General features: G+C 33.1%; 108 protein-coding genes, 1 tRNA gene and 1 pseudogene (1 of these 110 running past the window's edge). 46 read left to right on the top strand and 64 right to left on the bottom strand.

Going from position 1 to position 115,343, the window contains the following annotated elements; translation table 11 throughout:
- From EKM01_RS09905 to EKM01_RS09845, 13 genes are all read left to right on the top strand, one after another.
- Positions 1 to 392 carry the 3' portion of a hypothetical protein gene (locus tag EKM01_RS09905; RefSeq protein ID WP_126452446.1) on the top strand. Its footprint begins 127 nt before the window's first position, so only the last 392 of its 519 coding nucleotides appear in the window; its start codon lies off the left edge, out of view; it ends in the stop codon at positions 390 to 392.
- 6 nt (positions 393 to 398) lie between these two features.
- Entirely contained in the window at positions 399 to 1,280 is an 882-nt protein-coding gene (dapA, locus tag EKM01_RS09900; RefSeq protein WP_126462933.1) for a 4-hydroxy-tetrahydrodipicolinate synthase, read from the top strand.
- A 175-nt stretch (positions 1,281 to 1,455) separates the two neighbouring features.
- Entirely contained in the window at positions 1,456 to 2,256 is an 801-nt protein-coding gene (locus tag EKM01_RS09895; RefSeq protein ID WP_126462931.1) for an outer membrane protein assembly factor BamD, read from the top strand.
- 8 nt (positions 2,257 to 2,264) lie between these two features.
- A complete protein-coding gene (locus EKM01_RS09890) occupies positions 2,265 to 2,582 on the top strand; it encodes a DNA-directed RNA polymerase subunit omega (RefSeq protein WP_026709525.1) in 318 nt (105 codons plus the stop codon).
- A gap of 8 nt (positions 2,583 to 2,590) precedes the next feature.
- Positions 2,591 to 3,808, top strand: coding sequence for a bifunctional phosphopantothenoylcysteine decarboxylase/phosphopantothenate--cysteine ligase CoaBC (gene coaBC, locus EKM01_RS09885; protein ID WP_126768167.1), 1,218 nt, complete (start codon positions 2,591 to 2,593; stop codon positions 3,806 to 3,808).
- A 69-nt stretch (positions 3,809 to 3,877) separates the two neighbouring features.
- Positions 3,878 to 4,762, top strand: coding sequence for a DUF4835 family protein (locus EKM01_RS09880; protein WP_126743121.1), 885 nt, complete (start codon positions 3,878 to 3,880; stop codon positions 4,760 to 4,762).
- A 52-nt stretch (positions 4,763 to 4,814) separates the two neighbouring features.
- Positions 4,815 to 6,467 (top strand): DNA repair protein RecN, encoded by a 1,653-nt coding sequence (recN, locus tag EKM01_RS09875; RefSeq protein WP_126462926.1) that lies wholly within the window; start codon positions 4,815 to 4,817, stop codon positions 6,465 to 6,467.
- 73 nt (positions 6,468 to 6,540) lie between these two features.
- Complete coding sequence (locus EKM01_RS09870; protein WP_126768164.1) at positions 6,541 to 7,254, top strand: hypothetical protein; 714 nt, start codon at positions 6,541 to 6,543, stop codon at positions 7,252 to 7,254.
- Positions 7,255 to 7,322: 68 nt separating this feature from the next.
- The gene (gene fabV, locus EKM01_RS09865) at positions 7,323 to 8,513 is read left to right on the top strand and encodes an enoyl-ACP reductase FabV (protein ID WP_126743119.1); all 1,191 of its coding nucleotides are present in this window, start codon (positions 7,323 to 7,325) and stop codon (positions 8,511 to 8,513) included.
- Positions 8,514 to 8,641: 128 nt separating this feature from the next.
- A complete protein-coding gene (locus EKM01_RS09860; RefSeq protein ID WP_126452432.1) occupies positions 8,642 to 9,643 on the top strand; it encodes a glycosyltransferase family 2 protein in 1,002 nt (333 codons plus the stop codon).
- Position 9,644: 1 nt separating this feature from the next.
- Positions 9,645 to 10,229, top strand: a complete 585-nt coding sequence (coaE, locus tag EKM01_RS09855) for a dephospho-CoA kinase (RefSeq protein ID WP_126553635.1) — start codon at positions 9,645 to 9,647, stop codon at positions 10,227 to 10,229.
- A 71-nt stretch (positions 10,230 to 10,300) separates the two neighbouring features.
- Positions 10,301 to 11,884, top strand: a complete 1,584-nt coding sequence (locus EKM01_RS09850; protein WP_126462919.1) for a sensor histidine kinase KdpD — start codon at positions 10,301 to 10,303, stop codon at positions 11,882 to 11,884.
- Between the two features lie 3 nt (positions 11,885 to 11,887).
- Positions 11,888 to 12,604 (top strand): response regulator transcription factor, encoded by a 717-nt coding sequence (locus EKM01_RS09845; protein ID WP_126452426.1) that lies wholly within the window; start codon positions 11,888 to 11,890, stop codon positions 12,602 to 12,604.
- 47 nt (positions 12,605 to 12,651) lie between these two features.
- On the opposite strand, the gene EKM01_RS09840 is transcribed toward EKM01_RS09845, so the two are convergent.
- The 8 genes from EKM01_RS09840 to EKM01_RS09805 form a co-directional block, all read right to left on the bottom strand.
- Positions 12,652 to 13,392: an acyl-[acyl-carrier-protein] thioesterase gene (locus tag EKM01_RS09840; RefSeq protein WP_126768161.1), complete on the bottom strand. Its 741-nt coding sequence runs from the start codon at positions 13,390 to 13,392 to the stop codon at positions 12,652 to 12,654.
- A 190-nt stretch (positions 13,393 to 13,582) separates the two neighbouring features.
- Positions 13,583 to 14,500: a tRNA (adenosine(37)-N6)-dimethylallyltransferase MiaA gene (gene miaA, locus EKM01_RS09835; RefSeq protein WP_126743116.1), complete on the bottom strand. Its 918-nt coding sequence runs from the start codon at positions 14,498 to 14,500 to the stop codon at positions 13,583 to 13,585.
- Positions 14,501 to 14,658: 158 nt separating this feature from the next.
- Positions 14,659 to 15,489 (bottom strand): ion transporter, encoded by an 831-nt coding sequence (locus EKM01_RS09830; RefSeq protein WP_126462913.1) that lies wholly within the window; start codon positions 15,487 to 15,489, stop codon positions 14,659 to 14,661.
- 27 nt (positions 15,490 to 15,516) lie between these two features.
- Positions 15,517 to 16,878, bottom strand: a complete 1,362-nt coding sequence (locus tag EKM01_RS09825; protein WP_126576349.1) for an exonuclease domain-containing protein — start codon at positions 16,876 to 16,878, stop codon at positions 15,517 to 15,519.
- 118 nt (positions 16,879 to 16,996) lie between these two features.
- Positions 16,997 to 17,650 carry a YggS family pyridoxal phosphate-dependent enzyme gene (locus EKM01_RS09820; protein ID WP_126768158.1) on the bottom strand — a complete coding sequence of 218 codons (654 nt, stop codon included), beginning with the start codon at positions 17,648 to 17,650 and terminating at the stop codon, positions 16,997 to 16,999.
- A 23-nt stretch (positions 17,651 to 17,673) separates the two neighbouring features.
- Complete coding sequence (locus tag EKM01_RS09815) at positions 17,674 to 18,894, bottom strand: DUF1015 domain-containing protein (RefSeq protein ID WP_126768156.1); 1,221 nt, start codon at positions 18,892 to 18,894, stop codon at positions 17,674 to 17,676.
- A 79-nt stretch (positions 18,895 to 18,973) separates the two neighbouring features.
- The gene (locus EKM01_RS09810; protein ID WP_126553648.1) at positions 18,974 to 19,861 is read right to left on the bottom strand and encodes a 3-hydroxyacyl-CoA dehydrogenase family protein; all 888 of its coding nucleotides are present in this window, start codon (positions 19,859 to 19,861) and stop codon (positions 18,974 to 18,976) included.
- A 40-nt stretch (positions 19,862 to 19,901) separates the two neighbouring features.
- A complete protein-coding gene (locus tag EKM01_RS09805; protein ID WP_126462899.1) occupies positions 19,902 to 20,867 on the bottom strand; it encodes a Gfo/Idh/MocA family protein in 966 nt (321 codons plus the stop codon).
- Between the two features lie 144 nt (positions 20,868 to 21,011).
- On the opposite strand from EKM01_RS09805, the gene EKM01_RS09800 reads away from it, so the two are divergent.
- Positions 21,012 to 21,653, top strand: a complete 642-nt coding sequence (locus EKM01_RS09800) for a protein-L-isoaspartate(D-aspartate) O-methyltransferase (protein WP_126462896.1) — start codon at positions 21,012 to 21,014, stop codon at positions 21,651 to 21,653.
- 27 nt (positions 21,654 to 21,680) lie between these two features.
- On the opposite strand, the gene EKM01_RS09795 is transcribed toward EKM01_RS09800, so the two are convergent.
- The 3 genes from EKM01_RS09795 to EKM01_RS09785 all read right to left on the bottom strand — a co-directional run bounded on the left by EKM01_RS09795 (position 21,681) and on the right by EKM01_RS09785 (position 23,789).
- A complete protein-coding gene (locus EKM01_RS09795) occupies positions 21,681 to 22,730 on the bottom strand; it encodes a Fic family protein (protein WP_126462893.1) in 1,050 nt (349 codons plus the stop codon).
- A gap of 83 nt (positions 22,731 to 22,813) precedes the next feature.
- Positions 22,814 to 23,266, bottom strand: coding sequence for an SsrA-binding protein SmpB (smpB, locus tag EKM01_RS09790; RefSeq protein ID WP_091204586.1), 453 nt, complete (start codon positions 23,264 to 23,266; stop codon positions 22,814 to 22,816).
- A gap of 40 nt (positions 23,267 to 23,306) precedes the next feature.
- Positions 23,307 to 23,789, bottom strand: coding sequence for a histidine phosphatase family protein (locus EKM01_RS09785; RefSeq protein ID WP_126462890.1), 483 nt, complete (start codon positions 23,787 to 23,789; stop codon positions 23,307 to 23,309).
- Between the two features lie 50 nt (positions 23,790 to 23,839).
- Here EKM01_RS09785 and EKM01_RS09780 point away from each other — a divergent pair, with 50 nt between their 5' ends.
- Positions 23,840 to 24,070 carry a VF530 family DNA-binding protein gene (locus EKM01_RS09780; protein WP_126553652.1) on the top strand — a complete coding sequence of 77 codons (231 nt, stop codon included), beginning with the start codon at positions 23,840 to 23,842 and terminating at the stop codon, positions 24,068 to 24,070.
- Between the two features lie 2 nt (positions 24,071 to 24,072).
- On the opposite strand, the gene EKM01_RS09775 is transcribed toward EKM01_RS09780, so the two are convergent.
- From EKM01_RS09775 to EKM01_RS09765, 3 genes are all read right to left on the bottom strand, one after another.
- A complete protein-coding gene (locus tag EKM01_RS09775; RefSeq protein ID WP_126462884.1) occupies positions 24,073 to 24,624 on the bottom strand; it encodes a DUF3575 domain-containing protein in 552 nt (183 codons plus the stop codon).
- 139 nt (positions 24,625 to 24,763) lie between these two features.
- Positions 24,764 to 25,315 (bottom strand): GNAT family N-acetyltransferase, encoded by a 552-nt coding sequence (locus tag EKM01_RS09770; protein ID WP_126768153.1) that lies wholly within the window; start codon positions 25,313 to 25,315, stop codon positions 24,764 to 24,766.
- Positions 25,316 to 25,325: 10 nt separating this feature from the next.
- Positions 25,326 to 26,177: an aldose 1-epimerase family protein gene (locus EKM01_RS09765; RefSeq protein WP_126553656.1), complete on the bottom strand. Its 852-nt coding sequence runs from the start codon at positions 26,175 to 26,177 to the stop codon at positions 25,326 to 25,328.
- A gap of 173 nt (positions 26,178 to 26,350) precedes the next feature.
- On the opposite strand from EKM01_RS09765, the gene EKM01_RS09760 reads away from it, so the two are divergent.
- Positions 26,351 to 28,618, top strand: a complete 2,268-nt coding sequence (locus tag EKM01_RS09760) for a M1 family metallopeptidase (RefSeq protein WP_126768150.1) — start codon at positions 26,351 to 26,353, stop codon at positions 28,616 to 28,618.
- Between the two features lie 210 nt (positions 28,619 to 28,828).
- Here the strand turns inward: EKM01_RS09760 and EKM01_RS09755 are convergent, their stop codons facing one another.
- Positions 28,829 to 29,869 carry an agmatine/peptidylarginine deiminase gene (locus tag EKM01_RS09755; RefSeq protein WP_126768147.1) on the bottom strand — a complete coding sequence of 347 codons (1,041 nt, stop codon included), beginning with the start codon at positions 29,867 to 29,869 and terminating at the stop codon, positions 28,829 to 28,831.
- A gap of 185 nt (positions 29,870 to 30,054) precedes the next feature.
- Here EKM01_RS09755 and EKM01_RS09750 point away from each other — a divergent pair, with 185 nt between their 5' ends.
- Positions 30,055 to 31,581: a choice-of-anchor I family protein gene (locus EKM01_RS09750; RefSeq protein ID WP_126768144.1), complete on the top strand. Its 1,527-nt coding sequence runs from the start codon at positions 30,055 to 30,057 to the stop codon at positions 31,579 to 31,581.
- A gap of 74 nt (positions 31,582 to 31,655) precedes the next feature.
- Here EKM01_RS09750 and EKM01_RS09745 read toward each other — a convergent pair whose 3' ends face one another.
- Positions 31,656 to 32,543, bottom strand: a complete 888-nt coding sequence (locus EKM01_RS09745) for a carbon-nitrogen hydrolase (protein WP_126462866.1) — start codon at positions 32,541 to 32,543, stop codon at positions 31,656 to 31,658.
- A gap of 326 nt (positions 32,544 to 32,869) precedes the next feature.
- Between EKM01_RS09745 and EKM01_RS09740 the strand changes: the two genes are divergently transcribed.
- Positions 32,870 to 33,151: a hypothetical protein gene (locus EKM01_RS09740; protein ID WP_126452385.1), complete on the top strand. Its 282-nt coding sequence runs from the start codon at positions 32,870 to 32,872 to the stop codon at positions 33,149 to 33,151.
- A 133-nt stretch (positions 33,152 to 33,284) separates the two neighbouring features.
- Here the strand turns inward: EKM01_RS09740 and EKM01_RS09735 are convergent, their stop codons facing one another.
- Positions 33,285 to 34,154: a DUF808 domain-containing protein gene (locus EKM01_RS09735; RefSeq protein WP_126515025.1), complete on the bottom strand. Its 870-nt coding sequence runs from the start codon at positions 34,152 to 34,154 to the stop codon at positions 33,285 to 33,287.
- A gap of 199 nt (positions 34,155 to 34,353) precedes the next feature.
- Here EKM01_RS09735 and EKM01_RS09730 point away from each other — a divergent pair, with 199 nt between their 5' ends.
- Positions 34,354 to 34,821 (top strand): OsmC family protein, encoded by a 468-nt coding sequence (locus EKM01_RS09730; RefSeq protein ID WP_126768142.1) that lies wholly within the window; start codon positions 34,354 to 34,356, stop codon positions 34,819 to 34,821.
- A gap of 155 nt (positions 34,822 to 34,976) precedes the next feature.
- Here the strand turns inward: EKM01_RS09730 and clpB are convergent, their stop codons facing one another.
- Entirely contained in the window at positions 34,977 to 37,571 is a 2,595-nt protein-coding gene (gene clpB, locus EKM01_RS09725) for an ATP-dependent chaperone ClpB (protein ID WP_126562377.1), read from the bottom strand.
- Positions 37,572 to 37,714: 143 nt separating this feature from the next.
- Here clpB and ytxJ point away from each other — a divergent pair, with 143 nt between their 5' ends.
- The gene (ytxJ, locus tag EKM01_RS09720) at positions 37,715 to 38,104 is read left to right on the top strand and encodes a bacillithiol system redox-active protein YtxJ (RefSeq protein WP_126768139.1); all 390 of its coding nucleotides are present in this window, start codon (positions 37,715 to 37,717) and stop codon (positions 38,102 to 38,104) included.
- A 104-nt stretch (positions 38,105 to 38,208) separates the two neighbouring features.
- On the opposite strand, the gene argH is transcribed toward ytxJ, so the two are convergent.
- The 13 genes from argH to fahA form a co-directional block, all read right to left on the bottom strand.
- Entirely contained in the window at positions 38,209 to 39,489 is a 1,281-nt protein-coding gene (argH, locus tag EKM01_RS09715; protein WP_126768136.1) for an argininosuccinate lyase, read from the bottom strand.
- A 67-nt stretch (positions 39,490 to 39,556) separates the two neighbouring features.
- On the bottom strand, positions 39,557 to 40,624 hold the full coding sequence (locus EKM01_RS09710) for a M20 family metallo-hydrolase (RefSeq protein ID WP_126562372.1): 1,068 nt from the start codon (positions 40,622 to 40,624) through the stop codon (positions 39,557 to 39,559).
- Positions 40,625 to 40,711: 87 nt separating this feature from the next.
- A complete protein-coding gene (argB, locus tag EKM01_RS09705) occupies positions 40,712 to 41,515 on the bottom strand; it encodes an acetylglutamate kinase (protein WP_126562370.1) in 804 nt (267 codons plus the stop codon).
- A 25-nt stretch (positions 41,516 to 41,540) separates the two neighbouring features.
- The gene (locus EKM01_RS09700) at positions 41,541 to 42,488 is read right to left on the bottom strand and encodes an N-acetylornithine carbamoyltransferase (protein WP_126564237.1); all 948 of its coding nucleotides are present in this window, start codon (positions 42,486 to 42,488) and stop codon (positions 41,541 to 41,543) included.
- A gap of 95 nt (positions 42,489 to 42,583) precedes the next feature.
- Positions 42,584 to 43,345 carry a glutamate 5-kinase gene (gene proB, locus EKM01_RS09695; RefSeq protein WP_126564238.1) on the bottom strand — a complete coding sequence of 254 codons (762 nt, stop codon included), beginning with the start codon at positions 43,343 to 43,345 and terminating at the stop codon, positions 42,584 to 42,586.
- Positions 43,346 to 43,390: 45 nt separating this feature from the next.
- Entirely contained in the window at positions 43,391 to 44,587 is a 1,197-nt protein-coding gene (locus EKM01_RS09690; RefSeq protein ID WP_126562363.1) for a glutamate-5-semialdehyde dehydrogenase, read from the bottom strand.
- 85 nt (positions 44,588 to 44,672) lie between these two features.
- Positions 44,673 to 45,809 (bottom strand): aspartate aminotransferase family protein, encoded by a 1,137-nt coding sequence (locus EKM01_RS09685; protein ID WP_126562361.1) that lies wholly within the window; start codon positions 45,807 to 45,809, stop codon positions 44,673 to 44,675.
- A gap of 118 nt (positions 45,810 to 45,927) precedes the next feature.
- Entirely contained in the window at positions 45,928 to 46,905 is a 978-nt protein-coding gene (gene argC / locus EKM01_RS09680) for an N-acetyl-gamma-glutamyl-phosphate reductase (RefSeq protein ID WP_126768133.1), read from the bottom strand.
- 223 nt (positions 46,906 to 47,128) lie between these two features.
- The gene (locus EKM01_RS09675; protein ID WP_126768131.1) at positions 47,129 to 48,322 is read right to left on the bottom strand and encodes an argininosuccinate synthase; all 1,194 of its coding nucleotides are present in this window, start codon (positions 48,320 to 48,322) and stop codon (positions 47,129 to 47,131) included.
- Between the two features lie 131 nt (positions 48,323 to 48,453).
- Positions 48,454 to 49,071 (bottom strand): GNAT family N-acetyltransferase, encoded by a 618-nt coding sequence (locus EKM01_RS09670; RefSeq protein ID WP_126462824.1) that lies wholly within the window; start codon positions 49,069 to 49,071, stop codon positions 48,454 to 48,456.
- A gap of 472 nt (positions 49,072 to 49,543) precedes the next feature.
- Positions 49,544 to 49,732 carry a hypothetical protein gene (locus tag EKM01_RS14990; RefSeq protein ID WP_143392182.1) on the bottom strand — a complete coding sequence of 63 codons (189 nt, stop codon included), beginning with the start codon at positions 49,730 to 49,732 and terminating at the stop codon, positions 49,544 to 49,546.
- Positions 49,733 to 49,857: 125 nt separating this feature from the next.
- A complete protein-coding gene (locus EKM01_RS14985) occupies positions 49,858 to 50,262 on the bottom strand; it encodes a hypothetical protein (protein ID WP_370274297.1) in 405 nt (134 codons plus the stop codon).
- 116 nt (positions 50,263 to 50,378) lie between these two features.
- The gene (gene fahA, locus EKM01_RS09660; RefSeq protein ID WP_126462821.1) at positions 50,379 to 51,662 is read right to left on the bottom strand and encodes a fumarylacetoacetase; all 1,284 of its coding nucleotides are present in this window, start codon (positions 51,660 to 51,662) and stop codon (positions 50,379 to 50,381) included.
- 109 nt (positions 51,663 to 51,771) lie between these two features.
- Between fahA and glyA the strand changes: the two genes are divergently transcribed.
- From glyA to EKM01_RS09625, 7 genes are all read left to right on the top strand, one after another.
- The gene (glyA, locus tag EKM01_RS09655; protein WP_126553685.1) at positions 51,772 to 53,046 is read left to right on the top strand and encodes a serine hydroxymethyltransferase; all 1,275 of its coding nucleotides are present in this window, start codon (positions 51,772 to 51,774) and stop codon (positions 53,044 to 53,046) included.
- A 132-nt stretch (positions 53,047 to 53,178) separates the two neighbouring features.
- Positions 53,179 to 53,772, top strand: coding sequence for a tRNA-(ms[2]io[6]A)-hydroxylase (locus EKM01_RS09650; RefSeq protein ID WP_126462815.1), 594 nt, complete (start codon positions 53,179 to 53,181; stop codon positions 53,770 to 53,772).
- Positions 53,773 to 53,968: 196 nt separating this feature from the next.
- Positions 53,969 to 54,529 (top strand): AraC family transcriptional regulator, encoded by a 561-nt coding sequence (locus EKM01_RS09645; RefSeq protein ID WP_126462812.1) that lies wholly within the window; start codon positions 53,969 to 53,971, stop codon positions 54,527 to 54,529.
- A gap of 29 nt (positions 54,530 to 54,558) precedes the next feature.
- Complete coding sequence (locus EKM01_RS09640; RefSeq protein ID WP_233589319.1) at positions 54,559 to 55,011, top strand: response regulator; 453 nt, start codon at positions 54,559 to 54,561, stop codon at positions 55,009 to 55,011.
- Positions 55,012 to 55,021: 10 nt separating this feature from the next.
- The gene (locus tag EKM01_RS09635) at positions 55,022 to 56,818 is read left to right on the top strand and encodes an ATP-binding protein (protein WP_126768128.1); all 1,797 of its coding nucleotides are present in this window, start codon (positions 55,022 to 55,024) and stop codon (positions 56,816 to 56,818) included.
- A gap of 20 nt (positions 56,819 to 56,838) precedes the next feature.
- Positions 56,839 to 57,336 (top strand): GNAT family N-acetyltransferase, encoded by a 498-nt coding sequence (locus tag EKM01_RS09630; RefSeq protein WP_126562350.1) that lies wholly within the window; start codon positions 56,839 to 56,841, stop codon positions 57,334 to 57,336.
- Positions 57,337 to 57,657: 321 nt separating this feature from the next.
- Complete coding sequence (locus EKM01_RS09625) at positions 57,658 to 58,086, top strand: DoxX family protein (protein WP_126564243.1); 429 nt, start codon at positions 57,658 to 57,660, stop codon at positions 58,084 to 58,086.
- 77 nt (positions 58,087 to 58,163) lie between these two features.
- Here EKM01_RS09625 and katG read toward each other — a convergent pair whose 3' ends face one another.
- Positions 58,164 to 60,416 (bottom strand): catalase/peroxidase HPI, encoded by a 2,253-nt coding sequence (gene katG, locus EKM01_RS09620; RefSeq protein ID WP_126768125.1) that lies wholly within the window; start codon positions 60,414 to 60,416, stop codon positions 58,164 to 58,166.
- A gap of 402 nt (positions 60,417 to 60,818) precedes the next feature.
- Here katG and EKM01_RS09615 point away from each other — a divergent pair, with 402 nt between their 5' ends.
- The gene (locus EKM01_RS09615) at positions 60,819 to 61,265 is read left to right on the top strand and encodes a tellurite resistance TerB family protein (protein WP_126462796.1); all 447 of its coding nucleotides are present in this window, start codon (positions 60,819 to 60,821) and stop codon (positions 61,263 to 61,265) included.
- Positions 61,266 to 61,698: 433 nt separating this feature from the next.
- Here EKM01_RS09615 and EKM01_RS09610 read toward each other — a convergent pair whose 3' ends face one another.
- From EKM01_RS09610 to EKM01_RS09565, 10 genes are all read right to left on the bottom strand, one after another.
- Entirely contained in the window at positions 61,699 to 61,920 is a 222-nt protein-coding gene (locus tag EKM01_RS09610; protein WP_158616098.1) for a hypothetical protein, read from the bottom strand.
- Positions 61,892 to 62,296, bottom strand: a complete 405-nt coding sequence (locus tag EKM01_RS14675) for a hypothetical protein (RefSeq protein WP_199749424.1) — start codon at positions 62,294 to 62,296, stop codon at positions 61,892 to 61,894. The genes EKM01_RS09610 and EKM01_RS14675 overlap by 29 nt, the downstream gene beginning before the upstream one ends.
- A 6-nt stretch (positions 62,297 to 62,302) precedes the next feature.
- Entirely contained in the window at positions 62,303 to 62,800 is a 498-nt protein-coding gene (locus tag EKM01_RS09600; protein WP_126740114.1) for a DUF6691 family protein, read from the bottom strand.
- Positions 62,801 to 62,810: 10 nt separating this feature from the next.
- Positions 62,811 to 63,374 (bottom strand): YeeE/YedE family protein, encoded by a 564-nt coding sequence (locus EKM01_RS09595; protein ID WP_126463080.1) that lies wholly within the window; start codon positions 63,372 to 63,374, stop codon positions 62,811 to 62,813.
- 102 nt (positions 63,375 to 63,476) lie between these two features.
- Entirely contained in the window at positions 63,477 to 64,046 is a 570-nt protein-coding gene (locus EKM01_RS09590; RefSeq protein ID WP_126568488.1) for a TlpA family protein disulfide reductase, read from the bottom strand.
- Between the two features lie 64 nt (positions 64,047 to 64,110).
- The gene (locus EKM01_RS09585) at positions 64,111 to 65,325 is read right to left on the bottom strand and encodes an MFS transporter (protein WP_126768119.1); all 1,215 of its coding nucleotides are present in this window, start codon (positions 65,323 to 65,325) and stop codon (positions 64,111 to 64,113) included.
- A gap of 67 nt (positions 65,326 to 65,392) precedes the next feature.
- Positions 65,393 to 65,701, bottom strand: a complete 309-nt coding sequence (locus tag EKM01_RS09580) for a DUF202 domain-containing protein (RefSeq protein WP_126462775.1) — start codon at positions 65,699 to 65,701, stop codon at positions 65,393 to 65,395.
- A gap of 272 nt (positions 65,702 to 65,973) precedes the next feature.
- The gene (locus tag EKM01_RS09575; RefSeq protein WP_126553703.1) at positions 65,974 to 66,291 is read right to left on the bottom strand and encodes a rhodanese-like domain-containing protein; all 318 of its coding nucleotides are present in this window, start codon (positions 66,289 to 66,291) and stop codon (positions 65,974 to 65,976) included.
- 11 nt (positions 66,292 to 66,302) lie between these two features.
- The gene (locus EKM01_RS09570) at positions 66,303 to 67,703 is read right to left on the bottom strand and encodes a rhodanese-like domain-containing protein (protein WP_126768116.1); all 1,401 of its coding nucleotides are present in this window, start codon (positions 67,701 to 67,703) and stop codon (positions 66,303 to 66,305) included.
- A gap of 357 nt (positions 67,704 to 68,060) precedes the next feature.
- Positions 68,061 to 68,858, bottom strand: coding sequence for a sulfite exporter TauE/SafE family protein (locus EKM01_RS09565; RefSeq protein ID WP_126768114.1), 798 nt, complete (start codon positions 68,856 to 68,858; stop codon positions 68,061 to 68,063).
- Positions 68,859 to 69,869: 1,011 nt separating this feature from the next.
- Between EKM01_RS09565 and EKM01_RS09555 the strand changes: the two are divergent.
- The 9 genes and pseudogenes from EKM01_RS09555 (at position 69,870) to EKM01_RS09515 (ending at position 78,454) form a co-directional block, all read left to right on the top strand.
- Positions 69,870 to 70,067: pseudogene (locus EKM01_RS09555) on the top strand (hypothetical protein).
- A 186-nt stretch (positions 70,068 to 70,253) separates the two neighbouring features.
- The gene (tpx, locus tag EKM01_RS09550) at positions 70,254 to 70,751 is read left to right on the top strand and encodes a thiol peroxidase (RefSeq protein ID WP_126462763.1); all 498 of its coding nucleotides are present in this window, start codon (positions 70,254 to 70,256) and stop codon (positions 70,749 to 70,751) included.
- Positions 70,752 to 70,761: 10 nt separating this feature from the next.
- Positions 70,762 to 71,136, top strand: a complete 375-nt coding sequence (locus tag EKM01_RS09545) for a diacylglycerol kinase family protein (RefSeq protein WP_126462760.1) — start codon at positions 70,762 to 70,764, stop codon at positions 71,134 to 71,136.
- 17 nt (positions 71,137 to 71,153) lie between these two features.
- Positions 71,154 to 73,601 (top strand): DNA translocase FtsK, encoded by a 2,448-nt coding sequence (locus EKM01_RS09540; protein ID WP_126562567.1) that lies wholly within the window; start codon positions 71,154 to 71,156, stop codon positions 73,599 to 73,601.
- 43 nt (positions 73,602 to 73,644) lie between these two features.
- Positions 73,645 to 74,322, top strand: a complete 678-nt coding sequence (locus EKM01_RS09535; protein ID WP_231507367.1) for an outer membrane lipoprotein carrier protein LolA — start codon at positions 73,645 to 73,647, stop codon at positions 74,320 to 74,322.
- An 8-nt stretch (positions 74,323 to 74,330) separates the two neighbouring features.
- Positions 74,331 to 75,764, top strand: coding sequence for an LptF/LptG family permease (locus EKM01_RS09530; protein ID WP_126462751.1), 1,434 nt, complete (start codon positions 74,331 to 74,333; stop codon positions 75,762 to 75,764).
- 8 nt (positions 75,765 to 75,772) lie between these two features.
- Entirely contained in the window at positions 75,773 to 76,906 is a 1,134-nt protein-coding gene (gene ribB / locus EKM01_RS09525) for a 3,4-dihydroxy-2-butanone-4-phosphate synthase (RefSeq protein ID WP_126462748.1), read from the top strand.
- 167 nt (positions 76,907 to 77,073) lie between these two features.
- Positions 77,074 to 77,158, top strand: a tRNA-Ser gene (locus tag EKM01_RS09520).
- A gap of 135 nt (positions 77,159 to 77,293) precedes the next feature.
- Positions 77,294 to 78,454: a tyrosine-type recombinase/integrase gene (locus tag EKM01_RS09515; RefSeq protein ID WP_126768111.1), complete on the top strand. Its 1,161-nt coding sequence runs from the start codon at positions 77,294 to 77,296 to the stop codon at positions 78,452 to 78,454.
- Between the two features lie 135 nt (positions 78,455 to 78,589).
- Here EKM01_RS09515 and EKM01_RS09510 read toward each other — a convergent pair whose 3' ends face one another.
- From EKM01_RS09510 to EKM01_RS09470, 9 genes are read right to left on the bottom strand one after another with little or no spacing between them, the layout of a single operon-like run.
- Positions 78,590 to 80,878 carry an AAA family ATPase gene (locus EKM01_RS09510; RefSeq protein ID WP_126768109.1) on the bottom strand — a complete coding sequence of 763 codons (2,289 nt, stop codon included), beginning with the start codon at positions 80,876 to 80,878 and terminating at the stop codon, positions 78,590 to 78,592.
- Complete coding sequence (locus tag EKM01_RS09505; RefSeq protein WP_126768106.1) at positions 80,859 to 81,578, bottom strand: hypothetical protein; 720 nt, start codon at positions 81,576 to 81,578, stop codon at positions 80,859 to 80,861. The genes EKM01_RS09510 and EKM01_RS09505 overlap by 20 nt, the downstream gene beginning before the upstream one ends.
- 13 nt (positions 81,579 to 81,591) lie before the next feature.
- The gene (locus EKM01_RS09500) at positions 81,592 to 82,092 is read right to left on the bottom strand and encodes a hypothetical protein (protein WP_126768103.1); all 501 of its coding nucleotides are present in this window, start codon (positions 82,090 to 82,092) and stop codon (positions 81,592 to 81,594) included.
- Between the two features lie 34 nt (positions 82,093 to 82,126).
- Entirely contained in the window at positions 82,127 to 83,320 is a 1,194-nt protein-coding gene (locus EKM01_RS09495; RefSeq protein ID WP_126768101.1) for a GIY-YIG nuclease family protein, read from the bottom strand.
- On the bottom strand, positions 83,313 to 85,253 hold the full coding sequence (locus tag EKM01_RS09490; protein WP_126768098.1) for a DEAD/DEAH box helicase: 1,941 nt from the start codon (positions 85,251 to 85,253) through the stop codon (positions 83,313 to 83,315). Before EKM01_RS09490 ends, EKM01_RS09495 begins: the two co-directional genes overlap by 8 nt.
- Positions 85,254 to 85,311: 58 nt before the next feature.
- A complete protein-coding gene (locus EKM01_RS09485; protein ID WP_199749423.1) occupies positions 85,312 to 85,623 on the bottom strand; it encodes a hypothetical protein in 312 nt (103 codons plus the stop codon).
- Complete coding sequence (locus EKM01_RS09480) at positions 85,616 to 86,440, bottom strand: BRO family protein (protein ID WP_126768095.1); 825 nt, start codon at positions 86,438 to 86,440, stop codon at positions 85,616 to 85,618. The genes EKM01_RS09485 and EKM01_RS09480 overlap by 8 nt, the downstream gene beginning before the upstream one ends.
- Before the next feature lie 58 nt (positions 86,441 to 86,498).
- Positions 86,499 to 87,422 (bottom strand): hypothetical protein, encoded by a 924-nt coding sequence (locus EKM01_RS09475; RefSeq protein ID WP_126768093.1) that lies wholly within the window; start codon positions 87,420 to 87,422, stop codon positions 86,499 to 86,501.
- 23 nt (positions 87,423 to 87,445) lie between these two features.
- Positions 87,446 to 90,163, bottom strand: a complete 2,718-nt coding sequence (locus tag EKM01_RS09470) for a DNA methyltransferase (protein ID WP_126768090.1) — start codon at positions 90,161 to 90,163, stop codon at positions 87,446 to 87,448.
- Positions 90,164 to 90,661: 498 nt separating this feature from the next.
- Between EKM01_RS09470 and EKM01_RS09465 the strand changes: the two genes are divergently transcribed.
- Positions 90,662 to 90,934, top strand: a complete 273-nt coding sequence (locus tag EKM01_RS09465) for a hypothetical protein (RefSeq protein WP_126768088.1) — start codon at positions 90,662 to 90,664, stop codon at positions 90,932 to 90,934.
- A 230-nt stretch (positions 90,935 to 91,164) separates the two neighbouring features.
- Here the strand turns inward: EKM01_RS09465 and EKM01_RS09460 are convergent, their stop codons facing one another.
- The 4 genes from EKM01_RS09460 to EKM01_RS09445 form a co-directional block, all read right to left on the bottom strand.
- Positions 91,165 to 91,569 (bottom strand): hypothetical protein, encoded by a 405-nt coding sequence (locus tag EKM01_RS09460; RefSeq protein WP_126768085.1) that lies wholly within the window; start codon positions 91,567 to 91,569, stop codon positions 91,165 to 91,167.
- 785 nt (positions 91,570 to 92,354) lie between these two features.
- Positions 92,355 to 94,544, bottom strand: coding sequence for a VapE domain-containing protein (locus tag EKM01_RS09455; protein ID WP_126768082.1), 2,190 nt, complete (start codon positions 94,542 to 94,544; stop codon positions 92,355 to 92,357).
- A 302-nt stretch (positions 94,545 to 94,846) separates the two neighbouring features.
- Positions 94,847 to 95,077, bottom strand: a complete 231-nt coding sequence (locus EKM01_RS09450) for a hypothetical protein (protein WP_126768079.1) — start codon at positions 95,075 to 95,077, stop codon at positions 94,847 to 94,849.
- 9 nt (positions 95,078 to 95,086) lie between these two features.
- Positions 95,087 to 95,362: a hypothetical protein gene (locus EKM01_RS09445; protein ID WP_126768077.1), complete on the bottom strand. Its 276-nt coding sequence runs from the start codon at positions 95,360 to 95,362 to the stop codon at positions 95,087 to 95,089.
- A 127-nt stretch (positions 95,363 to 95,489) separates the two neighbouring features.
- Here EKM01_RS09445 and EKM01_RS09440 point away from each other — a divergent pair, with 127 nt between their 5' ends.
- From EKM01_RS09440 to EKM01_RS14815, 3 genes are all read left to right on the top strand, one after another.
- Positions 95,490 to 95,942, top strand: coding sequence for a hypothetical protein (locus tag EKM01_RS09440; RefSeq protein WP_126768074.1), 453 nt, complete (start codon positions 95,490 to 95,492; stop codon positions 95,940 to 95,942).
- Positions 95,943 to 96,314: 372 nt separating this feature from the next.
- The gene (locus EKM01_RS09435) at positions 96,315 to 97,571 is read left to right on the top strand and encodes a site-specific integrase (protein WP_126768071.1); all 1,257 of its coding nucleotides are present in this window, start codon (positions 96,315 to 96,317) and stop codon (positions 97,569 to 97,571) included.
- A gap of 142 nt (positions 97,572 to 97,713) precedes the next feature.
- The gene (locus EKM01_RS14815) at positions 97,714 to 97,809 is read left to right on the top strand and encodes a transposase (protein ID WP_233588605.1); all 96 of its coding nucleotides are present in this window, start codon (positions 97,714 to 97,716) and stop codon (positions 97,807 to 97,809) included.
- A gap of 416 nt (positions 97,810 to 98,225) precedes the next feature.
- Here the strand turns inward: EKM01_RS14815 and EKM01_RS09425 are convergent, their stop codons facing one another.
- The 9 genes from EKM01_RS09425 to EKM01_RS09385 form a co-directional block, all read right to left on the bottom strand.
- Positions 98,226 to 101,276: an efflux RND transporter permease subunit gene (locus EKM01_RS09425; protein WP_126768068.1), complete on the bottom strand. Its 3,051-nt coding sequence runs from the start codon at positions 101,274 to 101,276 to the stop codon at positions 98,226 to 98,228.
- Position 101,277: 1 nt separating this feature from the next.
- Positions 101,278 to 102,231: an efflux RND transporter periplasmic adaptor subunit gene (locus EKM01_RS09420; protein WP_126768065.1), complete on the bottom strand. Its 954-nt coding sequence runs from the start codon at positions 102,229 to 102,231 to the stop codon at positions 101,278 to 101,280.
- Positions 102,200 to 103,435, bottom strand: coding sequence for a TolC family protein (locus EKM01_RS09415; protein ID WP_126768062.1), 1,236 nt, complete (start codon positions 103,433 to 103,435; stop codon positions 102,200 to 102,202). Before EKM01_RS09415 ends, EKM01_RS09420 begins: the two co-directional genes overlap by 32 nt.
- A 28-nt stretch (positions 103,436 to 103,463) precedes the next feature.
- The gene (locus EKM01_RS09410) at positions 103,464 to 104,486 is read right to left on the bottom strand and encodes a YncE family protein (protein ID WP_126768059.1); all 1,023 of its coding nucleotides are present in this window, start codon (positions 104,484 to 104,486) and stop codon (positions 103,464 to 103,466) included.
- A gap of 150 nt (positions 104,487 to 104,636) precedes the next feature.
- A complete protein-coding gene (locus EKM01_RS09405; protein WP_126768056.1) occupies positions 104,637 to 105,053 on the bottom strand; it encodes a PepSY-like domain-containing protein in 417 nt (138 codons plus the stop codon).
- Positions 105,054 to 105,178: 125 nt separating this feature from the next.
- Positions 105,179 to 106,324 (bottom strand): serine hydrolase, encoded by a 1,146-nt coding sequence (locus tag EKM01_RS09400; protein WP_126768053.1) that lies wholly within the window; start codon positions 106,322 to 106,324, stop codon positions 105,179 to 105,181.
- 15 nt (positions 106,325 to 106,339) lie between these two features.
- Positions 106,340 to 107,446 carry a HAMP domain-containing sensor histidine kinase gene (locus EKM01_RS09395; protein WP_158616097.1) on the bottom strand — a complete coding sequence of 369 codons (1,107 nt, stop codon included), beginning with the start codon at positions 107,444 to 107,446 and terminating at the stop codon, positions 106,340 to 106,342.
- Positions 107,447 to 107,622: 176 nt separating this feature from the next.
- Positions 107,623 to 108,303 carry a response regulator transcription factor gene (locus tag EKM01_RS09390; protein ID WP_126569187.1) on the bottom strand — a complete coding sequence of 227 codons (681 nt, stop codon included), beginning with the start codon at positions 108,301 to 108,303 and terminating at the stop codon, positions 107,623 to 107,625.
- A 19-nt stretch (positions 108,304 to 108,322) separates the two neighbouring features.
- The gene (locus EKM01_RS09385) at positions 108,323 to 108,700 is read right to left on the bottom strand and encodes a metal-sensing transcriptional repressor (RefSeq protein ID WP_126569188.1); all 378 of its coding nucleotides are present in this window, start codon (positions 108,698 to 108,700) and stop codon (positions 108,323 to 108,325) included.
- A 595-nt stretch (positions 108,701 to 109,295) separates the two neighbouring features.
- Between EKM01_RS09385 and EKM01_RS09380 the strand changes: the two genes are divergently transcribed.
- The 5 genes from EKM01_RS09380 to EKM01_RS09360 form a co-directional block, all read left to right on the top strand.
- A complete protein-coding gene (locus EKM01_RS09380; RefSeq protein ID WP_126569189.1) occupies positions 109,296 to 110,075 on the top strand; it encodes a polysaccharide deacetylase family protein in 780 nt (259 codons plus the stop codon).
- 10 nt (positions 110,076 to 110,085) lie between these two features.
- Positions 110,086 to 110,979: a hybrid sensor histidine kinase/response regulator gene (locus tag EKM01_RS09375; RefSeq protein WP_126569190.1), complete on the top strand. Its 894-nt coding sequence runs from the start codon at positions 110,086 to 110,088 to the stop codon at positions 110,977 to 110,979.
- Positions 110,980 to 111,227: 248 nt separating this feature from the next.
- A complete protein-coding gene (locus tag EKM01_RS09370; protein ID WP_126562554.1) occupies positions 111,228 to 111,419 on the top strand; it encodes a hypothetical protein in 192 nt (63 codons plus the stop codon).
- A gap of 136 nt (positions 111,420 to 111,555) precedes the next feature.
- The gene (locus EKM01_RS09365) at positions 111,556 to 114,951 is read left to right on the top strand and encodes a polysaccharide deacetylase family protein (RefSeq protein WP_126768047.1); all 3,396 of its coding nucleotides are present in this window, start codon (positions 111,556 to 111,558) and stop codon (positions 114,949 to 114,951) included.
- Between the two features lies 1 nt (position 114,952).
- On the top strand, positions 114,953 to 115,343 hold a 391-nt coding region (locus EKM01_RS09360; protein WP_199749421.1), incomplete at its 3' end, for a hypothetical protein.

Raw genomic sequence — 115,343 nt, 5'->3', positions numbered from 1 at the left:
TTGCTGAGACTGAATTGCTGGTAAAGGAAATTTTATCCTATGGAATTTTGCCTGAAAACATCAAAATTATTGTTTATAACGATAAATTAAAACAAATTAGCGAAAAAAAATATCCTATATTTAGTGCTCGAGATCTCAATTGGAAAGGACAAATTGCATCCACGGAGGTTAATGCTTTTAGCAATGAAAAATTCGATTTATTAATAAGCTATTACGATATAGAAAAAGCAATTTTATTGCAAGTTACCCATAATTCAAAAGCACAATTCAAGGTTGGTTTTTCATCCATAGACCAAAGATTAAATCATTTCATGATTAAAACAGAGGTTAATAGTTACCGTATTTTTTCAAGTGAGTTATTCAAATATTTAAAATTATTAAACAAAATATAAAATAATATGCAATTATTAATAGGAACAGGTGTTGCTCTTGTAACTCCTTTTAAACAAGATTTTTCAATAGATACCGAAGCTTTAAAAAGAATTGTACATTTTTCTATCGATGGAGGAATTGAATATTTGGTAGTATTGGGTACCACTGCAGAAAATGCAACTTTGTCTCCAGAGGAAAAAGAATTGGTCATCCGTACTGTAATCGAAGCTAATAATGGCACTTTGCCCTTAGTGCTTGGAGTAGGAGGTAATAATACCTTAAAAGTTGTTGAAGAGTTAAAAACAAGAGATTTAACTGCGTTTACGGCAATACTTTCCGTTTCTCCGTACTATAACAAACCTACTCAGGAAGGGATTTACCAGCATTTCAAGGCTGTTGCTGAAGCCTCTCCCATTCCAGTGATTTTATATAATGTTCCGGGAAGAACGGCAAGTAATATGTTGCCTTCGACTGTTTTGCGTTTGGCAAATGATTTCGAAAATATCGTAGCCATAAAGGAAGCAGCAGGAGATCTTGTTCAGGCAATGCAATTATTGAAAAACAAACCAAAAGATTTTCTTGTAATTTCTGGTGATGATATGATAGCTTTACCAATGGTTTTAGCAGGTGGAGCAGGTGTGATATCAGTTATTGGTCAAGGTTTCCCTAAAGAATTTTCTGAAATGATTCGATTGGGCTTAAACAGAAAGACAGATGAAGCGTTCAAAACACAGTATCTTTTATCAGATTGTATTGACATGATTTTTGAGCAGGGAAATCCAGCAGGAATCAAACAAGTCTTTCTGTCACTAGGGATTTCTGAAAATACAGTGCGTTTGCCACTGGTAAAAGTAGATGATTCACTAGCAAATAGAATTGATCAGTTTGTAAAAAAAATGAATAAATAAGGATGAAAAAGTAGCATTTTTTTAAACAAAAAATATATTTTGAAGTCGCTAAATTAATAACTAAATTTGCCACCGAAACTTCGGTATGATTTGGTAGGTTGTTTCAGCCAAAGGAATCATGAAAAAAGTAAAAAAATGAAATCAAAGATTCACGAAATCTAAAAAACAATATTAAATGTTGAGTAAAAAAATAATATCTCTATTGCTTCTTGTAGTTTTTTTTAGTTCTTGTAACGAATACCAAAGAGCACTAAAAACCGAAGATGTAGCTGTCAAGTTTGAAATGGCGACTAAATTATACGATACAGGAAAATTTTCTAAAGCAATTCGTATTTTTGAGCAGATTGGCCCAGCATACAGAGGAAAGCCTCAAGCAGAAAAATTGTTTTATATGTTTGCGCAATCCTATTACAAGACAAAGCAATATTATTTAGCAGGATATCAATTTGAAAGCTTTGTTTCAGGATATCCTAAAAGTGAAAAAATACAAGAAGCAGCTTATTTAGGGGCAAAAAGTTACTCTATGCTTTCTCCTTCTTATAGTCTAGATCAAACGGACACGAACAAAGCATTGGATAAATTACAACTGTTTATTGATAGTTATCCAAACTCAGAATATATGGCTGACGCCAATAGTTCCGTTAAAGTGCTTAGCGAGAAAATACAAAAAAAAGTATTTGAAAATGCTAAAGGATACCATACGATTTCTGATTTTAAATCAGCGATAATTGCTTTAGATAATTTTGTTGCAGATTATCCAGGAACACCACTAAAAGAGGACGCATTGTTTTTTAAATTAGATTCAGCTTACCAACTGGCAATAAATAGTGTTCCTGCAAAAATGGAAGAACGTTTGAATGTTGCAAAAACAGCGCAAGCAAATTTGATAAAATTTAATGCTGAAACGAAATATATAAAAGTAGCGAACCAAATGTTAGCTCAAATAGAAAAAGATTTACAAAAATTTACTAAATAAATAAAGTCATGGATTTAAAAAAGACGAATGCTCCAGTAAATACAATAACATATAATAAAACTGTTATTGAAGAACCTACTGGTAATGTGTATGAAGCAATAACCATTATGGCTAAAAGAGCAAACCAAATCAATTCAGAAATTAAAAAAGAATTGACAGAGAAATTAGAAGAGTTTGCAACATATAATGACAGTCTTGAAGAAGTTTTTGAAAACAAAGAACAAATTGAGGTTTCAAAATTTTACGAAAAACTGCCTAAACCACACGCTTTAGCAGTTCAAGAATGGTTAGATGGTAAAATTTACCACAGAGACTCTAATAAATAATAAATGCTATGTCAGTTTTAAACGGTAAGAAAATTTTACTAGGAATTTCTGGTGGAATTGCAGCCTATAAAACCGCTTCATTAGTACGACTTTTCATAAAAGCAGGTGCACATGTCCAAGTGATAATGACACCTGCTTCTAAGGATTTTGTAACCCCTCTTACATTATCTACGTTATCCAAAAATCCGGTTTATTCTAGTTTTTATAACCAAGACAATGAAGATGAAAAATGGAACAATCATGTTGAATTGGCACTTTGGGCTGATTTGATGATTATTGCGCCAGCTACAGCAAATACATTGTCTAAAATGACAAATGGTATTTGTGATAATCTATTAATTGCAGCCTATTTATCCGCAAAATGTCCCGTGTATTTTGCTCCTGCAATGGATTTAGATATGTACAAACATCCTTCAACTATTGCTAATTTTTCCTCTTTGACACAATTTGGTAATACTATAATTCCTGCCGAAACAGGCGAATTGGCAAGTGGATTGTCCGGAGAAGGCAGAATGGCGGAACCAGAGAATATAGTGGCTTTTATTGAGGCGGATTTAAACAATAAATTACCTCTTAAAGGAAAAAAAATATTAATTACTGCTGGTCCTACTTATGAAGCAATCGATCCCGTGCGTTTTATAGGAAATCATTCTTCGGGTAAAATGGGTTTTGATATAGCAATTAGCGCTGCTAATCTAGGTGCTTCAGTAATTTTAGTAAGTGGACCAACACATTTTACAGTTTCAAATTCCTTGATTGAAGTTATTAATGTAGTCTCTGCCGAAGAGATGTATCTAGCCTGCCACCAGAGGTACACTGATGTAGATGTTGCCATTGCAGCAGCAGCAGTTGCGGATTATAAGCCCAAGAATGTAGCTAAACAAAAAATTAAAAAGGCAGCTGATAATTTTGTAATTGAACTCGAGAAAACCAAGGATATTTTAGCTTCTTTGGGAACGCTGAAGAAAAATCAGTTTCTGATTGGTTTTGCTTTAGAAACAGAAAATGAAATCGAAAATGCAAAGCTGAAAATTCAGAAAAAAAACTTAGATTTGATCGTTTTGAATTCCCTTCAAGATCAGGGTGCCGGTTTTGGAAAACCAACGAATAAAGTTACTTTTATAGACCAGTTTTTTAATCTTGAACCAATGGAATTAAAATCGAAAGAGGCTGTTGCGGATGATATACTAAATAAAGTAATAGCGCATTTTGAAAAACTAAGGTAGCACATGACACTCTATGAGGTAATAACGGTTGTGATTTATAGTGATAGATAAAAAAACAGAAATCTACAGATGAATAAAATATTTACTTTTTTGCTGCTTTTTATTTTTGGAGGTGTCCAAGCACAACAATTGAATTGTACTGTAACGGTTGATGCACAGCGATTGAGTGTTACCAATCAACAAGTTTTTAAAACCTTGCAAACCTCGATCAGTGAGTTTGTAAACAAAACAGATTGGACTGGTCAAACAGTGAAGCAAAATGAAAAAATTAATTGCTCAATTTATATTACTGTTTCTGCTAATAATTCCGATCAATTTATAGCCACCATCCAGGTACAATCATCCCGTCCGGTTTTTAATTCATCGTACACTTCACCAGTTTTAAATTATAACGACAAAGATTTTAGTTTTCGGTATACTGAGTTTGAAAATTTAATTTTTAACCCCAGCAGTTTTGATTCTAATTTAGTTTCTGTTCTTTCTTTTTACAGTTATGTCATTTTAGGAATGGATGCGGATACTTTTGTGATGGAATCCGGAAATCCTTATTTTGAAACTGCTCAGAATATTTTGAATGTAGCACAGCAAGGAGGATCAAAAGGATGGAGTCAGGCCGATGGAAATCAAAACCGTTATTTTTTGATAAATGATATTTTATCCCCGGCATTCAAACAAGTTCGACAAACGATGTTTGAGTACCATTCCGGATTAGATTTGATGAATCAGGATTTAAAAGAGGCTAAAGAAAAAATAAAAGGATCTTTAATTGATTTAGCTAAGTTAAATGCTTCAAGACCTAATGCGTTTTTAACCCGTGTCTTTTTTGATGCTAAATCAGATGAAATTGTAGCTGTATTTTCAGGTGGTCCTAGTATCACAATTTCAGATTTAGTTGATAATCTAAATAAAATTTCTCCTTTGAATTCTAGCAAATGGGCACTGATACACTATTAATTAGCGGCCAGATTTTAATTTAATCGCCGGTTCCAATAAAAAAAACAAATAAATGATAACGTCACTTTCGATAAAAAACTATGCTTTAATAGAAAAATTGACAATCGATTTTTCAAAAGGTTTCTCAACAATCACTGGAGAAACTGGTGCAGGAAAATCAATAATTTTAGGTGCATTGGGGCTGGTTTTAGGAAAAAGAGCCGATTTGACTTCTCTAAAAAACAAAGAAGAAAAGTGTATTATTGAGGCTCATTTTGAAATTTCTAAGTATAATTTACTTCCTTTTTTTGAAACAAATGATTTAGACTATGAAAATGACACTATAATTAGACGCGAAATCCTGCCTTCAGGAAAATCAAGAGCGTTTGTTAATGACAGCCCCGTAAATCTTCAGGAATTGCAGGAATTGAGCTTATTCTTGATTGATATTCATTCGCAACAACAAACTCAAGAACTTTCGGATGAAAATGTACAGTTTGAAATTATAGATGCTATTGCCACAAATAAAAATATAATTCTGGAGTATCAGTCGCTTTTAAAAAAATATAAATCGGATAGATCCAAATTAAATTCGTTACTGAAAAGACAAAGCGAATCTAAGAAAGAGCAGGAATACAATACTTTTTTATTGGATGAATTGGTAGCAGCGCAATTAAAATCAGGTGAACAAGAATCTCTTGAGGCTGATTTTGAAAAATTAAATAATGTTGAAATTATCAAGGAATCTATTGATAAATCTTTGGCTATAGCCAATGAAGAACAAATGGGTGTGATGCATAATTTGAATGAAATTAAGGTTTCATTACAAAAAATTGCTGTTTTTTCAGCGGATTACCAATCTTTGTTAGAAAGAATTACAAGCGTAACGATTGAATTTGAAGATGTTTTGGAAGAAATGAATCGTTGTTCTGAAAAATTGATCAATGATCCGGAACAATTGGATTTAATTAGTCAAAAGCTTCAGGTGATTTTTACCTTGCAAAAGAAACATCAGGTGTCATCTGTGGATGAACTACTTCAAATTCAGATGAATCTAGAAAATTCAGTATTAGAATTAGGAAATATGGAAGAAGAGATCGCTGCACTGACGCTTTCTCTAAAGCAAAAAACCGTTGAATTAGATGTTTTTTCAACTACAATTCATACGAATAGATTGAATTCGATTCCAGTTTTATCCCAAAAGTTGATTGCGATTTTAGAAACTTTAGGAATGCCTAATGTGCGCTTTAAAATGGATGTAAAATCAACTGAAACCTATTTTCAAAACGGAAAAGATGAGCTTCAGTTTTTATTTTCGGCCAATAAAGGGACGGATTTTGGTTTGTTAAAAAAAGTAGCTTCTGGTGGAGAAATGTCAAGGATTATGCTTGCTGTTAAGGCGATATTGGCACACTATTCAAAATTACCAACATTGATTTTTGATGAAATTGACACTGGTGTTTCCGGAGAAATAGCCATTAGAATGGGGGAAATTATGAAGGAAATGAGTCAGCAAATGCAAATTTTTGCAATTACGCATTTACCCCAAATTGCGGCAAAAGGGAATGCTCATTTCAAAGTGTTTAAATCGACTGTTGGCGAGGATACGCAATCTGAATTGAAATTATTAAGTAGAGAAGAAAGAGTGGTTGAAATCGCGCAAATGTTATCTGGAACAATCGTTTCCGACTCAGCCTTAAATCATGCCAAAGCCTTGTTGAACTAATATTTTAAATTATATTTGTCTCTAAAAAATCAAGACGAATTCAATTAAAATTATCTATTTAAAAAAATAAAATATGTATTTCAAAAAATCGATCGTAATATTGAGTGTAATTAGTATTTCTTTTTTTAACAGCTCTTTTGGGCAAGTGTTAGATTCGAACCATACAGTTGGTTCTATTCCAGCCAATAATTACATGTTTTCGATGAGTGATTATCCAGAGGGATTTTACGTTACTTTAGAAGATTTCATTAATAAAAAAACCACCAAACTTAATCCAGTAGAACGTAGAACAATTGTAGGGTTAGAAAAAAAATTAATACATCAAAATTCTATTGTTGATCATATTTTTCTGTACACTATTGCTGACGAAACTAAATTGACCGGAGTTTTTGCTGTTTCACTAAATGGAAATCTTTATGTACAACAAAAAAATTTCCGTAAATATGCATTGAAAGGTGATAAGAGTGAAGAAGGAGATAACCCAAATTCGTATCACAGGGTTTTGCAAGCCGGAAAGTTTCTATATTTAGAGGCGGAGCTTGCTAATGGTTGGTCAAAAGGATTGGCCTATGGAAGTGGTGGAGCTATTGGTGGTGTAATTGGTTCTTCAATGAATAGACTAAAAGGAATTGTATTTGATATCAATAAAAAAGAGTTTAATGTTTTAAAAGACTGTAAGGATTTTAATGAATTTTTAACCAGTCACCAATTAGAAAACGTGAAATGTGAAAACAAAAAAATAGATATAATCACGGTTAGGGAAAATATTAATAAAATAATAAGATAAGGAATTTATATTTTTTTGAATTAAAAAATAAGGATTTCCAACAATATAAAAACGGAAACAATAGAATTATGATTATAGAACCTAGAATGAGAGGATTTATTTGTACGACATCACACCCAAAAGGATGCGAGCAAAATGTAAAAAATCAAATAGAATACATACAATCAAAAGGCGCAATCAACGGAGCTAAAAATGTATTAGTAATTGGGGCTTCAACCGGTTTTGGTTTGGCTTCCAGAATTACAAGTGCTTTTGGTTCTAATGCAGCAACTATTGGTGTATTTTTTGAAAAAGCTCCTTCTGAAGGAAAAACAGCTTCACCAGGTTGGTACAACTCTGCAGCTTTTGAAAATGAAGCGCATAAAGCAGGTTTGTATGCAAAAAGTATCAATGGAGATGCTTTTTCGAATGAAGTAAAGCAACAAACATTAGATCTTATAAAAGCTGATTTAGGTCAAGTGGACTTAATAATCTACAGTTTAGCTTCTCCCGTTCGTATGCATCCTGTAACAGGAATATTGCATCGTTCTGTTTTGAAACCAATTGGTGGTACTTTTACCAATAAAACAGTTGATTTTCATTCTGGTAAAGTTTCTGAAATTTCAATTGAGCCTTGCACTGGTGATGATATAGAAAACACAGTCGCCGTTATGGGCGGGGAAGATTGGGCGATTTGGATTGATGCTCTAAAAGCTCAAAATCTATTAGCTCCAGGCGCTACAACTGTTGCTTATTCCTATATTGGGCCATCATTGACTGAAGCCGTTTATAGAAAAGGTACAATTGGTCGGGCCAAAGATCATCTTGAATCGACTGCATTTGCAATCACGGACAGTTTAGCAGCTATTGATGGAAAAGCATTTGTTTCTGTAAATAAGGCATTGGTTACACAAGCAAGTTCTGCAATTCCGGTTATTCCATTGTATATTTCTTTATTATATCGAATAATGAAGGAAGAAGGTATACACGAAGGATGTATTGAGCAAATTCAGCGTTTGTATCAAGAACGATTGTTTACCGGCAATGAAGTTCCTGTTGACGAAAAAGGAAGAATTAGGATTGATGATTTAGAGATGCGTCCTGATGTTCAGGAAAAAGTAGCTAAATTGTGGATGGAGGCTGTAACTGAAAATTTATCCGAAATAGGAGATTTAGTAGGATACAGAAAAGATTTTTACAATTTATTTGGTTTTGACGTGGATGGTGTAGATTACAAAGCGGATACAAACGAAGTGGTAAACATTAAAAGTATTTCTTAATTATTGTACCTTAAAATAGTATTTATAAAACCATCAATTAATAGTTGATGGTTTTTTTATGGATAACCATTATATTTGTTAAAATTTTAAAGACCTAAAAACAGACTACTAATACCTCATTTTGATTTATGTTATTTTCCTTAATAATCCCAGTTTACAATCGCCCAGACGAAGTAGATGAACTTTTAGAAAGTTTGTCTCATACAACCTATAAAGAGATATTTGAAATTGTAATCGTAGAAGATGGTTCTGCTTTAGTGTGTCAGGATGTTGCTCAAAAATATGGAGACAGACTTGATATTTCCTATTATTACAAAGAGAATTCAGGACCTGGCGATTCCAGAAATTATGGAATGAAAAAAGCCAGAGGGGATTACTTTATCATTTTTGATTCGGATTGTATTATACCTGAGCAGTACTTGTCTGAAGTTGATACGGCTTTAAAGCAAAATTATGTAGACTGTTTTGGAGGACCGGACAAGGCTTTAGATAGTTTTTCAGACATCCAAAAAGCAATTAATTTTGCAATGACTTCTTTTTTAACCACAGGAGGAATTAGAGGCGGTTCTGAAAAAATCGATAAGTTTCAGCCCCGAAGTTTTAACATGGGGCTGTCTCGCAAAGCTTTTGAAGCGTCCAAAGGTTTTGGAAATATTCATCCAGGAGAAGATCCTGATTTGTCAATTCGTTTGTGGAACTTAGGTTTTGAAACCACACTTTTCCCACAAGCATTTGTATATCACAAACGAAGAATCGACTGGGATAAGTTTTCAACTCAGGTAAATAAATTTGGAAAAGCACGACCAATTCTTAACAGTTGGTATCCAAAATACAATAAGCTTACTTTTTTCTTTCCTTCGGTTTTCATCATTGGATTTTTCTTTTCAATTGTATTGTTGTTAATTTTTAATTTTGATTATCTGCTTCAGTTGTATTTTATTTACTTTTTGGTATTGTTCTTGGTCTCTTCTTACCAGAATAAGAGCCTTAAAATAGGTTATTTATCATTAATAGCGGTTTGGAAACAGTTTTATGGTTACGGTTTAGGTTTCATAAAATCCTATTATAAAGTTATTATTTTAAGGCAAAAACCACAAGAGGCTTTTCCAGAATTATTTTTTAAAGTGTAAGATGACAAAAATCATTGGTTTAACCGGAGGCATAGGAAGTGGCAAAACTACCCTTGCAAAATATTTTGAATCATTTGGGATTCCCGTTTATATTGCGGATGCGGAGGCCAGAAAAATGATGGAATCTGCTGTGATTTTAAAAGCCATAAAAAACGAATTTGGGAGTTCTGTTTTTGAAATTAACCTGTTAAATAGAGAAAAATTAGCTAAAATCGTATTTGAGGAACCTGAAAAATTAGAAAAACTCAATGCTATTATTCATCCGGCAGTAAAAAAACATTTTGATCAATGGATTTTACAACAAGAGACGGCGCCGTTTATTATCTATGAAGCGGCTATTTTATTTGAAAGTGGGCGTGATAAAGAATGTGATTTTATTATAACGGTTACAGTACCGTTAGAATTGAGAATTCAAAGGGTAATTGCCAGAGATAAATCAAACCGAGATCTTGTTTTGAAACGAATAAATTCACAATGGACTGATAAACAGAGAATTGACAAAAGTGATTTTGTTATTCATAATGTTTCACTTGAAACAGCAAAGCAGGAGGCAAATGAAATTCTTAAAATATTAAAGATTGTATAAAAACAAGCATAGTTGTTAATGTTTGGTTAATCTATTATTTAATATATTGTTAAAATACTAAATTTGTTTTGATGAATAAACTTTTTTTTAGATTACTTGTTTTATTAATGAGCTTGTCCTTAATAGGGATAATTTTAGTTCAGGTATATTGGTTCAATACCTCGTTTAAAAATAATGATGAGCAATTTAAGTTTCATGTTAAGCAAGTTATTGGTAATGTGGCGAATAATCTTCAAAAACAAGAAGAGTATAATTTTTATGACAAAATAAATCATTACAAGGATAGTACCGGAAAAGTTCCTAAAAAGGACGATATATTAGAGTTTTATTACGTTCAGAAAAATCCAAGAACAAACGAAACTATTATATACTCAAACAGTATAATTTCTGAGAATTACAATATTTCTCCTACGTTCTTTGATAAGAAATTTGATAGTGAAAAATTCAAGAATTTTAGTTCTAAACGCGTTACAGAAGTGTATAACAATAATTCTATTGACAAATTAGGTGGGAATCAAAGTTTGATTCCAGATATTAGAATTGAAAAAGAAGGAAATTTAGATATTTTAGACAATGCTCTTTTTAAAATTTCAGCAAAAGATGTATTGTCAGCAATGCCGCTTGAGGAACGTGTTTCGAGCAGTGTTTTACAAAAATTAATCAAGAAAGAATTAGAAGAACACGGTATTGAAACAAAATTTGAATTTGGTATTTACAGCAATAATTTAGCGACTAAAATCAAATCAAGCGAGTTTAAATATGATAAAGATGCTACCTATTCTATTCCGGTATTTATTGATAATGAAGGAAGCAGTAAGTATGATTTGTTGGTTACATTTCCGCTTAAAAAGAAATTTTTATTGTCGGAACTCGTAAGCATTACCGTACTTTCAATTGTTTTTACTCTAATTATTTTGATTGCGTATTCAAGTGCATTGAATCAATTGATCCGGCAACGTCAAATTTCTGAAATTAAAAATGATTTTATTAATAACATGACGCACGAGTTTAAAACTCCAATAGCCACAATTAATTTAGCATTAGATGCGATACGAAATCCAAAAATAATAGATGATAAGGAGAAGGTTTTACGATACCTTCAGATGATTAAAGACGAGAATAAACGCATGCACGCCCAGGTAGAGAATGTGTTAAGAATTTCTAAACTAGAAAAGAAAGAACTGGACATTATCAAAGAGACGCTCAATGTACATGACATTATAAATGATGCTATTGAACATGTAAATCTAATTTTAGAAGATAGAGAAGGAACCATTAGAAGCCACTTTGGCGCTTTAAGAACTACCGTATTACTCAACGATGTTCATTTTACCAATGTGATTGTCAATATTTTAGAAAATGCTATAAAATATTCACCTAATGTGCCAGAAATAGACATTTTTACTGAAAATGTAAAAGATATGGTTATTATCAAAGTTAAAGATAACGGTTTAGGAATGAGTAAAATAGCTCAAAAAAGAATTTTTGAGAAATTTTATAGAGAACATACCGGTGACATTCATAATGTCAAAGGACATGGATTAGGTTTAGCGTATGTAAAAAGAATTGTAGATGACCACAACGGTCAAGTATATGTAGAAAGTGAAAAGGGAAAAGGGAGTACCTTCATAATAAAATTACCATTAATAAATTAGAATATGGAAAATGTAAATAAGAAAATACTTTTAGTGGAAGATGACCTGAATTTTGGTGCGGTTTTGAAAGATTATTTAATGCTAAATGATTTTGACGTCACTTTAGCCAAAAATGGAATGGAAGGTTTCGAAAAATTTAAAAAAGATACTTATGATTTGTGTATTCTGGATGTAATGATGCCTTACAAAGATGGTTATACTTTAGCAAAAGAAATCAGAGAAAAAAACAACGAAGTTCCAATTATCTTTTTAACTGCAAAATCGATGAAAGAGGATGTGTTGAAAGGCTACAAAGCGGGTGCGGATGATTACTTAAATAAACCTTTTGATTCAGAAGTATTGTTGATGAAAATCAAAGCGATAATTCAAAGAAAATCATCAGATACCAGAGCAGAACAAGTACAATTTGAATTTAATATTGGGAAGTTTTATTTAAATTCAAAACTTCGTTTTTTAACTTTTAATACTGAAGAGCCAATTAAATTATCTCCAAAAGAAAATGATTTGTTGAAGATGTTGATTCTTCATGAAAATGATTTGATGCCAAGAGAATTAGCCTTGACAAAAATATGGAGAGATGATAATTACTTTACATCAAGAAGTATGGATGTTTATATCGCAAAACTGAGGAAATACCTTAAACTGGATGAAGATGTTGAAATTTTGAATATCCACGGAGAAGGATTCAGATTAGTAGTAAAAAATAAAGTAGCAGAATAAGTAGCCATAAGCCTCAAGAAATTGAGGCTTTTTTATTTTAAAAATATTTATTTCCAGTTTAATTGCAAAGCGAAATTGGTTTTTTCTTCTTTTGTAATACTAAAAATAGTTTTATTTTTAGAAATATTTTCATGAATAATGATGTGATCCTTTAGCGATAATTCTTTTAAGAAATTCATTTCTAAACTAATAATTTTCTGATTTAGGATTAATTTTTCATCAACTAGATCCAAACACCATTCCAGATATTTGACATTATTAACATGATTTACAATGTCTAAATCCGATAAGAAAACGGTTTTTTCAAAAACTATTTCTTTCTCCTGATTGAAATTAATTTTAGAAAAACCTTCATGAGTAGCTTTTTTTTCGGGATATACTTCAAAATGCTCGAACGGCAACGCCAATGCTTCCGGCCGTCTTTTTTTAGTATTGAATACAGCCCAGAAAGTCTCTGAGCCCACAATTTTTTCTCCATTTACATGCATTTCCAGCGCCCGTACTGAACGGGAATTCTCTAAGGAATTGATCCAGGTTTTTACCGTTACGACATCTCCGGATTTAGGTAATTTAGTAACTTCAACACGCATTCTGCTCAAAACCCACGCTTGATTAAATTCCTGCATGTCCGTAAAACTGATTCCACCAATTTCTGAATGTGCAGCTGCTGTTAATTGTAATATAGAACACAAATCAGTGTATTTTAAAAACCCGTTTGGAGCACATTGTGTAAAATTGATTTCCCAGTCTTTGCTAAGAATAGATGTGAAGTTAGGTGAAATGGGCATATTTATAGATTGTAATTATTAGTAATGGGTTTAAAAAGGCTTTTTTGTTGTACTTCTTTTGTTTATAGGGATTGTTAAAACAAAACATTTTATAAATAATAATAATGACCGCTAATTATATTCGAAGTATAGGTTTTTTATTAGCGAATTAGTGGTTATATTTTTTTGATCGTCGTCAATAATGATATTTTTATTTTTTTGAATTGATGTACTTCACAATCGTTTCATAAGGAGTTTCAAAATCAAACCATTTGGTGTTTTCATTTTTTTTGAACCAAGTGAGTTGACGTTTTGAGAATCGGCGGGTATTTTTCTTTATTTCTTCAATGGCAAATTCCAATGAAATTTCCCTGTCAAAATAACGGAATAGTTCTCTGTAACCCACTGTTTGCAAGGCGTTCAATTCTTTATTCTGGAATAACGTTTTTGCTTCCGCTAATAAACCCTCGTTCATCATGGCATCTACACGTTGATTAATTCGGTTATAGATACTCTTTCTGTCGGCTTCTAAACCAATTAAAATAGGAGTGAAGTTGCGACTGTTTTGCTTTTGATTTAAAAAAGAAGAATATGGTTTTCCGGCACCAATACATACTTCTACGAAACGCATCATACGTTGTGGATTTTGTAAGGTTTGAGAATTCTCGACAGTCAAAGTTTTGTAATAATTAGGATCTAAAACTTCGAGTTTTTGTTGCAAATACCCAATTCCCAGTTTTTCATAATTCAGTGTTATTGCTGAGCGAACTGTAGGGTCTATTTCTGGAAATTCATCAAAACCTTTTAGGATTGCGTCTACATATAATCCCGAACCACCAACTAGTATAGCATAATCATTGGTCAGAAATAATTCGTCCAGTTTTGCAATGGCTTCTTTCTCGAAATCACCTACGGTATAATTCTCGAATATGGATTTGTTTTGGATAAAATGATGGGTAGCTGTTGCTAGCTCGGCTTGGTTTGGAACTGCGGTTCCGATGGTCATTTCCTTGAAAAACTGTCGGCTGTCACATGACAGGATATCGCATTTAAAATAATTAGCCAAAATGATGCTCAAGGAAGTTTTTCCTATCGCTGTGGGTCCGATAATGGTGATTAGGTATTTCATAGTTTTTAGCCCAGATGGAAACGGAAACCCCGGAGGTATTGCAGTTTTTTTTCTTGGTGTAAAAGAGCGACCGGAGGAAGCTCCTTTTTAGCCTTAGAAAAACAACTGGAATAACGAGGAGTTGCAGTGTACAGCTGGAATTGCTTCAAATTAATAAATTATAATTCGGTGCCACAATGGTAGCAGTATTTTGCATTATATTCATGACCGTCAGTTCCGCAAACGGTGCATGGATTAATTCTTTCGGCTCTTGGTTTTTTACGGTTGCTGTTTGCAAATTCAGCTGAAACGATACCCGTAGGAACGGCTATTATTCCATATCCCATGATCATTACTACTGATGCTATAGCTTGGCCTAATGGTGTGATGGGCGATATGTCACCGTAGCCAACGGTTGTGAGTGTTACAATGGTCCAATAAATGCTGGTGGGAATGCTGGTAAAGCCGCTTTCTTTACCCTCTACCACATACATAACGGAGCCTATCAGGATGCTGCTGATCAACATGAAATAGATAAAAATTAATATTTTTCCTCTACTGGCAATTAGCGCTTCTTTTAGGTGAGTGGATTGACTGGAGAATTTTGGATGTTTCAATATTTTGAACAATCGCAGTAATCTCAAAGCCCTTACCACAGTTAAAACGCTTGTTCCAAAATAAAACAAGGACAAATACATAGGTAAAGTGGCAATCAAATCAATGATTCCATAGAAACTGAGAACGTATTTGACAGGTTTTTTTATAGATATAATTCGAAGAATGTATTCTAAGGTAAAGAAAATCGTAATGACCCACTCTAGGATAATGAGTTCTTGGTGGTATTTTGTATCGAAACCTTTTACGGTTTCAAGCATCACAATTACAACACTTAACAAAATTACTCCTAAAAGTACTAGGTCAAACAAGCGCCCGGAAGCCGTATTTGTGCCATAAATAATGACATTGGTTTTTTGTCTGAAAGTGTCAAATTTTGACTTTATTCGGTGCATAATTATGGATGGATTGATAGCATACGATTAGAATTTTAACGTTTTCAAGGTTTTATTGCTTCGTATGTGCCCTTGGATAATATTTTTAGTGTCCCGGTTATTTTGCATCGGAATGAGGATGTTTCTCAGTATTTCGATATTGTTGATTTGATAATTTAAATCATAAAAAGCATAGCCTTTGTAAATTCCGTTTTCGATCAAAACGGCAGATCTTTCGCTGATGGTTCTGCCTTTGTCAATCAATACCATATTTTGATTTTCGAAACTATTTTTATCGACAAAAGTAAGAACTCTGATATTGTATTCTTCAGGTGAAACTTTGCTAATACAAGCGCCGTCACATTCTTTTATAGTGTATTGAAAACAGTTGGTTTTAGAAACATACAAACCAGTTAGTTTTTGACATAAATTATAATGAGAAGTAATTCTGAATAATGCGTTTTTACCCTCTTGCAGGGAGGAAAAGGATGTGATTTCTTTTTTGCGTCCATCTGCTTTTTGAAGCTTTAGGTTGAGATACCCATTTTTATCTTTTTCAGCATAGAGTGCCAGTTGAAAAATACTTTTTCGCTGTGCTCTGTTATATATGGGTTTGTTGATTTTTATTTCCTCGCTTTCTTTTAATAATGCGATCAATTCACTTCCGGTTTCATCATAGGTTACGGAAAACACTTCTGCTTGAATTTTCTTGCATTTTGTAGAAGTTCCTGTAAAATGCTGATTGATTCGTTTTTTTATGTTTCGGCTTTTGCCAATGTAAATTAGATTTCCTTTCTCATTATGAATGTAATAGACACCTGTTTTTGCTGGTAATCCGGACACAATATCCAGTAATTTTGGAGCGATTCCTTTTTCGATTTCCAGCTTTATAAAATCTTTTACAATTTCTTTCTCTAAATCTTTTTCTAAAAGAATTTTGAATAATTTGACTGTTGCTAAAGCATCACCACTGGCTCTGTGGCGGTCTGCCATTGGGATTCCAAGCGCACGAACGAGTTTTCCTAGGCTATGGGACGGTTGTTCCGGCAATAATTTTTTTGATAATTCAACCGTACAAAGTGTTCTGGCTTCAAAATCGTATCCTAATCGTCTGAATTCGGTTCGTAAGATTCTGTAATCAAAAGAAGCATTATGAGCCACGATAATACAATCGTTTGTCATTTCGATGATGCGTTTTGCTACTTCAAAAAACTTGGGAGCAGATTGCAACATGGCATTATTAATACCGGTAAGTTTAACTACAAAAGGTTGAATTGGGATTTCCGGATTTACCAAACTAATGAACTGATCCACGACCTCATGTCCATCAAATTTATAGATAGCGATTTCCGTGATTCCCTCTTCGTTGAATTGTCCTCCAGTGGTTTCTATGTCTAGTATTGCGTACAAAATAAGTATTCAGTGTTCAGTTTTTAGTATTCAGTTTTGAAGTAGAGATTTTTAAATCTGAAATGCTTCGCCAGTTCGCTACCGCTCGGGTCAATATTCGTTAATCTCAAATCAAAAGTCAATTTCTTCCTCCAAAGATACTACTTCCAATGCGAACCATCGTACTTCCACATTCAATTGCAAGTTGATAATCACCGGACATTCCCATAGAAAGAATGGTAAATTTTGAATTTTGAATTTTGAATTTATCAAAAATAGATTTCAGATGGGTGAATTCTTTCTTGATTTGATCTTTCTTGTCTGTAAAAGTTGCCATTCCCATTAATCCAACGATTCTAATGTTTTTTAATTCCTGGAATTCGTTTGAGGATAGGAGTGAAGCAAGTTCTTCTTGGTCAAGACCAAATTTAGTTTCTTCTTCGGCAATATGCATTTGTAATAAACAGTCAATAATTCTATTGCTTTTTAGTGCTTGTTTGTTGATTTCCTGTAGCAATTTCAAACTATCCACACCGTGAATCAAGCTCACAAATGGCGCCATAAATTTGACTTTATTGGTCTGAACATGGCCTATCATGTGCCATTGAATGTCTTTTGGCATTTGTTCCCATTTCTCCGCCATTTCCTGGATTTTATTTTCTCCAAAAATGCGTTGACCGGCCTCATACCCTTCCATTAAATCCGAAACAGGTTTGGTCTTTGAAACCGCAACTAAGGTTATATGTTCCGGTAAAGTGGATTTTATTTGGAGTAAATTATTTTTTATAGACATTTTAATGTTTAAATTTTAATGTGTTAAAGTTCATACACGACTAATCCGCTTCTAAACTTTGGTTCAATATACGTACTTTTTGGAGGCATTATTAAATTGGCATCGGCCAAGGCTTTTATTTCTCCAATATTGGATGGAAATAATATGAAACCGATTGCAAATTCTCCTTGATCAATTTTGTTTTTTACTTCCAATACGGATTGTTTTCCTGAAAGATATTCTATTCGCTCATCATTGCGTAAATCTTCGATGGCAAGAATAGGCAATAACACTTTTTTGTATAAAATTTGTGTGTCTAAACTATCCAAAGCCGTTAAGAAAACTTTATTTTCTTTTCGTAAAATTAAGCTATAAAATTCATTGTCCAGATACATTCCGAATTGATGCTTTTGAGAAGGCTGAAAAGGCTGGTGAAATTTGTTTGTAACAATGAAATTCTTTTCTAATTCCTTTATCAAATTTTCTTTCGAGAAACCGTTTAAATCTTTTACCAAGCGATTGAATTCATATATTTTGACATTGTTTTCAGAAATTAAATAGCTCAGAATATGATTTTTGGCTGTGTTGTCTGGATCATCATTTTCCTCGGATAATAATTTTAAGGCTTCGGTACGGTGATGGCCATCTGCAATATAAAGACTATCTGTTTTTTCAAAAATGTTCTGAAGCCAATTGATTTCTAACGCATCTTCAATTTTCCATAAGTAGTGAATTTCTTTTTTGGTGGTTGAAAACTCAAAATCGGCTAATTTTTGGGTACAATTAAAAATCCAGTTTTCAATCGTTTTATTATCCGGATAGGTCATCAAAACCGGTTCCGTATTGAACTCAGAATATTTCATGTAGTCTTTTAATAATCGGACTCTGAAAGCGATAATATCTTCGTGTTTTTTGATGATATTGTTGCAATAATCAGCTACACTAGTACCTACGATAATTCCGGTAAAAGAGTGCTTTTTAGTTACAATTTTATGAATATAAATCGCGGGTTTTTTGTCTTTTACTAAAATTATTTCATTTTTGAAATCCTCATATTTTTGATGTACTTGGCGGTATCTTTTTTCAAAAGAAACAGTTTCCTGATTGGTGTAAGCAGGTTTTAGTATGTGCAAAAAAGACAACGGATTGAAATCCAATTGCGCCGCTAATTCCGCATTTACATATTCTTCATACGAACGGCAAGTAACAAGGCAAACCTTATCACGAGTGGGACGAACAGCTTTGAAAGGGACAATTTTAGCCATAATAATATAAAAAGTGAAAAGTGAAAAGCTGAGAATTTAAAGGTATTAACTTTAGGCCCTCAATTTTTAAACATTACAATTATATAAATTGTTTAGAAATCTTCTCGGCTTTTTTGCTTCCAGAATAATCGTAAAAACCTTCCCCTGATTTCACACCCATTTTTCCGGCACGAACCATATTTACCAATAACGGACAAGGTGCATATTTTGGGTTTTTAAAACCGTCGTACATCACGTTCAAAATGGCTAAACATACATCAAGACCAATAAAATCTGCTAGTTGCAAAGGTCCCATCGGGTGTCCCATTCCAAGTTTCATCACCGTGTCAATTTCATAAACACCAGCCACTTTGTTGTATAAAGTTTCGACCGCTTCGTTAATCATGGGCATCAAGATTCTATTGGCAACAAAACCAGGATAATCGTTGACTTCAACAGGCGTTTTTCCTAACTTCTCGGAAAGATTCATGATGATTTTTGTCACTTCATCAGAAGTATTATAACCACGAATAATTTCCACCAGTTTCATTATTGGCACCGGATTCATAAAGTGCATCCCGATAACGCGTTCCGGATGTGCCACAACGGCTCCAATTTGAGTAATTGAAATAGAAGAAGTATTAGTTGCCAAAATTGTATTATGAGAACAAGCTTCGTTCAATTGCTTGAAGATATTCAGTTTTAATGCTACATTTTCAGTGGCCGCTTCAATCACTAAATCAACCCCTACAACGCCATCTTTGATATCCGTATAGGTGATTATGTTAGTAATCGTCTTTGCCTTGTCTTCTTGGGTGATACTTCCTTTTGCAATCATTCGGTCTAAATTAGCGGCGATAGTGGCCATTCCTTTATCCAATGATTGTTCTGAAACATCTATTAATTTTACGGTAAAACCACTTTGTGCAAAGGTGTGAGCAATTCCATTCCCCATTGTTCCTGCTCCAATTACGGCTATTGTTTTCATTCTTATTTTGGATTAAAATAGTTTAATATTTATGTAAAAATTATTTTTTAAAACAATCAATAATTTGATACGCAACACGAAGCGCTTCAGAGGCTTGTTCCAATGTCACAATTGGTGTTGAATCAGTATTTATGGCATCTGCAAATGATTCCAGTTCATCCAGAATAGCATTGTTTTGTTCTACATCTGGATTGGAAAAGTAGATTTGTTTTTTTACACCTTCCGCATTTTGTAAAATCATATCAAAATCGCCTGGAACTTCCGGAGCATCTTTCATTTTTACAACCTCACATTTCTTTTCTAAGAAATCTACGGAGATGTAAGCGTCTTTCTGGAAAAAACGAGATTTACGCATGTTTTTCATCGAAATTCGGCTCGCTGTTAAATTAGCAACACAACCGTTTTCAAACTCTATTCTTGCATTGGCAATATCCGGTGTATCACTGATAACTGAAACACCGCTAGCACTAATATTTTTTACTTTTGATTGTACAACACTCAAAATGGCATCAATATCATGAATCATCAAATCTAAGACTACAGGAACATCAGTTCCGCGAGGATTGAATTCAGCCAGACGATGCGATTCAATAAACATAGGGTTTTCGATCATGTTTTTGGTAGCGATGAATGCTGGATTGAAACGTTCCACATGCCCCACCTGACCTTTAACATTATATTCTTTTGATAAAGCGATAATTTCTTCGGCCTCTTCGACCGTATTTGAAATAGGTTTTTCAATAAAAACATGCTTACCGGATTTGATGGCTACTTTGGCACATTTGTAGTGAGAAAGGGTTGGGGTAACAATATCGATTACATCAACGGCATGAATAAGGGTGGCAATTGTGCTAAAATGTTTGTATCCAAATTCTTTAGAAACCTTTTCGGCGTTCTCTTGATTTGGATCATAAAATCCCACTAATTCATATTTTTTAGATTGTTGTAATAAACGCAAATGTATTTTTCCTAGATGGCCAGCACCTAATACTCCAATTTTCAGCATAATGATGTAATTTTTACAAAAATAACAATAAAATGATTAATCTATTATTGATACCGGACAATTCTTCAGTTAATTTAAAATTTAAAATCCAACATTTGAATTCAGAAATTGTTTTCTATTTTTACCAAAATAAAACAATAAACTTTGAAAGACACAGGCAAACATCAAGGACTTCGGAATCAATTAGTAAGCGTTTTAGAGCAAAAAGGAATTACTGACAAAAGTGTTTTGGAGGCGATAAAAAAGATTCCAAGACATTTATTTTTAAATTCCAGTTTTGAAGATTATGCCTATCAAGACAAAGCATTTCCTATTGCTGCAGGCCAAACGATATCGCAACCGTACACTGTTGCTTTTCAATCCCAATTATTAGAAGTCAAAAAAGAACACAAAATTTTAGAAATAGGAACAGGTTCAGGGTATCAAACAGCTGTTCTATGCCTTTTAGGTGCCAAAGTATTTAGTGTAGAAAGACAGAAAGAATTGTTTAAGCAAACCTCAATTTTATTTCCAAAACTGAATATTAGGCCCAAATATCTCTCTTTTGGAGATGGATACAAAGGATTACCAAATTACGCTCCTTTTGATAGTATTATAGTAACTGCAGGCGCTCCGTTTATTCCGCAACCGTTGATGGCGCAACTCAAAATAGGAGGAAGGCTAGTTATTCCACTAGGTACAGAGGTGCAGATTATGACCTTATTAATCAGAAAAAATGAAACTCAATTTGAGAAACATGAGTTTGGAGAGTTTCGATTTGTTCCTTTATTAGAAGATAAAAATTAAAACAAAACCCCGCCAAGCAGCGGGTTTTTATTGACCAATAATGGTTAAATACCGCTCTAAACTTTCTTTTTCTATTTGAGCAATGAATAACAAAAAATCTTCTTTGTTGTTTTTAGTTTGTGCAGTTTCCAGTGTTTGATAATAGCGCATTCTACTTTCATAATCCCCTTTTATATTGGCAATTATGTAACCATGCTGTAATAAAACCAAGTTCATGACTAAGCGCGAAGTCCTGCCATTTCCATCAATAAAGGGATGAATAGTAACCAAGCGTTCATGCATTTCGGCAGCTAAAATTATCGGATGTAAGGTTGATTTATTAGTTTCATACCAAATAAAAAAATCTTCCATTGCTTTGGCGACTAAAAAAGGTTGTGGAGGCACGTAACTGCTTCCTTGAATCATCACCTGGACTTTTCTATAGCTACCTGCATCTTCGGGTTGAATTCCTCTCAAAATAAGATTGTGGATAGAAAGAACTTCTCGTTCCTTTATAGCAGTATTTTTTTGCATTAAATCTTTGATATAAGCAATGGCTTCCTGATGATTAATGACTTCCAGATGTTCCCGCATACTTTTTCCAGAAATCGTCAAACCTTCATTGATAACTAAATCCGTTTCGCGTAAAGTCATTGTGTTTCCCTCGATGCGATTACTTTCAAACGTATATTCTAGCTCTAATGCTTGTGCAATCCGATAGCTGTCAAATTGGCGAAACCCATCCAGTTGTATCTTCAAAGTATCTATTTCATCTAAAATTTTCTGAAGAGTTACCGATAATTTTTTCTTTATTGGTTTGCTTTGATATCTAATTTCTTGCTCTGCAACCAATAATGCTTTTAGAGCAAATTCATCCTGACCAATTTCATAAAGAATTTTTTCTTTAAGCCAAGCGACCATGATTGTTTCTAAATCTATTTCTAGTAAAGATGCTAATTTTACGACTTGGTCTCTTGTAGGTTTTCTAGTTCCACTTTCAAACTTACTAATTAAGGCTTGATCAATTGCTAAAAGTTGTGCGACTTCTCTAGTTTTGAGTCCTTTTTGTTCTCTTGCGTTTTTGAGTAGTGTTTTCATTTAAAAAAAAGCTTTAAATTGTCTTGACAAATTTAGTCATTTTTTATAAATAAAAATAATAATTAATACATTACTTTCTTAATTTAAAATGATTTTTTGATTCGGTCTAGATCCCGTTTCGTATCTTGTTCTTTGAGAGATTCACGTTTGTCATAGGTTTTCTTTCCTTTGCAAAGACCAATTTGGAGTTTGGCCAATCCTTTTTCATTAGTAAACAATTTCAAAGGAACTATTGTCAATCCTTTTGCTTGAACACTTTTCAGCAAACCTTTTAATTCCTTTTTTTTTAAAAGTAATTTGCGCTCGCTTCTTGCCTTGTGGTTGAACTGATTACCAAAAGTATATTCTTCAATATAGGTGTTTATCGCAAAAAGTTCGTTATTGCTAAATTCACAAAAACTTTCTGTGATGTTTGCTTTTCCTAATCTAATGGATTTGATTTCCGTTCCAGCCAAAACAATTCCTGCATTGAAGGTTTCGATTATTTCATAGTCAAATCGGGCTCTCTTATTGAATATATTTATTGTTTTTAACATAGCGTGCAAAGGTAACAAAAATTAAAGGTTTAGCAATTATTTAGTCCAATTTCAGCAATTGGAATGTGATTGCTTCATCAACCATAGTTACGATATAAAGATTACCAAAAGTTTTATCTTGAATGTCAGTAAATGAGTTTTGATTTATCATTTGATTGACAAATTTTGGTATTGTGTTACTATGTCCCACAATTAAAATTTTTTTTCCTATCGTTTCTTTTTTGAAAACTTCAATAGGTATATTTTTAGGATCATACAGCTTAACCTTCATCTTCTTTGTTGTCGCGGTTGGACTTGCAGTTTGTAAAGTTCTTTTGTAATCCGTTGAATAGATTTCATCAAAACTAATTTCTGAGAATATTGTATTCCATTTTTCAGCTCTTTTCAACCCTTTTTCAGATAAATCTGGATTTTGAGAATTATCTACTTTCTCGGCATGACGAATAAAGTAATAGGTGGTGGTGCTTTGTCCAAAACTGATATTTAAAAATAACAGTGTAAACAGTGCGAGAAATTTTTTCATTTGAATCAATTTTAAAAAAAAAGTATTTGGGATTTTAATATCTTTGCAAAATGGAACACTTAAAATCGAAAGATCCGCTTCACGGAATTACACTCCAAAAAATAGTAGAGCAACTAGTGGATCATTACGGATTTGATACTTTGGGGGAACTCATTAAAGTAAAATGCTTTACAGATAAACCAAGTGTAAAATCCAGTTTGACTTTTTTACGAAAAACAGATTGGGCACGAAAACAAGTGGAAGATTTGTATATAAAATCAGAAGCTAAATTGCCCAAATAAATCTAGTTTAATTTATAGGAAACCATAAAACCGCCTCTGTAGGGCAACCATTCGCCACTTTTATTGTACCCTTTCGCCGATTCATATCGTTCTCCCGTAGCTAAGTCATATCCTTTATAAAAACCTTGATGCGAACCACCGCCTAAGAAACAATCTAACATAAATTTATCATTTATTTTTATTTGATATCCAATTGTTGCACCTATAAAATATCCAACGCCTTTTTCATACAAAGTAGTATTTATATAATTCCATTTTTGGAAATTAAATATACTTGCCCCAATATGTGCTCCTGCATAAAAACCATTGTATTTTTCTTTGAAATGATAACGATATTCAGGTGTGAAAGTATAAAACTCTCTAGGTTTACCATTTATTGATTTCCATAAAGAGGCTGTAATATCAAATTGAAAAGTAGATTTTTTTCCAATGCTGGTTTCAATACCTACATTAGGAATGGTCAATAAAGTAGTCATAGCATTTGCTTTTATATACGTTTGACTTTGGGATACAATACAGAAGAGAAAAAAAGAAACAATAAATAATTTTTTCATAAAAAGTGTTTTCTATTATTTAGACCAATAGCTTATTGGAGAAAATCAAAGACAAATGTAAAATATTTATCTGTAAGGTTTTTATGTTTTTAATTTATATTAGTCACGCAACTAAATTTTAAATAAAAAGGACATAAAATTAGTATTTGTTCAAAAGAGAATAAATTAGAGTATCAAAAAAACGACCATCAAAAAATTCATTTTCTTTTAAATGTCCTTCTCTGACAAACCCATTTTTTTCTAAAACTTTTGCAGATGCATCGTTATCAGGATCAATCATCGCTTCAATGGAATGCAATTTCATGATTTGAAAACCATAATTAACAGCTTCTTTCACTGCTTCAGATATAATTCCTTTTCCATGATATTCAGGTAATAACATATAGCCAATTTCGGCACGATAATGTTCGGGTTTTATTCTGTAATGACCAATAACTCCAATAAGTTTTGGGTTGTCTTTCAACGTAATAGCCCAATTGATACCTTCATTAGCTTCAATTTTTGTATCGATCATTGCAATGTGTTCCAAGGCATCTTCGTTCGTTTTTACTAAAGGTCTTGGAATATATTTCATAGTTTCTGGATTGGATCGCAATTCGAAAATTTCTTTAATGTCATTAGTGTTTACTCTTCTCAAAAGCAAGCGTTCGGTTTCTAAATCAGGAAATGGACTAAAATTTATAGCTAACATATCTTAGTAATTAAAGGATTTCGATACTGTATTTTGATTGGAACGTTTCCTTGGTTTCTAGAATTTGAATGCCTTCTTTTTCAAATAGATTTTCGGAACTTTCATTGGTATCCGAATAACCAAACCAAGGTTCAATACAAATAAATGCCGCATTTATTTTGGTCCAAATCCCTAAGCTTGGAAAATCATCAAAATGTATTTTTAGAATTGGATTTTTATTTTCTAAAATAGTCAACGAGTTGGATTTTAATGTTTTGAAAATCAAAGCATCGTTTTCAAACAACTCATACGTCAGCGGAATATATTTATTAAGAACGTCTAATTTCTTCGTTTTATTTGAAATTAAATCATCCTCCAAAAGATAATATTTCAATGGTTCTTCTTTTTCAAAAGCAATAGCATAACTCTCGAATTGATTTGGCAAAGCAAAAGCAGGATGTGCGCCAATAGCAAACGGCATTGCAGTTTTTCCGTTGTTGATTACTTTATATGCAATCGATAAATTATGCCCGTGTAATGTGTAAATGATTTGCAATTCAAAGTCAAACGGATATGCTTTTAAAGTTTCTTCAGAAGAGTGTAGGGAGAAAACAGCACTGTTTTCTGTTGCATTGATCAATTCAAACTCCATATCTCTGGCAAAGCCGTGTCGCGATAAATGATATTCCATTGCATTATAGTGAAAGGAATTATTTTTTAAAGTCCCAACAATTGGGAATAAAACAGGAGCGTGCTTGCCCCAAAATACCGGATTTCCTTCCCAGATGTATTCTCTATCGTGGTTTGTTTTTAAAGAAATTAATTCAGCTCCAAAATGTTTAATTTCTGCAGTGAGATTCGAGTTTTTAATTAGAGTTGTCAAAATTATTTTTTCGGGTTACTTTAAAAATGGTTTTCTGGCGTAAATATATTTTATAATTTTTAATTCTGATACGCTTTAAACATGATTTTATTGATTTATAATGGAATCAATTCGATCTCAATAGTTCAAAATCCTCTTTTTTTTCATTAATTTGTGATATAAACAATTAGAAAATGAAAAAAATTCGCCTCGGAGTCATGCTGCATTTGGCTTTATTATTGGGATTTACATCTATTTGGGCACAGCAAACCCCAGCAAATGCATCCGGTAATGCAGTTTCTAACTACGATTATCACGATGCTTTTGCTCCGTTTTTTTATTCCAAAAACGGAACAAGTACACGATCTGCGAGTGGTCAGCCTGGAGCTGAATATTGGCAAAATAGCGCTGATTATAAATTAACGGCAAAACTGGATGAAAAAAACAACGAAATTTCGGGTACAGGAATCATCACCTATACGAACAACAGTTCGGATAAAATGGCTTTTGTTTGGATGAATGTAGACCAGAATTTATTCAAAGCGGATTCCCGAGGAAATGCAGTTGTTCCAATTACAGGAAGTAGAAATGGGGCTCAAGGCCAAATTTTTGATGGCGGACATAAAATAAAATCAGTCAAAGTAATTACTACTGTAAAAGGAAAATCTACTGAAGTAGAAGTTAAGTACATTATTACGGATACTAGAATGCAGGTATTTCTCCCGCAAGTATTAAATGCCAAAGGCGGTTCAGTTAAAATAAAAATCGACTTTTCGTTTATAGCTCCTTTTGAAGGGTCAGACAGAATGGGAGTTTTAGAAACTAAAAATGGAAAAATTTTTACCATAGCACAGTGGTATCCGCGTATGTGTGTGTATGATGATGTACGAGGCTGGAATACGAATCCGTATCTTGGAGCGTCGGAATTTTATTTAGAATATGGTGATTTTGATGTCAGTATTACAGCACCATCCAATCATATTGTGGTGGCTTCCGGCGAATTACTGAATCCTACCACAGTCTATTCTGCCGAAGAGCAAAAGCGTTTAGCGCAAGCAAAACAAAGTGATAAAACAGTTTTTATCCGTACTGCTGCCGAAGTTGAAAATTCATCAAAAATGATTACTGCAACTACTAAAACGTGGAATTACAAAATCACAAATGCCCGTGATTTCTCTTGGTCCTCTTCAGCAGCATTTATTTTAGACGCAGCAAAAATCAATTTACCTAGCGGCAAAAAATCATTGGCAATTTCCGTTTATCCGATAGAAAGTGCCGGAGATGCCGCATGGGGACGTTCCACAGAATATACAAAGGCTACTATAGAAAATTATTCAAAAAGATGGTTAGAATATCCGTATCCAACGGCTACAAATGTTGCCGGAAATGAAGGCGGAATGGAATATCCAGGAATTGTTTTTTGTAGCTGGGAGTCAAAAGGAGCAGATTTATGGGGTGTTACAGATCATGAATTTGGTCATATTTGGTTTCCTATGATTGTAGGATCCAATGAAAGACTGTTTGCCTGGATGGATGAGGGTTTCAATACTTTTATTAATTCATTGAGTTCAGTAGATTTTAATAATGGGGAATATAAAGAGCCGCGTGCGGATATGCATCAAAGGGCGGAAGTGTACACGAGTCCAAATCTGGAAACCATAATGAGTTCTCCGGATAACATGAAAGAGTCTAATATAGGTCTTTTGGCGTATTCGAAACCAAGTTCAGGATTAGTGATTTTAAGAGAGCAAGTTCTTGGGCCGGAACGATTTGATCGGGCTTTGAAAACTTATATTGAGCGTTGGGCATACAAACATCCGCAACCGGACGATTTCTTTCGAACAATAGAAAATGTTGCTGGAGAAGATTTGAGTTGGTTCTGGCGTGGTTGGTTTCAATACAATTGGCGTTTAGACCAAGGGATTAATTCAATCAAATACGTAAAAAACGACCCAAAACAAGGAGTTGTGATTTCGATTGAAAACTTCGAAAAAATGGCTATGCCGGTAAGTTTAGACGTAAAAACGAAAAGCGGAAAAATAACGCGCGTTCAATTGCCGGTAGAAGTTTGGCAAAAAAATAAAGCGTGGTCTTTTAAACACAATTCGACGGAAGAAATCGAAAGTATCACACTAGATCCGGATCATGTTTTACCGGACAGCAACACAGCAAATAACACCTGGACAGCAGACAAAGGATTGATTGAAAAAGATGTGATTCTGGATGGGTATTTAGGAACTTTTTCTACATCAATGGCGCCTATAAAAATTGTTTTTTCAGAGAAAAATGGGTTGTTAAATGTTTTGATTACCAATTATCCAAGCTTTTCCGTGGAGCCAACTGGAAAAAATACGTTTGCATCGAAACTTGCGGGACTTAAATTTGAATTTAATGACAGTCTAATGGGATTTGATATGTTGATTCCTGATGGGCAAAAAATACCGTTTACAAGAGATAAGTAAGTCGAAAGTTTAAAAGTCGTAAAGTCAAAAGAATTAACTTTAAGTAAAATAGCTTTAAATCAGATTGTTACATAATTTTATCCTGATTTTAAAATACGACATTATACCATGGTTATTACATAAATAGTCATAAAATATTAAAAAAAGAAAAGACTTGTAGGAATTAAATCCACAAGTCTTTTTTATGTGTTATATTTTTTTGTTCTAAATTTACTCAGGAATTTGCTGGCTTAGGCAATGCAATGTTCCAAAACCCCAAATAAAATCAGTAGCACTGATCCCAATAATTTCTCGATCAGGAAAACATTCTGCAAGGATGTTCAATGCTTTTCGGTCGTTACTGTCGTTAAAAGTAGGTACCAAAACACAATTGTTCAAAATTAGAAAATTGGCATAACTTGCTGGTAATCGCAAGCCGTCAAATTCCAAACGTTTTGGCATTGGTAAAACTACAATTACTGGAGATTTACCATTTTCCAGTTTGGCATTTTGCAAGCGTTTTAAATTGTCTTGCAATGGTTTGTAATTGTTGTCTTTAGGATCGGTTTCCACAATGGTCACAATCGTATCTTCATTTATAAATCGGCATAAATCATCAATATGTCCGTGCGTATCGTCACCTTCAATTCCATTGCCTAACCAAATTACATTGGTTATCCCAAGATATTCCTTGAAGACGGCTTCGTAATCGGCTTTAGTGAAATTGGGATTCCGAACCTGAATATCCGGATGCATCAAGCATTCTTCTGAAGTCAATAAAGTTCCTCTTCCGTTAGTATCAATCGCGCCACCTTCTACAATTACCGGTTTTCCTTTGTATAAAACTTGAGTAATAGGAATATTCAGAAATTCTCCTACTTTGGCAGGAACAAATTTATCTAATTGAATGTTTTTATATTTTGCCCAACCATTAAAATTAAAGTTCAAAGCTTCTCTTTCGGCTCCGTTTTTGACAATTATCGGACCTGAATCACGCATCCAACTTCTGTTGGTTTTATGAATGATGTAGGAAACATTTGTTAGCACAACATGAGCTGTTTCCAGCATCGTATTGACTTTTTCTTTTTGGTTTTCATCAGCAACTACTAAAAAGACTTGCTCAAAAGAAGCTGCTTTTTTAATGAATTCTACAAAAGCCCATTGAACAGTCTCGTATTTCCCCGGCCAGTCTTTACCGTTATGCGGAAAACAAAGTAAAATGCCTTGTTGCTTTTCCCATTCAGCTGGAAATCTTCTATTATTTGTAGTCATACAGCATATCTAATTTTAAAGTCTGCAAATATAAACATTCAGTAGGATTTTAAAATAGTTTGCAACCATTCATTTCCGATATTTCATAAATTTATAAGAATAGTTTTGGTAATGATTATATAATATTTAGTTAATTCTTGTTGAGCTTCTGCTAGTTATTTTTGATAAAAATTAAAAATACACTTATGAAAAAATATGGTATTACACTATTAGCGGCAATTATGGTATTGTCAAGTTGCGAAAAGGACTCTGATAAAGAGGGATCTCCTGAGTTGGTTATCAATGAAAACGCTGCCACTTTCAAAGAAATTGGTTCAATTGTGATTGGTGGAGTCGGAGCTGCTGAAATAAGTGCGTATGATGAGGTTTCTAAAAAGTTATTTACCGTAAACAACAGTAATACGAATAGAATTGATGTTATCGACTTATCTAATCCATCAAGTCCGGTTTTTGTAGCAAGTATCGATTTAACGCCGTTTAATGGAACTTCAAATAGCGTTGCAACTTTTAATGGCAAATTAGCAGTTGCATTAGAAGCAAAACCAAATAAGCAAGATGCAGGAAAGGTGGTCGTTTTTGATACGGCTAAGTACAGTGTCATCAAAGAAATTACGGTTGGTGCTTTACCGGATATGATTACTTTCTCTCCTGACGGAAATTATATCATGACTGCCAATGAAGGTGAGCCAAATGATACCTATTCTATAGATCCCGACGGTTCTGTTTCGATTATCGCAGTCAATAATAATTATGCAGTGACGACTTTAAATTTCGGAAGTTTTAGCAATCAATTGAGTACATTGAAAACCAAAGGATTCAGAATTGCAAGCCCAACTAATAATTTTGCCTCAGATATTGAACCGGAATACATCACGATTTCTGCTGATTCAAAAACGGCTTGGGTGACTTTACAGGAAAATAACGGAGTAGCTAAAATTGATTTGGCAACCAAAACGATCACTACTATTTTTCCTTTAGGTTTTAAAGACTACAATCTTGCCGAAAATGCTATTGATATTAGTGATAAAGATGGAGGTGTTTTGGCTAATACATGGAAAGTTAAAGGAATGTTTCAACCCGATGCAATTAGTAATTTTGAAATAAATAATATTCCTTATTTTGTTACTGCAAATGAAGGAGATGCTAGAGAATATACTGGTTTTGTTGATGTAAAAAGAATTAGCAGCTCTTCGGTTGTTCTGGATCCATTAGCGTTTCCTAATGCGGCGGCTTTAAAAGCTGAGGCAAGTATGGGAAGATTGAATATCAATACCAAAATGGGTGATACGGATGGCGATGGTGATTTTGATGAATTAGTTTCTTTTGGAGCCCGTTCGTTCTCTATTTGGAATGGAAATACTGGCGAATTAGTTTTTGATAGTAAGAATGAATTAGACAAGAAAGCACAAGAATTGGGGATTTATGATGACGCAAGAAGTGATGATAAATCAGTAGAACCAGAATCAGTTGTGGTGACAAAAATGGGTGATAAAACGATTCTTTTTGTAGGTTTAGAAAGAGCTGATGCGGTTATGGTCTACGATGTTTCGAATCCTGCTGCGCCAAAATTTTTACAAACTTTTAAAACAGGTGATGCTCCTGAGGGATTACTTTTTATTCCAGCTTCGAAAAGTCCAACCAAAAGAAGTTTAGTAGTGGTGAGCAGTGAAGGTGACGGTACCGTTAAAATATTTCAACCAGATTTAAATTAAAAGTAGAAGTTTTAAATAAAATCCCTGCTTAGAATAATTTCTTAGCAGGGGTTTTTTAATTATATAATGACGATTTAGTCGATGGCTCTTTTTGTAATATCACCAAAAGCATCAATTCTTCTGTCTCTGAAAAATGGCCAGTTCTGACGCACATTTTCCTGTAAGTCTAAATCTACTTCAGCAATCAGGATTTCTTCTTTGTCGTGTGAGGCTTGCGCCAAAATTTCGCCTTGTGGTCCCGCAATAAATGAAGATCCCCAAAACTGAATTCCCGCCGTATCAGGCAAGTACTGTTCTAAGCCAATTCTATTTGCAGCAGCAACATAAACGCCATTCGCAACCGCATGTCCTTTCATTACACTCATCCAGGCGCCATGTTGGTTTTCACCGTATTGTTCTTTTTCTTGTGGATGCCATCCAATTGCGGTTGGGTAAAACAATACTTCAGCACCTTGTAGAGCCGTCAAACGAGCTGCTTCCGGATACCATTGATCCCAACAAATCAGCGTTCCAACCTTACCTTTTTTAGTTGGAATCGTTTTAAAGCCCAAATCACCGGGGGTGAAATAGAATTTTTCATAAAAATGAGGATCGTCCGGAATGTGCATTTTGCGGTATAATCCTGCTTCGGAACCATCAGTATCAATAATGTAGGCGCTATTGTGGTATATTCCTGCCATTCTTTTTTCGAAGAAAGGAACAATAATTACTACTCCTAATTCTTTTGCCAAAGCACTAAAAGCGATAAAAGAAGTACTATACAAAGGTTCTGCTAAAGCAAAGTTATCTACATCTTCACTTTGACAAAAATAATGACTGCTATATAATTCTGGCAACGAAATAACTTCGGCACCTTGATTTGCTGCATCACGAACCCAACTTAAACATTTTTTCAGGTTGTTTTCGGCAATATCATTAAGGTTTAATTGGATGACTGCTATTTTGTATTTCTTGTTTGGCATGACTAAAATTTTAGACTGCAAAAATAGTGAATTTTATAAAGAGTAGAAAATAGAGATAATGTGTTTTTTTTAGGATTTTAATTAGTCGTTGTTCATATTTATTGGTTTTTTTAGATTTACACTTACTTTTAAAGAATTTGTACATGGATATAGAGAACATTTACTTTAAACATCCGGATTTTGAGCCATAGAAAAATTAATATAAAATTGGCACTAACAAAACAAGGAGGTTTTATTTTTGTAGGTAGTATTACAGCAAATAAAAGGGGTCAAGTTTTTACTTTACCAAAATACTGTAATTTAGTATTTATTAAATTTTTACAATTATGAAAGAAGAATTCAAAATCATCGATAAAGAAGACATAACTCTTCTTAAATTTCCACAAACAGACGTCCTTAACGATGTTGACGAAATAAAAACTAGAATAAGTGAGATCAACAGGGCTTTAGCATTGGGTAATTTAGAACATTCAAAAATTAAAATTTACTTTGAGGATAACGAATCAAAAAAAATAGTTGACACAACGGTTTGGGGTGTTACAGACAAAAATGTGATCTTAAAGCAAGGTGTGATGATTCCAATTCACAGAATATATAAGTTGTTTTAGTATATTGGTATTCTTTAATTCTTTGGTGCAGTTCTTTAGATCACTTTCTGTGCAAGCAAGTGTTCTGCTCTTGCCGTTACAAATTTATAGTAGTCAGTTTTTGTTGATATTCATGAGTGAGACTAAAGTGTCTTTACTTTTTGCCAATTATCTTTTTAAACAGGGTTACAATTCCCAAGACAATAGCACCAAATACAAGGCCGATTATAAATTCAGTTATTATGGACGGTATTTGTGGTAGTATGTCGTGCAGGAACGGAATTTCATGTACAAATATGCCGCCAGCCACTAATAATAAAGCGATTGTACCTATTACGGATAAACTTTTGATGACTTTTGGCAAGGCTTGTACCAGAATATTTCCTAACGTTTTTGAAAAACTTTTCTCTTTGGAACTCAGTTGCATCAGTTTTAAACCTGCTTCATCCATTCGGACAATTAGGGCCACAATGCCGTAAACACCAACGGTTGCTATGATTGCAATGATGGAAACTACCATTATTTGTGATGAAATGGGTTTGCCAATTACAGTTCCCAATGCAATAATTACGATTTCTACGGATAAAATAAAATCGGTTACTATAGCTGATTTGATTTTTTCTTTTTCGAAAGCTAAAATTTGTTCCTCGGTCAACAGTTCCATTAAAATTTCGTGTTTTGCATGTTCGTGCGGGAAGAAGTATTCGTATATTTTTTCGGCGCCTTCGTAAGCTAAATAAAGTCCGCCAAGTACTAAAATTATGATAACAGCTACCGGTAAAAATGCACTCAGTAGAAAGGCGATGGGTAAAATGATTACTTTATTTAGGAAAGAACCTTTTGTAATTGCCCATAATACGGGGAGTTCTCTTGACGAAATAAATCCGGAAGCTTTCTCGGCATTTACGGCTAAATCATCACCTAAAATACCAGCCGTTTTTTTGGCTGCAATTTTACTCATTACTGCAACATCATCCATGATTGCTGCGATATCATCTAATAGTGCGAAAAAACCTGATGCCATTTTGATTGTTTTTTACAGCGCGGATTTTGGTATTGTTGTACCCAAATCTAATCTACGCATATTGATTGTTTAGTGATGCGAAGCTACTACTTTTTGATTTACTCTATTTATAAAACAGGTAAATTTTTAGTTAATATTCACCCAAAATCTTTCTGTAGTAGCGATACTGTTTTTAATTACATTTGAAATAAAAATAAGTATGCAATTTAAACATGTATTTAAAGCTAAATTAGATTGGCTTTTTTTCAAGAAGGAAGCGGCGACGTATACTAAAAGTCATACCATAACTATTGATGGTAAGGCTGTTTTAAATGTTTCGGCTGCTAAAGCTTTCAAAGGAGATCCTGCTTTGTACAATCCTGAAGACCTGTTATTGAGTAGCGTGGTATCCTGTCACATGATGTCTTACTTGTATGTTTGTAAACAAAATGGTATCGACGTGATAACCTATACGGACGAGGCAGAGGCAACTCTGGAGGTTTCGGACGACGGTAGCGGGCGCTTTATTGTGATTAAACTGAATCCAAAAGTTCGTATTACTAACAAAGAAAAAGTAGAAGAGGCACTTAGCTTGCATAAAAAAGCAAACAAACTCTGTTTTATAGCCAATTCGTGTAATTTTCCAATTGTACACTTTCCAACTTGTGAAGTTGCAGGTATAAATTAAAGTTGGAATGTCGTTTTTACTTTTTTTGGAGAATAATTATAAAATAGCAATTAAATCAGCTGGTTTACTTCAAAAAAAACTGTAAAGTATAAAAAAACACTAGCCTTTCGACCAGTGTTTTCATAAGTTTAAATGTTTCTAGAAACTTAAGAAACTCACTCACTTTGATTTCTAAAAACCAGTTTTCCATCAAAAGCATCTATCAACACAATGCTGTCGGTTGTTATTTTTCCGGATAGAATTTCTTTGGATAATTCATTGAGCACGTCTCTTTGAATCACTCTTTTCACGGGTCTGGCTCCAAATTGTGGATCGTATCCTTTCTCTGATAAGTAGGCAATAGCTTCCGGAGTCGCGTCCATCGTGATGCCTTGTTGTGCCAACATTTTGCTTACGCTTTTTAGTTGTAAACCTACAATTTGAGCTATATTTTTAGTAGTCAATGGCGTGAACATTACGATTTCATCAATACGATTGATAAATTCAGGACGCACCGTTTGTTTTAGCAACCCTAGAACTTCTATCTTGGCCAATTCGGTTGCCGCTTCCACACTTCCTTTTAGATTTTCGAATTTCTCCTGAATAATCTGGCTTCCCATGTTTGAAGTCATGATGATAATCGTGTTTTTAAAATCGGCTAAACGCCCTTTGTTATCTGTCAAACGTCCTTCATCCAAGACTTGTAGCAAGATATTAAACGTGTCCGGATGGGCTTTTTCAATCTCATCCAATAAGATTACAGAATACGGTTTTCTACGTACGGCTTCGGTCAATTGTCCGCCTTCATCATAACCTACATATCCCGGAGGCGCACCCACCAAACGACTTACGCTGTGGCGTTCTTGATATTCACTCATGTCAATACGGGTCATCGCATTTTCATCGTCGAACAGGTATTCGGCCAAGGCTTTCGCCAATTCGGTTTTACCAACTCCCGTAGTTCCAAGGAAAAGAAAGGTTCCCACCGGTTTTTTCATGTCCTGCAATCCGGCACGGCTTCTGCGCACGGCATCACTTACGGCTTCAATGGCTTCTTCCTGTCCTACGACTCTGTGATGCAATTCATCTTCCAGTTTCAGTAGTTTTTCTCGTTCGCCTTGAAGCATTTTCATTACTGGAATTCCGGTCCATTTAGCCACTACTTCGGCAATGTCCTCACGAGTGACTTCTTCTTTTATCAACGAAGTTCCGGATTGGTTTTCTTGTAATTCCTTGAGTAAAATGGCTAAACGTTCTTGCGCTTCCTTGATTTTACCATACCGAATTTCAGCTACTTTTCCATAATCGCCTTCACGTTCTGCACGTTCTGCTTCGTATTTAAAGTCTTCAATCTCCGTTTTTACGGCTTGAATATTATCGACAACGTCTTTCTCTGATTTCCATTTGGCGTAGATTTCGTTGCGATCTTCTTTGAGATTGGCCAAATCCATTCCCAAAATTTTAAGTTTGCTTTCGTCTTTTTCTCGTTTAATGGCTTCAATTTCAATTTCCAATTGCATGATTTTTCGATCCAAAACATCCAGTTCTTCGGGTTTCGAATTGATTTCCATACGTAGTTTTGAAGCGGCTTCATCCATTAAATCAATAGCTTTATCTGGAAGAAAACGGTTGGTAATATACCGTTGCGATAGTTCGACAGCGGCAATAATAGCATCGTCTTTGATTTGGACTTTATGATGCGTTTCGTATTTTTCTTTAATTCCGCGCAAAATAGAAATAGCACTTTCGGTATCCGGTTCTTCGACCACAATTTTTTGGAAACGTCTTTCGAGTGCTTTGTCTTTTTCAAAATATTTTTGATATTCGTCCAATGTTGTGGCTCCAATGGCACGAAGTTCTCCACGAGCCAAAGCCGGTTTCAGAATATTAGCCGCATCCATAGCGCCTTCGCCACCACCGGCTCCCACAAGGGTATGGATTTCGTCAATGAATAAAACTATATCGCCTTCGGCAGAAGTCACTTCTTTCACCACGGATTTTAATCGTTCTTCAAATTCTCCTTTGTATTTGGCGCCAGCAATCAAAGCTCCCATATCAAGCGAATAAACGATTTTATCTTTCAAATTATCTGGAACATCTCCATCTACAATTCGGTGTGCCAATCCTTCAGCAATGGCGGTTTTTCCCACTCCTGGTTCTCCCACGAGCATTGGGTTGTTTTTAGTTCTTCGGGTTAGAATTTGTAATACCCTGCGTATTTCCTCGTCACGACCAATTACTGGATCGAGTTTCCCTGCTCGAGCTAATTCGTTAAGATTTTTGGCATATTTATTTAAGGAATTATAGGTTTCTTCAGCAGATGCCGAAGTTACCCGTTCTCCTTTTCGCAATTCATCGATAGCAGCTTTTAGCCCTTTTCCGGTAACGCCTTGATCTTTTAATATTTGGGATACTTTACTTTTAGAATCAAAAATTGCTAAAATTAAATGCTCCACAGAAACGAATTCATCATTCATTTTTTTTGCAATAATTTCGGCTTCGTTCAGCGTGGTGTTTGCAGTTCTGGAAAGCATAATTTCGCCACCAGAAACTTTTGGAAAACTCTGGATTGTACTGTTTAATATTTGAAGAAACAAGGGCACATTTACATTCAGTTTTTTTAAAATAAAAGGTGCCACATTTTCGTCGACTTCAAAAATAGCTTTAAAAATATGTTCATTTTCTATTTGTTGTTGCCCATAGCTTTGTGCCAATTGTTGGGAAAGCTGAATGGCTTCCTGGGATTTGATTGTAAATTTATTTATGTTCATGATGGTACATTGTTTTGTATCTTTTACTTAACTTTACGAATTATATTCAATATATATTCCAATACAATAATACAGACAAATTGACGGAAAATTTATGATTGGTATCATACTTTAAAGTCAAAATGTCTTAAAAAAAGACAATTATGAGTTTTTTCAAAAATATTTTTAGTAGTTCAGACGACAAGGATTTTAAAGAAAACAAAATCAACTGGAATGAATTAACTGATTTGGTACAACTGGATGAAATTATCGCTATTTCAAATGAAAAACCGGTAGCCATTTTTAAACACAGTACTCGATGCAGTATAAGTAGAATGGCGCTAAAACAGTTTGAAAATGAGTTCAATAGTTCAGATAAAGTTACGCCTTATTTTTTAGATTTAATAACGCATCGTGATATTTCTAATGAAATTGCGAATCGTTTTGGCGTGACCCATCAATCTCCACAATTGATTTTAATAAAAGACGGAAAAGCCATTTATAATGTTTCGCACAGTGATATTGATGCGGAGGAGTTAGGAAGAAAAGTATAGTAAATAGGATTGTTTTAAATAGTTTACCGCAAATTCGCTAATTAATCACTGTATTAAATTAGCGAATTTGCGGTTTTATTTTTTAGACAAACCGGTAAAAATAATTAGTAGGAATCGTCCATTTTTTTCTTAATTTGATCTAAACACAAATTATTAATACTTCCTTCGTGTGTATGTTTGGTTTCTTTTGGAGATTGGAAAGTACCATTTTCTAATTGCTCAGCAACGGCTTTATACGCATCTCTAAAAGGCATTCCTGCAACAACCATTTCGTTTAAGGAATCTACCGTAAACAAATAATCGTATTTTTTATCGTCTAAAATGTGTTCTTTCACTTTAATGTCTTTAATCGCAAAAATAGCGATATCTAAACATGCTTTCAGGTTTTGAATTGCTGGAAATAAACCTTCTTTCAATAATTGTAAATCTCTGTGATAACCACTAGGAAGGTTGTTGGTAATTAAAGTAATTTCGTATGGCAATGCTTGAATCTTGTTGCATTTTCCACGAATCAATTCAAAAACATCCGGATTTTTCTTATGCGGCATGATACTCGAGCCTGTTGTAAGATGGGCAGGCAAAGTGATGAAATCAAAATTCTGACTCATATACAAACAAACATCCATAGAAAATTTAGCTAGAGTAGCTGCTACACTACTCATGGCAAAAGCAACCGTTTTTTCTGATTTTCCACGGCTCATTTGTGCCGCTACAGAATTGAATTTTAAGGTTTCAAACCCTAATTCTTTAGTCGTAAATGTTCTATCGATAGGAAACGAACTTCCGTAACCTGCGGCCGAACCTAATGGATTTTGGTCTACAATTTTCAAAGCGGCATTCAGCATCGTTACATCATCAATTAAGGTTTCGGCGTAAGCAGAAAACCACATTCCAAAAGAAGAAGGCATCGCAATTTGAAGGTGAGTATATCCTGGCAATAAAATATTTTGATGTTTTTCGGCCGACTCCATTAGCAAATCAAAAAGACTTTTTACTTGTTGCTTTAGTTCTTTAACCACGTCTTTTAGATACAAATTAACGTCTACCAAAACTTGGTCGTTACGAGAACGAGCAGTATGAATTTTTTTTCCGGCATCGCCTAATTTTACCGTTAATAGATACTCGATTTTAGAATGTACGTCCTCGAAACTGTCTTCGATTTCGAATTTACCGTTTTCAACGTCTCTTATAATTTCTTCCAAAGCCAAAACCAGAGAAACGGTTTCGGAATCTGTTAGAAGACCAATTTGTCCCAGCATTTTTGCATGTGCTATAGAACCTAAAGCATCGTATTTTGCCAGCACTAAATCCAGTTCTCTGTCGTTACCAACGGTGAAATGTTCTATTTGTTTATCTGTTGGTATTCCTTTTTCCCAAAGTTTCATGATTTTTATTTTTTTTTCGTAGGGACAAGTCGCGACTTGTCCCTACAGATTATTATTATTATTATTATTATTTAAAAAAATCAGTTAGTATTTTGATATACAATTGAATTCCTTCTTCTATTTCGTTTATAAATATAAATTCGTCTGCCGAGTGTGACCGCAGGGTTTCACCAGGTCCTAATTTCAAGGATTGACAACTCAAAACCGATTGATCCGAAAGGGTAGGCGATCCATACGTGGTTCTTCCCAATGTTATTCCTGCTTGTACTAATTCGTGTGCAACAGGAATTGATGACGCATTTAAATGCATCGAACGTGGATTGACTTCGGCAGTCAAATGTTTTTTTACAATATCTAATATTTCTTGATTATTATAACGATCATTCACTCTGATATCGACAACCAAATGACATTCGGCGGGAACTACGTTGTGTTGTTTACCTGCAGTGACTTGTGTTACGGTCATTTTTACAGGACCTAAAACCTCCGATATTTTTTCGAATTGATAGCTGTTAAACCATTCGATAACGGGTATCGCATTGTAAATAGGATTATCAGGATTGTTGTGTGCGGCGTGACTTGCAGTGCCTTTTACGATGACATCGAGTACCAATAATCCTTTTTCGGCTACGGCCAATTGCATTAAAGTAGGTTCTCCAACAATGGCACATTCCAATTCCGGTAAATGTTTCAATACGCTGTTTAATCCATTTTTCCCGCTGCTTTCTTCTTCGGCTGAAGCTACCATCACAATATTGTAAGGCAGATTCTCATTCGAATAAAAATGTACAAAAGTGGCTAAAAGTGAAACCAGACAACCTCCCGCATCATTGCTTCCCAGTCCAAATAATTTGCCGTCTTTTACGATAGCTTCAAATGGATCATTAGTATAACCTTGGTTTGGTTTTACAGTATCGTGGTGCGAATTGAGTAATAGCGTAGGTTTGGTGGTATCAAAATGTTTATTGAAAGCCCAAATATTGTTATTCTCTCTTTCGAAAGGAATACTATTTTGTGTAAACCAATTTTCGATTAAAAGTGCAGTTTGGTCTTCTTCACTTGAAAATGAAGGCGTTTCAATCAGTGCTTTTAATAGCGAAATGGCTTCTTGTGTAAGGATTTCTATATTTTTCATACTTATTTTAGCCACGGATTTACAGATTTTTTTTTAATTGAAATAAAAAATTTTGTGCAAATCTGTGAAATTTGTGTTCAACTTTTTTTATAATTTGATGCGTGTGCAAATTGCCTTTGAATCTTTCAACATTCGGTGATGACCAATTTTTATTTTTTGAACTCCCTTGGATAAACTGTTGAAACAGTTGTCTAATTTAGGGATCATGCCAGAATGTATGGTGCCTTCGACTTTTAATTTAGAATACAACTCTTGATTGATGTTCTCGATTACGGAAGAATCATCTTCGGCATCATGTAAAACGCCGGGTTTTTCGAAACAATAATTTAAAGTTACATCAAAAAATTCTGATAAAGCAATTGCCAATTCGCTAGCAATGGTATCGGCATTCGTGTTTAATAATTGTCCTTTTCCATCGTGTGTTATTGCGCAAAATACAGGAACTATTCCAGTTGAAAGTAATGTTTCTAACAATTCCGTATTCACTTTTTTTACATCGCCCACAAAACCATAATTGATTGTAGGATGGTTTCTTTTATCCGATAGAATTAAATCTCCATCAGCACCAGAGAACCCCATCGCATTAGTTGATTTTGATTGTAATTGGGTAACAATATTTTTGTTGATTTGACCTGCATAAATCATCACAACTACATCAAGCATAGCGGCATCGGTGATGCGTCTTCCATCAATCATTTGTGGAATTAAACCAATACTTTCAGCCATTTTGGTAGCTGATTTTCCACCACCATGAACGAGTATTTTGTAGCCTTCAATCTTAGAAAAATCGGATAAAAATTGTGACAATTCCGTTGGGTTATCAATGATGTTTCCACCAATTTTTATGATTGAAAGGGATTTTAGGTTCTGGGTTTTGGGTTTTGGACTCATTTTTAATATTTTAAAAATCTTTTCTCTATTTTCCACTTTCTAAAATCTTCTGCAACACTAATTGCGCGGCATAGGTTCTATTATTGGCTTGTTCGATAACAATTGAATTTTCACTGTCAATCACTTCATCTGTTACAATTACGTTACGTCTTACTGGCAAACAGTGCATGAATTTAGCATTATTGGTCAGCTTCATTTTATCGGCAGTTACGGTCCAGTTTGGGTCGGAATTTGTAATCTGACCATACTCGTTATAATTGCTCCAGTTTTTGGCATAGATAAAATCGGCGTTTTCGAAAGCTTTGTCTTGGTCGTATTCAATCTTGGAGTCTTTCGTGATTTCAGGATTCAATTCGTAGCCTTCAGGATGCGTAATTACAAAATCAGCCTCTTGTAATTGCATCATTTCCACAAAGGAATTGGGTACCGCTTGAGGTAAAGCTTTAGGATGTGGTGCCCAAGTCAAAACTACTTTTGGACGGTGTTCCGTTTTGTGTTCAGCCATTGTAATTGCATCGGCTAGTGATTGTAATGGATGTCCTGTAGCACTTTCCATATTGACAACCGGTACCGTGGCGTATTTTAAGAAACCCATAAGAACGGTTTCGGCATTGTCTTTTTCTTTGTCTACCAATCCGGCAAAAGCCCTGATGGCAATAATATCGCAATATTGAGAAACTACTGCAGCCGCTTCTTTAATATGTTCCGAAGCACCGGAGTTCATGATGGCTCCATCTTCAAATTCTAATGTCCAACCTTCGCTGGTGAAATTCATTACCATGACGTTCATTCCCAAATTCAAAGCTGCTTTTTGTGTACTCAAACGTGTTCTTAAACTGGAATTAAAAAACAACATTCCTAAGGTTTTGTTCTTACCCAGTTTTTTATTTTTAAGTGGTTTTTTCTTGATTTTTAATGCTTGTTTCACCCATTCGTCGAGCGAATCTATGTTTTGTATGGATATGTAGTTCATTATCTTAATTTGTTTAATCGGTTATTTACTTCGTCAGTTCGCTTTGCTCGTGTGTTTAATCAATTAACCGAATTAACGATTAACCGCATCAACATTTATACAATTTTAGTAAATGGTATTTCGTTTTTTAAAGCTTTTAAAATAAAATTGTCTTCCAAGCCATTTACAATCCAGGTTTCGATAGTAGCGGCTTTGGCGATTGCCGATGCTTCAATTTTAGACTGCATTCCGCCAGTTCCATGTGAGGATTTTGAATCGCCGATTTCTTTTTCCAATACTTTTAAATCAGTTACCAAAGAAATGGTTTCAGGAACGGCATCATGGATGGATGCTTTGGTATAAATCCCATTCGTATTGGTGGCGATAATCAGAAGGTCAACATTTAATAAAACGGCTGTTAGAGCAGCTAATTTATCATTATCACCAAACTGGATCTCATCCGTTGCTACGGTATCATTTTCATTGATAATTGGGATGTAATTATTTTTGACTAACACATTGATGGTGTTTACGATATTTACTTTAGATTGTTCTTTTTCAAAATCAGAATAAGAAAGTAAACATTGCGAAATCAGCAATCCTAAATCACGGAAATTTTCATGATAAATCCGCATTAAATGTGGCTGACCAATCGAAGCTAGTGCTTGTTTTACAAAAACATCTTTGTCGTGGTTGTCCAGTTTTACAAATTGTTTGGCCGCAGCAATCGCGCCCGAACTCACAATGATAAACTCGTACTCGTCTTGTAAAACCGCTATTTGCATTCCAATATCTTCAATCTTTCCTCTCGAAATGTGATTGGTTTCTTTGGTTAATGTATTGCTTCCTAACTTTAATAAAATTCTTTTTTTGGCCATTTTTATTTTTTGTTTAGACAAGTCGCAACTTGTCTCTACTAATTTTTACCTGATTTGTCCATTTCCGTAAATATACCACTTATTAGTAACTAGATGTTGCAAGCCGATTGGCCCACGTTGGTGTAATTTGTCCGTGCTTATCGCCAATTCGCCACCTAAACCAAACTGTCCTCCATCCGTGAATCGGGTAGAGGCGTTTTGATATACGGCTGCCGTATCTACATTTTCCATGAATTTCTGGGCAATTGCATCATTTTTTGTGATTATCGAAGCGGAATGTCCACCACAATATTTATTTATTTTGTCAATCGCTTCCTGATCCGAATTGGTTGTTCCAATAACAATTTTATAATCCAAAAACTCTTCGTACCAAATTAAATCCGATTCAATCTGAGGAACAGCTGTTGCTCTGGAAATGCTTTCATCTCCCAAAATCGTAACGTTTCTTTGTTGTAATTCGGTAGTTATTTTTTTTGCAAAAGCTTCCCAGTTTTCAAGATTAGTATCAATTAAAACTTTATCTAAAGCATTGCAAACAGATATGTTAGAGGTTTTTCCGTTAATAATAATGTCTAGCGCTTTTTTTAAATCGGCTTCTTTATTTACATACACAAAATTATTACCTCGACCACTAATTATTACGGGACAAGTAGCGTGTTTTTTTACAAAAGCGATTAAGTTTTCGCCACCACGAGGAACGATTAAGTCCACTTTTTGTGTGGGTTTTTCTAAAAATGCCTGCGTGTCTTCCCGATTGTAATTCAAGTATTCCACCCATTCCTTTGATACATTGTTTGTTATTAAAGCCTGATGCCACAATTCCACAATTTTCAAGTTGGATTTCAAAGATTCTTTTCCGCCTTTCAATAGAATTTTATTTCCGGATTTAAAAGCGATTCCGCCAGCTTCAACAGTAACATCGGGTCTGGATTCATAAATAATCATTATGGTTCCAAAAGCCGCTGTTTTATTAATGATTTTCATTCCGTTTTCATGGTCGAAATTAAAACGTTCTACGCCAATAGGATCTTCCTGACTTGCTAATTGTTGCAGGGACAAAATCATACCGTCAATTTTGGCGTCATCAACGAGTAAACGTTTTTCCATAGCCAAATCATCCCCAGAATAATTATTGATATCCTGTTGATTCACCGTTTTAAGGTTGGCTCTTTCTAGTTCAAGAAGTTTAGCCATATGGCTTAAAACGGCATTTCGTTTTTCTATTGCTAATACGTGGTTCATTAGTTTTTGGTTTACTATTTTAAAAAAATATAAACATATAAGGCACAAAAGTTTAAGAGGTTAGATGACTTATATGTTTAAAAAATCATTTCAATTCTGCCAATGTTTCTTGTAAAGCTACAATAAAAGTATCAATTGCTTCTTTCTTGATTGTCAATGGAGGAAGGATTCTTAATAAGTTTTTATTGTTCGCATTTCCGGTAAAAATATGCTTGTCCATAATCATTTTTTTACGAAGTGCACTTACGTCAAAATCAAATTCTACTCCTAGCATTAATCCCCTTCCTTTTACTTGGATAACTTCAGGAACTTGTTTGATAGCTTCTAAAAAATAGGCGTAAACGTCATTTACGTTATCCATTAATTTTTGGTTTTCAATCACATCCAAAACAGCAATTCCAGCGGCACAAGCCAAATGGTTTCCACCGAAAGTAGTTCCCAATAATCCATAACTCGCTGTGAATTTTGGAGAAATCAAGATTCCGCCAATAGGAAATCCGTTACCCATTCCTTTGGCCAGACAAATAATATCTGCTTTGATATCATGATGTTGGTGTGCAAAAAACTTTCCGCTTCTTCCGTATCCTGATTGCACTTCGTCCAAAATTAAAACAGCATCATAAGCTGCACATGTTTTTTCTAAAGCTTGGAAAAATTCGGTTGTGCCTTGGTCTAAACCGCCAACTCCTTGAATTCCTTCAATTATAACAGAAGAAACATCTCCTTTTTTTAGTTCGTTTTCTACCAACTCAATGTTATTCAGTGGCAAAAAAGTAACGATTTGTTGTGCATTGATTGGAGCAATAATTTTTTTGTTATCTGTTACCGCAACTGCCGCCGAAGTTCTTCCGTGAAAGGAATTATCAAAAGCAATCACACGAGATTTATTGTTGTGAAAAGAGGCTAATTTCAAGGCGTTTTCATTGGCTTCAGCTCCAGAACTGCACAAGAATAAAGTGTAGTCTTCCAATCCTGAAAGTTTCCCTAATTTCTCTGCTAATTCTATTTGCAATGGATTCTGAATCGCATTGGAATAAAAACCAATATTATTCAATTGATTTTTTAATTTGGAAACATAATCCGGTTGGGTGTGTCCAATGGAAATTACACCATGACCGCCATATAAATCTAAATATTCCACACCTTTTTCATCTGTAATAGTACAATCTAGTGCTTTAACAGGTGTGATATTGTATAATGGGTAAACGTCAAATAAGTTCATAATAAATATTTTTCCCCACCCCGGCCCTCCCCGAAGGGGAGGGTGACGAGATAGAATTTGATTATTTTATTTTTTTGCATATTGGCTCCCTCCCCTTCGGGGAGGGTTGGGGAGGGGATTAAAATCCGCTTGGTTTCAAATGTAATCCTGTGGTTTCATCCAGTCCAAACAGTAGATTCATGTTTTGAATGGCTTGTCCTGAAGCTCCTTTTGTTAAATTATCAATTACTGAAGTAATCAATAGCCGGTTTCCTTTTTTCATTAAACTAATAATACATTTATTCGTTTGAACTACTTGTTTCATATTGATTCCAGTGGTGGTAACCGTTACAAAAGGTTGGTATTTGTAAAAAGCCTCATATTTTGCAACTACATCTTCCAGATTTTCTTCAATTGTTGTGTATAATGTAGCGAAAATTCCTCTGGCAAAATCCCCTCTGTTGGGTACAAAAATCAATTCGTTTTTATAGTCCGCCTGCAATTGGTTGACACTTTGATTTATTTCGCCCAAATGTTGGTGTTCAAAAGCTTTATAATGTGACATATTGTTCGATCTCCAACTAAAATGCGTCGTTTCCGAAGGTGAAACTCCAGCTCCTGTACTTCCGGTTGTGGCATTGATATGAACATCAGTCGTAAGCATTTCGTTTTTAGCCAATGGTAATAACGCTAATTGAATTGCTGTTGCAAAACAACCTGGATTAGCGATAAATTGGGCATTTTTTATATTCGCTTTGTTTAATTCGGGCAAACCGTAAACGAAAGTTTTTCCGTTAAATTCTTTGTCTTTTGTTAATCTGAAATCATTTCCTAAATCGATGATTTTGGTATGACTCGCAAATTGATTGTTCTCTAAAAACGATTTTGATTTACCATGACCTAAACACAAGAAAACTACATTCACATTTGGATTTACAGTATCGGTAAAGTTCATTTCGATATCACCCATCAAATCGTGATGCGCGACATGAAGTGGTTTTCCGGCGTTTGTCGTGCTGTAAACAAAATCAAGTGTAGCATTGGGATGAAACATCAATATTCTGATGAGTTCACCCGCAGTATAACCTGAACCGCCAATTATTCCAATATTAATCATAATCTTATTTTTTAAACGTACTAGAATTAATCCTTATTGGAGTAATTCGATTTGTATTATTTTTTAACCACATAGATACATAGATTTTATTAATTTTATATAGCGTTTCACTTATTGGAGTAAAATATAGCTTTGTGTAACCAAGAATTGGTCTGTATAAGTTCTTTTTTCTATGTTTCTATGTGGTTAAATTTTATATTTGTTGATTAATTCAGAATTTCAATTAATCATGGGTCAGTTTATTTACAGATGAAAATATGTTTTGGGCATTCCCCAGAATTTTGATAAATCCTTTGGCATCGTCAGATGTCCAAGCGTTGTTCATTTCACCGTATTGACCAAAAGTGGTATTCATTAAGTCATTTTTAGATTCAATTCCGTCCAATGTAAAGTGATATGGTTTTAGAGAAACGATAACGGTCCCGTTTACAGTCGTTTGAGTGTCTTCAAGGAAAGCCTCGATGTTTCTCATCACAGGGTCCAAGAATTGTCCTTCATGAAACAACATTCCGTACCAGTTTCCTAATTGTTCTTTCCAGTATTGTTGCCATTTACCCAGCGTATGTTTCTCTAATAAATGGTGTGCTTTGATGATGATTAAAGGTGCAGCGGCTTCAAAACCAACTCTTCCTTTAATTCCGATAATGGTATCGCCCACGTGCGTGTCTCTACCTATAGCGTAAGCGTTTGCTAGTTTTTCTAAGGTAACGATGTTTTTTGTTGGGGTATCCAATGTTCCGTTGATGCCTACTAATTGTCCTTTTTCAAATTGTAGAGTCACTTTTTCTTCTCCAGTTTTTTGCAATTGAGAAGGGTACGCTTCACTTGGTAAAGTTTGATTTGACGTCAATGTTTCTTTACCGCCTACGCTTGTTCCCCACAATCCTTTATTGATGGAATATTGTGCTTTTTCCCAAGAATAATGAACTCCATTTTTAGATAAATAATCCACTTCTTCCTGTCTTGATAATTTTAAATCTCTAATAGGAGTTATGATTTCAATTTCGGGAGCGATGGTTTGGAAAATTAAATCAAAACGAATTTGATCATTTCCTGCACCAGTACTTCCGTGGGCAATTGCTTCGGCACCAACAGATTTTGCATATTTAATCGCTTCGATAGCTTGAAAAACACGTTCGGCACTTACTGATAATGGATAGGTATTATTTTTTAATACATTTCCATAAATCAAATATTTAATGGCTTTGTCATAATATTTATCTACAATGGTAAGATTTGCATGTTGCGCACTTCCTAATTCGTAGGCTCTTTCTTCAATAGCGGCTAGTTCAGCATCATCAAATCCGCCTGTATTTATAAGAACGGTATGAACTTCATATCCTTTTTCGTTTTTTAAATATTTTAGGCAATATGAGGTATCTAATCCTCCGCTATAAGCTAATACAACTTTTTTCATAATTATTGTTTTTTCTTCCCCCAACCCCTCCGAAGGAGAGGGAGCCGAAACTGGCAAAGGGGAATTTTTTGTTATGATTATTTTATTTTTCTCTTTGGCTCCCTCCCCTTCGGGGAGGGCTGGGGAGGGGGTTATTTTTTTAAGAAAAGCGCTTCTTTAATTGATTTTAATCGGTTTGATATTTTGACATTAAAGGGGTGCTTAGGCGGATCTTTAGGCTTTTCTTTTGGGTCATAAAGCATTCCGGTGCATAAACACATTTTGTTGTCTTTACTTTTTAGAATTTCATAATTGGTACAGGTTTGACATCCTTTCCAAAAACTTTGATCGCTCGTCAATTCTGAAAAAGGAACAGGTTTATACCCCAAATCGGAATTGATTTTCATTACCGCTAAACCAGTGGTGATTCCAAAAACTTTAGCCTCTGGATATTTTTTTAACGAATAGTCAAAAACAAATGATTTAATTTTTTTTGCTAAGCCTAGATTTCTGTAATCCGGATGTACAATCAACCCGGAATGTGCTACAAATTTTCCGTGTTGCCAACTTTCGATATAGCAAAAACCGGCAAATTTCCCGTTGTCTAATGCGATAATGGCGTCTTTGTTTTCCATTTTTTTCTGGATGTATTCAGGAGTTCTTTTAGCAATTCCCGTACCTCTCAATAGTGCGGATAATTCTATGGTTTCGCATATTTCCTGTGAATATTTATAATGTTCTTCCTGAGTTGTTATGATAGAAATGTTCATGTCAAAAGCTGGATTTTTGAGTTATAAAATGATTTAGGGGTCTTTTTTGAAATGCATTTTTTCTAAAATCTATTGTTTTTTCAAAACGGGTCAGGGCAGTACAATAAAATGAATTAAAGTGCACTAATGATGCCTTAGTTTTAATTTGTGGATAGATTGATCCAGTGAAAAATAGCGGTAATTTCAAAACAAAAAAATAAAATGAATAAAGATACGAAACAGCTTTTGGGTACTATAGTGATAGTATCCGTACTTCGGGAGAAGTAGAACGACTGTTTGTCCGTAACAAAGAAATAATATGTAAACTTAATTTATTCATTAGTACAAAAGTACACATATTTTGATAACACAGCGCTAATTTTGTCTTTTGTAACAAAATTTTAATGGATTGTTGTTTTTTTTTAATCCAAGAAAAACGCATTTACAGGCATAAGTATCAAGGCGTTTATCGAATAGTAAAGTCTTTAAAACATCAGTTTCTAAACTTGTTTTGGTTGATAATTTCTTTAATTTTAGATTTTAAATCTTCTCCAGTGTCATAAACCATTTGTTCGCTACTAGGAAAAGGAATTGGACTTCTGTCAAAATAAGAATAATTATCATCAGTGGCGAGTCGGTCTCCTTTGTAAGTGGCATTTATAGTTTTGAGGTTATCCACCATAACAACTTTCCTTTTTCGTCTAAAACTTCTTTCCCATTAGTATCAATCAGTTTTTTGACACTGTCTTTGATGATGCGTTCTTTTACAAATTATCTTTCTTTAATTTGCTCTGGCGAAATATAAATTTATCTAAAATGGATTGCCATTCCATAATCATACCCAATTCCTTTTTGTTTGTTGCTGAGGTAAACAGTCCATTTATCGTTTAATCCCAATGTGCAGAAGTCCAACAAATCATTTTGAAGACGAACCGGAATAATCATGTTCGTTTCGTTTTTAGTGAAAACCGAAAGATAATCAGAACCTTTAAATTTAGCCTCATCCAGCAAATAAACATATTCCTGCTTGCTTTTTTTGTCTTTATTGATATTCAAATTCGAAATCGCATTATCAATTGTCTGATCGTAATTTCCGGAGCTTAACAAGTTTTGGGTTTGCTTTACGCCACATGAGGAGAGTAGTACAAAAAAGGAGAATAAAAAGGTGATTTTTTCCCGGTGGTTTAGTATTAAATAATGGTGTTGTTCCAATAGTTTATTTTAAGTGGATTTTTTTTGTTGTTTTTAGTTTAATGCTTAAAAAAGGCCATAAAAAAACCCAACAAAAAGAGTACAATTGTTAGGTTTTTGAAGGAGTATTTTATTTTTTATTTGCGAACAAAAGGAGGGAGCAGTTTGCTGGAAACTTCACCAAAGCCAATGCGTACTTGTCCGTTTAGACAATATCCTTTCATAATAACAGTATCATTATCATTGATGAATTTACGTTCAGTTCCATCCTTTAGTTTTATAGGATTTTTCCCGCCCCATGATAATTCTAACATGGAACCGTAACTGTCCGGTGTAGGGCCTGAAATGGTGCCAGAGCCCATCATATCGCCAGAATTTACACGGCAACCATTAGAGGTATGGTGTGCTAATTGCTGGCTCATGGTCCAATACATATATTTGAAATTCGAACGTGAAATCACAGTTGCTTCTGATTTTTCAGGTTGTATGGCTACTTCTAAATTAATGTCAAAAGAATGTTTTCCTTTTTGTTGCAAATAGGGAAGTGGCGTCGGTTCTTGTTTGGGTCCTCTTGTTCTAAAGGGTTCCAAAGCATCCATAGTAACAATCCAGGGTGAAATAGAAGTGGCAAAGTTTTTTGCTAAGAAGGGGCCTAGCGGCACGTATTCCCATTTTTGAATATCGCGAGCACTCCAGTCATTCAATAAAACCATTCCGAAAATATAATCTTCGGCTTCGGATACTGCAATATTTTCTCCCATGATATTGACATCCGTAGTGATAAAAGCGGTTTCCAGTTCAAAATCAACAGAACGGGAAGGCCCAAAAACAGGTGTGGTTTCACCATTAGGTAAGGTTTGTCCCATAGGTCTGTGTACAGGAATTCCGGAAGGAATAATGGTAGAACTTCGCCCATGATATCCTACAGGAATGTGAAGCCAGTTGGGCAATAATGCGTTTTCAGGATCGCGAAACATTTTTCCTACATTTGTAGCGTGTTCCTTGCTTGAATAAAAATCCGTATAATCGCCAATTAATACGGGTAACTGCATTTCTATATCTTCCATTTCAAAGATGATTATATCTCTGTCTTTGGTATTATCTTGTAATTTCAGATTTTTTTCGTCAAAAATTTCAGCAATTCGGTTTCGAACCAAACGCCAGGTTTTTTGGCCGTCTGAAATAAAATCATTTAAAGTGTCCTGCATGAACATATCATCGGTCAGTTCTATACCTTCAAAATAATTTAATTGTTGTAAAGCACCCAAATCGATTGCGAAATCTCCAATTCTAGTTCCAACTGTTACGATGTTTTCTTTGGTTAAAAAAACACCAAAAGGAATATTTTGAATGGGAAAATCACTATTGAATGGTACTTCTAGCCAGGACTTTCTATTGGTATCGTTAGCTGTTATCGGCATATTTTGTTAATTATTTTGTTAAAAAATTACTCATCAAATATATTATAATCTAACTATTAACCAAACGTTTTTTTGTATTTTTGCATCAAAATTAACGAAAATCAAAGAAATGCAACGCGACGAACAAATTTTCGACCTTATTCTGGAAGAACAAGAAAGACAAATTCACGGATTAGAACTTATCGCTTCGGAAAACTTCGTAAGTGATGAAGTAATGGAAGCAGCTGGTTCTGTTTTAACTAACAAATATGCTGAAGGGTATCCTGGCAAAAGATACTACGGCGGTTGTGAAGTAGTTGATGTTGTGGAACAAATTGCTATTGATCGAGCTAAAGAATTATTTGGTGCTGCATATGCAAATGTACAGCCACATTCTGGTTCTCAAGCCAATACAGCGGTTTACCACGCTTGTATCAAACCAGGAGATAAAATTTTAGGTTTTGACTTGTCTCATGGTGGGCACTTAACGCATGGTTCTCCTGTAAATTTCTCGGGACGTTTGTATACTCCGTCTTTTTATGGTGTTGACAAAGAAACTGGACGGTTAAATTACGATAAAATTCAAGAAATAGCCACTAAAGAGCAACCAAAACTAATCATCGCAGGCGCTTCGGCTTATTCTCGTGATATGGATTTTGAGCGATTCAGAGTAATTGCTGATAGTGTTGGCGCTATTTTATTAGCAGATATTTCTCACCCTGCCGGGCTTATCGCCAAAGGCTTGATGAATGATCCATTGCCCCATTGCCATATTGTAACTACTACAACTCACAAAACATTGCGTGGCCCTCGTGGAGGATTAATTTTGATGGGTAAAGATTTCGAAAATCCATTTGGTTTAACCACTCCAAAAGGAGAAATCAGAATGATGTCTTCCTTATTAGACTTGGCCGTTTTCCCAGGAAATCAAGGTGGTCCGTTAATGCATATTATTGCTGCAAAAGCAGTCGCGTTTGGCGAAGCTTTGAAAGATGAATTTTTTACCTATGCGTTACAATTGCAAAAAAACGCAAATGCAATGGCAGATGCTTTTGTAAAAAGAGGGTACGAAATCATTTCTGGCGGCACGGACAATCACATGATGCTAATTGATTTAAGAAATAAAAATATTTCTGGAAAAGATGCTGAAAATGCATTGGTAAAAGCAGAAATTACTGTGAATAAAAACATGGTACCTTTTGATGATAAATCACCATTTGTAACCTCAGGTATTCGTGTAGGAACTCCAGCTATTACCACTCGTGGTCTGGTTGAGGAAGATATGGAAACCATTGTGGCATTAATAGATCGGGTATTAATGAACCATACGGATGAAGATATTATCGAAGAAGTAGCCAATAAAGTAAACGAAATGATGAGCGAAAGAGCTATCTTCGTATACTAAAAAATACGTCTTAAAGGTTTTAAAGTCGAAAGTCGAAAGTCTTTGATTAGAATTTAATATTCTGTCTTAGTTTTTGGCTTTCGACTTTATGACTTTATGACTTTATGACTTTCTAACTTTAAGACTAAAAAAATGTCCGTACTACGATTAAAATTACCAACAGATCCCAGATGGGTCAATATTGTAGAAAAAAATATCGAGGAAATTCTCACAGATCACGCTTGGTGCGAACAGAAAGCAGCTACAAATGCGATTACAATAATTACCAATAACTCGGAGCATCAGGATCTAGTGAAGGATTTATTGGCTTTGGCCAAAGAAGAACTTGATCATTTTGAGCAAGTACATGATATTATCATTAAACGCGGCCTAAAGTTGGGACGCGAGCGTAAGGATGATTATGTCAATGAACTGTATCTGTACATGAAAAAAAACGCTACCGGAAACAGGATTTCTGCTTTAGTGGAACGGTTATTGTTTTCAGCTATGATAGAGGCCAGAAGCTGTGAGCGTTTCAAGGTGCTTTCAGAGAATATCAACGATGAAGAATTAGCTATTTTTTATAGGAATTTAATGGAAAGCGAAGCAGGACATTATACCACTTTTATAACCTATGCACGTAAATATGGGGTAGGAATCGATGTTGAAAAACGATGGAGAGAATGGCTGGAATTTGAGGAGAATGTTATAACAAATTATGGAAATAAAGAAACAATTCATGGATAAAATCTATTTTCTGTGTTTGTGTTTTTATTTTAAATAAATTTATATTCGCGTAATTATACTAGTAATCAGTAATTTGTGTTTTATTTCTTTTTAAAGAATGCTGTTTTAATTCTAAACTATTTTTTTTTGCTGTAAATTTATATTTTTTGATTTATATTTATGTTTTTAAATTTAATTCTAACAATTATCTATTGCTATGAAGCTCAATTTTAATTATGATGGAAACATAGCTTGCAGGGCTATATTGCAAGAGCAATTAGAAAAATTAGAGATTAATTATCAACTTTTAGACTTAGGGCAAATTGAAATTGTGGATGCTATTTCAGAAGAGAGTTTGAACGCACTTCAGGATGTTTTAAAAAAATATGGGATTCAAATTATCAATAATCCAAAAGCACAATTAATCCAAAAAATTAAAGATGCTATTATAGAAATAGTGTACGATAAAGATAAATTTCCGGACGTAACGATATCTCAATATTTAGCAGACAAACTGAACTTCAGATATGGGTATATCACTAATGTTTTTTCAGAATATACCCATACCTCTATTGAGAATTTCATTATTATTCAAAAGATTGAAAGAGCAAAAAAATTAATAATTGAAGAGAAACTGACTTTAACGGAGATTTCGTATGAGTTAAACTATAGCAGTGTAGCCTATTTGTCTACGCAATTTAAAAAAGTAACCGGATTAACTCCTTCCTTGTTTAAAAGAATTGTAGGTAAAAGAAGGAAATTATCAAACAAAGAATAAATAAAATTTAAAAAATAATTCCCTATTTTATGATTGCACACCAAGATTCAATGCATATTCTTCTGGCTGATGATGACGAAGATGATCGCACTTTTTTTAGTGAAGCTTTGCAAGAACTCAAAATGAACAATGATTTAACGCTGTTTAAAGATGGTAAAGATCTGATGGATTATTTAGAAAATCCATTAAGTAAGTTGCCTCATGTTTTATTCTTGGATTTGAATATGCCCGGAAAAACAGGACTGGATTGTTTGAATGAGATTAGAGCCAACAGCCGATTTAAAGAGATTTCAATTGCAATATATTCTACTTCTTCCTCAGAGAAAGATATTGAAGATACTTTTATTAAAGGAGCCAATATTTATATTAAAAAGCCAAATGACTTTATAATGTTGAAAAAAGTAATCAAGGAAGTTGTACACATGAATTGGCAATTTCATTCTTCAGGACTAAACATAGAAACTTTTTTCTTTAGCATATAAAAAAGAATAAATGAAAATTTTAGGACTATATAAAAATTCTCAAGTCTTTAAAATAGCATTGGCCATTGCAATTGTTGTGGTTTGTTATATTGCTTCAATGTTTTATTCTCAAATGGAAAAACTGGATTCAACAGTTGAATTAATTGCAAATTCAAATGAAACCCAAATCGAATTAGAGAAACTTTTGTCGATTATTAGTATTTACGAAACGAGTTTGCGGAGTTTCATCATAACAAAAGAAGACAGCTATATTGAGAACCGGTTTTTGAGCAGAGGAAAAATAGAAGAAAGCATCAAAAAGTTAAAAGAGTTGACCGCTAATAACGCTTTGAGAAATAAAGATATTGAACAGCTCGAAAAAATCATCGATTACCGCTTTAAGTTATTCAGACAAACCTACATTATTGCTAAAAGTAAAAATTCCGGCCCGATTGATTTAAATGCAAAGTTACTCGAAAGTAGTAAAGTCACTGAAGAAATGAAATCCTTTGTGACCGAAATTATATTTTCGGAAAGTAGAAAAACAAAATTTCAAAATGACAACCATCAATTTGAATTGCAGGACTCCTTAATTACGGCTTTTTTATTAGTCATCCTCTCGCTTTTGATTTTATTGCTTTCCTTTCAAAAAATGAATGTTGATATTGACGAACTCAAAAAAGCAAATGACGCATTAAATTTACTAAACGAATCCTACAACGCTGCAGAAAAAACAGCAGGTTTTGGACATTGGATGGTTAATATAGAAACAAAAAAGTATACTTTTTCAGATAATTTATTCCGTTTAATGGGAGTTGAGCCTAAAGCTTTCGAACCTAATATTGAAAATTCGATTCCGTACATACATCCCGATGATTTAGAATATGTAACTAAAGTACACCTGGATTCTTTGATAAATCACCAGTCGACTTCCATGATATTTCGGTTTTTAACACCAAGCGGCGATATCAAATATATTATGGGTGTTGGAAGTTTTACTACTAATGGAAAAGGAGATTTAATAAAAATTGGGGTAAATTATGATATCACTAATCAATATAAAAAAACACTTGAATTAGAAGAAAGTAACAAAGAACTAAAATATATTAATACAGAACTGGAAGCTTTTAATGACATTGTAAGCCATGATTTGCAAGAACCGCTTCGTAAGATTCAAATGTTCATTTCCAGACTGGAAGAAAAAGAATTGGACTTGATTTCACGACAAGGGAAGGAATATTTTTCTAAAGTACGAGTGGCAGCTAACAGAATGCAAACGTTATTAATTGATTTAGTCAATTATTCCAGAACTATAAAAGGCGATAAAGTTTTTGTAACAACGGATTTGAATGTAGTTTTGGGCGAAATACTCCAGGATTTATCATCAAATATTGAAGAGAAAAAAGCCGAAATTCAAATAGGTAAATTACCAACCATTACTGCAATACCTTTTCAAATTAAACAGCTCTTTATTAATTTGATTTCCAATTCACTTAAATACAGCAAGGAAGATACAGCTCCTGAAATAAGTATCACTTCTAAAAACATTACGGATAAAGAAGTCCGGGAGTATAAAATAAGCAATAAAGACGAGTATTATAAGATTGTTGTTACTGATAACGGAATAGGTTTTAAACAGGAATATGCCGAAAAAATATTTCTTTTGTTCAAGCGTTTGGAAACTGATTCTAAATATTCAGGAACCGGGTTGGGATTGGCTATTTGCAGTAGAATTGTAGACAACCACAATGGTTTTATACAAGTAAAAGGGAAGCCAAATGTAGGGGCTAAATTTTATATTTTTATTCCAAAAGGGGATGTGATTTAATTAAATTACAAAAAAACAGAATGATATCAATATCAGAAGCTACTACGAAAGATTTAAAAACCATTCAGGAGATTGCCTATAAAACTTGGCCTCAAACTTATGGAGCCATATTGTCAAAAGAACAAATTGACTATATGCTTGAACTCTTTTATTCAGAACACGCATTACTTGAAAATTTGATCCAAAAAGGACATCGTTTTCTTTTGGTACATCAGGATGAATTTTGCCTTGGTTTTGCCTCTTATTCACATAATTATTTAGCGCAAAACCTAACGCGGCTGCACAAGATTTATTTGCTTCCAGAAGCACAAGGAAAAGGAGCAGGGAAGCTATTGATTGATACAATTGAAAATTTGGCTAGAGAAAATAATTCGGTTGCGGTCTCTTTGAACGTAAATAAATTCAACAACGCATTGTCTTTTTATAAAAAAATAGGGTTTGAAATTGTTTCCGAAGAGGATATTGAACTAAAGCACGGGTATAAAATGGAAGACTACAGAATGGAAAAAAAGCTATAATCACCAAAAATTGCTTATTGAACAACAGCAGGAGAAGTTAGGAAGAGTGCGTATACTTCCGGAGTTATAAAAGTAGATGACAGTACACCACCATAAAAAATGGACTTGAGCGGAGTCCCAAAAGAGCAGCATCAGCCGACCATTTTTTGACGGTTATTTTACCCGAAATGAAAAAAAGTATTCAAAGTAAGGACACCTTGATCTTTAATAAAGAATTTGAGAATATAACAATCAACTGTAACCGATGTCATGCAATGGAAAACGCACCTTTTTTTACGATCAAGACACCCACAGACAGACAAATACCAATAAGAAAATAATATGTTAGAAAAAATCATTAATACAGACAATTCAAAAACCACAATAATCATTCGTTTCATAGTAGGAGCAGTGTTTTTATCGGAAGGTATTCAAAAGTTTTTGTTTCCAGCAATTCGCGGAGCTGGGAGATTTGAAAAAATAGGTTTGCCTTCACCTGATTTATTAGGAAGTTTTGTTGGTGCATTTGAAATTATTTGTGGCGTCTTACTTTTAATTGGGTTGTGTTCGCGCTTAGCAAGTATTCCTTTACTTATAGTTATGCTAGTAGCATTTGCAACAACAAAATCAGATGTTTATTTAGAAAACGGATTTTGGGAACTGCTTCATGGTAGCAGAACTGATTGGGCAATGCTTTTAGGTAGTTTTTATTTACTAATAAAAGGGAGTGGATTTTGGTCTTTGGATAAAGCTTTGATGAAGAATGAATGAACTTGTAAATCGAATTACAAATAAAAAAAGATGGTCTGTTGCCAGACCACCTTTTTAAACAAATTATAAAATCTAAATTAAAGTAAGTCAAAACGGTCTAGGTTCATCACCTTAGTCCATGCTGCTACAAAGTCCTTTACAAATTTTTCTTGACCGTTTTTATACCCGTAAACTTCAGCTATGGCTCTTAGTTCCGTATTAGAACCAAAAATAAGATCTACACGAGTTCCTATCCACTTCAATCCGCCTGTTGTACGATCACTTCCTACGAATGCGTCATCTGACTCAGAAACTGCTTTCCAGGTGGTACTTAAATCAAGTAGGTTTACAAAGAAATCGTTTGTAAGGGTTTCTGGATGTTTCGTGAAAACACCATTTTGAGACTGATCGAAGTTTGAATTCAATGCACGCATACCGCCTACAAGAACAGTCATTTCTGGAGCTGTTAAGGTCAATAATTGCGCTTTGTCAATCAGCATTTCTTCTGCTGATATCGTATATTTTGTTTTAACATAGTTACGGAAACCATCTGCTTGAGGCTCAAGAACGTCAAATGATTCTATATCTGTTTGTTCTTGTGATGCATCTGTACGTCCAGGTGTAAATGGTACTGAGATAGTTTGACCTGCTATTGATGTCGCTTTCTCTATCGCTGCACTACCACCTAAAACAATTAAATCAGCAATTGAAACTTGTTTACTATCAGATTGAGCACTATTGAACTCTTTTTTGATATTCTCAAGTTTGTTAAGCACTTTTTCCAGTTGTGCTGGGTTGTTCACTTTCCAGTCTTTTTGTGGAGCAAGACGAATGCGACCCCCATTAGCTCCCCCACGTTTGTCAGAACCACGGAAAGTAGAGGCAGATGCCCACGCAGTTGAAACTAATTCTGAAACAGACAATCCTGAAGCAAGAATAATAGTTTTAAGGTTAACTATATCTTGATCATTAACCAATGGATGTGTAACCGCAGGAATTGGATCTTGCCAAATTAGTTCTTCAGCAGGAACTTCTGGTCCCAGATAGCGTACTTTTGGTCCCATATCTCTGTGAGTAAGCTTGAACCATGCTCTGGCAAATACATCATTAAATTCTGCCGGATTTTCTAGAAAGCGTCTTGATATTTTTTCATAAGCAGGATCAAAACGTAATGAAAGATCTGTAGTCAGCATAAACGGTTGATGACTTTTGGAAGGATCATGAGCATCTGGCACCGTGCCAGCGCCTGCATCCCCTTTTGGTTTCCACTGATGGGCACCAGCTGGACTTTTGGTCAATTCCCATTCGTATCCAAAGAGATTTTCAAAATAGTTATTACTCCATTTTGCAGGTGTTGTTGTCCATGCTCCTTCAAGACCGCTGGTTATTGTATCCCCTGCATTTCCGGTACCGAAGCTGTTTTTCCAGCCCTTACTTTGCTCCTCAATAGGGGCTGAAGCCGGTTCTCGTCCTACATATTTATCTGGATCTGCAGCACCGTGGGTTTTACCTAATGTATGTCCACCTGCACTTAATGCTACGGTTTCTTCATCATTCATTGCCATACGAGCAAACGTTTCACGAATATCATGAGCGGCCAATACTGGATCTGGATTCCCATTAGGCCCCTCTGGATTTACATAGATTAATCCCATTTGAACTGCGGCTAGCGGTTGTTCTAATTCGCGTTCTTCATTGTAACGATTGTCTCCCAACCATTCCCGTTCTGAGCCCCAATAAATATCTTCATTTGGTTCCCAAACATCTTCACGACCTCCAGCAAAACCAAAAGTTTTAAATCCTGCGGATTCAAATGCACAGTTACCACTTAAAATTAATAAGTCAGCCCAAGAGATTTTTCTGCCATATTTTTGTTTGATGGGCCATAGTAACAAACGAGCCTTGTCTAGATTCGCATTATCAGGCCAACTGTTTAGTGGTGCAAATCGTTGTGTACCAGCTCCAGAACCACCGCGTCCGTCAGCAATACGATAGGTTCCTGCACTATGCCATGCCATTCTAATAAAGAATCCTCCGTAAAAACCATAATCTGCCGGCCACCAATCTTGTGAAGTATTCAATAAATCCATAATATCTTGCTTCAAAGCAGCATAATCTAAAGACTTGAACTCTTTCGCATAATTGAACGAATCCCCCATTGGGTTTGACAGTTCAGAGTGTTGGCGTAAAATGTTTAATTTTAACTGATTTGGCCACCAGTCCCGATTTGAGGAAGCGGAACCAGCACCATGCTTTGCAGGAGTACCAGCACTCGCACCATGATTAAATGGACATTTGTTTTCTCCGTTGACATCGTAAGATTTGGAGCTCGGGTTTGTGTTATTTTCCATCGTATGATTTGTTTTTTATTTTCTTTAAAGCAAAGTTACATACAAATTACTTTTCCTAAATTACTTTTTAATAGATAAAAACTATAGTGGTTGTCATTAATTCTGAATTTATCAATTTATTAAAAATAATCAATTAAAAAGTCATCTGCATTTGTGTATTGGTATTCTTTTGGTTTTAAGTGCACTAGTTTACTAGAATTGGGTTCCACTTTTTTTTAGTTCTGATTTATGTTTAAATAAAGGAAATGGAATAGCAAAGGTGGTTATGGAATATCTCAGCATTGACATAATACTTCTTATACTGATAAATTTAGTGCGAACTAAAAAATAAATAACAATTTAATCCCAAACTAAGCCATCCTTGGTGCTGTTAGCTGTAACTTTAATCCAAAAAATAAAAAAATGAGTTTATTTGACGATAAAAAAAGTAAGGATCAAAATCCGATAGTATCAGCTCATGAAGCTTGGGTTGGAATTTTATATTCTTGCATTTCTGCGGACAATCAAATTACTGATTCGGAAACAGCAGCATTATCAAGAGTATTGCATTCTAAAGAACAATTTATAGGAATCGATATTGCGCCTCTTTATGCAAAATCCTATACTTTAAGAATTGAAATGGGGCAATTAAAATATCTTTCTGCCTGTTGTGAATGGATCCAGAAAGAAGATAAAGAAACCGTTTTTGCACTTGCATTAGAAGTACTACTTGCGGATGGAAAATTAGAGAAGGAAGAAAAAAACATAATTGAAGTATTGTCTAATCGACTCCAAATAAAGGCAGCAATGACCAGTAAAATAATTGAAGTGATATTCTTGAAAAATAAAGGAAACAACAAAGAGATATAAACAGGCCAATGTAAACCGTGTCATAATATAAAAGAGGTTTGATCTACACTGATTTTGTAAGACTAACAATTAGAAGAGTATTTTGAATTGCAATACTCTTTTTTGGTTTGATGCGTTATTTATGTTGAATTTATTATGTACTTTAGAATACTGTAATTACGGAACCAAAAACAACAAGAATTATTCGCGACTGTTGTTTTAAAAAAAACTATTGACCATCAAAAAGAAAATCAAAATAGCAAAGGAAAGTATTCACAAAAAACTTCATAGGGAACCCATAATCACGCATCCCAGACTGAAGTTTATCCCTAATGTTGTACTCAATTTGATCAGTTGTCTAGTTACATTAATCATAGTGGGAACTTTACTGTATTTAGTGCTGCACTATCTGATCATGAAATTTTATTATTTGGATTAAAAAAAAAGCCATATTTTAAAAATTGAAATTGAGTATAAAACTAATAGTACTCATATTCGTTTTATTTAAAATATAATTTTTGTTAGCATAGGTTTCACCCGCATTGAACTTGTGTACATACAATAATTGCGCATAAAACCCTTTTAACATCCCCTGAAATTGGTAGCGTACATCAGCATTGGTCTGCACATAAGAAGGCAATTCGTATTTATTTAACACAACCTTTTTTACCGGCATCCAGATGGCAATTGTTGCAATTCATTCCATTAGTAATTGGTTTGACACTGCCATTTGGACCCAAATATTTTGCCGTATGCGCAATTAGATCTTTGCCATATTCTACTTCCTGTTTTAAAGTTGAATCTTTAATCAGAGCGATGTCAGCCGGTTTCCAGAATTTTGCCGTTTCATTTTGCAAAATCACTTTTTTCTTTGCATCGATATAAAGAGAATCGAGATTTGAATCATTATTTTGAAACGAAGCGGTAATTGTGGTATTGAAAAACAAACCGACGAAGAAAACCATTACCAGGAAGATAATGGTTATAAACAGATAGATTAGCCTTTTTACGAGCGATTTAAATGGAATGATATTTTGTTTTTCTGGATTCATAGGGTATTAATGAGGCAGTTTGTCTCTAAAATAACCATATACCCAAGTTCCCACTATTGCAAAAAACAGAGTAACAATCATCACTGTGGCACCCGTTCCAATTTGTGCAAATAATGGTCCAGGACAAGCTCCTGTTACTGCCCAACCCAATCCAAAGATAAGGCCACCATAAATTTGGCCTTTGTTGAAAGTTTTGTCATGAAATTCAATTTTTTCGCCATGAATGGTTTTAATATTGAATTTTTTTATCATGAAAACGGAAATTATCCCCACCACTACAGCACTTCCTATGATGCCATACATGTGAAAAGATTGGAAACGAAACATTTCCTGGATGCGATACCAGCTGATTACCTCGGATTTTATAAATACAATACCAAACAAAACACCTATGATTAAGTATTTCAAATTGTGATACCATTTGTGTTCTAATTGGCTCTCGTTGATACAAACCGTATCTAAAGAACGCGTTTCGAAATCTGTATTTTGATCTTTAATGTTCATAATTTGTAATTTAGAGTGAAAGAATAAATGGTAAAATAACATTTGCCATAATCAATCCGCCAATGAAGAAACAACATGTTGCTATAAGCGATGGCATTTGTAAATTAGACAAACCAGAAATAGAATGACCGCTGGTGCAACCTCCCGCATAGCGAGAACCAAAACCAATAAAAAAGCCACCAATAACCATCATAAAAAAGCCTTTGAGTGTAAATAAACTTTCCCACGAGAACAATTGTTCCGGTAACATTCCATAAATTTCAGTTATACCGTAGCCTGCCAATTCGGTTTTTAGATTTCCATCAATAGTAATTGGATTTGGATTTGACAAAAAGCTGTACGCGATCACACCACCTAATATAATACCGAAAACGAAAAACATATTCCAAATTTCTTTTTTCCAGTCATATTTGAAAAACGTAATATTTGCCGGTAAGCACATGGCGCAAGTGTGGCGTAGAGAGGCGCTAATACCAAATGATTTGTTTCCAATGATTAACAAAGCCGGAACCGTAAGTCCAACTAATGGACCTGCAATGTACCAAGGCCAAGGTTCTTTGATTAATTCTAAAATTTCCATATTTATTTTTTTATTACAACAAAGGTTATATTTATAAATGAGTAGTTGTGTTACTTTTGTCACACAAGAAAAAAAAAGTAAAAAATGACAATAATTTTATTTTTTTAATAACTCGTCTAGCATTTCTCGGAACGAATCACTATTCCAATTTGCTGTTCCAATTTTGGCTACGATTACATTTCCTGATTGATTAATAATATAGGTTGCCGGAATTGTCGCTGATTCCATTTCTAATGGAGGATTGGTTACCGATTGATACACAGGAAGCGTCAGATTTTCTTTAATCATAAAAGCATTTGCTTTTTCGAAGGAATCCGTTGTCACAAACAAAAAGACTATTTTGTCTTGATAATCAACATATAATTTTTGAATGCTTGGCATTTCGGCAATACAAGGTGGACACCAGGTGGCCCAGAAATTAATGAATACTATTTTACCTTTGTATGCGTCCAATGACACCGTCTTTCCGGTGGCGTCTTTTAATTGCCATTGATAAGTTGACAGTTCTTTTTGATCCATAACGGCAATTGTTTTAGGCGAAAAAGCAATTAATCGATTCAGTTGTACTTTTACAAAAGTGCCCAACGGACTGAACAGAAGCAGTGCTATTAATACGATAAAAACAATATTTTGAACAGTCGATTTTTTTGATTTTTTTGGCTCCATTTTTTTAAATTATTATTATTCTCTAAAAAGAAACGATTTTAGATTAAAATTAGCGGGTTGTTTTTTATAAAGAGTCTTTCGGCATTCGGATTTCAATAATTAGTGATGATACAATGGTGATGACACCGATTAGAACAATGGCATAATTTACACCAAATAAATCAGCTGTTATTCCTGAAATAATCGCGCCTATCGCATATCCTAAATCCCTCCAAAGCCTGAATGTACCAATACTTTCTGCTCTTTGATGTGGAGTTGTAGCTTGTGCGATGGCAGATAAAAAGGTGGGGTAGACTAACGCCGTTCCTAAACCCAAAAATGCTGAAATTGCGGCCAACTGATAGAATGCTGCAGCAAAAGGAATAAAAAGTATCGCTATTCCCTGAAGTAACATTCCCCAAAACAACATCTTTTTTTTCGAATAAACATCAGACATTTTTCCGGTTACCAATTGTCCAAAACCCCAAACAGTAGGGTAAATGGCGGTTATAATTCCAATATTCTGTGAATCATAATTCAAAGAAAGCAACACAATAGGTAAAAGTCCCCAAATCATGCCGTCATTCAGGTTATTGACTAATCCTGCTTGTGTTATGGCGCTTAATGTTTTGTTTTTGAAAGTGGTTTCGAGAAAAATATTATCTAATTTTTCAGTTCTATTCGTTGTGTTTTCTTTTTGAACAAATACTCGGGTGTCTTTCACAAAAAACAAAGTCAATAAAAAACCAATTATCGAAATCCCAATTCCCAAGTAAAAAGGGTAGGGCGTAATGCCATATTTTTGTGCAATATAGCCTGACAGAAAAGCAACTAATCCAACGGCAAAATAACCGGCAAACTCGTTGAGTCCCATCGCAAGTCCACGATCTTTTTCTCCAACCAAATCAATTTTCATCACCACTGTACTGCTCCAGGTAAGTCCTTGACTAATTCCCAATAAAATATTGGCAAAAATCACCCAGTTCCAAGATTCTGCATAAATTAAAATAAAAGGAATTGGAATGGCTAGAATCCAACCGAATAAAAGCAAATTTTTTCTTCCGAAACGGTTCGCCAGTTTGCCCGTAAAATAATTGGTAATGGCTTTTGTAATTCCAAAGGCAATGATGAAAGAGAGAATAGCCGTTTTTGAAGCAATGCCAAATTCAATCTCAGCAAATTTTGGAATAATGGTTCGTTCCATTCCTATCATCCCGCCGACAAAGGCATTGACAATAACCAAAATAGTAAATTGTTTCCAATTTTCTTTCAGTCCAAGTTTGGTTGTATTTGTTTTCAATTGATGTAATTTATGAATTTAAAATCTTCGTTTGAAAAAGAAGTTAGGAATAAAAAAGTATAAGTTCTTATAATTTGTAATATTCTAATTGGTAGTCACCTATGTGTTTTTTATTTTCTAGGATGGATTTTTTATGCTTGAAATAGTTGATTGTCCCAAAAACAAAAATGATAAATGAAGTGATAAAAAGTGCGATTTCAATCAGTAAACTATTTTCAATTTTGAGCAGATTTCTCAAACTTAAACCTGCAATCAAAAAATACATTGACGTTCTCAAAAAGGCAAGAAAAGTAGATTGATTGGCCAATACAGTCCGTTGCAATGCTAATTTTTCTCTTAAAATTAAGTCTTTGTTTGCTGCTTTTTTTGTTTCCATATTATTTTATAATTAAGTGCAAAAAGTAGTTTAGTTGTATTTGTTTCGTAGAAGAGTAAAAATGAAAATTTTTTCTAAAAGCACTATCAAATTTACTTCTTTATTTAAATGAATTTGAAAAATCAAATGTTTTTTCAGTATTTATAAGTAGAATAAAATCAAAGTGTTTTTATTGTCCTCTAATTTTCATTGCTGAATAAATAAATATGCAGTTTAAAACAACTACTTTTCTTGTTTTAAACTGCATACACTATTTTTAAAACAACAGCTGTTTATTTGCTTATCGCTTCGTTTACATCTTGCCAAGTACCGCCATTTGTAACGTTTTTGAAACCATTTTGTTCCAAAATCATTTTGGCTTGACCGCTGCGATTACCGCTTCGGCAGAAAACAATAATATGCTCTCTTTCTTTGAATTTTTCTAATTGGCTCGCCACTTGATCCAAAGGAATATTTGTTGAACCTTTTACGTGACCTTCTGCGAATTCTGACGGTGTGCGAACATCTACTAAGAAAGCACCTTCGTTTATTAATTTTTCCATTTGTGTGGTGTCTTTTTTTGAAAACAGATTTTTAAAAATTCCGAACATAGTTGAGGTTTTTAGTATTCAATAGGATTATTTTGGCTCATCCACTCATTCATTCCAGGAGAATAGTTGAGCACATTTTTATACCCATTTCGCGCTAATAATGAATAGGCAATTGCTGCCCTGTCACCACCTTGGCAATGGATTAATACTTTTTTATCCTTACTTATTTTGTCCAGATTATTTACTAAAGTACCTACAAATACATTATCAGCTTCTTTGATATGACCTGCATTGTATTCTGCAACACCACGAAGGTCAACAACTTGAACATCTTTTTCTTGTTGTAAGGCTTTAAATTCTTCTATTGTAATTTGATTTACTTTCTCCAAAGAACCGCCATTTTCTTCCCATATTTTCGTAGAAGGAATGTACCCGTGAATGTTGTCTAATCCAATTCGCATTAGTTTTCTAGTCAAATCATCTAATTGTGATTCATCGGCAAGCAACATAAAAGGTTCTTCATACGTAAGAAACCATCCTGCCCAAGTGGCAAATGAATTATTCCCTTGAATGTTGATGCTTCCCGGAATAAATCCTGTAGAAAATTCCGTTTTATCTCTTGCATCAATCAATTTGATTCCTTTTTCTAAAGCTGCTGTTAACTCGCTATAATCCAGTTGTTTTAATTTTGGAACAGTTGTAAGAAGCGGACGATCTACTTTATTTAGTTTTTTCATCATCGCGAAATATTTTGGCGGTTCCGGTTGGTCTTCCAATAAATATTTTACAAATCCAGTTTCATCATTTTTATGCTGAAAAGCCCAGTTTCTTATTTTTTCATATCCTACAGTGGTGCTTGGAACGGCTCCTAGCGCTTTTCCACAAGCAGAACCTGCTCCATGACCTGGCCATACTTGAATATAATCAGGTAATGCATCGAATTTAGTAATGGATTGATACATTTGTTTAGCACCAATGTCCTGTGTTCCTTTCATTCCTGCTGCTTTTTCAAGCAAATCAGGTCTTCCTACATCTCCCACAAATACAAAGTCACCGGTGAACAACATGACAGGCTCATCGCTGGCAGGCGTATCGGTTAGCAGAAAACTGATGCTTTCCGGAGTATGTCCTGGTGTATGAACTACTTCTATTTTTAAGTTTCCTACTTTCAGAACATCACCATTTTTAATGTCAACATGAGGGAATTCATATTTCCAATCGGGCCCGCCTTCCGCTGAAAGGTACATTTCTGCTCCCGTCAAAGCTGCTAATTCTCTGGAACCAGCGAGGAAATCAGCATGAATGTGTGTTTCTAAAACATGAGTAATTTTCATATTGTTCTGCTTGGCAATTTCAAGGTAGGTGTCAACATCCCTTTTAGGATCGATAACTGCGGCTACACCTGCTTTTTGACAGCCAATAAAATAACTTGCCTGAGCAAGACTCTTGTCGTAAATGTGTTGAAAATACATATCGTTTATTTTTAAGTTTATTATTCATTTGAAACCAAAATTACAGATTACATTTATTAAAAATGGTGACATATGTTACACAAGTATTTTATAACTGTAATTGTAGTATTTTATTAATATGAATGTCGTGGCTCGTAGATACGATTTTTGCCGCTTCTCTTGTACAATTTGATTTTGGTTGATTAAATTTTTTTAATAAGCAATTGTGGAGTAACAAAAAGTACTGAATTACCTCGACCTTTGATTATTAATATTTGATATTGATTAGCCATTTGTTTTTGGATTTGTTTTAGTAATAAGAAGATAAATTTATTTAAATTGCTTCTGTATCAACGTGACTTTTGTTATACAATAATTTTATTTTAGAAATAACTCCTTAGTAATAATATAAATCCCCATCACTAAAACAAACCAGCCAAAAGCGGGTTTCAGTTTGTTGCCATTAATTTTTTTGGATAATGCTGTACCAATAGAAATTCCAACAATTGCGAATGCTGAAATGGTAAATAAGAATTGCCAATCAATAACGTTTTCTCCACCTTCTCCGAAAAAACCGATTAAAGATTTTGCAGCAATGATTACTAATGAAGTCCCAACCGCTTCTTTCATAGGAAGTTTACTCAAAATAACCAAAGCCGGTATAATTAAAAAACCACCGCCAGCTCCTACAAGTCCGGTAATTATTCCTATAAGTGTTCCTTCTATAAGTATAAGCGGATAATTGAATTTTTGTTCGTGTAGTTCTTCAGAAGCGAGTTTTTTGTCTTTTTTAATCATGCTATAAGAAGCAATAATCATTATAACAGCGAAAAACAGCATTAAAAAAAGGTCTTTAGTCAAGATAAAATTTCCCACAGAAAACAGCTCTTTAGGAATTGCAGGAACTATTATTGCTCTTGTTGTAAAAACGGAGATAATTGATGGGATACCAAAAACAATAGCTGTTTTTATGCTAACCAAACCTTTTTTGAAATAGCCAACACTTCCTACCGCACTTGTCAAGCCAACAATAAATAATGAATATGCAGTTGCAATCACGGGTTCAACTGTAAATAAATAGACTAAAACAGGTACGGTAAGAATGCTGCCTCCACCGCCAATGAGCCCTAATGCAACTCCAATGAGTATTGACGAAAAATAACCAATATATTCCATAATTGTAAAATTTATGATTGCAAAGATTGTCTGTTAAATTTTTGCATTCAGTAACATTTATCACATATAAAAAAATTTTTTCTAAAATTCAAATTCCTTTAGGGTAATTATAATGACAATTTCTTATGGATTGTTTACAGTTCCGGAACGGGAGAGTATCAACAGGCTACAGACGAAATAAAAGCATAGCTGTCTTTATTCTTGAGCAATTTTTTTCTTGTTTTCTATGTAGGTAGCGCTCTGAATGATTCAAATAGGAGAAAATAAAAACAGTTTAGCAAATGGTATTATTTATAAAGTAAATAAAAGAGATAAATTTGATCTTAAGGGTTCTACCACATCTGAAATCAAGAATCATTAATCAAAAATCCGAACTTCCAATTGGTTCTATCTAGCACCAATACCAAATCGGATTTAGCTGGTAATAAATTGAATATCAAAGAAGAAACTATTTTCATGGGAAAAACAAATTCCTTCAGGAATCATTGCACTCTTCTATAAGAGCTATTTTTAGTAGCAGTTGTCGCAAATTCAGATGCTAACTTATCATAATTGATTGTCTTTATTTTGCATAAAGCCGTAATGAATAAACAAATGAGCTTGACCCTTGCTAAATTGAGTTCTCCTTTGAAATGATCTTGTAAAACTGAAATAAGCTCTGTGTCTTTACCCTCAAGACTGGTATTCTTCACTATAAAAATTATGTGGTGATAATTCTATAACGTACGAAATATCAGTATTTTTTAGCAAATTACAGGGGCTTTATTTGGTTGAATTTCAATAATATATGTTTTTGTTGTGTACTAAATTAATTCAAATAAAGATATAAAGGTTCAGAGATTCAGAGCAACAAAGGTTTTTTGTTGCACAAATTCATGCATTGTCGCTTTGAACCTTTGCTTCTTTCAACCTTAAAAACCTAACTTATTTTAATCGAATTAACCGAAGATACATTACAGGATTTAATTACCAAAATTTAAAAAATTAGCTTCAGAAAATGATGAAGATTATATCATTGAAACTATAGAAGTTCTTGAGGCAATGACTGAAATTTCATTCTTGAAATACAAAGAACTAGATGTGATAGGCGAATTAATTTCTACTATGTAAGGTGCTTTAGAGATGAGCAAACTGGTAAAAACCGGAACTAATAAAAAAGAAGCTTTAAATACTTTCATGAAACGAGTACTAGATTCTATCGACAAATAAAATAAATCATATTCAATATTTTAAAAACGTACTTAACAATGTGTGTGTGTTTTATTCAATAAAAGAGAATACAGCAGTACCTGCGGGTTTATCATAAGAGGTAAAAATGGAAACTTTAAACACCTGTTTGAGGTCTTATTCTTAAATAATTTTCATACTTTTGAACCTTATTAAAAAAACAAAATTATGGCATTAATAACATTAGGAGGAAATCCAATACACACTTCAGGAGAATTACCAAAAATAGGGACTAAATTAGCTGATTTTAAATTAGTTAAAACAGATCTTTCTGTAGCTTCGCTTAGTGATTTTCAAGGTAAAAAACTAGTTTTAAATATTTTTCCAAGTATAGATACAGGAACGTGTGCAGCCTCCGTGAGAAAATTTAACGAAAGTGCCAGTACTTTAGAAAATACAACTGTATTATGTGTTTCTAGAGATTTGCCTTTTGCCCAAAAACGTTTTTGTGGTGCTGAAGGACTTGAAAATGTCATTAATTTATCTGATTTTCAAGGTGGTGAATTTGGCAAAGTAAATGGTTTAGAAATCACTGATGGCCCTCTGGCAGGATTGCATTCCAGAGTAATCATTGTTGTTGATCAAAACGGAATAGTTACCCATACGGAACAAGTGGCTGAAATTGCAGACGAGCCAAATTATGAAGCGGCTTTAGCTGTACTTTAATTTCATCTTAATGGAGTTTCAAAAAGATACCACTTTCATTACGGGAAGATTAAAAAGCGTCACTTATGCATTTAAGGGCGCTTTAAAATTGATCCGCACAGAACACAGTATAATGGTTCAGGTTTCAATAGCCATACTGTTGACTATTGCTGGATTTTATTTTAGTATTACTAAAACAGAATGGCTGTTTCAAACTCTGGCAATAGGATTAATTCTTAGCATTGAGGGATTGAATACGGCTGTAGAAAAAGTAGCTGATTTTATCCATCCCAATTATAATGAAAAAATTGGGTTTATTAAAGATATTGCCGCAGGAGCGGTCTTTTTTGCTGCTTTAACAGCAATAACAATCGGTTTAATTATTTATACACCAAAATTCCTGTAAGAATTAGTACAACTCGAATGGCAAAAACAACAAAAATACCTCCTTTAAACAACAAAAATGATTCTAAAACTCCGGAGAATAGTCCTTGGAGGGTGACTAAACAACATAAAATTGTTTTTGGCTCACTGTTAGTATTGTTTTCAATTGCTTTATTATTTGCTTTTGTTTCCTTTTACATTTACGGTCAAGAAGATCAAAGCGCAGTTCATGCGATTGCGGATCGTACGGAAATTGTTCAAAATTGGTTGGGGAAATTTGGCGCTTTTTTAGCTGATTTGCTAATTTATAACGGTTTTGGAGTTGCTGCATTTATATTTGTCCGGTTATTTTTCTTAACTGGAATATATTTAATAGTAGGATTACCTTTAAAAAAACTAAAAAACATTTGGTTTTGGGATTTATTTGTGAGCGTCGTTTTATCAGTTTTGTTTGGTTTTTTTGCTACTTCAGTACCTGAATTAGGAGGTGTAATTGGTTATGAATTGAATTCTTTTTCACAAGATTACATTGGAAAAACAGGCACTTTATTGATTTTATTATTTGGGTTAATTATATATGTAATTTTCAAAATTAAAATTTCACCAGAAAAAATCCAATCCTTTTTTGATCAAACAAAACAAGAATTAAAGACTGATTTAGCAACAGCCAGTCCCATCAAAAAGGAGAACAGTGGTTATAATTTAGAAGAGTTTGCCGTAACCGAAGAAGAGGACAGTATTCATTTGAAAACCAATGGCAATCAATTTGAAATTAACAAAGAAGCATTAAAACCTACAATAAGCAACGCATCGAATATTAACCGGGAACCTGTTGCCAAGCCTCTCGCTATGGAAATCACACCAATAGCAAAACCAGAGGTATTAGCAGCTCCAATTGATACTTTTGTAATAGAAACGGCTCCGGAAGAGGATATAATTGAAGAAAATTTAGCCTCGCGATTAGTTGCTGATTTTGGATTATTTGATCCAACATTGGATTTATCCAATTATAAATTTCCTACGATTGACCTATTAAAAGAATATTCTACGGGAGGAATCACTATCAATCAGGAAGAATTAGAAGAAAATAAAAATAAAATTGTAGATACGCTTCGCAATTACAAAATTGAAATTGCACAGATCAAAGCGACCGTTGGACCATCAGTTACTTTATATGAAATTGTTCCGGAAGCAGGAATTCGAATTTCAAAAATCAAGAGTCTAGAAGATGATATTGCGCTGTCACTTTCGGCATTAGGCATTCGGATCATTGCCCCTATTCCTGGGAAAGGAACCATAGGGATTGAAGTTCCTAACAAAAACCCCACGATGGTTTCGATGAAAAGTGTTATTGGTTCCGCTAAATTTCAAGAAGCCGAAATGGAATTACCTATAGCTCTTGGAAAAACCATTTCGAACGAAACTTTTGTAGTTGATTTAGCTAAAATGCCCCACCTATTAATGGCCGGTGCTACCGGACAAGGAAAATCTGTTGGATTAAATGCTGTTTTAACTTCCCTTTTGTACAAAAAACATCCCGCAGAAGTTAAATTTGTTTTGGTAGATCCTAAAAAAGTGGAGCTGACCCTTTTTAATAAGATTGAAAGACACTATTTAGCCAAACTTCCAGACATGGATGAAGCAATTATTACTGATAATGCAAAAGTAGTTAATACCTTAAACTCCCTGTGTGTAGAAATGGATAATCGCTATTCTTTGTTGAAAGACGCGATGGTGCGAAACATTAAAGAATACAACGATAAATTTAAAGCCCGAAAATTGAATCCAGAAAATGGCCACCGATTTTTACCGTATATCGTTCTTGTAGTAGATGAATTTGCCGATTTGATTATGACTACCGGAAAAGAAGTAGAAGTTCCTATTGCTCGCCTGGCACAATTAGCGCGTGCCATAGGAATCCATTTGATTATAGCTACTCAAAGACCTTCGGTAAATGTAATTACAGGTTTGATAAAAGCTAATTTTCCTGCCCGAATCGCCTTTAGAGTTACTTCAAAAATTGACTCTAGGACCATTCTTGACACACAAGGAGCAGATCAGTTAATTGGGCGTGGCGATATGTTATACACTAACGGAAATGATGTAGTACGTGTACAATGTGCCTTTATAGACACACCAGAAGTAGAAAAAATAACGGAATTCATTGGTAGTCAAAAAGCATATGCTACCGCTTATTTACTTCCAGAATTTATTGGGGAAGAAAGTGGCATTAATCTTGATATGGATATCTCTGATAGAGATACTTTGTTTAGAGAAGCAGCCGAAATAATTGTCAATGCACAACAAGGCTCCGCATCATTGTTACAAAGAAAACTAAAACTAGGGTACAACAGAGCGGGCCGATTGATTGATCAATTGGAATCCGCAGGAATTGTAGGCCCTTTTGAAGGAAGTAAAGCGCGCAGTGTAAACATTCTGGATATAAGTTCTCTTGATCAATTTTTCAACAATGAACAAAACAATTAACAACATGAAAACAAAGATTCAAAACTCAAGTAAAAGCGAACAAATGAAGCCATTCAAAAAAAGCAATCTAAAGAACTTGAGCAAAAGACTTATTTTTATTACCACTTTATTACTTTTTAGTTTTTCGATACAAGCTCAGGATAAAAAAGCAAAAAATCTTTTAGACCAAGTTACTGCAAAAGTCAAAAGCTACAATACTATAATAATTGATTTTAAGTATTCTTTGAATAATACAAAAGAAAACATTAATCAGGAAAGTAAAGGAAATGTTACCATGAAAGGCAATCAATATGTTTTAAATTTCATGGGAGTAACTAAAATTTATGACGGAAAAAAAGCCTATACCATTGTTCCTGAAGATGAGGAAATTACAATTTCAACGGTCAATGATAAAGATGACAATGCAATTACACCTTCTAAAATGTTAACGTTTTTCAATACTGGTTATAAGTACAATATGGATGTTTTACAAAATGTCAGAGGTAGAAAAATTCAGTATATAAAGTTGATTCCGTTTAACTCTAAAGACCAAAGAAAAGAGGTGTTATTAGGAATTGATGTACAAACGAAACACATCTACAATTTGATTGAAATAGGAAAAAAAGGGACAAAAACAACATTAACGGTTAATTCTTTCAAAACCAACCAACCTTTGTCAAAAAATCAATTTACATTTGCAAGCAGTAAATATCCAAATTACTACATCAACAAATTAGATTAATTTATTAGGTGAAAATTCTCGACAAATACTTATTAAAAACATTCCTGACTACATTTACCACAGTATTTGTAATTCTTTTTTTTATATTTATACTTCAAACCGTTTGGTTATTCATAGCTGAATTAGCAGGAAAGGATTTAGATTTACTCATGATCATAAAATTCCTAGCATTTTCAATGCCTAGGATTGTGCCTTTAGTACTTCCCCTTTCGATATTACTGTCTTCCATAATGACATTTGGTAATTTAGCAGAAAATTATGAATTTGCGGCAATGAAATCTTCTGGAATTTCTTTGCAAAGAGCCATGAGAAGCTTAACGGTATTTATAATTTTATTAAGTATAGTAGCTTTTCTGTTTTCTAATAATGTGATTCCTTATGCGGAGTATAAATTTATCAATTTCAGAAAAAATATTGCACAAGTAAAACCAGCCTTGGCAATAGCTGAAGGACAATTTAGTGATGTTGGTTTTTATAACATTAAGGTAAATAAAAAAACAGGTGACAACGGAAACATCCTTACAGGTGTGACTATTCATAAAAAATCAAACGTTGGTGACGGGAGTAAAACAGTTATTAAAGCCCGAGATGGCGAATTAATAAGTAGTGAACAATCTAGCATTTTACAATTAGTGTTAAATGATGGCTTTTACTACGAAGACATAGTTCCAGAAAAATATGAGGATCGCAGTAAAATGCCTTTTATCAAAAGTTCGTTTAAAAAACATATTATCAACATTGATTTATCAGAACTTAATAATGTAGATGTCAATGACGAAAGCGTTGCGAATACTAATACTATGCTTACTGTCAATGAATTAAGTTATACATTGGATTCGTTAAATAAAAATTTAAAAAATGATATTATTTCATTTTCGGAAAATAGCAATGCACGAATACGGATTCCTGGCAATACTAAACGAAAGGAGTTCAAAATAGAAAACTCCTTTCCTGAAGATATTTTATCCTTGTACACTAAAGAGCAACAAATAGAAATTTTAAGAATAGCGACAAGTACTATTAGTAGTACCGTGTATTCAATTGATACCTCTAAAACCGAATTAGAAAATAAACAAAAAAATATCAATAAACACTTACTTGCTTTTTATGATAAGTTTGTAATTGTATTTGCATGTTTTCTAATGTTTTTTATAGGTGCCCCTTTGGGAGCAATTATTAGAAAAGGAGGATTGGGACTACCTATAGTTTTTGCAATTTTAATTTTCATAACCTTTCACTTCATAAACTCTTTTGGCAAAAGAATTGCTCAGGAAAATGAAATGTCACCTTTTTTAGGTGCCTGGTTGTCCTCGATACTATTATCCCCTTTAGCAATTATACTAACTTATAGAGCTACAAATGATATTGGATTGATAAATGTGGATGTTATTCTGGCTCCATTTCAAAAAATATTAAAAAAAATATTTCCATCACAAAATTAACAGTACAAATGACTACAAATAATATACAACTCAACACAATTGAAGAAGGGATAGAAGCTATTCGTCAAGGAAAAATTATTATCGTAGTTGATGATGAAGATCGTGAAAATGAAGGTGATTTTTTAGCAGCAGCCGAGAAAGTAACACCCGAAATGATTAATTTCATGGCCACACACGGCCGAGGACTCATTTGCGCACCATTAACAGAAAGCCGCTGTAAGGAGCTAGGCCTACATGTAATGGTAAGCAATAATACCGACCCAATGGAAACTGCTTTCACTGTTTCGGTTGATTTAAGAGGAAACGGAGTGACCACTGGAATATCAGCAGCAGATAGAGCAAAAACAGTTTTATCTTTAGCCAATTCTGATACCAAACCACATGATTTAGCAAGACCCGGGCACATCTTCCCATTGATTGCCAAACAAGGAGGCGTACTAAGAAGAACTGGTCATACGGAAGCCGCAATTGATTTTGCCAGATTAGCGGGTTTTAAATCTGCAGGTGTGATTGTAGAGATTATGAACGAAGATGGGACTATGGCTCGATTGCCTCAATTGGTAAAAGTAGCTAAGAAATTCGATCTAAAATTAGTTTCCATTGAAGCTCTTGTGGCTTATAGAATGCAGCACGACAGCCTAATTATTAAGAAAGATGATTTTGATATACAAACTCGTTTTGGTACCTTTCGTTTAAGAGCATACCAACAAACGACCAACAAACAAATCCATATTGCATTGACAAAAGGGACTTGGAATTTAGGGGAACCAATTTTAACAAGAATACACTCTTCGCAAGTCAATAATGATCTGTTAGGAACTTTGACTGATAATGCAGACCAGCAACTTGATGCCATGTTTAAAGTGATTAACGAACAAGGTAAGGGAGCTGTTGTGTTTATCAATCAAGATATGCAATCTGTTAATTTATTGAATCGTATTGGAGAGCTTAAAATTTTACAGGCTGAAGGAGAAATAAAAGCCCCAAAAATTAAAATTGACAGTAAAGACTTTGGAATCGGAGCGCAGATACTTCATGATATAGATATTTCAAAAATCCGATTAGTATCCAATACAGAGCCAGGAAAACGAGTAGGAATGATAGGTTACGGACTAGAAATAACAGAATACGTCAGTTATTAAAAAAACAATAATTTATTTATTCAAATAAATTAAATGCTAAAGTAAAGAAAATGAAACAATTAAAAATAAGTACATCTAATAGACCTTTTTTTAAAAAAAATAGATTTGTATAACCAAAAAAGATTCTTATCTTTGCACTCGCAATCAGATAATGAAAGCAATTTACTGGAGAAATGGCAGAGCGGTCGAATGCGGCAGTCTTGAAAACTGTTGACTGTAACAGGTCCGGGGGTTCGAATCCCTCTTTCTCCGCAGAATTACGGGAAGCACTGAAAACAGTGGCTTCCCGTTCTTTTTTAAAAAAATAGTGTACAAAAAGTGAACGTTTTACGCTCATTAGATTGATTAAATGTCCCCGCAAGCATTTTAATTTTAAAACAAATTAAAATGAAATCAATTTACACAATTCCTAAGGTTGTCAAATATGACGATCTTTCTAAACCTTGGTTTGTATATTTTAGGTACAATAAGGTGCTTTTCCGTTATAAATACGGTATCAACTACATTGATAATTATAAAAAAAGAGAAATCGAAGCCAATTTGCTTCGTGACGCTTTGTATCAAAAATTAAGGGAAAATTGGAATCCACAAATACCCGATGTTATCCAGCAACAAAGTAATCTTACTTTTATTGAAGCTCTTGATTTTGCAATAGAAAAGAAAACTCCTAACATCGGAAAGAAAACACTTTCTGGTTATAGTGGTACTATTAACTTCATAAAAACTGCTGTTAAAAAAATAGATATGGTACAATTGCCTATTGTAGAAACCAAAAGAGCCCATATTAAGCTTATAATGGAAAAAACAAAAGAAGACCGCAATTGGACTAATAACGCCTACAATAAGCATCTAAATCATTTAAAGGCAATCTTAAGTGAGTTAATTCAGTGGGATATAATAGAAACTAATCCGGCACATAAAATCAACAATTTAGAAGTAATGGAAAGCGATGCTAACACTCCGGCATCAGCACAAGAAATTGAAGTAATCAAAAAGGAACTTGAGACCAAGTATGCTGAATTTAATACTTTCCTAATAACAATATTTCATACAGGAATTAGACCAGAAGAAATTTTGAAAATAACTTTAGGAATGGTTGATTTAGAAAATTCAGAAATTGTACTTCCTCCCGAAATTACAAAAACTAAAAGAAAACGAATTGTACCAATTAACCAACATTTGATGGTGCATTATAAAAATATGAATTTTGAACATTTGCCAAAAGAATATTATTTGTTCGGAAGCTTTAGAGAACCCGGGAAAGGCAACATCGGAAAGTACAAAGATTTCATCTCTGGTCCTACCCACATAAATAGAGATACTGCAACCAAACGGTGGGAAAAAATCGTGAAGAAAGGTTTAGGAATCGAGATGAATATGTATGCACTTAAACATCACGGAGCAAATATGAAAATATTGGCAGGATTAGAACTTGATAGTTTAAGAGAGTTATACGGCCATACTTCAAAATTAATGACCGAAAAATATGCGAAGGTTGTTAAAGAAGTGCATCGAAAAAATATTTTAGAAAATTCACCGGCGTTTTGAAGGTAGTATCCCATAAAGTGCGTAAGTGAAAAAAAAATGAAAGTTTGCACAAACCCTTATATTTTTTTCACTTACGTACTTTGTAAAAAAGAAAGATTTATTATCCGATGAATTTTTGAAGCAATTCAAAAACTTTTAATTTAGCGGTATTAATTTATCTTCAAAATTACATGCTTTTAGCATACACTTATAATGATCTTCGTCTATTAACTTTATAACCATTAAAACATCATTAACAACATTTACACCTTCTTCAAGCAAGGTTTCTACAGTATTGTCGAAAGATTCTATACGGTCTAAATGAGAATATTTATTTAAGAAATAATAAATTCTTTCTTTTTGTTGTTGGTCAAATCCTTTGTCTAAACCTAATTGTAGGACAGCATTAAATCCACCGTTACTTGCCGTTTTGAAACTTGAAAAAGCTTCAAGCATTCTTCGTATTGAATTTGCTAAATTAAAAGATTCAGATGTACTGATTGTGTCTGAATTATGATACTTGAGAATTGAGCTAAAAACAAACTGGTATTCCGAATGGGTTTGAGTTAAGGTTTCATCAGCATCATTTAACTGCCCTGATTTTACCACATAAAAATGAGACTTAACAATATCGTCTCCTTGTTTGGTTCTCTTGTTTTTATCTTTCATCCAATCCCTAACTTGTTTAAAAAACCAAAAATTATGAGTTAATACAAAAATCTGTTTAGCTCCTTGAGTTGATGTTTTGATAAAACTTGATGCATTAAATAAATGATTACTATCAAAACTAGAAATTGGATCATCTAAAACGATAATTTGATTAGCTCTATCTGCATCATTTTCTTGAATTTTTGAAAAGAAATATATTAGTGATATTGCTGTTTTTTCACCTTCACTCAAGTTTTTGGCAATTATTCCAGCTCTAGTTAATTGGTAACCTCCTTCTTCTTGTCGTTGCAAAACAATATCGTTTCTTCCTAAAAACTTATGTAGATTGTCATTTATTTCTGCAATTGCAATTGTATCGGCACTTAAATCATCTACTAAAAATTTAATCGCTTCAATTAAAATATTTGACGTTTTAGTTTGGTTTTCTTTTAATGCTGAATTTTCAGTTACTTCTTTTTCTATAGTTTTTAAATCCTTATCTATTGCGGCTTCACAAACAAAATGATTTTCTATTTTAACTTTAGCTTTTTCTGCCAAATCAGAATAAGCCTTGCTGGTTTTGTTATGTTCTCCAATAATATCGAGTACAATTTTTAGATGGTTATTGAAATTGTCAAAAATAGTCTTGTCAAAAACTACTTTATCTGGTGTTGCAAATGGATTTGATTTTTTTGATACTAAAGCAGTAATTAAATCTTGAATTTTTGAATTTACAAGTTGAATATCTGAATTTGTTTCTGCTAATGAATTGTTATAACGCTCTGTTAAATTTTGGAACAACAAATGATTTTCGTTAGTTATTTCGGTTCTAATACCTTGTTCTAATTTGGTTGTAAGTTCTGTAATATCGCCAATCAATTTTTGGTATTCTTTGTTGTAATGTGCTTCTAAATTATTTATACAATTTTCGGGTAATGATTGACCACAAAACTCACAATTTTCGCTATTGTGTTGCTTGTGTAATTGTAAACCTAACGAAACCCATTCGCCAATATCCGTGTTGTTTTTAAGACGATCAATTACCTTTGCAGTTATATTTGTTGCAGCTAAACTATTTACATTATTGTAAATTTCCGAAACCTTTTCTGTATCAATTGCTATTGGTAAATTAGCTATATCAATTTCGGGTTTCTCACTGTCAATTAGTGTATAATTTTTTTGAGTTATTATGTCTTCTTCTGATAAAACATAGGATTCTATCGTTTCTTCTTTAGATTGTATTCCTTTCCAGATATTGGCCGAAATATTTTTATTGTAATTTACTGTTGCATAAACAGTTCCAAGCAAGAAATCTTTTATTGACTTGGCTATATCTTTATGAAAATCATCTACTTTTTTATTAGAAGCTACAAGGGCTTTTTCAATTTTTACAATTTCTGACTCACTTGCTTTAAAATCAATTTTATGTTTATCTAATAACTTTTTCTCATCAATTTTTGTTTTGCTAATAAATACTATTGGCTTTGTAGTAGCATCAAACAAATCAAGGTTTTCTTTTATGAAATCTTGATTAAAGACCTTAATTTCAAGATTATGATTATAAGTTTTAGAATCGACTTTGCCATTGGTTTCAGATTCAATAACAAAATCTGCATTTGCAAACTCGCTATGATTTTGCTTGGTTTCTAAACAACGCAGTAAACGTGCTAAGGTGGTTTTACCACTACCATTCCAACCATAAACAAGATTAAAAACATTAAAAGGTTTAACAATCGTTTCGGGTTTGTGATTTTCTAAAATACCAAAGTCTTTTATTTTAGTTAATTTCTGTAGCATTGTTTCCTGTTTCTTTTAATTTGTCAATATGTTTTTTAGAAAATGTATTTGATCCTGAATGAAATATGTCAAATATTATATTGATACAATACCTTTTTTCTAACTCTTCCTTTATCTTTAATGACTGTTTGTTTGGCGTCCCAGAAATCATAAGACTTGGAGCAATATGAAAAGGTATTTCTTTTTTTGCTATATTGGTTAAAATGTCTTTTCTTAACTCATTTACAACTCCAATAAAATTGAATAATAATTCGGGAAAAGGATTAAACTGTTTTACTTCACAAAAAGTCATTAAGTCTTCATTTTTTACAAAGCAAAATCTTCTTTTTGTACCATAGTATTCAGTAGTTTCTTCAACTGTATCGTTTTTTATAATGCAGATGTCTGGAGTGGTAAATATTTCTTTACTATGTGATGATTGTACGGCTAAATTATGTTGTATTTCAAATACATATTCTTTTTTATCAACAGATTTTGCAACTCTAAAATAAGAAAAATTTGATTGAACTCCTGAAGTTGAACATTTGTATCTGTATTTTCCATCCTGAAGATTTTCTATTGAAGGTGTGTATTCATTGTTTTCATAAAAACTGACTAAATGATTGAAACAACTCATTTCAAAAAAATCACTCATTCTTGTTGCTTGATTTGAAACTGTTGCTTTGAATTTATTTACAAACTCTATTATTTCTTTTTCCAATAATGCCTTCTCCTTAAAAGGGGAGGTCGTCTTCTTTATCTTCTCGTCCTTTGGAATTTTTGTTTTGCTTTGTTTCGGCATAATCATCTGTTTTTTTCAATTGATTGACGATTGATAAAAAATCTTTTGTTTCGTTATAATCAAAATCGACTTCAGAAATACCAAACTTTTTAATCAATTCACGATAGTTTATTAATAAACCCAAAATTTTATTTTTCTCCTCAACAGTTAAATCATAGCTACCCATTGAAATTGTATCGGCTTGACTATATTTATTTACTGTTCCGTAAAATTTCAGTGCACCATCAAGGTTTGAAACTACCCTTTTATGAAATATGGATAAAGCAAGAAGCAGTTCAACAGTTTCTTTATAATCAACTAAAGACTTGAAACGAATTGAGTTTTCAATTAGAAAATGAACCTCCTTTAATCTATCTTGAAACTCTTTATATATTTGATTAGCTAATTTATAAGGAAGTCCATAGGTAAAAATATTAATTATTGGAGTACTCATTAGGGTCTATGTTTATTAAAAATCATACTTTTTACTATCGCTTCACAATTCTTTTATTTAGTACATCATAACTATAATTCACAACCTCCCCACTAATAATCGATTCAATGGCTTGTTCTATAACATCAATCGGTGCTATGAACCATTCTCTTGGCGTATGTCTTCTTTTTTTATCGTCAAAAATATCAACGTTCAAACAAGATTTACCAAAGAAATTATGCAATAATTGTTCTAGTTTTTGTGGATTCATATTGTAGCATTTCCAAGAAGTAATTATTTTTACCGGAGCCATCAAATAGGTTGGGTCTTTTTCTGCATTTTTGATTCTTTCTTCAACCTCAACTTTAGAATAGCCAATTTTGTATAGGTTGTCTATTTCGATTATTCGTTGGTCTTTGCTTTTGGAACGTAGGACATAAATATATCCTGCAGCTTCGTCTTCATCAGTAATGGCGCTAAATTTTTCAATGAAGCTTTCATTTACTTTTTCTATGTTCTCTGAAACTACTTTACCATTGGCATAGAGTATCTTTTCTACAGACCGTTTCAACATATTCGATTGGGTGCCATTTTCAAAAATACATTTGGTTCGCCCATCTTCACGAACTCTGGTACCGTCTTTCTTGTAATGGTCTTTCCTATCAATGTTAATTTCTTCTAATAAAAATAAAACTCCATTATGAACATAATAGGTTTCTTCCCGAAGATTACCCATTTTGAAATCTACTAATTTTCTCTTTCCGGTGGCTAAATCAGATTGGATATCTTTGAATAAAGATTCATATTTATCAAAGTCTTTTAATGCCTTTCTTTTCGCAACAAAATCCGTTGCCATTCTTTCATCTGTTTTTGGTGTGTGTTTGAAATCAAATAAATCAGTATCATCGCCCAACAAATCAAAACTATCATCATTAAAAATATCATCTAGTGAGTTAATCGCTTTTGCTTCCAATTTCAATAAACCATGTATATCCTGCTCTTCAAGAGATTGCATTTTTTCTATATCTGATCGAATGCTTTTTAATCGGGAGTAGAGTTGAAATTCGGATATATTTCCTGGATTGGGCTGTGGTTCTTTATTGTATTTTTCAACAAAGTCATTAACCTCATCAAAAGAAGCTAATAATCGCTCGTCTGCATTTCGTATCGTTGAAACTTTAGACTTGACATTTAGAATGTCAAATTGATCGTTTGCAAAAATGTCCTCTAAGGTTTGAAATTTATCCATTTGTATTGCCCATTCGTTTTCTTTTTTCCTCTTTCAAATAAATAATACATTCTGCCATTCTTCTTTCTAATGGGTCATTTGCATTTAGGCTCGGTTCTTTGTCATACATTTTCTTGTACTCTATAATTTTTGGCCATAAAATCTTAGCTTCTTCAAAGTCCATTTTTATTCTTGTGGCTTCAATGGTGTCCTGAATAATTTTCAACACTTTTGTCGTTACGGATTTTGAAAGGATTTCAAAAGCTTTTTGGAATGGATTAATCGTGTCAATCAGGTCGATATGTAAGTCCTCTATGTTTACAAATTTATCCGCCATCCTGATAAATCTTTGGTCTCCTACTTCTTTTATTTCACCCGATTTGATGACTGAATCCACTACTACATATTGACGGATTTCCTCAATTTCTTCGTCTGTTAATTCCGGATATTTAATTCTGATAATTTTTGGAATCAAAACTTTGTTGATTACTTCGGGGTCTATGTTTCCCGGCATCGCTTTCAGCATGGAATCGTCTTGTAAAATGGATGCTTTCAAATCATTCAAGTCCGATTCTACAATATCTTTCACCCTCTTTGAACTTGGCGCTTTAAATCCTCTTATTTTTATTTCACCTGGTTTTGTATCCTCATCGTCATTATCCAATCTTGTTTTGAATTTGAAGTTGGGAGCCAATACCTGCTCCATCAATAAGGAAGCTGTAATAGCTTTCAGCATATTATTGGTGGCCACTTTTACATCATCCTGAATGGCTTCTGGACTGGCAATAAGATTGGTGAATTGGGCATGTGTTTTATTGTTGCTATCTCTGGTGCAACGACCAATTATTTGGATTATCTCTGTTAATGAACCTCGATATCCTACCGTTAAAGCGTGCTCGCAAAAAGGCCAGTCAAAGCCTTCTTTTGCCATACCCAGTGCAATGATTAAATCCATATCGTCAACCTCTTTGCTATTTCGCAGGTAGTTTACAATTTTATCTCTTTCACGGGAACTATCCTCGACCAAATCAGCCACTTTCAATAATTTGCCGTCACCGTGACGTTTGATATGAATTACACCGGTATCGGAATCTTGCTTGATTACATCCCCAATAGCATCTAAAATGAAATTGACTTCATTGTGCTTGTCTTTGGTAGATTCGCCTGAATTTACATTTGGAATATGGAGAATTGTTTTTTTATCCGTATCGAGAACATCCAATATTGCCGAAGTATATTTTCCGGTGTAGAAATGATAACCAATTCCTAATGATTTCAGGAAGTTGTAGCCGTTCAACTGTTCGTAATAATTGTAAGTTACTTTGGTAAACTTGGCTTCGTTTTCGGGCGTTAAAATAGGTACGCTGTCTCCTCTAAAATAAGAACCGGTCATCGCCACAATATGAGCATTAGATTTGCTCATTATCGATTTTAATAATTCTCCCAATCTGTTATTGGCATCGGCAGAAACGTGATGAAATTCATCTATTGCCAAAAGTGTGTTGTTGAATTTTGCGTCGTCTAATTCCTCACAGGCAAATCGTAAAGTGGCGTGTGTACAAATTAACAGTTGCTCCTCACTATCCATAAATTTATGAAAAGCCTTTACTTTACTGCTGCTACCATCGTCGCCGGGTGTACAAAGATTGTAATTGTCGTTGGGTTCCCAATTGGCAAAAAAGCCATCTTTTTTCAAATCAGTTTTAGAAAATGAACTCCCAATAGATCGCTCTGGAACTGCCACGATCACTTTTTTGATTCCTTGATTGATTAATTTATCTAAAGCCAAGAACATCAAGGCACGAGATTTTCCAGAAGCAGGAGGTGCTTTGAGTAATAAATACTGGGCATCCCGAGATTCAAAGGCACGGGTTTGCATTTCTCGCATTCCCATCGTATTGATTTTGGTGCTATTTCCTGTTTTGTGGTAATTTACATTTACTATATCTGGCATGGTTTGTTTCTTGAAGTTTGTCTAAGTTTGTCTAAAGTGTTTTTTATCTATACCTATTTTAGATAAACTTTTTCCAAATAGGTTTTCTGCTAGTCCCTTTATTTACAAGGGTTTTATCTTTTTTATGCATTGCGTAAATCAAATTCCTTACTTTGTTTTCTTTCTGTTGTTTGTCTAAAACATCCGGAAGTATGTCTAAAATAAGTTTATCTATATCTTCTTTAGACGCATATCCATATTTATCTAAATAGTCTAAAACCATTTTTTTATAATGTTCGTCTTTAAATCCTCGATTACGAATATAATCAGCTTTTTCTCCTGTAATCTCGGCTAATTCAGCAGATCTATTGGGTTTTCGTTCCTCAATCAATTTTTTCTTCCTTCGCTGGCGGCAAAAAATTTTCTTCAGTTACTACGCTTTTTCCTGTTTTGTCCTCTAGAGCTATTCTGGCATTTTTAGCAATAGCGCCTCCTTTTTTACCTGCTTTTGCATTTTCGGGCACTCCTTTGGCTTCATCATTTTCGGCTATTTGTCTTGTGGATAATTCTGCAAGGGCCGTAAAGATTAATTCGGCTTCGCTCATGTGATCTCTCAAATTTTGCGATTTTAATCCTTTTACTTCTTTATGATTTTTTACTGTTAGACCCGTCCATTCCTTATGAATGATATTGGTTAGTATGGCGAAATCTTTTTTTTCTTCCACACCGCTTTCTTTCCAATAATCGGTCAATTTGTTCCGAGTCTCTTGTCCCATCATTCTTTGCTGAATCCATTTTTCGCTTCTGCCGTGTTGTTTCCAGTTTTCTCTGGCTCGGTCTATACTTTGTTCGGGATCAGCAATTTCTTTTATTCTTTCATAGCCTACTTTAGCCAACCATTGTTTGAAAGGTTCGGCTTTTGGTGACGGAATAGATTGAATTAATCTTAGCAGTGCTTCGGTATCAGCGGTATCAGTAATTCTATTTTTACCATCATCAGCAAGCATTTTCAACCGTACGATTTTATCGTACACTTCACTTCCTTCTTTGGTCAACTTCTTTTTTAAATCGCTCCAATATCTTTTTGGCACTGAACTTCCTGTTAGAATAGCAATGACATCAATAACCGAAAAATACCAAATTTCCTTTTCGGCATCATAATGGCTTCGTACTTTTTTATCTTCAAATAGTTTGATTTCATTTTCCATATCTATTTAATTTTTTTGGCAAAGTTTAAATAATTATTCCTGTCGTTCAGCGCTATTTCTAACTACTAAATTCTTCGTCAATTTCTATTATCATCGATTTTAATTCATCAAAATGAGATTTCAATGCATCAATAAATATTCGTAATTCGATTTCATCTTCGATTCTATCTTTTATTAAGTCTCTGTTTAATCTTTCAAAAATATAATCAAGCATTTTTGTGTTTTGTTCTATTCCAGGTAATGCTGATAAACTAGAATATCTGTCGATAATACCTTGTTTTATAGAATTATATATTTTGAAAATCATTTCAAAATTAATCTTCACAACTGGAAATAAATCTACATATTCCTCATAAAGTTTTGAAAAATAATAATCAATAGTTTTTGGTACGATGTCTATTAGTTTTTTTTCTTTAAACTTGTTCATATGGCTATCAAATTCAGATTTAAGTTTTTCCATTGTATGATTTAAAATTTTTTTGAACAATTTATTTTGAATTTCAATACAGCTTAAAATATTAACTTTTTCAAACTTGGTTGTTACTCCTGTTTTAGGATAGAAAGAAATCATTTCAAATCCTTCCTTTCTGATAGAGCCTCTAGTTATATGATGAAATGATCCTCCTTTCCCTCTGTCGGTTGGATGTCCAATTGAATTATTTCGATTTTCTCTTATATTGTATAATTCAGGATATTCTTCTTTGAAATTTATGTCTTGTTCAAATAAAGCTTTATTAAGGTTTACAAGAGCGTCCTGCTGTAAATTTAATGCCTGAAGAATCCCATAAACATATAAATACCCTTTTTCGTTGGAGCTAAATTCCGGTAAGTTGCTATAATCGTCTATTGCAATTTGTGAATCTTCGATTACATCCAGAGAAGCCCACAATCTATTCCAGATAATTTTATCTTGTAGCAACAATTCTCTTTTCCAAGGATGATTGCATATTTCTCGTATTTCTCTGAATATATTTTCTATCATTTTTTTGATTGTACACATTTTTTCTATCCGCGTACTTTCTTAGCTTTCTTCTCCGCTGCAAACAAAGTTCCTTTTTCTTTTTCCTCAGCTATCATCTTTTCATACAACTTAAACAAATATTCCAGTCGTTCTTCATCACTTTCAAAAGGTTTAGAGCGGTAACATCTTTCTACTGCCAAATCATTCAACCGGTGTGCTTCACGTAAACCCGCTGGCATTTTGTCCGGGTCATACATTTGCGCCAAGGTTTTCTCGCTGTGGCTTTCTCGTTCTTCCAGAATTCTAAACACGCATTGTTCTAATTCTTCTTTTTGAGATTGGGAAATGGGTGGGAAGGGGAAAGTGTTGTAACATAGTGTATTTGAATATTGCATATCAGTTTTTAAACGACCTGCAATTGCTTTTACCCAAACAATATGCATTCGTGATGAAATGATACTAAATAAATATGATTCAGCATTATAAATTACTCTTGCTGCATTTGAAATTATAGTTCCTGCATTAAGAAATCCAATTGGAACATAAGTTCTTTTTTCAGATCCGGTTTGAGGAATAATTATAGAATCTGCCTCAATGAATGTTGTTTCGTCAAATTGGTATGGAAAGTCAGCTTTTTTACGAGTAGCGGCTTTTTTACTTGCAATTCTCAATTCTCTACATTTTTCAAATCTTTTTAGTAGAGGAGGAATGGAATAAGACAATTCTTTGTTTTCTTCATTAACCCAAATACAATATCTTTTTCTTCCATTCATTAAATCATCGGCACCAATATAATCTTTTATTAAGCGTTTCGATTCTGGATATTCCGCTAATAAATTATTTTTTTCATCCTCATTTAAAATAAGATTTCCTCCATCACCTGCCTTAATTCCGGAAGCCATAACCAGTAAATTTGAGATTTGCTTATTTCTTTTTTCAACAATAATGTTATGGGCATTAGCCAAATACGCATTAATATTATTGACTACATATTTTGTGTTACCATTAAATATAAATTTTTGAGATTTGTCAATATTTCTAACACCAACAATAATGACTGATACCGCTGCATTTGCTTTAGCGTTATTATTCCATTTAAAAGATGTGTGCGCAAAACTTATTTCTAAATTTTTATCAAAAATTGGCGGCCATAATAAAGCCACTTGTTCACCTTGACAAATTGAATTGGTAGAAACAAAAGCAAATTGTGCATTATTATTTTGAATATAATTAGCTCCTTTTATGAACCAAGCCGCTATGTAATCAAGATTTTTGTAATTATTAAATCCTTTGAAAACCAAAGCCATATCGTCCTTTTGTTCTGTATTTTGCATACTGCTTCCCAAATACGGCGGATTTCCCAAAATATATATCTCATCGGTTTCATTTTTCGGGCAAACCATTTCCCAATCCACTCTTGTTGCGTTGCCGTAAACAATAGAACCTGTTTGTTGCAAGGGCAAAGCGGGTTTGGTACGTCCAAAGACGTTAAAAAATTCTTGGTTCATTTGGTGTTCTGCCAGCCAAAGCGAAAGTATCGCGATTTCGTGGGCAAAATCGTCAATCTCTATTCCGTAAAAATGGTTTAAAGAGATACCGGAATATTGAGTGGTGTAAGTTTGGTTCACGGCATCAATTTCCTTGAAAATTAGCATTTCCAGTTTTCGCAACTCTTTGTAGGCAATAATCAGGAAGTTTCCGCTGCCGCAAGCAGGATCAAAAAGTTTGAGGTTCCAAATGCGTTTTAGTAAGTCGTTTAGTTTTTTGATATTTCCTTTGGCATTTTCAAAGGCTTCATATAAATCATTCAAAAATAAAGGCTCTATGACTTTCATGATATTGGGCACAGAGGTGTAATGCTGGCCTAAACTACCGCGTTGATCTACCGAAATAACGGCCTGAAACATCGAGCCAAAAATATCGGGATTTATGGCAGCCCAATCCATTTGTCCCGCATCGATTATGGCTTGGCGGGAACGACGGGTAAACAAGGGTGTGGGTTGTTGCTCTCTAAATAAACCGCCATTTACATACGGGAAATTTTGTAAGTATTGTGCCTTCGTGTCACATTGCAATGCGTCTCTAGCATCAATACTGCGTGGAGTGTTTAATACGTCGAATAATTTATCTAAATAATCCGTCAAATCGCTTCCGTCTGTTTGTGTGTGGCTGGCGAGTGCATTGGTAAACTGTCCTAATTCGAAAATGCCGGTATCTTCAGCAAAGAAGCAAAACAGTAATCGGGATAGGAACACATTGAGTCCATGAATGAATTCCGGGGAATTATCGGGATTGTCTTTTTTGATTTCGTCAAAAAGCCGAGCCATTTTTTCGGCTGCTTTTACATCGGCCGGATTCTCGTTTTGATGTTGTGCTTTTTCCATTCCTGCCCAAGGCAAAAAGAAATCAAAATGCTTGGGCAAAGCAGTAAAATCTATATCTAAGCTATCGCTTGTTTTTGTGTCTATGGCCAGTAGGGTTTTATAATCAGTCACGATAACAAAACGTTGGTCTTGTTTGAGTGTAGCTTTTATTTCGGCAATGGCATCCTGTAAATCCTGATTGAAAACCGGTTTGAAAAATAATTTTTTCTTCCAGGATATTTCACCTTCTATTTTTGACAGGTTTAGATTCCCTTTTTGCAATCGTGTTATGGATGCTTTTGGTAAACCATAGGCTAAGAACAATTCATAAATGAAGGTTTCTTGGGTATAGTCAAGTATAAGTTTTTGAAGGTTTACTTCTATTTGGGCAATGTTCATAAAACTATTTGTTCTTAGAATTATTTTAATTTCTGGATTTTGAGATGATTCTGGTGATCGAAAATCTATGCTAAAAATGAATGCTTAATTTGCATTTATGTCAGGCTAATGTTAAAACGTAAATCTATAAATTTTAATAGTAATAACCTATTCAAATAATGATACGGTTCTTTATGAATAAACCCCATTTTAATAGTTGTTTTATATTTGATTGTACAGATTATTTCAAAATTATAATAAAGATTCCGAACAATTTTACGGTTTTTCACATTTTAAAAAAAATAATTTAAATTCCTATGGTTAGCTATTCAATTTATAATAAAAACGTTATGTTATATGACATTAGATTTCGATTCAGGATAAAAAAGGCGACCTCAAAAATCTTATCTCACTTACAGCAAATAGTAGTGATTCTTTTTAAAGGAATATAATATTTGTAGGTTAAAATTGGTTAAAATAATGTAGCTTTGTTGGAGTACTAATTATCAAATTTTAAAAATGAAAAATATCAAAGAAACAAAATTAAGAGTAATAGATGGCTGCTCTATTTCAAGTAAAGAACTTCTTGAAACATTGCATGATTCGTATATAGAAAGAATAAATGTATTGGTTATGGATAAAAAAAATAACACGTTTATTTTAAAATGTTTTCAAGAGGATAGAACAGAACCCTATCAATTAGAAAATTATTTACTAACTGGAAATATAGAATTGCCGCAATACGAATCAATCGAAGAAGAAATTTTATCTATAAAATATTCCGATAACTAAAACAGTAAATTATGGAGGATTTCAATGTTCAAAAATTTGTTTCAGATTATCTCGAAACTAGAATGAACGAATATGAATTGTATTGTGTTACAAAACAAATACGTCTTATTCTCCCAACTCAAATAGAAAGGGATGCTCTTTTTAAATATTTGTTAGACGAGAATGTTTGGAACGATTCTCGCCTTTCAGAAGAATTTTTAATAGAAAAAATTGATAGTTATTATGTAAAACTAACGATGGTTATCTCTGAGTCTTATCAAAAAACCTTCAATTTTAATATAAAATTTTGTAATTTCTTGTAGATTAAAAATTATTATATTCTTTTCATCTGTAGAAAAATTATCGATTTTTTTTTGATTTAAATGCTTTAATAATTGATTAAAATTGTTTCCTATTTTTCTAACAGAGCATATTAAAATTGTTGATTCAACTAATAAATTTTGATCAGTTGTGACAAGTTTATATTGATTTTTTAATAGCAAATCCCTTATCATCTCATTCAAACTATGATAAATTCTTGATTCTAAATATCTTTTATTTAGAATTCCAAACTCCTCTTTGGTGAAATTTATTTTTATTCTTATTTCTCTTTTGTTTTCAATTTTAGGTCTACCTCCTTTATTATATTGTGCCATAATTAATCGTTTTTATGTTTTAAGTTAGTCATTTAAGAAAACCGACTTTGGAGGTTTTCAATTCCCGATAGGGCAAGGGTTCTGAGACCTGTAAAAATCGAAAACGATAGTTTGAGAGTTTTACGGGTCTCAAAACATACCTTGCTTATTTTACTTATTTTACAAGTATTTATTATTTAAAATCTAGATAATACATTAATTGAAGATAAATTCTTCATCTAAAAATATTACAGCATTTAATAGTTCATAATTTCGATAGAAGCATCCAAAAATATATTTCAAGAATTGCTAATTTGTATAATCTACAAATGATTCTAAAACATTCTATTTAAAGAAAAGAATCCTATTGAGTAATAGTATAAATATTAATATATTTTTATTTTAATATTTATATTAAAATGTTATTATGTTAAGTAGTTTTTTAATTAAAAAACTATTTAACTTTTTAATTAATTAACTTTTTTTATACCCTTTTGTTCATTAGTCTAATAATTTATACTCCGTTAAAAAAACACTGAAATGAACAATAAATAATAAAAAGTTTAGAAAAACACTATTTCATCTTACCATCCTTCCAAAGCCTTATAAACAAAGGGGAAAAGGGTGTTTATATTCTTCCATACCATCTTACCAATCCTACCAAGATTTAAATTCAAAATTTGGTAAGATTGGAAACTTTTGGTAAGATGATATTTTTTCATCCTACCAAGGCTTAAACCTTATAAATAGCGCCTTTATTCTATTTTTGGTAGGATTGGTAAGATAATTTATAGAAATCTTTTTTTCTAATATTCAATATTTTGCTTTTTGGCAATTATGTAACAATATGAATCTTTAATTCTTGATTTTTCGTATTTTAACGCAGTTAATGCCCTCCCAACCGAAACTACATTTAGCCTAATTGTTGTGAGGCCGTTTATATAATTGAGAATATCTGTTGTTGTCATTTTTTCAGCTATATTTTCATCTGTGGGTTTTTCAAAATATTTTATAATCATTTCTTTTTCGGGAGTTAAAATCTGGAATTTCTCGTTTCGTTTTTCATTTATAAAAATGTCCTCTTTTGTAAAAGTTTCATCAAAAGTTTTGTCGTTTGCCAAATAGTAGGCTTGCGCCCAAAGATTGTCAATATTAAATTCTTTTCGATAGTTCCAATTTATCCTTTCAAGTACAAAACAAAGCCAACGTACAGAACCCGTCTCATCACTTAAAAAAGTACTATTGTTGGTTGAACCAATAAAACTGCAAATCCTTTGTATTACGCTATCTTTTTTATCATACGGCAAGCGCACTTTTATTTTCGGGGTACTAAATAATGATTTCAAACCGTTTACATCTTGTTTTGACAAGTTTGCTAATTCATCCAAATTGATAAATATATTTTTTCCTAATGATATTTTCGCATCTTTATCATCTTTTGGCAAATCCATTTTAATAAAGTTTTGCAAAGCATTAGGGCATAAAAAATTTATCCAACTTGTTTTACCAGCGTTTTGACTTTTACCATCATCCGACAATATAAAGGCTTGTTTATTGAAATAATCATCAATCATAGCGCATTTTACGGCACGAACGCACCATTTTTTAAAATGATACTCAAATTGTTCTTTGTCTTCGTTTGGAGACAAAATAATATATTGCGAATATTGAGTAATATAATCCGTTTGCTGATTCCATTCGGTCAAATTTTCATAATACGCAATAATCGGATTGTATTTTGGGACGAAATCACTTTTTAAAATGGCAATCAATGCATTAAACCCAATTTTTATATTCTTTTTTTGTAATTCAATCCAAAGACTATTTTCGTTGCAAATGTCCCAATTATTACTGCTTTTTATAGTTGTTTCAATTTCTAAAGCAATGGTATTATAACGTAAATCATACTTTTTAGACAAATAATCTTCAACAATGTGAAAAATTGTTGGGTTCTCAATTTTTGTAATATCATCTATACTATTATTTTTTACTGCCAAATCAATTATCTTTTGAAAATCCTGGGTTGTGTGTTCTTGAAAATAATCAGTTAAATCATATCCTTTTATATTTTCATTTCTTGGGAGATATAGAGGAATAATATTAGAATTTGATTGTGTTAGTTTTTGCATGCCAATAATGCCTGTATCGTCCGCATCAAAACACACAAATAAGGTTTTGCAAAGGAATTGCAGGAACTTAATACTTTCTTTCTTAATAGTCGTTGAACCGCTTCCAAAAGTAACCGCATTAAATCCTCTTGAATTGGCAACAATAACATCTTTTTCCCCCTCGCAAATAATTATGTTTTCTTTTTTTGCTGTTCCTAATTGTTCAAATCCAAATATTCCTGTTTTAAAAGGAGGTAAAATGTTTTTTGAAATCCCTATTTCAGCTTGATTAGGAATGTATAATTTTAAATTATTTTCGAGTTCAAAAGCAAAAGCAACACTTTCTTTTTTTGTATAAATAGGACTTTTTCCACTCCAGCTATAATTTAAAATCGAGTGTACATTGTATTTTTGGAGTATTGTTTTTTCAACTCCAAATTTTTCCCACCATTGCAAATCTAATTCGGTAAAGTCTCTTGTTTGCACCGAAATCTTTGAGGACTCTCTATTCTTTGCAACAGTATTGCTAGTTTTTATGAGATTTTGACTTGTCTTTAAATTTAAATCTGTTTTTTTGTTTAGATTTTGCAATGGAAGATTATTTTCCTTTACAACCGTTTCCAATACTTCAATAAATTGGGTTTTGCTATTGAGTTGAAAAAGGTCTGCTACAAATTGCCATACATCTCCACTTAACCCTGAACTGTGGCATTTATATTTTGTTTCCGATCCTTCTTTATACAATGAAAATGATGGTATTTTATCCTCAGTAAATGGACTTGAAATATTTCTTTTAGGAAATTCATTTAGTCCCAGAAATTTCAAGTAAATTTCTTCTTGTGAAATATATTGCAAAATTGTATCTTTGCTTAACATATAGTTTTCCATAAACTAATAATTTTATAAACCGTTGCAATTCGAGTTGCAACGGTTTTTTGTTGTTTATAAATGTTTTAAATTGATTTGTATAGTATAACTTATAGAAATGTGAAAAAAAATCCCAAAATGATTTGAATATAAAAGATCATTTTGGGAAGTTTGATAGGAATGTTTTTTAAGAGTTTTAATATCAAAAAAATAAAATACCATCGATTATTTGAGATTGAGTTTTTATAAAAAAACTCTTAAAAATGGTACTCAATATTTATTACCACCTGACATGATTTTTTGCTATTTACATTTAAGTAATATTATTGCTTTTTCAAATAATCGGGTTTTTTAGCTCGAGTACCGGTTGAAATCATAAGTTTATATTTATTGATTTTTTCAGTCTTAGTTTCCTTTGGTGGCAGTTTAAGGGCTTTGCGATCAGCTGCATTACCCTTAACATTACCAAGACTGTCAATAATTTCGACAGCCTGCTTAAAAGCCTCCCGCAAGACATTATATTTTTCGATTGATATGGTTATTGTTTTTTCCATAATCGTCTATTATACTTTTTTTAATTTTTCAAGAACGATTTCAACATATCTCCTCACCTCTTTATCAAGTAAAACACAATTCCAAAACTTTTTCAGTTTTAATGAATTAATTTCGGGATAATAAAAAATTACGATCGTTCTAAAGGATTCATAAGATTTAAATCCTAAAAAAAAATATTCTCGTAAAACAGTTGCGCATTTTACATAAGTTTCGAAACGAGCTACTGTAACTTTTTCTCTATTTGTAATATTCACATATGGAATATTGTTTTTTAAAATATTCATATTTATAATATTTGCTATTATTTTTGTAATTTTGATGAAGAATAAAAATGTACGTACATTTTTAACAATACAAATATAATACAAATAACGATACTAATATCGTATTTGTAATATTTTTAAATATATTATGATTGATTCAAAAAAAATTAGCAAACAACAAAAATTAGAATATATAAAAACTACAGTTTATGATTTCTCCATATCTGCTTATAATATTGCAAGCAATACAAATTTAACAGAGGCTGGAATTGCAAGAATTTTAAAAGGAATTGCAAAAAACCCACATGAAAGTTCATTAAACGAAATAATTTCTTATATCCATACTTATAATGGTCCTGAAGATGTTAATGAAAAACATATTGTAGATATACTTAATCCATATTACACACCACCTATTTCAATTGAAACAGAGATTAAAAATCAAAAACAAAAAATAATAGAGTTAAAGAAGAAAATAGAAGAATGTGAAAAATACATAAAATCATTGTTAACTTATCAAAAAAATATGATTGAGCTAGAATTAAATATTATTGAACAAAATACAATATATAAGAATGTTGATCCTGAAAATCTACCGTGAACAAAAAGTGAACAAAACTCAATAATACTAACTTTTAATATGCTTGTAAATACATAAAAATCAATAACTTAATTTTTTAAAAAGACAAAAAGAGTTTCCCTCTTTCTCCGCCAGTAGAAATACAAAACGAAGCAAACCCCTCTAAATCTTATGATTTAGGGGGGTTTTTTCATTTGCGGTAAATCAAATTATTCATTAAATCTCAAAACTTAGGTGTCTTTTGAGGTGTCACTGAAAATCTATTTTTTTAAGTGACACCTATCTCAAAAGTTACCAATTCAACATTTGTCCAAATACCTTTTCACTATTTGAACATCTTGTTTGGAAGTATTACAAAGTTTAAATTTAATAATAACTAAAAGGTCACCAACCATGAACACAGCCGTATCCGTTCTCTTTTATATAAAGCGATCAAAAGTCAATAATGATGGTATCTGCCCTATTTACGTTCGTGTCACAGTACAATCTAAACGATTTGAATTTAGCAGCAACAAATTTGTTAATCCTGAGAAATGGTCAAATGAAGGATCTAAAGTTAAGGGAAACAATGAAGAGACTCGTTCAATAAACAGTCACCTTGAATATTTAAAATCTAAAATTTTAGAAGCTGAAAAAAAATTATACAAAAAGGATATTATTATATCTTCTGAAAATCTAAAGAATGAAATTTTTGATCTCCAAGACAACCAAAGAATGCTTATCCCCATTTTCAATGATCACAACAACAAAATCAAAGAATTGGTTGGTAAAGAATATGCACCAGGAACATTAGAGCGCTATACCACCTCTCTAAAGCATACTATCGACTTCCTGCAATGGAAATACAAGACTTCAGATATAGACATTAACAAAATAGATCATGCGTTTATTACCGAATATGAATTCTACTTGAGAAGCGTTCGTAATTGCGCCAATAACACTGCCGTAAAATACATCAAGAACTTCAACAAAATAATCAAGATTTGCATAGCTAACCATTGGATAGAAAGAAATCCGTTTGCCAACTACAAGTCAAAAGTCAAAGAAGTAGAAAGAGTCTATCTATCTGAAGACGAAATCCAAAATATACTCAACAAAGATTTCAAAACAGAACGATTATCGCTAGTGCGCGATATCTTCCTTTTCAGCTGTTTCACAGGCTTAGCCTACATTGATGTCAAAAACCTAACAAAGTCGCATATAAGCTTTGGAATCGACGGAGAGAAATGGATATTCACCCACCGCCAGAAAACAGAATCCGCTTCAAAAATTCCAATCCTTCCAATTACACAAATGATTATTGATAAATATGAGGACCGTCCGGAATGCAACAACCAAAACAAACTACTTCCTATTTTGAGCAATCAAAAAATGAATGCCTATTTAAAAGAAATAGCAGGCGTTTGTGAAATCGAAAAAGAACTAACTTTCCACATTGCCCGACACACTTTTGCAACGACAGTAACACTCACAAATGGCGTTCCAATAGAAAGTGTGAGCAAAATGTTAGGACATAAAAACATAAGAACCACACAACACTATGCTAAGATATTGGATAAAAAAGTGAGTGAGGATATGATGATTTTAAGAAACAAATTCAATCTCGCAAAAAGTCCCACAAATGAAATAGTGAAAGTAAACTCCAATTAAACATCTGTAACTATTTGTGCAATATATTGATAGAGAACTGACGGATGAAGTTATTGAAGTTGATAAAGGAAGTGCGAAAAGCAAATTAAAATTAAGAAAAATATAATACTATGACAGAGAAAATAAAAGAACCTTTGAGTTTATCAGCAATCTATTTGAGTTTAGAGCAGACACGATAGCTGTACTTTATAAAATAAGATGGCAAATCGAATTATTATTCAAATTTATTGCGTGCTGATAGTAAATCTTTTGATAGAAGTTTTAAAGAAAAGTTTGAAGAGACAATGGTCTTTCTCTAATTTAGTTAGTTTTTGCAGAATTCATTTGTTCAACTATATTCATCTGACTAAATTTTTAGAAAGTCCCAAAAAACGACTGGGAATTAGACATAGAAAACGATGGACAATTAGGACTATTTGATCATTATTTGGCGGATGGATAATTTGATAAATGAAACTAAAAAAAATATTTTTCAATTTATTGAACTCTCAACAAAGTGAAGAAAAACAAGCCAAGCCAAGCCAAAACCTCGTTAAGTGCCTAAATATATAGAAAAAATGAACTTCCGAATTTTTTTATCGGACAACAATGATATTTTATTTAAAATATGATTTATATTTATTTAAAAATGAATAATCTAAACAAAAAATTAAATCAATTAAAGTGAGTAAAATGTTTTTCATTCTTGAAAACTAAACACAATAAAGTAGGCAATACAATCAAAAGTAAAGGCATTGCAATAATAAATCCTCCAATCACAGCAATCGCAAGTGGCTGATGCAATTCTGAACCCGTTCCAATTCCTATTGCTAGTGGAAATAGGGCTATGATTGCTCCAAGCGCGGTCATTAATTTAGGGCGCAAACGAGTGGAAATTGAATAAATTATAGATTCATTTACATTCCGGGTCAATTTAAAAGTTTCTCTGAATTGTAAAAAAGTAAAAATAGCATTCTCACTTATTATTCCTACGATCATAATAATTCCTGTGTAACTCCCCACGTTTAATGGCGTTCCTGTTATAAAAAGCAAAATATAACTTCCTGCAATTCCCAAAACAGAAATTATTAAAATTACCAATGCTACTCTAAAATCTCTAAATAGAAATAAAATAACACCAAAAACTAATAAAGATGAAGCGATTAATATCATTAATAACTCCTTGAAAGATTGCTGTTGCTCTTTATAAGCACCTGCGTATTCAATATAATAGCCACTTGGTAAATGAATATTGCTTTTAACTTGTGTTTGAATATCCTTCATCACACTCCCTAAATCTCTATTATCCAATCTTCCAGTTACAACACTTATCATTTGGAGATTTTCACGTTCTATTTCAGCTACTCCTTTTTGAGCTGAAATAGCAACTAAACTCGAAATAGGAATCGATTGACCATTCGGTAAAAATAACTGCAATTTTTTGATATCTTCTAAACTTCTTTTTTCTGAATTTTTATAGATTAATCGAATGGGAATTATGCGTTCATTGTCTAATAAATTTCCAATAACATTCCCTTCAAGCGCAGTTTGTAACTGAAATTGCAAGTCGGCTGGAGTGATTCCATATTGTGCTAACTGACTATAATTGGGCACAATATTTATGGATGGTCCGGCCAAAATAATACCATCAAATACATCAGCTGTACCTTTTACTTTTTCGACTATTACATTTACTTTTTTGGCTATTTTTTGTAATTCTGCTTGATTACTGCCAAATATCTTCACTTCAATTGGTGAAACAGAGCTCATTAAATCGCCCAACATATCCCCAATTACCTGACCAAAATCAATGCGCAAAGCGGGTTGAGTCGCTTCAACTTTTTGTCTAATTTCATCAATAATAGCATTGCTAGTTTTACTTCTGTCCTTTTTTAATTGAATCAAATAATCCCCGCGATTGGGTTCCGTTATAAAAAATCCCATTTGTGTTCCTGTGCGGCGACTGTACGCTTCTACTTCAGGAATTTTTATAATTATTTTTTCCACTTCTTTGAGCATTCTATCAGTCTCTTCAAGTGAAGTTCCTGGCGGGCTTTCATAATCCAAAATGATACTCCCTTCATCCATTTCTGGTAAAAAACCGGTTTCTAAATTAGGCAGTATAATAAAAATAGAAAGTACCAGAACGATACAAAATGAAATACTAATTATCGGTTTTCCAATAAAATAAGCGACCCATGTCTGCTTTTTCACATCATGTATTTCAGTTTCGTTTTTCGATTGAGGACTATTTTCTTTTTTGGAAAGCAATAAATAAACTACAGGAAGTAGCAACCATGTCACAAAAAAGGAACAAACTAAAGTGATTATCATGGTATCCGTTAACACTTTAAAATACGAACCGGCAACACCGCTCATTAAAACAAAAGGAATAAAAATCACTATCGTACTTATGGATGAACCCACCATTGCCGGGAATAAATACTGTATCGCTTTTTGCAAAAGAGATACAGTAGGCTCATCAGGATGTTCCTCGTGCGTTCTATGAATTTGTTCTACAACTACAATTGCATCGTCAATAATTAATCCTAAAGCCGCTGCAATAGCACCTAAAGTCATAATATTGAATGTTTGTCCGGTTAGGTACAAAACAATTAGTGTGAGTCCTAAAGTAACAGGAATAACAATCAAAATAGTGGCACTGGCTTTCACCGATTTCAAAAATAAAACAGCAACAATTATGGACAACAAAAGTCCTATTAACAAACTATCCGTTACACTTTTTACAGCATCATTTACAAAACTGGCCTGCTCATAAAATGGCGTTATTATTATGTTTTTAGGAAGGATTTTTTTTAATGATTCCAGTTTATCACGCATCGCCTCTGATAGCGTAATCAAATTTGAATTGGGTTGCTTGAGAACTGCTATAAGAATACTTTCTTTACCATTGGCATTAACTTTTATGTATTCTTTAGCTTCCCTAATTTCCACCGAAGCAATATTTTTTAAGGTTACAATTCCTTTTCCGTTATTACGAATAACCAGATTTTCCAGTTCCTCCTTTTTATCAACCTGAGCATCTGTAATTGTAAGATATAAATACCGGTAATCCGACAAATACCCATTGGATTTAATAAAATTAGTTTGACTTAATACTTGTGTGATAGCATCCGGTGTAATTCCTAATGCTGTCATTTTAGTAAAATCAAGTGACAACCAATATTCTTTTTCTTTTCCGCCAATAATCCTAATCTCAGAAACACCATCAATTTGAGAAAGGAACGGTTTTATGGTATAATTGGCTATTTTTTTGAGTTCAATAGCGGAGAGTCCTTTTCCTTCTATAGCATATCCAATTACCGGAAGAATCGAAGGATTCATTTTTTCGACTGAAATTTGTGTATCAGGCGGAAGATTACTTTTTATCTGATTGATTTGCTCTTCTATCCGGGTTTTATTCAAATCGATATCGGACTTCCAATCCATGAATGCCGAAATCTCACAACTTCCTCTACTGGTTGTACTCCTGATTGTTTTTAAATCCTGTACTTTTTTGATGGCATTTTCCAACGGTTTTGTAACCGTAATCATCATTTTATCGATGGGTTGTTGTCCCGCATCAGCAATGATTTTTATTTTCGGGAAAGTAATTTCGGGAAATAAACTGGTTTGCATTTTAGAATATGCGAAAAAACCTCCCAGAATTATTAGAAAAATGATGGCACTCAGTCCGTTTTTATGTTTGACAAAAAAGTTGTTCATTTCAATCCGCTTTTATCACTTTTACCTTAATCGTATCTGCAACACCATAATTTCCTGAAAGTAAAATTTTATCTTCAGGAGTTAAAATCGGCGACAGAATCTCTACTTTATCTTGAGTTTCTACTCCTTTTTTAATTGGGATTTTTATGGCTGTATTGTTATTAATCATTTTCATAATCCAAAAATCCGTTTCCGTTTCATTACTTAAAACAGCTGCTTTTGGCAACGAAACAGTTTTTGAATTTGAACTTTTATTAATTCTGACTTTTACTATTAAATTCTCTGGAATATCATGTTTGCCAATTACTTTTAGAATCACACTTTGCGTTTGCGAAGTGGCATCGACAGTGGGCATGTATTTTTGAACTTTCGCTTTTACCAAAGAACTGTCGGGTAATATTACCGTTAGTTCTTCACTGATTGAAACATATTTTTTGAACTCATAAGGCAAACTCAAAACGATAGCAAAACTATTGGTATCATTAATCGTCACTAAAGCATCCCCATCCTGAATATAATCACCTTGTTGCACATTTACTGAAGTTACAAAGCCATTTGTATTGGCTCTAACTTTTATGGCTCCGCCAAAGTTTAAACTGGGGTCAATTTTATTAATCGTATTCCCTAACACTTTTGCCTCACGGGTTTTTATTGAAAATAATACCGCCCCGTAAGAAACATAATCATTGGAAGCCACATTAACTGAATTTAAATACCCCGTAGCATTTGCTTTTATAACATTTTTGACTAAATAAGCGGCTGTAGCATTCAAATCAATATAGCTTTCAACTGAATTGGTATCAATGCTCGTTAAAGTCACAGGCACACTCGCGTCAATTGCTTTTTCTGATTCGTTGCTATTTTTACAGGAAATAAAAAAAAGCGCTATCAGGATAAAAAATAGAATTGGTTTCTTCATAGAATTAGTCATTAAAGCTCCAATAATTAATTTCATTTATAATTTGGAGTTTGTTACTATTATTTAGGGAAATGGCATTTTTGATGGCTATTAAATTGCCAACAGCAATACTATATTCTGTAATTTGTGCATCTCCGGTAAGCAATAATTTTTTATTCGCTTCAATTAATGCCTCAGCAATAAGAAGCTGCGATTGCAACTGATTTTCGACAGCTGCTGATTGTTTCAGTTTCAAATTTAACATCAATAATTGTTGTTTGTATTGTTTATTGAAATTGTTTTTATAGGCTAAATTAGTAGCTAATGCCTCATCATTTTTTTGATGCTGCAAAGTACGTTGGTTTCCATCATAAATAGGAATTGACAGTCCTAAACCCACACTAAATCCAAAATTTTTATAAGCCTGGTAGGCAAAACTAGAATTATAACCGGCATCACCTAATAGAGATAAAGACGGTTTATAATTGTAATCAATAAATTTATTTTGATTTTGAAGTTTGAGACTATCTACTTCAAATTGCTTCAAAAAAACTATTTTATCCGAAGGTTGAATACTTTCCAAGTTGATTTCAGGTTTTTTTAAATGTACAAAAGTAGTATCGGTTTCTCCAGAAAGGTAATTCAACAAAGCCAAATCATTTTGATATTGTTGTTTTAATTGTAACAATACTAAATCTTGTTGCTTTACAGTTGCAATAAAAATTAAATAATCTGTTTGTTTGTAAATGGCATTTTGGGTTAATTTTTTCAGGATGCTTATTTCCTGTTTTAAAAGAGTTGCAATTTTCTGGTTGAAACTAATTTGTTCTGAACTTGCCGAAGCCGAAATGTATTGCGCAACAATGGTTTTATTTAAATCTTTTAAAGTAATTTTTTGATTCAAAACCAAAGCTTCTTTTATTAATTGAAAAGAAGCTGATTGCGAATTGATTCTATTTTTTCCAATTATTTTTTGGTTAACATTTATTAAACCCGCAACAGATTGCCCGTTACTTAAAGCCAAATCATAACCAAAACCATTAATTATAGGGGCATAATTAGCATTAAGATTTCCGGTAACTTGTGGTTTATAAACTGCTCGATTCAATAAACTATCCAGTGTCGCGGATTTTATTTGGTTGCTGTAATCTTTAAGTAAAGGAGAATTATTTTGTGCTTTAGTAATAAAGTAATTCAAATCTTTTTCTTGCGAAAAAGATTTAAAACATATAAAAATTAATAGTAAAAGCTTCCATTTCATTGGATAAATTTAGATAAAAAGAATGACACTATTTAGAAATTGGCTCAACAACTAGAATAACGAACGAATTAGGTACTATTCCTGCTCGTAGTTTTGTGTTTTCTGCTGTTAGCTCTGGTTTTACATCAAAATCTGCCGTAGGCAAATACAGTTGATTTGTAGTTTTGTTTAGTGCAATAGTTCTGGCCCCTTTTTGAGTCTTTACAGTTTCAATAACTGAAAAAGTATTTGCGTTACGCTCTTTTATAACGGTAATCGTTCCCTCGCCATTGGATGTAAAAATAAGATTCTTTTTGGCATCAAAAGCAACGCCATCGCAACCATCACCAATTGGTAAAGTCTTTATTATTTTTCCATTTGTAGCATTAACAACAATCATCAAATTATTACCGCAAACAGAAAATAATCGGTTCGTAACTAAATCTATTGCCAATCCTGATGGTTCATCTCCGGGAGCAATACTCCAGGTATTTGTAACTTTTAATGTCGAAGCGTTTATCGTTTTTATTTCGTTTTTATCTTCAATATTCACATAAATTAACCCTTTAGTATTGCTTACTGAAAACTCTGGTTTTCCGCCCAATGGAATTGTTTTCACTACTTTATTTGTATTGGCATCAATAACTGTAGCATCATTACTTTCTGCATTGTAAACAAACACTTTTCGAGAAAATTGATCGTATAAAATGGCATCTGGTTTAATTCCTGTAATTTTTACTTTTTCAAGTAATTCAAATGTTTTCAAATGGACTACTGTAATAGAATTGTCTTTTCCGTTACTGATAAATGCTTTGTTTAAATCATTTGCAACTGCAATGCCGTGTACTCCTTTTGTATCTCGAATAGTTGCTATAGTTTTATCTGATTTTAAATCAATCACATTGACCATATTTCCGTGTGAAACAAATAAATGTTGGGCCACATCATCAATAGCGAGATAATCCCATCCATCATTGCCAGAAGTGCTGATCTTTTTGGATAATTTATAGGTTTGGCTGTAACTATTAGAAATAGAAGCAATAATGATAAATAATAGTAGTATTTTTTTCATTTGAAAGAACTTTTAAAGTTAATTTTATGAAACAAATTTTAGCTGTAATTCTATTTTATTTCTATGGAAACCACAACTCTTTACATAATTAAAAAGAGTTGGATGTAACACCCAACTCTTTATGGTATAAGTTTATAAAAAAAGCAAAAATTACTCTTTTATCGACATCCCATTTTCTTTAAAAGCGAGGCTTTTACTCTTCATCCCTTTTTTTAAATCCACTTCATAGATAGTGCCATGTTTCGAACTTTCTGTTTTGTCCGCTTCTGCAATTTTCCAATCGCTATATTTCGATTTTACAGCGGCTAAAACCGCTTTTGGTAAATTGATTGCTTTAATTTCTCCTTCCGTTTCCAGCCAGGTTCCATCTTCTGAAAAATTAGCAGAAATCCTACTTCCTTCTAATGTGAATTCTGCTTCCCATTCTTTTGGCCCTTCAACTCCCCAACTAACCTTTGTTGCAGTAGGAAATTTTTTAACGAAGGCTTTTTTTACTACATCAGGTGGAGTTCCCGCAAATGCACAACTGCATATAAAAACAATCGACATAATTAATAATTTTTTCATTTTTTTTGATTTAAAAGTTAATTTCAAATAATTTTACACTACAAATATTAAACACAATTCTATTTTAATTCTATGCTAATATTTTGTAAATCATAATGTTAATTTAAAATATCAATTAACTAAAACTACATCTGGTCAATTATTTGCAAAAAAACTTCCTGCCAATAATTAGGGTGATTGGACGTTTCTGTGTCTCCAAAACGGACTATAATAATATTCTTTTCAGGGTACACATACAGATATTGACCAAACAAACCAACAGCAAAATAACTGCCATATTTCAAAGGTCCTATTCCCCAATTATTATTGTAAAAGTGTTTGTTATTTCCGGACGGATCAGAATGTGTCGAATATTCAATCCATTTTTTGGATACAATTTGATTTCCAATCCAGTTTCCTCCATTCAGATAAAGTCTGCCTAATTTAGCAAAGTCAATCGCTCGTGCTTGTAAACAACAAAAAGATTTTTCAATTGCTTTATCATCTTTTCGATCTAAACTCCATGACGCCGGTGCTTCCATTCCCAATGGTTTCCAAATTTTATTTTCCAAATATTTAGAAATAGTGCCTCCGGTCACTTTCTCAATAATATATCCTAAAAGCAATGTATTCGCACTGCTATATCTAAATTTAGTGTTAGGTGCACATTCAAGAGTTAAATTGAGCATTCTCTCTCTTAAATTATCACCCCAGTAAAACGCTGCATTATCAGATGCAGGATTTAATTCGCTATCTGTAAACCGTATTCCTGATGTATGTTGTAACAAATTTTTTATTGTGATTTTCTCCCAACCTGTTTTATCTTTAAATTCAGGTAAATAATTAATAATATAATCGTTCTCGCTTTTTATTTTCCCTTCATCTATTGCTATTCCTATTAATGTAGAAACAAATGGTTTAGCCATGGAGAAAGAGGAAACAAATGAATTTGATGTATATCCATTATTGTATCTTTCGTAAACGATTGTATCATTTCGAATAATTAAAAATGTTAGCGTTTTATGCAAAGTTGCAAAACTATCCAAGCTTACATTTGTCGAATTAAAATCCCGATTGATTACTCCTATTTTTGTTCCTAACTGATATTCTTTGTTGGATTTATAGAAATTATAAACGGGACCTTCATTATTTACTACTCGTTGCGGAAAATGTTTATAATCACTTTGACTAGGAATCCCTCCATATCGCAAGGATCGCAATACGTCACAAGAACTTAACGTGCTAAGTAAAACAACAAGAAAAAAATATTTAAAAAGCTTTTTTGATTTCATTACGCTAACTCTTTTTTATTTTAATTCATTAATATTGTCTTTTGTCAAAATAAAACAATGTTTACCATTAGTAAATTTATAATAAAACACCAATCCGCTTACCTCCACAATTTCTTTTACGATAGATAATCCAAGGCCTAGTGATTCTTGGGAAGTAGAGTTCTTATGAAAGCGTTCAAATAACTGATTATCAATTGGGTTATTAACCCCCAAATTTGAGATTGTAATTTTATTTTTCTCTATAAAAATTTCAATATTTCCACTATTAATATTATGCCTAATTGCATTTTGTAATAAATTATTAACCAATACTAAACACAAATCAGCATTCATCAAAACACAAAAATCGTTTTCAATATTTTTTATTATCTCAATTTTATTGGCTTGAATATGCTCTTCAAAAAAGACTAAGGAGTTATCAACTGTATTTTCAAAAGATACTTTTTCTGTGGTATTAAATTGTCTGTTTTCAATTTTGGTAAGTAATAGAAATGTTTTGTTCAATCGAATTATTTTAGAGCAAGCATAATCAATTGCTACTATTAATTTCATTTCATTCTCTTTCAAATTTTCAGATTGAATAAGTAAATCAATCTTAGATTTTATAACAGCTAATGGCGTTTGAATTTCATGTGAAGCATTTTCAGTGAATTTTTTTTGGCTATTAAAATCAACTATCATTTTTTGCATCATAACGTTTAAAGAAAGATTCAATTCATCAAATTCAGTTACCGATGTACTTGCTAAACGTGGAATTACATTATCACTAGCACGAAATTTCTTTAAATTGGATACTGTTTGATAAAAGGGTTTCCATACTGTTTTTGAAATCCAAAAATTTATAATTAAATAAGTCACAAAAAGCAAAATCAATAAAATAACTAACGAAGTAAAAATACCTCTAAACAATTCGTTATACTCCAATGTGCTTCTCCATATTTTAATGGAATAATTAGTATTTCCAACTTCAAAAACAGAAGAAAGCAATCTATTTTCTGCCAGTTCATTTTCTTTTTTATCATAAATTAAAGTGTCCGAAAAAATAGGTATAGAAATTTCTTTAGCATTTGTTTTCGCTATTTTTTTAATTGTAGCTTCACTGCTTTTAGTGATTATTCTCAAAGAAATCGTGTCATTTTCCTTTAAATAATTCTCAATTAGTTCCTTGCGATTTACCAAGAGTTCGTTATTACTTTGCCTAACCTCTCTAGTAATGATATGAAAACAAATGTATCCTGATAGGATTAATATCGGGATACTAAAAATCAAATAATACAAGCTTGTTTTAGCTAATAGTTTCATTCTTGAGTTTTAAAATTGTACCCTATGCCGTAAATTGTTGTCAAATAATCTTCACATTTTTTTTCTAATAATTTTTTACGCAAATTTTTCACGTGATTATATATAAAATCGAAGTTATCTAATCTATCCGAATTATCACCCCAAAGATGTTCTGCCAGCGCACTTTTACTCACTACTCTATTTTTATTAGATATGAAATAAAGCAATAAATCATATTCTTTTGACGTCAAAATTACATCTTGATTATGAACTAAAACGCGCCTTTCGTTAGGCAAAATTTTTATTTCGTTGATACTAATTTCTACATTTCCATCAAAACTTTTTCTTCTAATTAAAGCTTTAATTCGTGAATTAAGTTCCGACAAATGAAAGGGCTTTGGCAGATAATCATCTGCTCCAAGATCTAAACCATTTACTTTATCATCAAGAGAATTTTTTGCAGAAATTATTATAATGCCCGCTTTAGATTTTTTTAGTTTAATTTCTTTGAGTAAATCTAAACCAGTGCCGTTTGGCAAAGTAATATCTATCAAAATACAATCATAATCGTAAATCGCAATTTTCTGTTGCGCATGATGGAAATCAGGGGAAACCTCAACAATATTCCCTTCCATTTCAAGATATTGTTCAATGCTTTTTTGTAATTCTGGTTCGTCTTCTATTAGTAGTATTTTCATAGGTTATGTAAAAATAAAGCTAAAATCTATTCAAATTCTGTTTTTTAATTTTAAGTAAGAAATCTTCGATAAGATTCATTTCCTTCATCTTGTCTGTTAATTCATAAAGTTCTAAATCAGGAAATTGATTTCTAATAATTGCGATTTTTTCTTCTTGTCCACAATTCCCTGGGCAAGTATCTAATGCCTCGGCAATCTTCATTGCCAATGCTTTTCTGAACACTTCGTCCAATAGCAGGTGTTGAGCTTTTTCAAACCCTTTGTTGACTGCTTTAAATTGATTTAATATTTGAGCAGGGTCATCACTCTTATCTAGCATTTTTATTACTCCTTCAACTTGACCTTTTATACTGCTTAAACGGTCTTTAAGGTCTTTTGTTAAATCTTTTGGTAACATAATGATTCACTTAAATACAATACAACTCCCAAAATTAGAAGTTGTATTGTATGGTTAATAAATTAAATGGCTTTACCAATACCGGCTGCTGCTAATTCTTCTTTACTCACGCCTTTATTTTGGCAACAAGCAAGATTGTCCATATAAGAAACTTAATGATGTACATAAGAATAAAAGAGTAAATACTGATTCATAAATTTTATTATTGATAATCATTTTATTGTTGTTAAATCGTTTTGAATTTGTCTCGTTCAGTAAAATTGCCTACTACCTCAGTTCGTCTAAAAACCTTCGTTTTTCCTTTATTTTATTAATAAATATATGTGATTTAAACTATAATTATTTTTCTTTTTAAACCATTTTCGCTTTCGTTCAACACAGCTTTCATTGTTCGTGACGGAAAATTTTATGATACTGTTTTTTGACCACAATGAAGCGTTTTTAGAAATTATACAAAAAGATTAGATTAGTTATAGTGTTAGATTGGTTGGTTAGAAAGTTAGCAAATTGTTTTGCTGACTTTTTTACTTTATAAAAAACAAAAAAAGATTTAAATTTGAACTGACGATTCTATTTTTAATAAACAAAGTAATTTATGAAACTATTTTTACCCAAAATAACACTTGTATTATCATTCTTAACTTTGTTTTCGTGTGTAAATAAAGTTAAAAAGATAGAGCCAAAACAATATAAATCAGGAGTAGTTATCTCATTTGATGATGCTTATGTTGATGAATGGTATAATGCCGATAAAGCATTACAAAAATACGATTGGAAAGCTACTTTTTGTGTTTGTAGGATAGATTCTATTGGGAAACCTCAAATAGAAAAATTGCTTGAATTACAAAAAGAAGGTCACGAAATTGCAGGTCACGGCTATCATCATTACAATGCGGTAAAGTTTGTTGCTCAAAATGGAATAGACCGATATATAAAGCAAGAAATAGACCCAATGATGGTTTCAATGAAGCAAAAAGGTTTTAATGTTTCGTCGTTTGCTTATCCCTACGGAGAACGATCGGATCAACTTGATAAAGCATTATCACCTAAATTTAAAGTAATAAGAGGTAGGGATTTTTGTGCTGTAGCTCCTGAAAAAGAAGGGTCTTATTTTAGAGATTCTAAATTTATGTATGCTTTCGATATTGACAATAATCACATCCATTTTAGCATTCCTTATGTTTTAGAATTATTAGATTATGCCAAGAAAAATAATAAAATACTAATTTTATGTAGCCATAAACCAGTTAAAAATTTGACTGCAAATTATCAAACTAAAATTGAAACATTAGAATTCATTTGTAAATATATGAAGCTTAATGATATGGCATTTTACCGATTGTCTGACTTGGATAATTTAGAAATTATCAATTAATAAAAATATTATGAACATACTAATAGTAGAAGACAGTAATGAACTAGCCATCGAGTTAAAAGAATTTCTTTCTAATTCGGGTTATGTTTGCAATTTTGCAAACACTTGCGAAGATGCTCTTGATGAAGTCAATAGTAATGATTACTACATTATGCTACTTGATTTGGGTTTGCCCGACGGAAGCGGTTTAGATGTTTTAAAATCAGTTAGAAAAAACCAATCCAAAATGGCAGTAATTGTAGTTACTGCTCGTGGCGAACTCGATGTTAAAATAAACGGAATTCCTATAGATAATTCAACATCAGAATTTAAAGATTTATATACCGCTCTGAACCAAATGATTATAAGAATTAAGGAATTGTTCCTAAAAGAAAAACAATTTATTGGCAATGTTTCACACGAATTATTAACACCTATTGCGGTTATAAAAAACCGATTTGAAAACATAATTCAAAATCAATCGTTGAATGATACCGCTGTTGATAAAATTTCGGATTCCTTGAATACTTTAGATTCAATGAAAAAAGTAATTAGCAATTTACTTTTAATTTCAAGGATAGATAATAAGCAATATCAAATTAATGAAATGCTAAATTTTAATACAATTATTGCGAAATTAACAGGAAATCTTGAAGATAGAATACAAGAAAAAAATTTAGTAATCACAAAGAATATTAGACATCAAGTTTATTTTACAGGAAACCAAACACTTATTAAAATCTTATTTAGCAATTTGTTTACCAATGCCATAAAATACAATAATCGTTATGGGAATATTTTAATAAATGATGAGTTTATAGCAGGAAAATATGCTTTAACAATTACTGACACAGGATTAGGAATGAATAACGAGCAGGCTTCTCAAATTTTTAATAGATTTACTCGCATTCATTTTTACCAATAAGAACAAGGCATTGGACTTGCTATTGTGGAAAGTATTGCCAAGTTGCATCACATAAAAATTCAAGTAACATCGACTATAAACTAAGGAACAACGTTTACGTTAATCTTCCCGATTTCTTAAAAAATTAATAAAAAGTTAAAGTTTTATCATTTGTTAAATCTTCATTTTCTCTTCATTTAGCGGTTATACATTTGACCTATAAATAATAACATTTATAACAATAATAACAATTTAAAATTTTAGAAATTATGAAAAAAGTAATGATGTTAACATTGATGGTTCTAGGAACTACAGCTATGGTAAACGCTCAAACTGCTCCTGCAAAAACTGCTCCTGCAAAAGAAGTAAAAATGGGTAAACACAAAAAAGAAAAAAAAGGAGTTATAAAACCAGAAACAAAAAAAGTAGAAAATAAAAAGATAGAACCATCAAAAAAATAGTAATTACTAGACAATGGTTTTAGTAAATTATCAGAGGTTGATGATTGATGATGATGAAAGCTGTTCAAACTAAAAATTGAATGGCTTTTATTTTTAAATTTGACAAAAGTTTTAAATTAGGCTTGATACAAAAATTATGAGCAATAACAAACAAATATTTCAAACAATAACCAAAGCAAGATGGAGAACTTTCCAATGGTCAACTCGAATCTTGATTTTTGGAATAATGCTATTAATTCCTATTTTTATTATTACTCTTAATAGAGGATTAAAACCAACATTACCCTTATTGACGAACGTATATAACAATGTTACAGTGCTTTCAAATCCAACTACTCCAGTTGCATTAGACAAGCAAGAATTAAAAAAATACAAAGGTTTTGATGCTTTTATAAAAATGAAAGAAAAAAATGAAAACCTAAAAAATAGTTCAGAAATAAATCATAAAGACCAAGTTAGAGCCGCTTTTTACGTCGATTGGGATCCTCAAAGTTTGTTTTCATTACAAAAAAACATCAAAAAACTCAATATGGTGGTGCCAGAATGGTTTTTTATTGACCCAAAAACCGATTTGTTGCGCACCGAAATTGATACAGCTGCTCTCAAAGTAATGCGTAGAAATAATATTCGGATTGTACCACTCATCAATAACATCAACGATGCCAAACCCGATGATGGTTTTGATGGCGATATGATTCATAGAATTATTAATAATCCAACAAAAAAAGCCCGATTAATAAATGATATTGCAACAACTTTAAAAAAAAATAAGTTTCAAGGAATCAACATCGATTTTGAAGAATTTAAAGAAAATGGTGATGAACCTATTATAGCTTTCCAAAAAGAATTATACAAAAAGTTACATCCAATGGGTTTAATTGTATCACAAGATATTATGGCGAGCAACGAGGATTTTAATGTGAAAGAATTAGCCAAGTATAATGATTATATTTTCTTAATGGCTTATGATGAGCATTATACAGGTAGTGTTCCTGGTAATATTAGCGGGCAGAAATGGATTGAAAGTGTGCTTGATGAAACTGCTAAAGAAATTCCTGAAAGCAAAATAATTCTATGTTTTGCAGGTTATGGTTACGATTGGCAACAAGGAAAAGAGGGTAAAACGGTTACCTATCAAGAAGCCTTATCTAACGCAAAATTGTATAAAGCAAAAATAGATTTTGACAAAGATAGTTATAACAACAACTACGCTTATACTGACAGTAATGGCAACAAACATATTGTAAATTTTACCGATGCTGCTACCAATTTTAACACGATTCGCTTTGCTGACGAATACGGAACTGCAGGAACTGCCTTATGGCGTTTAGGAAGCGAAGATGATCGTTTATGGCGTTTCTATAATCGTAGTTTAACTGATGCTAGTTTGCAAAAGAAACCTTTTGATTATAAAATATTAGAAAATGTAAATTTTGGCTTCGCAACACCCGACTATATTGGCGATGGCGAAATTTTGAATGTGATAACTAATCCAGAACCTGGCAAAATAAACCTCGATATTGATAAAAATGGAAACATTATTTCGGAGCAAAAATACATTCAATTGCCCACAAAATATGTTATAAAAAAATATGGAAATGTAAAAAATCAAGTCATTCTTACTTTTGATGACGGACCAGATCCAACCTATACTCCTCAAATTTTAGATATATTAAAAAAAGAAAAAGTTCCTGCGACTTTCTTTGTGGTTGGTTTACAAGGAGAAAATAATATACCGCTACTGCAACGTATTTATAATGAAGGTCACGAAATAGGCAATCACACCTTTACACATCCAAATATTGCCACAGTAAGTTTAGAAAGAGCTTCTGCCGAAATGGAAAGCACTCGATTATTAATAGAAGCGGTTACTGGACGAAGCACCGTATTATTTAGAGCACCATACAATGCCGATTCTGAACCAACTGGCGAAGACGAACTAAAACCAATTGCGTTAAGCAAAGAACAAAATTATTACACCGTTGGCGAAAGCATCGATCCCAACGATTGGGAAAAAGGAGCAAAAGCCGATAGTATTTATGCCCGAACGGTAGCACAATATGAAGCCAATCCCGAAAAAGGGATTATACTTTTGCACGATGCAGGCGGAAATCGTCAAGCAACCGTAGAAGCTTTACCACGAATTATAAAATATTTTAAAAGCAAAGGAATACAGTTTACGACTGTTGCTCATTTGCTTGGCAAAACCAAAAACGACTTGATGCCTAAAGCCCACGAAAACTTTTTGAGTGTTGATAATTTCATCTTTGATTTTGGCTATTGGTTTGGTCATTTTATTGCCGCAACTTTTTGGGTGGCTATTATTTTAGGATTAGCTAGAATTCTCTGGATGTTTATAATGGCTTTTATTAAAAAATATAAAGACCACAAACATCCGCCAACTTATAATTTACAAAACACCAATCCATTTCCGAAAGTGAGTATAATTGTACCTGCTTATAACGAAGAAATTAATGCCGTAAAAACCATTGATAATTTGCTTTTGCAAGATTATCCTAATTTTGATATTGTTTTTATAGATGACGGTTCCAAAGATAAAACCTATCAAATGATATTGGAGACTTTTGGTCAGAATCCAAAAGTGAGTGTAAATACCAAACCTAATGGAGGCAAAGCATCTGCATTAAATTACGGAATCAATCTAACCCAAAATGAGTATGTTGTTTGCATCGATGCCGATACGCAACTAAAAACCGATGCGCTATCGCAATTGATGAAATGTTTTACTATTGAAACAAAAAATGATCAGGAAATTGGTGCTGTTGCTGGTAATGTAAAAGTGGGTAATGATAACAATATGCTTACCAAATGGCAAAGTATTGAATACACAACGGCACAAAATTTTGACCGTCGAGCATTCGATTTAATCAACGGAATTACCGTAGTGCCTGGTGCAATTGGAGCGTTCAAAAAAGAAGCAATTTCTAAAGCTGGTGGTTTTACAACAGATACTTTGGCAGAGGATTGCGATTTGACTATTCGTATTTTGCGAAATGGTTATAAAGTTGTAAATTGCGTAGAAGCTGTTGCTATTACCGAAGCTCCAGAAACTTTGAACGAATTTATGAAACAGCGTTTTCGTTGGAGTTATGGAGTTATGCAAGCCTTTTTTAAAAACAAAGATGCTTGTTTCAACCCAAAATATAAAGGTTTAGGAATGGTGGCTTTGCCTAATATTTTTATTTTTCAAATCATCTTACCCATTTTTGCACCATTAGCTGATTTGGTTTTAATTGTAAGTTTAATTTGGAATCATAATAATCCTGATAGTTTACATAAAATAGGTATTTATTACATCGTTTTTATGTTTGTAGATGTATTGGTTAGCATTGTAGCCTTTGTATTTGAGAAAGAAAAATTAAGCAAACTCTTTTGGCTTATACCGCAACGATTTGTGTACAGACAAATAATGTATGTGATTTTGTTCAAAGCAATCAAAAAAGCAATCAAAGGCGAAAGCCAAGGTTGGGGCGTTTTGAAACGAACTGGAAATGTAAAAACTATTCAATAAAATGAAAAAATCTGATAAAATAAAATGGTTTCAAGAACCAGAAGAAAAAGATTATCCAGCTGCACAATCGTATTTGAGCTTGATTTTTGATGAAGATAAAGCTATTGAATTGGTAACTCAATTAAAACAAGCATCAATAATAATGTACAAAGCCAAAGACTTGTTTAGAGCTAGTTCACTTTCATTATTAGGAATTAGCAATTCTCATATTGAAATTGATATTGAAAAAATTAAGAAAAATAAAAAAATTTCACCTTTATTATTAGTTAGAGACGCCTTTAATTACAAAGTAATTATTGCCGATGGTTACCATAGTGGAAAAACCGGTCAAATTGACCACCCAATTCCAGTGCAAATTGACCACCAGTTCCGGAGTAAACTGACCACCCTAT

This window comes from Flavobacterium sp. RSP46, assembly GCF_003984825.1.
In the GTDB taxonomy this organism is placed as follows: domain Bacteria; phylum Bacteroidota; class Bacteroidia; order Flavobacteriales; family Flavobacteriaceae; genus Flavobacterium.
This window is presented reverse-complemented; position numbering and strand designations above follow the sequence as displayed.

Excerpts from the sequence above, each read along its gene's own strand:
- EKM01_RS09625 (WP_126564243.1), top strand. The coding sequence starts at position 57,658 with ATGTTAGAAAAAATCATTAATACAGACAATTCAAAAACCACAATAATC.
- EKM01_RS09750 (WP_126768144.1), top strand. The coding sequence starts at position 30,055 with ATGAAAAAATATGGTATTACACTATTAGCGGCAATTATGGTATTGTCA.
- EKM01_RS09890 (WP_026709525.1), top strand. The coding sequence starts at position 2,265 with ATGGATTTAAAAAAGACGAATGCTCCAGTAAATACAATAACATATAAT.
- EKM01_RS09820 (WP_126768158.1), bottom strand. The coding sequence starts at position 17,650 with ATGTCTATAAAAAATAATTTACTCCAAATAAAATCCACTTTACCGGAA.
- EKM01_RS14990 (WP_143392182.1), bottom strand. The coding sequence starts at position 49,732 with ATGGTGGATAACCTCAAAACTATAAATGCCACTTACAAAGGAGACCGA.
- recN (WP_126462926.1), top strand. The coding sequence starts at position 4,815 with ATGATAACGTCACTTTCGATAAAAAACTATGCTTTAATAGAAAAATTG.
- EKM01_RS09380 (WP_126569189.1), top strand. The coding sequence starts at position 109,296 with ATGAAACTATTTTTACCCAAAATAACACTTGTATTATCATTCTTAACT.
- EKM01_RS09700 (WP_126564237.1), bottom strand. The coding sequence starts at position 42,488 with ATGAACTACATATCCATACAAAACATAGATTCGCTCGACGAATGGGTG.
- EKM01_RS09480 (WP_126768095.1), bottom strand. The coding sequence starts at position 86,440 with ATGGAAAATGAAATCAAACTATTTGAAGATAAAAAAGTACGAAGCCAT.
- EKM01_RS09535 (WP_231507367.1), top strand. The coding sequence starts at position 73,645 with ATGAAGCCATTCAAAAAAAGCAATCTAAAGAACTTGAGCAAAAGACTT.
- EKM01_RS09400 (WP_126768053.1), bottom strand. The coding sequence starts at position 106,324 with ATGAAATCAAAAAAGCTTTTTAAATATTTTTTTCTTGTTGTTTTACTT.
- EKM01_RS09760 (WP_126768150.1), top strand. The coding sequence starts at position 26,351 with ATGAAAAAAATTCGCCTCGGAGTCATGCTGCATTTGGCTTTATTATTG.
- EKM01_RS09755 (WP_126768147.1), bottom strand. The coding sequence starts at position 29,869 with ATGACTACAAATAATAGAAGATTTCCAGCTGAATGGGAAAAGCAACAA.
- EKM01_RS09785 (WP_126462890.1), bottom strand. The coding sequence starts at position 23,789 with ATGAAAAAATTTCTCGCACTGTTTACACTGTTATTTTTAAATATCAGT.
- EKM01_RS09455 (WP_126768082.1), bottom strand. The coding sequence starts at position 94,544 with ATGGAAAACTATATGTTAAGCAAAGATACAATTTTGCAATATATTTCA.
- fabV (WP_126743119.1), top strand. The coding sequence starts at position 7,323 with ATGATTATAGAACCTAGAATGAGAGGATTTATTTGTACGACATCACAC.
- EKM01_RS09815 (WP_126768156.1), bottom strand. The coding sequence starts at position 18,894 with ATGGCTAAAATTGTCCCTTTCAAAGCTGTTCGTCCCACTCGTGATAAG.
- EKM01_RS09730 (WP_126768142.1), top strand. The coding sequence starts at position 34,354 with ATGCAATTTAAACATGTATTTAAAGCTAAATTAGATTGGCTTTTTTTC.
- EKM01_RS09840 (WP_126768161.1), bottom strand. The coding sequence starts at position 13,392 with ATGCCCATTTCACCTAACTTCACATCTATTCTTAGCAAAGACTGGGAA.
- EKM01_RS09780 (WP_126553652.1), top strand. The coding sequence starts at position 23,840 with ATGGAACACTTAAAATCGAAAGATCCGCTTCACGGAATTACACTCCAA.
- EKM01_RS09475 (WP_126768093.1), bottom strand. The coding sequence starts at position 87,422 with ATGATAGAAAATATATTCAGAGAAATACGAGAAATATGCAATCATCCT.
- EKM01_RS09425 (WP_126768068.1), bottom strand. The coding sequence starts at position 101,276 with ATGAACAACTTTTTTGTCAAACATAAAAACGGACTGAGTGCCATCATT.
- EKM01_RS09775 (WP_126462884.1), bottom strand. The coding sequence starts at position 24,624 with ATGAAAAAATTATTTATTGTTTCTTTTTTTCTCTTCTGTATTGTATCC.
- EKM01_RS09590 (WP_126568488.1), bottom strand. The coding sequence starts at position 64,046 with ATGGAGCCAAAAAAATCAAAAAAATCGACTGTTCAAAATATTGTTTTT.
- EKM01_RS09500 (WP_126768103.1), bottom strand. The coding sequence starts at position 82,092 with ATGAGTACTCCAATAATTAATATTTTTACCTATGGACTTCCTTATAAA.
- EKM01_RS09880 (WP_126743121.1), top strand. The coding sequence starts at position 3,878 with ATGAATAAAATATTTACTTTTTTGCTGCTTTTTATTTTTGGAGGTGTC.
- katG (WP_126768125.1), bottom strand. The coding sequence starts at position 60,416 with ATGGAAAATAACACAAACCCGAGCTCCAAATCTTACGATGTCAACGGA.
- EKM01_RS09390 (WP_126569187.1), bottom strand. The coding sequence starts at position 108,303 with ATGAAAATACTACTAATAGAAGACGAACCAGAATTACAAAAAAGCATT.
- EKM01_RS09810 (WP_126553648.1), bottom strand. The coding sequence starts at position 19,861 with ATGAAAACAATAGCCGTAATTGGAGCAGGAACAATGGGGAATGGAATT.
- smpB (WP_091204586.1), bottom strand. The coding sequence starts at position 23,266 with ATGTTAAAAACAATAAATATATTCAATAAGAGAGCCCGATTTGACTAT.
- clpB (WP_126562377.1), bottom strand. The coding sequence starts at position 37,571 with ATGAACATAAATAAATTTACAATCAAATCCCAGGAAGCCATTCAGCTT.
- EKM01_RS09465 (WP_126768088.1), top strand. The coding sequence starts at position 90,662 with ATGAAAAATATCAAAGAAACAAAATTAAGAGTAATAGATGGCTGCTCT.
- fahA (WP_126462821.1), bottom strand. The coding sequence starts at position 51,662 with ATGCCGATAACAGCTAACGATACCAATAGAAAGTCCTGGCTAGAAGTA.
- EKM01_RS09405 (WP_126768056.1), bottom strand. The coding sequence starts at position 105,053 with ATGAAAAAATTATTAATTATGTCGATTGTTTTTATATGCAGTTGTGCA.
- EKM01_RS09515 (WP_126768111.1), top strand. The coding sequence starts at position 77,294 with ATGAAATCAATTTACACAATTCCTAAGGTTGTCAAATATGACGATCTT.
- EKM01_RS09895 (WP_126462931.1), top strand. The coding sequence starts at position 1,456 with ATGTTGAGTAAAAAAATAATATCTCTATTGCTTCTTGTAGTTTTTTTT.
- EKM01_RS09545 (WP_126462760.1), top strand. The coding sequence starts at position 70,762 with ATGGAGTTTCAAAAAGATACCACTTTCATTACGGGAAGATTAAAAAGC.
- EKM01_RS14675 (WP_199749424.1), bottom strand. The coding sequence starts at position 62,296 with ATGAATCCAGAAAAACAAAATATCATTCCATTTAAATCGCTCGTAAAA.
- EKM01_RS09575 (WP_126553703.1), bottom strand. The coding sequence starts at position 66,291 with ATGTTCGGAATTTTTAAAAATCTGTTTTCAAAAAAAGACACCACACAA.
- EKM01_RS09675 (WP_126768131.1), bottom strand. The coding sequence starts at position 48,322 with ATGAAAAAAGTTGTATTAGCTTATAGCGGAGGATTAGATACCTCATAT.
- EKM01_RS09365 (WP_126768047.1), top strand. The coding sequence starts at position 111,556 with ATGAGCAATAACAAACAAATATTTCAAACAATAACCAAAGCAAGATGG.
- EKM01_RS09420 (WP_126768065.1), bottom strand. The coding sequence starts at position 102,231 with ATGAAATTAATTATTGGAGCTTTAATGACTAATTCTATGAAGAAACCA.
- EKM01_RS09565 (WP_126768114.1), bottom strand. The coding sequence starts at position 68,858 with ATGGAATATATTGGTTATTTTTCGTCAATACTCATTGGAGTTGCATTA.
- EKM01_RS09640 (WP_233589319.1), top strand. The coding sequence starts at position 54,559 with ATGATTGCACACCAAGATTCAATGCATATTCTTCTGGCTGATGATGAC.
- EKM01_RS09630 (WP_126562350.1), top strand. The coding sequence starts at position 56,839 with ATGATATCAATATCAGAAGCTACTACGAAAGATTTAAAAACCATTCAG.
- ytxJ (WP_126768139.1), top strand. The coding sequence starts at position 37,715 with ATGAGTTTTTTCAAAAATATTTTTAGTAGTTCAGACGACAAGGATTTT.
- EKM01_RS09490 (WP_126768098.1), bottom strand. The coding sequence starts at position 85,253 with ATGCCAGATATAGTAAATGTAAATTACCACAAAACAGGAAATAGCACC.
- EKM01_RS09580 (WP_126462775.1), bottom strand. The coding sequence starts at position 65,701 with ATGGAAACAAAAAAAGCAGCAAACAAAGACTTAATTTTAAGAGAAAAA.
- EKM01_RS09870 (WP_126768164.1), top strand. The coding sequence starts at position 6,541 with ATGTATTTCAAAAAATCGATCGTAATATTGAGTGTAATTAGTATTTCT.
- glyA (WP_126553685.1), top strand. The coding sequence starts at position 51,772 with ATGCAACGCGACGAACAAATTTTCGACCTTATTCTGGAAGAACAAGAA.
- EKM01_RS09460 (WP_126768085.1), bottom strand. The coding sequence starts at position 91,569 with ATGGCACAATATAATAAAGGAGGTAGACCTAAAATTGAAAACAAAAGA.
- EKM01_RS09635 (WP_126768128.1), top strand. The coding sequence starts at position 55,022 with ATGAAAATTTTAGGACTATATAAAAATTCTCAAGTCTTTAAAATAGCA.
- miaA (WP_126743116.1), bottom strand. The coding sequence starts at position 14,500 with ATGAAATACCTAATCACCATTATCGGACCCACAGCGATAGGAAAAACT.
- EKM01_RS09805 (WP_126462899.1), bottom strand. The coding sequence starts at position 20,867 with ATGCTGAAAATTGGAGTATTAGGTGCTGGCCATCTAGGAAAAATACAT.
- EKM01_RS09645 (WP_126462812.1), top strand. The coding sequence starts at position 53,969 with ATGAAGCTCAATTTTAATTATGATGGAAACATAGCTTGCAGGGCTATA.
- EKM01_RS09670 (WP_126462824.1), bottom strand. The coding sequence starts at position 49,071 with ATGAACATTTCTATCATAACAACTCAGGAAGAACATTATAAATATTCA.
- EKM01_RS09690 (WP_126562363.1), bottom strand. The coding sequence starts at position 44,587 with ATGAACCACGTATTAGCAATAGAAAAACGAAATGCCGTTTTAAGCCAT.
- EKM01_RS09510 (WP_126768109.1), bottom strand. The coding sequence starts at position 80,878 with ATGCTACAGAAATTAACTAAAATAAAAGACTTTGGTATTTTAGAAAAT.
- EKM01_RS09470 (WP_126768090.1), bottom strand. The coding sequence starts at position 90,163 with ATGAACATTGCCCAAATAGAAGTAAACCTTCAAAAACTTATACTTGAC.
- EKM01_RS09540 (WP_126562567.1), top strand. The coding sequence starts at position 71,154 with ATGGCAAAAACAACAAAAATACCTCCTTTAAACAACAAAAATGATTCT.
- EKM01_RS09415 (WP_126768062.1), bottom strand. The coding sequence starts at position 103,435 with ATGAAATGGAAGCTTTTACTATTAATTTTTATATGTTTTAAATCTTTT.
- EKM01_RS09440 (WP_126768074.1), top strand. The coding sequence starts at position 95,490 with ATGATTGATTCAAAAAAAATTAGCAAACAACAAAAATTAGAATATATA.
- ribB (WP_126462748.1), top strand. The coding sequence starts at position 75,773 with ATGACTACAAATAATATACAACTCAACACAATTGAAGAAGGGATAGAA.
- EKM01_RS09860 (WP_126452432.1), top strand. The coding sequence starts at position 8,642 with ATGTTATTTTCCTTAATAATCCCAGTTTACAATCGCCCAGACGAAGTA.
- EKM01_RS09845 (WP_126452426.1), top strand. The coding sequence starts at position 11,888 with ATGGAAAATGTAAATAAGAAAATACTTTTAGTGGAAGATGACCTGAAT.
- EKM01_RS09745 (WP_126462866.1), bottom strand. The coding sequence starts at position 32,543 with ATGCCAAACAAGAAATACAAAATAGCAGTCATCCAATTAAACCTTAAT.
- EKM01_RS09735 (WP_126515025.1), bottom strand. The coding sequence starts at position 34,154 with ATGGCATCAGGTTTTTTCGCACTATTAGATGATATCGCAGCAATCATG.
- EKM01_RS09385 (WP_126569188.1), bottom strand. The coding sequence starts at position 108,700 with ATGTTACCAAAAGATTTAACAAAAGACCTTAAAGACCGTTTAAGCAGT.
- EKM01_RS09740 (WP_126452385.1), top strand. The coding sequence starts at position 32,870 with ATGAAAGAAGAATTCAAAATCATCGATAAAGAAGACATAACTCTTCTT.
- EKM01_RS09770 (WP_126768153.1), bottom strand. The coding sequence starts at position 25,315 with ATGTTAGCTATAAATTTTAGTCCATTTCCTGATTTAGAAACCGAACGC.
- EKM01_RS09445 (WP_126768077.1), bottom strand. The coding sequence starts at position 95,362 with ATGAATATTTTAAAAAACAATATTCCATATGTGAATATTACAAATAGA.
- coaBC (WP_126768167.1), top strand. The coding sequence starts at position 2,591 with ATGTCAGTTTTAAACGGTAAGAAAATTTTACTAGGAATTTCTGGTGGA.
- EKM01_RS09495 (WP_126768101.1), bottom strand. The coding sequence starts at position 83,320 with ATGGATAAATTTCAAACCTTAGAGGACATTTTTGCAAACGATCAATTT.
- tpx (WP_126462763.1), top strand. The coding sequence starts at position 70,254 with ATGGCATTAATAACATTAGGAGGAAATCCAATACACACTTCAGGAGAA.
- EKM01_RS09610 (WP_158616098.1), bottom strand. The coding sequence starts at position 61,920 with ATGCCGGTAAAAAAGGTTGTGTTAAATAAATACGAATTGCCTTCTTAT.
- EKM01_RS09830 (WP_126462913.1), bottom strand. The coding sequence starts at position 15,489 with ATGCACCGAATAAAGTCAAAATTTGACACTTTCAGACAAAAAACCAAT.
- EKM01_RS09650 (WP_126462815.1), top strand. The coding sequence starts at position 53,179 with ATGTCCGTACTACGATTAAAATTACCAACAGATCCCAGATGGGTCAAT.
- EKM01_RS09600 (WP_126740114.1), bottom strand. The coding sequence starts at position 62,800 with ATGAACATTAAAGATCAAAATACAGATTTCGAAACGCGTTCTTTAGAT.
- argB (WP_126562370.1), bottom strand. The coding sequence starts at position 41,515 with ATGAGTCCAAAACCCAAAACCCAGAACCTAAAATCCCTTTCAATCATA.
- EKM01_RS09450 (WP_126768079.1), bottom strand. The coding sequence starts at position 95,077 with ATGGAAAAAACAATAACCATATCAATCGAAAAATATAATGTCTTGCGG.
- EKM01_RS09370 (WP_126562554.1), top strand. The coding sequence starts at position 111,228 with ATGAAAAAAGTAATGATGTTAACATTGATGGTTCTAGGAACTACAGCT.
- coaE (WP_126553635.1), top strand. The coding sequence starts at position 9,645 with ATGACAAAAATCATTGGTTTAACCGGAGGCATAGGAAGTGGCAAAACT.
- EKM01_RS09410 (WP_126768059.1), bottom strand. The coding sequence starts at position 104,486 with ATGAAAAAAATACTACTATTATTTATCATTATTGCTTCTATTTCTAAT.
- argH (WP_126768136.1), bottom strand. The coding sequence starts at position 39,489 with ATGAAACTTTGGGAAAAAGGAATACCAACAGATAAACAAATAGAACAT.
- dapA (WP_126462933.1), top strand. The coding sequence starts at position 399 with ATGCAATTATTAATAGGAACAGGTGTTGCTCTTGTAACTCCTTTTAAA.
- argC (WP_126768133.1), bottom strand. The coding sequence starts at position 46,905 with ATGATTAATATTGGAATAATTGGCGGTTCAGGTTATACTGCGGGTGAA.
- EKM01_RS09795 (WP_126462893.1), bottom strand. The coding sequence starts at position 22,730 with ATGAAAACACTACTCAAAAACGCAAGAGAACAAAAAGGACTCAAAACT.
- EKM01_RS09685 (WP_126562361.1), bottom strand. The coding sequence starts at position 45,809 with ATGAACTTATTTGACGTTTACCCATTATACAATATCACACCTGTTAAA.
- proB (WP_126564238.1), bottom strand. The coding sequence starts at position 43,345 with ATGGCCAAAAAAAGAATTTTATTAAAGTTAGGAAGCAATACATTAACC.
- EKM01_RS09570 (WP_126768116.1), bottom strand. The coding sequence starts at position 67,703 with ATGTATTTTCAACACATTTACGACAAGAGTCTTGCTCAGGCAAGTTAT.
- EKM01_RS09710 (WP_126562372.1), bottom strand. The coding sequence starts at position 40,624 with ATGAAAAATATAGAAATCCTTACACAAGAAGCCATTTCGCTATTAAAA.
- EKM01_RS09850 (WP_126462919.1), top strand. The coding sequence starts at position 10,301 with ATGAATAAACTTTTTTTTAGATTACTTGTTTTATTAATGAGCTTGTCC.
- EKM01_RS09435 (WP_126768071.1), top strand. The coding sequence starts at position 96,315 with ATGAACACAGCCGTATCCGTTCTCTTTTATATAAAGCGATCAAAAGTC.
- EKM01_RS09375 (WP_126569190.1), top strand. The coding sequence starts at position 110,086 with ATGAACATACTAATAGTAGAAGACAGTAATGAACTAGCCATCGAGTTA.
- EKM01_RS09615 (WP_126462796.1), top strand. The coding sequence starts at position 60,819 with ATGAGTTTATTTGACGATAAAAAAAGTAAGGATCAAAATCCGATAGTA.